This window comes from Streptomyces sp. NPDC058086 (assembly GCF_042885015.1).
Taxonomy (GTDB): Bacteria; Actinomycetota; Actinomycetes; order Streptomycetales; family Streptomycetaceae; genus Streptomyces.
On record NZ_JBHVST010000001.1, the window covers coordinates 57400 to 171755 of the forward strand.

Consider the following 114356-nt stretch of genomic DNA (forward strand, 5'->3'; position numbering starts at 1 on the left):
GCGACCTCGACCACCTGATGGACCCGCTGGAGACCGCCTCCATCGACCATCCGGACCTGCTCGCGCAGAGCGTCCAAGTGAGCGGAATCGGACATCTCGCCCTGCCGGTCCACCCCGCGGTCGCCGCCGGGATACGGCAGGCACTCGACTTCGAGGAGACGCAGGCCCGCCCCACCGCCGCGCCCGCCGCCGAAACCGGGGGTCTGACAGGGGGTCTGACAGTGGCGTAACGCCTCCGCGGAACACCCTCAACATCGAACGGCAATCGAACGCCAGGCCAAAGCCGTGCCCGCCCTCCCCCGAAACACGGCCGAATGCCCGTTTCCCGAGTGGAGGAAACCTGCCGAAGATTGTCGCGCCCGCGTACCGCCGGGTACAGTCACCGCACTGCTCTGCCAGCCCCTGTTGTCGAGGCGAAAGAGAAGTTGGTGAACGACCGTCACCCGTCGGGGACCGTAACGCCCCCGGCTCCGGCCTCCGATGCCGCCGCGGCGCCCTATGCGTCGTACGGTGGCCAGGAAGCCCAGTACGGCGACTTCACCTCGTACGACGGCTACGCCACCACCGGTACCTACGCGACCGGAAGCTTCGAGACCACGGGTTTCGAGACCTCGACCTTCGCGGCGGACCCCCTCTTCGGCGACATGTCGGGCGGCGACGGCACGGGTTCGTACGACGCCACGCAGTGGAGCACCGGCAGCCACCAGACCCCGCACTACGACCCGTACGCCGCACAGCACCAGGCCGCGTACGACACCGGTGCCTACGACACGACCGCCTGGGCGAGCGGATACCAGCAGCTCGCCAACATCCCCGCGCAGCACCCGGGCCCCGAGGGCACCGGCCAGTGGGACGCGGCCGCCTGGCTCCAGGCCGAACAGACCGGCCAGACCCAGCAGTGGACCGCGCACACCCAGGAGACGGGCGCGTACGACGCCACGCAGTGGAACACCGCGGGCGAACACGACCCCTACGAGGGGTACGAGCAGCACCAGCAGGCCGAGTCGTATGAGCAGCAGCTCGCCGCCGAGGCCTACGAGCATCAGCCGGTGGCCGAGTCCGACGTCCACGACCGGCCCTTCGACCAGCAGGCGACCGCGGCCTTCGAGCAGGTGTCGTACGAGGAACCCGGCGCCGCGGAGGACGAGTTCGAGGACGCCGGTGACGCGCAGGACGCGCCGCTGCTCGAGGACATGGAAGAGGTCATTCCGGCCCCCCGTGCCGCGAACCGGTCCGCGTCCCGTTCCCGGCGGCGCACCCCGGCGAAGCGTTCCGCCTTGCTGACCGTCGCGGTTCCCTCGGCCTGCGTGATGGGGGTCGCGGGAATCGCCGCCGCCTCCGTGGGCACCATCGGCGGGAACGACAGCAAGGACAACACGACCCTCAGCGCGTCCGACGGGACCGCGGTGAAGCCGTCGGCCGCCAACAACAAACTGGACACCCAGCTCCAGAGCCTCTCCGCGGGCGCGGACGACTTCGCCGACCGGGCCAGCCGGACGCAGGAACGTATCGACCTCAAGGCTCAGCAGGCCGCCGAGAAGCAGAAGGCGGCGGCGGAGGCGGCCCGCAAGGAGCGGTTGCGGCCGAAATTCGTGCTCCCGGTCACGCAGAAGGGCCTCAGCGCCTACTTCGGCCAGGCCGGCATCAACTGGATGTCCGTGCACACGGGCATCGACTTCCCGGTGTCGTACGGCACGCCGGTGATGGCCGCGACCGACGGCACCGTACGGACGCAGTGGAACAGCGCGTACGGGAACATGGCGATCGTCACCGCGATGGACGGCACGGAGACCTGGTACTGCCACCTCTCCAGCTACAAGGTGCCGTCGGGGACGGTCGTGAAGGCCGGTGACCAGATCGCGTTCTCCGGGAACTCCGGCAACTCGACCGGTCCGCACCTGCACTTCGAGGTCCGCCCCGCGGGCGGTTCGGCGATCGACCCGCTGCCGTGGCTGCGCAGCCACGGCCTGGACCCGACGTAACCCACCGGCTCCTCACCCGACTCACCCGACGACGTGACCGAACGCCGTCGCCGGGCTCCGAGCTGCCGCCCCGTAGAACCCGTAGAACTACAGCTTCTCCACCGGCGCGTACCGCAGCAGCAACCGCTTCGGCTTCGCCTCGCCGAAGTCGACCGTCGCCTCCGCGTTCGCGCCCGTTCCCTTCACGCCGACCACGGTGCCCAGGCCGAACTGGTCATGGGTGACCCTGTCGCCGACCGCCAGCGAGACCACCGGCTTCTCGGAGATCCCGCGGCGCGTCGCGAAGCCGGAGGCGCCGGACGCCGCGGACCGCGAACGCGAGGACGACAGCGAGGCGGCCACACCGGAGACGGGCCCCGAGGACACGGGAGCGGTCGCGCCGGTGCGCTTCCACTCCAGGTGCGTCTCCGGGATCTCCTCCAGGAAACGGGACGGCGGGTTGTAGGAGGGCTGGCCCCAGGCGCTGCGCATGGACGAACGGGTGAGGTACAGCCGCTCCCGCGCGCGCGTGATGCCGACGTACGCGAGGCGCCGCTCCTCCTCCAGCTCCTTGACCTGTCCCAGCGCGCGCATGTGCGGGAAGACGCCGTCCTCCATGCCGGTGAGGAAGACGACCGGGAACTCCAGGCCCTTGGCGGTGTGGAGGGTCATCAGGGTGATGACGCCGTTGCCGTCCTCCTCGTCCGGGATCTGGTCGGAGTCGGCGACGAGCGCGACCCGCTCCAGGAACGCGGAGAGCCCACCGGACGCCGTACCAGCACCCGCAGCCGCACCGGCACCGGCACCGGCATCCGCCGTACCCGCAGCCGCCCCCGTGCCTTCGCCCTCGCCCTCGCCGGTCTCCTGCTCGAACTCCAGGGCCACGGCGGCGAGCTCCTGAAGGTTCTCGATCCGGGTCTCGTCCTGCGGGTCGGTCGAGGCCTGCAGCTCGGCGAGGTAGCCGGTGCGCTCGAGCACCGCCTCCAGGACGGTCGCCGGGCCCGCGCCGGACTCGACGATCGTGCGGAGGTCCTCCATGAGCGTGTTGAACCGCTTCACGGCGTTCGTCGACCGCGCCGCCATCCCGTACGCCTCGTCGACGCGGCGCAGCGCCTGCGAGAAGCTGATCTTCTCGCGCTGCGAGAGCGCGTCGATCATGGCTTCGGCGCGCTCGCCGATGCCGCGTTTGGGAACGTTCAGAATGCGGCGCATCGGGACCGAGTCCTCGGGGTTGGCCAGGACCCTCAGGTACGCGAGGACGTCCCGGACCTCCTTGCGCTCGTAGAAGCGGACGCCGCCGACGACCTTGTAGGGCAGGCCGACGCGGATGAAGATCTCTTCGAAGACACGGGACTGGGCGTTCGTCCGGTAGAAGACGGCGACGTCGCCCGCCCTGGCCTCGCCCGCGTCGGTGAGACGGTCTATCTCGTCGGCGACGAACTGGGCCTCGTCGTGCTCGGTGTCGGCGACATAGCCGGTGATGTTCGAACCGGCGCCCGCGTTGGTCCACAGGTTCTTGGGGCGGCGGGACTCGTTGCGCTCGATGACCGCGTTGGCGGCGGACAGGATCGTCTGGGTGGAGCGGTAGTTCTGCTCCAGCAGGATCGTCGTCGCGTCCGGGTAGTCCTCCTCGAACTGGAGGATGTTGCGGATGGTCGCGCCGCGGAAGGCGTAGATCGACTGGTCGGCGTCGCCCACGACGCACAGCTCGGCGGGCCCGAGCTCGCCCTCGGCGGGCGGCGCGTCCTCGGGCCGGTCACCGACGGCCGGGCCGACGAGCTCCCTGACCAGGGCGTACTGCGCGTGGTTCGTGTCCTGGTACTCGTCGACCAGGACGTGGCGGAAGCGGCGCCGGTAGTGCTCGGCGACGTCCGGGAAGGCGCGCAGCAGGTTGACCGTGGTCATGATCAGGTCGTCGAAGTCGAGCGCGTTGGCCTCGCGCAGCCGCGACTGGTACATCGCGTAAGCCTGGGCGAGGGTCTTCTCGAAGCCGTCGGCGGCCTGGGTGGCGAAGTCCTCCTCGTCGATCAGCTCGTTCTTCAGGTTCGAGATCTTGGCGCTGAAGGACTTGGGCGGGAAGCGCTTGGGATCGAGATCCAGGTCACGGCAGACGAGCGCCATCAGCCGCTTGCTGTCGGCGGCGTCGTAGATCGAGAACGAGGAGGTGAAGCCGAGCTTCTTGCTCTCGCGGCGCAGGATCCGCACACACGCGCTGTGGAAGGTCATCACCCACATCGCGTTCGCGCGCGGGCCGACGAGCTGCTCGACGCGCTCCTTCATCTCACCCGCGGCCTTGTTCGTGAAGGTGATCGCGAGGATCTGGCCGGGGTGGACATGACGCTCGCCCAGCAGATGGGCGATGCGGTGGGTGAGCACCCGGGTCTTGCCGGAGCCCGCGCCGGCCACGATGAGCAGCGGGGAGCCGGAGTGCACCACGGCCGCGCGCTGGTTCTCGTTCAGCCCGTCCAGCAGGGCCGCCGGGTCCACGGCGGGGCGGGGCGCGCCGTCGCGGTAGAAGGCGTCCCGGCTCGCGGGCACGTCGAAGCGGCCACCGAACAGGTCGTCCGGAAGCGGCTCCGGTGCCCCGTCCTCGGGCGGCGGCGGGGGCTCTTCCTCGTGGGCCCCGGAAGGCTGGAGGTCCGCCAGAAAGCTGTCATCAAAGAGGCTGCTCATCGCTCTCCGAGTCTAGGCGGCCTCACTGACAACCCGCGGCCACCCTGGAAACCCGACCGGTTTTTCCGCGACCGCGCACGATTCCTTTCCCGCACGGGACGCCGTCACCGTTCAGGATCGCTTCATTACGGTCAGCCACGATCAATGACCCCCAAGGTCAAGGTCACGAAAATGTATCGGGCATATCGCACATCAAACTTCACAGAACACTTATGAGTTGGCTAGCGTGCCGGGCAGGCCGCTCGACCCAACCGGCGAACACCGCCGGGCCGTGCGGCCTCCGCCGAGTCCGGTGCGCCGTACGGCAGCCGGAGCCGGGGACCCAACCGACCTTGGGGTGAATCGGTCCAACTGTCCGCTGGGGCAAGGACCGTAGGGCAAACCTTCCGGAAGCACCCGCCCGAACCCGACAGCTAACTCGGTAGGCGGAAGACGGAAGGAGTCGCCTCTCTTGGCGTCGCACCGCAAGTGGAGTCCTACGGGTACGCGCATAGCGGGTATACGGACCCCCGCCCTCGCCACGGCGGCCCTCACCTCCGTGGCCCTGCTCTCCCAGACGGCGAACGCCGCACCCTCGGCCGATTCCAAGCCGAGTGTCGAAGAGGTCGAGAAGAAGGTCGACGACCTCTACCACCAGGCCGAGGCGGCGACCGAGAAATACAACGCGACCAGGGAGAAGACCGCGCAGCAGCGCAAGCGCGTCGACTCCCTCCTCGACGACGTCGCTCAGCGCACCGAGAAGCTCAACACCGCGCGCGAGGAGCTGGGTTCGTTCGCCGCGGCGCAGTACCGCACCGGCGCCGCCGCCCCCGACACCGCGACCCTCCTGCTGGCCGACAACCCGCAGGACTACTTCGACCAGACCCAGCTGATGGACCGGCTGACCAGCCGCCAGAAGGTGGCCGTCGACGACTACATCACCGAGCAGGCCGCCACCACCAAGAAGCGCGCGGAGGCCTCCCAGAGCCTGCAGACGCTCACCACGACGCAGAGCGCGCTGAAGACGTCCAAGGCCGACGTGCAGCGCAAGCTCGCCGCGGCGCGCGACCTGCTCTCGAAACTGACCGCCGAGGAGAAGGCCCGGCTCGCGGCGATCGAGAAGAAGCAGCAGGAAGCGGCCGACCGCAAGGCGGCGGAGCTGGCCCAGCAGCAGGCCGCGGCGGAGAAGAAGGCCCAGGAGGCGGCCGCCCAGCAGCAGACGACCTCCGGGACCACCGGCACCTCGGGCACCTCGGGCACCTCGGGGAGTTCGACCACCGACTCCTCGTACACCGCCAAGGCCGACAAGGCCCTCGCCTTCGCCCGCACCCAGATCGGCAAGCCGTACGTCTGGGGCGCGACCGGGCCCGGCTCCTACGACTGCTCCGGCCTCACCCAGGCCGCCTGGAAGGCCGCCGGCGTCGATCTCCCGCGTACCACCTGGGACCAGGTCAACGTGGGCACGACGGTCCCGCTCTCCGACATCAAGCCCGGTGACCTCGTCTTCTTCTACGACGACATCAGCCACGTCGGCCTCTACATCGGCAACGGCATGATGATCCACGCCCCCAAGCCGGGCGCGTACGTCCGCGAGGAGTCGATCTTCTACGGCGGCGAGTCGATCATCCACAGCGTGGTGCGTCCGGCCTAACGCCCCGGCGCCCGGCACGCGCGCGTGGGGCTCATCGAGCTCCACGCGCGCGTGGCCCGCCGCCAACCCGCTCGAAGGTCCTTAGCATCGGGCCCATGTCAGCCATCTCCCCGCCCGGCACCCGGTGGACCGGCCTGCGCACCTGGTGGCTGCAGAGTCCGCCGGGCGCCGGAGCCGCGATCCTGGCCACCGGCATCATCTCGATCGGGCTGGAGCAGACCGGCTACGAGATCCTGTCCCGGATCGTGCTGGCCCTCGCGGCCGTCGGCTGGCTCGGGCTCGCCGCGGCCTTCGTCGTACGGCTGCTGCGGGAGCGGGAGCGGTGGCTGACGGAGGCCGGTACACCGAGCGCGCTCACCGCGGTCGCGGCGACCACCGTGCTCGGCACGCGGCTGGTCACACTGGGGTGGGAGGTGCCGGCCGAGGCCCTGCTCGCCCTGTCGGCGGCGCTCTGGCCGGGGCTGCTCCTCCTGGTCGTACGGCAATGGCGGCCCCGTATGCCCGGAGCGGTGTTCCTCGGCTGTGTGGCCACGCAGGGGCTCGCGGTGCTGGGCGCGACGCTCGCCCCCGCGACGCACACGGACTGGCTCGCGCACACCGCGCTGGTGCTGTTCTGGCTGGGGCTCCTGCTCTACACGATGGCGCTGTTCTACTTCGACTACCGCGAGGTCGCCACGGGCGCCGGGGACCAGTGGGTCGCGGGCGGCGCGCTCGCCATCTCGGCGCTGGCGGGGTCGAAGCTGATCCTCGCGTACCAGGCGGACATCTACCTGTGGAACAACGACGACAACGGCGTGCTGCGCTGGGTGACCGAGGCGCTGCTCGTGCTCGTCCTCGGCTCGTACTGCGTGCTGGCCGTGACGGAGGCCCTGTGGCCCCGACCGCGCTACGACGTGCTGCGCTGGGCGACCGTGTTCCCGCTGGGAATGACGGCGGTGGCGGCGCTGTCGGTCGCGGCCGCCATCGGCGTCGGCTGGCTCAGGGGGCTCGGGCAGGTACTGCTGTGGATCTCGGTCGCGGCGTGGCTGGCGGTGGTGGTCGTAGCGCTCAGGCGTCCTCAGGAGCCGCAGAAGCCGTAGCGCCGTCGGGCGTCCGCACGAGCCGTAGCCGTCGGGTGTCCGGAAGCGCCGTAGCCGTCCGTGGGGGCCTTCGGGGAGCCGTCAGGTCCAGAGCACCGCGATGAAGATGTTCGCGGTCGTGAGCAGCCCTACGAGCCCGAACAGGCCCTTGTCCACCTTCTCGTCGTCCCGCTTCACATAGACGAGCCCGAGGATCACGATCAGCAGGGCGAGCTTCACGCCGATCTTGATGGTGTTGACCGAGTGGTCGTCGGCCTGGTTGAGGCCGACGAGGGCGACGCCCGTGACCAGCATGGTCAGCGCGCCGTGCAGCATGGCGGGGACGAACCGGGCGGTGCCCTGGCCCATCGCCTTCATCTGGGTGAGGAAACCACCGAGGAGCGAGGCGATGCCGATGATGTGCAGGCCGACGAAGAGATGGATGAGTACGTCCATGGAGCCGGAGCCTAATCGGCGGCCCTCACCCCTCTTGTCACCGGCCCACCCCCTGTAGACCACTACCACCTGGGAACCACCGATTGCCCCGGAACCGCCCCATCGGTCATCACACCGCGTGAAGTCGACGGCGCCGGGCCGGGATCACGGTCAGATGCGGTCACCCCGCGATCCAGTGGCGCCACTTCCGTACATGACGTTACCGGGGCATCACTCTCAGGTTTAGCGTCCTCCACCAGGTGACCGGCTCCCCACCGCCGCCCGGGCCAGGGGCGGCAGCCGGACACCACCGCCGAGAAAGGTCCGGCGGCGGCCCGCTCCCCCTGTGTGGGGCCGCCGCCGGACGTGTCCCCCGCTGACCGCGCTCGTCCCCGGCGGTCGTAGGCAAGTCTCCGGGAAGGATGTGGGCCCTCGTGGCAGCGCACCGAAAGCCCAGACAGCGCTCGCTCGGTGGAAACACGGCCCGCACAGCCGCCACCATCGCCCTCGCGGGCGCGGCCACGGCGACGGGCTTCGACGGGACGGGGCACGCGGACCCGCAGCTGTCGCCGGCACAGGTGAAGGCCAAGGTGGACAAGTTGTACGAGGAGGCGGAGGTCGCCACCCAGAAGTACGACGGCGCGAAGGACAAGGCCGACAAGGCCGAGCAGCGGCTGAACGCGCTGCGCGACGAGGCGGCGCGCAAGGAGGACCGGCTCAACGACGCTCGGGACGCGCTGGGTTCGATCGCCGCCGCGCAGTACCGCAGCGGAGGCCTGGACCCCGCGCTGCAACTCGCGCTCTCCGACAACCCCGACCAGTACCTGGAAGGGGCCGCGTTCGCCGAGCGGGCCGGCAGCCGGCAGGCGGAGGCCGTGGCCCGGGTGCGCAAGCAGCTGCGGGAGATCGAGCAGCTGCGCGGGGCCGCGCATGTCGAGCTGGCCTCACTCAAGTCGCGTCAGGCGGAGCTGAAGCGGGCCAAGAAGACGATCACCGGGAAGCTGGACACGGCGCGGCAACTGCTGTCGCGGCTCACCGACGAGCAGCGCGCGCAGCTCGGGGACCTGGGAGCGGCCGGGGGCACGGGAAGCGCCGGGCAGCGCGCCTCGCGCTCCGCCGCGCGGGACCTCGGCCCGGTGTCGTCGCCCGGCTCCGTCGCGGCGCCCAACTCCCGTGCGGCGGAGGCCGTCGCGTACGCCTACGGGAAGCTCGGCAGCCCCTATGTCTGGGGCGCCACCGGGCCCGACGCCTTCGACTGCTCGGGCCTGGCCCAGGCCGCGTACCGCGCCGCGGGCATCTCGCTGCCGCGCACGACGTACGCGCAGATCAACGCCGGACGCCGGGTCTCGCGGTCCGAACTCCGCCCCGGTGACCTGGTGTTCTTCTACTCGGGAATCAGCCATGTGGGCATCTACGTCGGAAACGGCCAGATGATCCACGCCCCGAACCCGTCGGCGCCCGTGCGGCTGGCGCCGGTCGACGAGATGCCGTTCGCGGGAGCCACCCGAGTGGCGTGAAAGACGCGGGGGCGACCGCGGTGTGGTGCGGACGGAGAAGTGGATCACGGTAGCGTCGACGCGGACTCTGTTTCCGTCGTCATCGCTCCGTCGTCCCACCGTCGTTCCGTCGACGCTCCGTCGTCCGAGAGGTTCTGATGCCCGGCTCTCTGCCGCCTCCGCCGCCGCCCGCGCACATCAGGACCTGGCCGGACCGGGCCGCACTGCTGGCCGACCGGGGGCGGGCGCTGGAGGAGCTGCGCCGACGGAGCCTGGGGGTGCACCGGGTGCTGCTGCTCTGGCTGCTGGCGCTCGCGGCGATCGTCGGCTGGGCGCTGCTGGTGCTGCCGCTGCGACAACTCGAGCAGCGCGACCCCACCGGTTTCGTCCTGGGCCCGCTCTTCGCCCTGCTGGGCCTGGCCGCGCTCGCCCCGACCGTCGTCGCAGTCGCCCTCTCCGTCCGCCGGGACCACCACATACACCGACTGCTCGACGCCTGGTCCGAGCTGGACCGGCACCCCGCGACCGACTCCCGGCTCCGCTCCCCCGGCCTCAGCCTCTTCTGGCTGCTCTCCTCGCTCGGCGTCTGCGCGATCGGTGCGTGGACGTCCTTCACGGCGGCCGCGCGGGCCGCGCCCGGCCACCCCCTGTACAGCGATGTCGTCCAGGGCATGGGCATCGGCCTGATCCTGTGGCTGACCGGCCTCATCGGCATCGTGAAGGCCGTACGCCACTACCGCTGGGCGCTACGGATACTGGGCCCGGCGCCCGACGCGAAACACCGGTAGGCACCGGGCACCTCCGGCGGGCTCAGCGGACGTGGCCCTGAACCCTCTCGACGCGATCGGCTAGACCAGCCGACGCGCCGTGGCCCATCGGGTCAGCTCGTGGCGGTTCGACAGCTGGAGCTTCCTGAGGACCGCCGAGACGTGCGACTCGACCGTCTTCACCGAGATGAACAGTTGCTTGGCGATCTCCTTGTAGGCGTAGCCGCGGGCGATGAGACGCAGGACCTCGCGCTCGCGCTGGGTGAGACGGTCGAGGTCCTCGTCGACGGGCGGGGCGTCGGTGGAGGCGAACGCGTCCAGGACGAATCCGGCCAGGCGGGGCGAGAAGACCGCGTCGCCGTCCTGGACACGGAAGATGGAGTCCACCAGGTCCGTGCCGGTGATGGTCTTGGTGACGTACCCACGGGCGCCGCCTCGGATCACGCCGATGACGTCCTCCGCGGCGTCCGACACGGAGAGCGCGAGGAATCGGACCGGCTGCCGGGCGTCGGCCATCAACGGGGCGCAGCGGCGCAGCACTTCGACACCGCCGCCGCCCGGCAGATGGACGTCCAGCAGGACGACCTCGGGCCGGGTGGCCGTGATGACCGTGACCGCCTGGTCGACGTCCGCGGCCTCGCCGACCACCTCGACGCCGGTCCGCTCGGTCTCTCCGATCTCGGCCTGCACTCCCGTACGGAACATTCGGTGGTCGTCGACGAGCACGACCCGCACACGGCGGCCGCCCCCGGCAGCGGTCGCGTTGGCGCCGACGGCGGTCGAACCCGTGGGCGCGCCCGCACCGGCGACGGACTCGGCGCCCGGCCCGGTGGTCGACTCGGTCGCGGCCTCAGCCCCGGCCCCGGCCGTACCCACGGCGGCATCCTCCGGCCCGTTCGATGCCGGGGCCTGCCCGGTCGGTCCGTTCACGTCGCTCATGACGTCTTCTCCGCCCTTTCCATCTCCAGCTCGACCTCCGTGCCGCCGTCCGGCACCGCGCGCAGTCGCGCCGTGCCGCCGTTGCGCTCCATGCGGCCGATGATCGATTCTCTGACGCCCATGCGGTCGGCGGGTATCCCGTCGAGGTCGAAGCCGGGACCGCGGTCGCGGACGGACACGAAGACCGTCCTGCCCTCGACTTCGGCGTAGACCTGTACGGCGCCGCCCTCGCCACCGTACTTGGCGGCGTTCACCATCGCTTCCCGCGCGGCCTGCATCTGTGCGGTCAGGCCCTCGTCGAGCGGGCAGTCGCCCACGACGACGACCTCGATGGGGACGCCGTGCTTGTCCTCGACCTCGGCCGCGTTGCGGCGGACCGCCTCGGCCAGGGTCGCGGGCTCGTCCGCCTCGTCCTTGCCGGTGCCCTCCGGTTTGTAGAGCCAGGCGCGCAGGTCGCGCTCCTGGGCGCGGGCGAGCCGTCGCACCTCGTTCGCGTTCTCCGCGTTGCGCTGGATCAACGTCAGGGTGTGCAGCACCGAGTCGTGGACGTGGGCGGCGACCTCGGCCCGCTCCTGGGCGCGGATGCGCATCAGGCGCTCCTCGGAGAGGTCCTGGGTCATGCGCACGAGATAGGGGCCGGCGAGGAGCGCTGTGCCGACCAGGACCGCGAGTGCCGCCTGGAGGACCGACCCGAGGTGGGCCGCCGAGCCCTGGAGCACGAATATTCCGGAGACGCCCGCGGTGACGAGCAGGACACCGGCCGCGGAGCGCAGCAGCGTGAGCGTACGACGACGACGGCCGACCTCGACCCAGCGGGCCCGCCGCGCGTTGTCCGCCTGGCGCCAGACCAGGGCGACGCCCGCGCCGACGAGAACGGTCGGCCAGAGATAGGCCCTTGCCCCACCGCCGAGATTCACATTGCCGACGAAGACCATGGCCACGACGACCATGAGGAGCAGGGCGACCATCTGGCCCCGGTCCGGCTTGCGGGCCACGAGTCTGCGGCGGCCGTCGGGGGCGGTCTCGGTGGTGAAGGCCGGGGTGCGCCCGGAGTCGACGCCGCCGACGCCGAGCGGCACGAAGAACCAGAACGCGGCGTAGAGCAGTGCCCCGAGACCGTCCGCCATGAACAGGCCGACGAACACCAGCCGCACCCAGATCACGGGCAGCCCGAGGTGCCCGGCGAGCCCTCGCGCCACGCCCCCGAGCCAGCGTCCGTCGCTGCTGCGGTAGAGCTTGCGCGGGGGCCGCGGGTCGTCGAGGGGCACTGCTGCGGCTTCCGGCATGCCATCGATGTTCACACGGCCGGAGGGCAGGAGCATCAGGGTCGACCCCCGAGACTCCCCTGATCTTCGAGAGACCGGTGCTCGAACGGTTCCCTCCGCCCCCGTCAGGGCCGATATCAGGGTTCGGCCAGGGTCGTCCCGACTGCCGCCGGGCCTTCCCGCCCGTCACCATGGACACATGACAGATCAGCAGCACGCGGCGGCGGAGCCGGATCCCGGCCCCGGCCCGGGCGCCCCGCCATCGGGCGCCGGGCCGCAGGACGCCGTGCCGCCCTCCGCGGGCACCGCCACGGGCGCCGAGGGAGCCGCGGAGGGTGCGGGAGCGCCAGGCGCGACAGGTGAGGAACCGCGCGCACACGGGGAGCCGCCCGCGCCCGAGGGCCCGCGCAGGTTCCGGCGCGACCGTCGGCAGAAGATGCTGGGCGGCGTGTGCGCCGGGCTGGGGCGGCAGTGCGACATGGACCCGGTGATCTTCCGGATCGTGCTCGCCGTGCTCTCCGCCACGGGCGGCATCGGTCTCATCTTCTACGGCTTCGTCTGGCTGTTCGTTCCCTACGACGACGAGGAGGAGAACGAGGTCCGCAAGCTCCTCACCGGCCGCGTCGACGGCCATGCGCTGGCGGCCGTGCTCTTCGCGCTGGTCGGCTGCGGGGTGTTCCTGTCCATGCTGAACAACGGCAGCGTGCTGACGTTCGCCGTCGTCCTCTCCCTGCTTCTCGCGGGCGCGGGGTACTGGTCGCAGCAGCGCGGCGCCCCCGACCCCGACCCGCTCGCCGCCCAGGCGGTGGCGGACGCCCCGCCGGAGGCGCAGGCCCCGCCCGTCCCCGTCTCCTACCCCTCCTGGTGGCGCGACCCGATCGTCAAGGACGGCTCGCACGTGGGCGGCACCGGCTATCTGTGGGGCCCGCCGGACGCCCGGGACCGGGATGTCGCGGCGGCGCTCAACATCGCCCGCGGCACGCCCCGCCCGGACATACGGGACCTCTGCGCGGCCCGTGAGCCGCAGCCGCGCGGCCCGCGCTGGATCGGCGGCTGGGTCTTTCTGTTCGCGCTGGTCGCGGGTGGCCTCGGCACGAGCCTGACGTGGAACGACCATCCGCTCGCCACCAGCCTGCAGACCGGTCTGTCCTGCGCGCTCGTCGTGTTCGGCCTGGGCATCGCGCTCAGCGCGTTCGTGGGGCGTACGGGCGCGGGGTCGATCTTCCTCGCAGTGATCACGGCGGCACTGCTGGCGGGCTCCGTGGCCATGCCGAAGGACATCAGCACGCACTGGATGCGGGTCGAGTGGACTCCCAGGACCGCTGCCGCCGTGCCGGAGCGTTTCGACCTCGGCACGGGTGTGGGCACCCTCGATCTCACCCATCTCGGCCTCACCAAGGGCCAGACGGTGACGACGACCGCGGAGGTGGGCGCGGGCCAGTTGAAGGTGATCGTCCCCAAGGACGCGACCGTGAAGCTGAACATCGACGTGGGCGTCGGGGACATCCAGTTGCCGGGCGACGGCAAGAAGGACGTGGACGTGGAACCGGGCAAGCACAAGCAGGTGACCCTGCCGGCCCCGACCGGCGGCAAGAACGGCGGCACGCTCGACCTGAACCTCCAGGTCGGCGTCGGACAGGCGGAGGTGATCCGTGCCACGTCATGAGTTCCAGCCGGGAAAGCTGGTCGCCGGCCTCTTCCTCACCGCCGCGGGCGTCACCTACGCGGGCGACGCGGGCGGTTGGTGGGACACACCGTGGTTCGCGATCATCCCCGTCGTCACGGGTGGGCTCTGTCTGGCGGGCGCGGTGGCGTTCCTGACCCATGGCATACGTCGGCGACGGTTGCGGCGACGGGGGGCGGGGGTGTCCGGGTAGCGGGGCGTGAACGGAGCGCTGGTAGGTGCAGGACGACCCACACCCCGCGCCTACCAGCCTGCGATGTCGTGCGATCCAAACCTTGCGAGGCCGTGCGATCCGGCCTGCGATGTCGTTGCGACGCTCTGCGCTGATCCGCCCTGACCCGCGTTGCTCAGTAGCGGAGGTTTCCGGACCGTTGGCTGCGCCTCGCGCGCAAGGCCGCGTCGACGGAGAAGAACGAGGCGCCCGCGAGGACCAGGGGCAGCCAGGCCATCAGGTAGGCGAGGTCGTTGCCGTAGTAGTACGGGTCGGAGGCCCAGCTCACCGTCATCCACAGGCTGAAGGAGATGAGCGCGCCGCCGAGGGCCGCGAGGCGGGCCAGCAGGCCGATGAGAGTGCCGATGCCGACGGCCAGTTCGCCGAAGGCGATGGCGTAGCCGAAGCCGACGGGGCTCTTCAGGGCGAGGTCGACGAGGGCCGGGATCGCAGCGGAGTCGTGCACGTTGCGCATCAGCTCGCCGATCGAGCCGGAGCCGGAGTCGGAAAGGAAGGCGCTGTTGGTGAGTTTGTCGAGGCCGGCGTAGATGAAGGTGACGCCGAGGAAGACGCGCAGGGGCAACAGGGCGTAGCGGGTGGCGGTGTCCCGCCAGTCTCGTCCGCCGCCGTCGAGATAGGGGGTTTGGGTGTCCGACCGCATACCGTGAGTCATCGCTCTCCGCCGCCTCTCGCCACGTGCCGTTGACCCCTCAACAGACCATACGTACGAGAACGGGTTCCCGCTCAACGCTCGGGGCCAGTTTTTTTTCGATGGCGCGGGCGCGCCCCCATAGGGCGCGGAGAACTGCGCGAACGGCCCCCACCGGCCCGCAGTCGAACGACTCCGGTGAGCCCACCCGCCCGCTTTCGAACTTACTCCGGTGAGGCCCTCGCCCGCAGCCGCGGGGTTCAGTCCGTCACCTCGATCTGGCAGCGGTTCGTCTCCACTCCGGCTGCCGTTACGACCTGGACCTCCACCCGCCCCGGTTCCACGTCGACCGGGACCGGCACGGTCAGGACCGCGTCCGTGGGGTTACTGAAGCCCCCGGGGACCGGCACCAGGGGGACATGGACATGCACCGCGCCGATGCGGACGACCATGCGGGACAGACGGTCGGCGCTTTGGGCGCCGGGCGGGACGAAACCGGCGCCCCGGATCTCGATGTCGTCGCCGGTGCGGATCGGCGCGTCGAGGTCGCCGGCCTCACGGGAGCGGACGACGGAGAGAATGACGGGGCGGCCGCCTTCGGCGTACTTCCCGGCGAGGTAGGTGGCCGCCGAGACGAGGACCAGGAGCGCCAGGCCCCAGGGGAGGTCGGGCAGTTGTTCCGGGCGCCTGGCGAGCCGTACCGCCGCGAAGACCAGGGCGACGGCGCCGACGACGACGTACTGGATGTCGGCGAAGCTGCCCCGGCCGGAGTCGTCCGTGAGGAGGTCGGCGGCGCGCGGCCGGTCCGCGCGTACCTTCTGCAGGCGTTGCCCGAGGACCCGCAGGCCCACGACCCGGCGTACCAGCACCGCGATCGCGCAGACGACGGCGACGACGGTCACCACACCGGCACCGCGCGCGAGTTCGAGGCCGGCGATCAGGTCGTCGCGCTTGCCGTGGGCGGAGGCCGCCGCCAGTTGGCCCACGAGGACGAGGACGGCGTAGACGACGAACAGGACCCAGCCGGCGGCCATCGCCCGCGAGGTGGAGAGGCGGTTGTCCTCGCCGACGACCGGGGCGAGGGCCCCGCCCCGCGCCCGGTGCAGATAGCCCGCGCCCGTCAGCCCTGCGGCCACCACCAGAGCGCCCAGCAGGCCCGCCGTGCGCGCCGCCGTCCAGCCCGCGCCGATCGCCGTGAGGGCCTGGACGATGAGCAGGGTCAGGACGGTTCCCCACACCGCGTACGCCGTGCGTCGCCACAGGCGTCCCAGCCATGCCTCGCCGTCGACGCGTCCGCGCTCGGCGACCAGGTCGGCGGACTGGGTGAGTTCGTCGGAGACCCACTGCCGGGACGCGGACGCCGAGTGCGCGACGGCGGCGGGCAGTCCCTGTCCGGACGCCAGCTCGTCGCGCTTGGCGAGGAACGCGGCGACGGCGCGCCGGTGCCCCTCGCGCGCCCCGTGCGGACAGTCCCCGCAGGTGCAGCCGCCCGTGTGCGCCGCCCCCTGTCCCGCGCCGAGCCCGCCACCGCGCTCCGCGCCGTGTCTCGCCTCCTGCACCGCCACGCCCGCTGCCGCCTTCCCCGCGCCGAGAGCTGCCTCGCAAGTCTTGCAACTGCCTTGCGATGACAGGGCATTGTGCCGCACGAAACAGTGCTCGCGTCGGGCAGGTCTGGTCAGTGCGGGTGAAGCGGGGGACCCCGTGTTGACCCGGCTGCGAGAATTTCCCCATGGCCGAGATCATCCAGCGCGACGGGACCTGGGCCTTCGACGGCAGCACGGTCAGGATCACGCCGGGACTCCACCGCTCCGTGCCGTTGTTCCGGCAGACGTACGGAGAGATCGCCGTTCCCCTGGAGGCGGTTTCAGGCATCGTCTACGAACCAGAACGCAAGCGCGGCAGACTGCGCCTCAGGCTCCGCGAGGGCGCCGATCCGCTGCTCCAGGCGACCGGCGGGCGCCTCCCCGACGCGGCGGACCCCTACCGGCTGACGGTCGACATCGACCGTACCGGGGTCGCCGAGTACGTCGCCGAGGAGATCCGGCACGCTCTGCTCCTGGACCAGATCCCCAAGGAGCCGGCGAAGGCCTTCCTCCTCGCGGGGCCGCCCGTGCCCGTGTCCGTCCGGTCCAGCGACGGCACGGTCTCCTTCGACGGCGCGCAGGTGCGGATCGACTGGGCGGACACCTCGGACCGGGTCAAGCGGGCGACGGGGCCGCGGATCATCGCCGTCGGGGACCTGGTGCAGGTGGAGTGGCTGCCCAACTCCGGGTACGAGGACGGGTTTCTGCGGTTCGTGACGCGCGAGACCGTGTTCTCCAAACTGCCGCCGGAGAAGGACCCGTTCGCCCTCGACCTGTGGGGCAGCGCCCGCCGCGACCTGCTCACGGCGCTCGTCGCCGCCGCGGTGACCGCCCGGCTGCCGCACCCGTCCCTCCGGGCGGGCGAGCACATCGACCGGCCGCCGCAGCTCACCACCGCGGCGGGACCTGGATCGCCACCGGTGACAGCGTCAGTACCGGCCCAGGCCGACCATCACGACGTACTGCTGCGCCGACTGCGGGAGCTGGGCGAGCTGCACCGCGACGGTGTCCTCACGGACGAGGAGTTCGCGGCGACCAAGGCGGCCGTGCTGCGGGGTTTCTAGCCGTCGCGCTCCGGAACTCGGCCGAGGAGGTCCGGCATTCAGCTGCGGAGGTCCGGTACTCAGCTGAGGAGGTCCGGTTCGCTGCGGCTGATGTCCTGCCACAGCGGCTGGTAGTTGATCCACGCCACCAGATCACCGCCGAGCTGCTCCCGGGTCGCGACCGCCTGCTTGTGGTCGATGAGGATGGGGCGGCCCGCGGCCCGCGCGGTCAGCTGGACCTGGCTGGAGCGCTCCATCGACAGGAACCACCAGGCCGCCGCGTCCACCGAGTCGCCCACGGTCAGCAGCCCGTGGTTGCGCAGCACGAGCGCCTTGCGGGTGCCGAGCGCGGAGGCGATCCGGCGGCCCTCCTCGGTGTCCACGGCGACACCGGTGTACGAGTCGTACAGCGCGTGGTCCTCGTAGAAGGCGCAGCTCTCCTGGCTGATCGGGTCGAGCAGGTCACCGAGGGCGGACAGGGCGCGGCCGTGCACGGAGTGGCAGTGCGCGACGGCGACGACGTCGGGGCGGGCGGCGTGGACCTGGGCGTGCACGGTGAACGCCGCCTGGTTCACGTGGTAGCGGCCCTCGATCACCTGCCCGTCCTGGTTGGCCATGACCAGGTCGCTCACGGTGACGTGCTTGAAGGGCATCCCGAAGGGGTTCACCCAGAAGCAGTTGCTGTACTCCGGGTCGCGCGCGGTGATGTGACCGGAGACCCCGTCCTCGAAGCCGAGCCGCCCGAAAAGCCGCAGCGCCCCGGCCAACCGCTCCTTGCGATGGCGTCGCTCGTCGTCCGACGAGTCGTACATCGGCGGCATGGCGAACTGCAGCTGGTCGGTGGGCAGGGGCACGGGCGGCGTGGGCCCTTGCATAGGTCCTCCAGCACTGGCGTGTCCGATACGGAGCGGAAGTTACCTCTGGTCGGTGCAGGAGAACAGAGCCGTTCGGTGAAGAGAGTGCGCAACCGTTACGAGAGGGCCGGGGCCGGGGCCCGAGGGCGCTTGCCGAGCCCCCGCCAATACCCGACAGTACGTGTCTGGTATTGGCACCACACTCACCGTATGAGCGCTACCAACGGCCTTACCGAGAACCCTGCCGAACCTGCGGACCCTGCGCGCTGGGGCACCTTCGCCGCCGCCGAACCCTCACTCGCCCGGTCGGTCGAAGACCGTTTCGGGGCCTTCACGCACCACGTCCTCGCAACTCTCCGCAAGGACGGTTCGCCCCGGACCACCGGCCTGGAGGTGCGTTTCCTGCGCGGCGAGCTGTGGCTCGGCATGATGCCGGACTCGCTCAAGGCGCTCGACCTGCGCCGCGACCCGCGCTTCGCACTCCAGGCGAACCCGGGGCCGGGCACGGCGATGGGAGGCGGGGACGTCCGGATCAGCGGACGGGCCGTCGAGGTCGACGACGGGGCGGCCAAGGCCGCGTACGTGAAAGAGGTGGAACCGCCGGAGCCGTTCCACCTCTTCCGCACCGAGCTGACGGAGGTCGTACGGACCTACGTCGAGGACGACACGTATCTGGTCGTCGAGATCTGGAAGCCCGGAGAGCCGGTGCGGACTCTCAGGCGGACCTGACGGGTGGGACTACTCCCACTCGATGGTGCCCGGGGGCTTGCTCGTGACGTCGAGGACGACCCGGTTGACGTCCGCGACCTCGTTGGTGATGCGGGTCGAGATCTTGGCGAGGACCTCGTACGGGAGGCGCGACCAGTCGGCGGTCATCGCGTCCTCGGAGGAGACGGGGCGCAGCACGATCGGGTGACCGTACGTGCGGCCGTCGCCCTGGACGCCCACGCTGCGGACGTCCGCGAGCAGGACCACCGGGCACTGCCAGATGTCACGGTCCAGACCGGCCGCCGTGAGTTCCTCGCGGGCGATGGCGTCGGCCTCGCGAAGCAGGTCGAGCCGCTCCTTCGTCACCTCGCCGACGATCCGGATGCCGAGGCCCGGGCCCGGGAAGGGCTGGCGCTGGACGATCTCGTCGGGGAGACCGAGCTCCTGCCCGACCATCCGGACCTCGTCCTTGAACAGCTTACGCAGCGGCTCGACGAGCTCGAACTCGAGGTCCTCGGGGAGACCGCCCACGTTGTGGTGGGACTTGATGTTGGCCGTGCCGGTGCCGCCACCGGACTCGACCACGTCCGGGTAGAGCGTGCCCTGGACCAGGAAGGCGACGTCCTCGCCCTCCGCGGCCTCGGCGATGATCTCCGCCTGGGCCTGCTCGAAGACCCGGATGAACTCCCGGCCGATGATCTTCCGCTTCTCCTCGGGGTCCGAGACGCCCTTGAGCGCGGTGAGGAACCGCTCCTGCGCGTCCACGACCTTCAGCTGTACGCCGGTCGCGGCCACGAAGTCCTTCTCGACCTGCTCGGTCTCGCCCTTGCGCATCAGGCCGTGGTCGACGTACACGCAGGTCAGCTGGGAGCCGATGGCCTTCTGTACGAGGGCGGCGGCGACGGCGGAGTCCACACCGCCGGAGAGGCCGCAGATGGCGCGCTTGTCGCCGACCTGCTCGCGAATGAGGGCGACCTGCTCGTCGATGACGTTGCCGGTCGTCCAGTTCGGCGTGAGGCCCGCGCCGCGGTACAGGAAGTGCTCGAGCACCTGCTGGCCGTGCGTGGAGTGCATGACCTCCGGGTGGTGCTGGACGCCGTACAGCTTCTTCTCGTCGTTCTCGAAGGCCGCGACCGGGACGACGTCCGTGGACGCCGTGACCGTGAAGCCCTCGGGGGCGGCGCTGCACGCGTCGCCGTGCGACATCCACACCGACTGCTCGTCCGGGGTGCCCTCGAAGAGGGTCGATCCGGACTTGGAGACGTGCAGGGGCGTACGGCCGTACTCGCGGGCGCCGGTGTTGTCGACCGTGCCGCCGAGGGTCGTCGCCATCAGCTGGAAGCCGTAGCACATGCCGAAGACGGGGACGCCGGACTCGAAGATCGCTCGGTCGAGACGGGGGGCGGCCTCGGCGTACACCGACGAGGGGCCTCCGGAGAGGATGATCGCCGCCGGGTTCTTGGCGAGCATCTCCTGGACCGGCATGGTGCTCGGCACGATCTCGCTGTAGACCCGGGCCTCGCGGACGCGGCGGGCGATGAGCTGGGCGTACTGCGCACCGAAGTCGACGACCAGGACGGTGTCGGGGGCGGCGGGGGACGCTTCTGGCACGGTTTGCCTTCCGGCGGTGAGCAGGGGGTGTGGGGTACCGAGTCTACCGGGGGTCCACGGGGGTGTGCCTGCACCGGGTTTCTCGGCCTCCGCCGCCCGTGCCCGTCCCACCCCCAGGGGCTCCGCCGCTTCGACCCCGCCAGGGGCTCCGCCCCCGACCCCGCATCGCCCGAAGGGCTCGTCCTCGAACGCCGGACGGGCTGAAGGTGCGCGCAGCGCCGCCCGCTCGCGGTCGAGTCCGAATCTCAGGATCCGAACCCGCTTGGACGTGGCACGGCCGTGCGGGCATACTGCTGCCATGCTTTCGCAGGCGACCTTCCTGTTTACCTATGGCAACCGGCCCACCGGCTGCCATGGTCGTGCTGCTTGAGCAACTGACAAGCGACTTCCCAGGCGCCCCGGGCCGACAAGGCCCGGGGCGTCTGTCGTTTCCGGGTCCTGCCGATCCGGGGCACCTCATCCCAAGAGGAGCCCACCATGGCCGACGTACTCGACAAGACCGGCGCCCGTACCGACGAGGCCGCAGACGTGATCACCGGCGCCCATGAACGCATCGACGCCCTCGACGACCGGATCATCGGCCTCGTCCAGGAACGGATGGCCGTGTCGAAGGTGATCCAGGAGGCCCGGATCGAGTCCGGTGGCCGCCGGGTGAACCTCTCGCGCGAGATGGAGATCCTCGCCCACTTCAGGGACGCGCTCGGCAAGCCCGGCACCTCGCTCGCCATGACGCTGCTGGAGCTGTGCCGCGGCCGCGTCTGACCCCGTACGCAACGTACACAACGTACGCACGTACGCATGCCCTCTCACCCGTACGGCGCGTGACCGGGGCGCCGCGGACTTCGTTGGTCCTGGTGTCCGTGCCAGCCAGGGGCGGGCCCGAAAGAACCACGCGTGGCTCCACTGGGGCGATGAGACGTACGGATCGTGCCGTACGTCGTGGGACCTCGTCCCAGGGGTGTGACCGGACGGCAGGGGACAGCAGCCCGGTCACTCAAGAGATCGGTCGGCTCCGGGGACGCCCGGAGCCGTCCGACGGAATCTGTTCGACGGGCCGAGCACACCCCCCAGGCTTTGGCTTCTGTTCCACCCCGCTCCACGGTCCCAAGTCCCGTACCCCGTGTCCGTCCCCCCGTGTCCTCCCGTGTCCCCCCGTATCCGTACCAAGACCCGCGGCGCAACCCCCGGCGCCGCTCCCCAGGCACCGGCGCTGCCCTGACGTCGGTGCTGGCGAAGAAGGGCCCCGCGGTCTCCGTCCCGCGGGGCCCTTCGCACGCCCGTCAGATCCCGTCAGGTCTCGTCGGATCCCGTCGGATCCCGTCGGTCGGATCCCGTCAGGTGCGGGACAACGTGCCGCACGTCTCCGTGCCGGAGTGCTTGATGTCCCGGCTGCGGTCGTACGGGTCGGTCGCGGGCCCCGTCGGAGGCGCGCCGGTGGGAGCGGCCGAGTCGAACTGGGGGTGCAGGAAACCGTCGTAGACATCGCAGGCGGTGTTGCCGAGGTCCTGGTCGTACCGGATGACCGACAGCTTGCCGGAAGTGGCCTGGTACTTCCGCGGGTCGAGGAGTTCGAGGTCGAGGACGCGGCGCACGATGGTGCGGGCCACCTCGGTCGAGCCCCCGCCGGAACCCTCGGTCGGCGCCCCCGACGTCTTCGATGCCTCGTCGGCCTGGATCAGGGGGTAGACGAAGGTGTAGTCCATGTGGATGGCGACGGACCCGTGCGCGCCCGCCTTGAACGTCATCCGGCCACGGACCTTGACCACATCCCCGGCCGGCCGCACCTCGGCCGGGTCGAACCGGCTGAAGAGCATCAGCGGATCATGCTTCTTGCCCGGCGCGCGCAGCCAGCTGTTCACGTCGTCGAGCATGCGGGGCTGCTTCGGGTCGAGGACGGCGAGCGCGCTCTCAGGGCGCTCGCCCCGCAGGGTTCCCGGGGCCAGGTTCGCGCCGACGAGCAGGGTCTTCGCCTGCTTCAGGGCGGCGGCCACCTGCGCGCTCGTGAACGTACCGACCGGCGTGGCCTTCGGTACGACGATGGCGGCGGCGCCGTCGGCCCAGCGCTCGGCGGGCGAGCCGGCGAACGGCCTGTCGAGGGTGGGTGTGCCGGGCGCGGCGCTGGAAGGAGCGGCGGTCGGAGACGCGGATTCGGCGGGCAGCGCGGCGGCGGACGCGCCCCCGGACGGCGTACCGGACGACGCATTGGACGACGCGCCGAAGGGGTCGCCGGGCAGCAGCGACGGCTTGACCGCCACCAGCGCCACGGCGATCGCGACGGGCACGCCGAGGATCGCCCACAGCCGGCGCCGACGGGACGCGCGCCCGTTCATCTCCTTCCCCCAAGCTCTCGACTTCGCTCGACCAGGGGGGACCCCCATGGCCGGACCCGTTCGCCACCCCTCCGGCTGGGCGCCCTTGGCTTCCTTCTGCCGGAGCCGCTCGGTCACCATGCGCGCCCGGGCGGACGGCTCCTTCGGCGCCGAACTGCGGATGTCACGTTCGGTGTCGCGGGCGAACCGCTCCCACACGTCGTCGGGGACGGAGGGTTGCTCGAACTCCCCGGACTCCCCCGCCCCTTCGGGCTGCTTGTCAGACACGAGGATCAGTTCTAAGTGGATCGAAAGCCTGTACACAAGGCAGATCCGTGCAGATCCGCGTGTGACACAGCCCACATAAGAATTCTGTGAGTGAAGGCACAACCGTTTACGGGTTTCGCGGGTCACACCTGCAGAACCAACGGCCACACCCGCGCCCCACACGCGGAGGCCTCATCCCATACGAGTACCGTGACGACGCGGTACCGGACTTTCCGAGGTCTTCATGAAGCTTCGCCGTGTCATGGCCCTGGCGGCCGCAACGGCAGCAATAGCCCCGCTGGCGCTGCTTTCTGCGCCGGCCGCGTTCGCGACGGACGAGAGCCCCTCCCCCACCGCGACGGTGTCCGAGACCGCGAGCGAGCCCGCGTCGGCGACCCCGACCGAGACCACTCCCGCACCCTCCGAGACCCCGTCCGCGTCGGCGACCGAGACCACTCCGACGCCGAGCGCCTCCGCCACCGCCACCAGCACGACCTCCGCGACCCCCGCGCCGAGCACCACGTCGCCGGAGCCGTCCGACACGCCGGAGCCCGAGCCGTCCGAGTGCCAGGACTCCAAGGTCGACGTCTCCATCTCCGGCCTGCCCGGCAAGATCGCGGCGGGCAGCGGTTGGCACAAGTTCTCCCTGAACGTGCTCAACAACTCCAAGTCCACGCTGAACGAGCTCGGCTTCTTCGCCGGCGCGTCCTCGGACAAGGCGGGCGACGACCTCTTCCAGAGCAAGAAGGTCCAGCTCCAGGCCTACAACGAGGACACCAAGGCCTGGGAGGACGTCGACTCCGAGGGTTACGCGGTCGGTTACGTCGGCTACACCGACGAGCTCAAGCCCGACTACGAGGTCGACATCCCGCTCCGTATCAACGTGAAGTCCAGCGCCCCGGTCGGCGCCGGCTTCTCGCTCGGCGCCAGCATCTACGGCGACACGGACGGCCAGTGCACGGGCTTCGGCGAGGTCGCGTACAAGTTCCAGATCGTCTCCTCGGGTACCGACACCGATGGCACCAAGCCGCAGGAAGGCGGCAAGGTTCCGGTCTCGGACAAGCCGGCCGACAAGGGCAACACCCCTGAGGTCAACGGCAGCCTCGCCGAGACCGGCTCCAGCTCCGCCCTGCCGATGATCGCGCTCGCCGGTGGCATCGCCGTCGTCGCCGGTGCGGGTGCGGTGTTCGTGGTGCGGCGTCGCAAGTCGGGTGACGCGACCGCGTAAGCGGTGAGCGACACACCCACGTAGGCAGCACGCCTCGTAAGAGAAGAAGGACCTGGGCTCGGAGGGGGGCACAGGTCCTTCTTCGCGTTCACATGAGCCGTCTGCCCTTGTGTACTGCTCACGGCTGTACTGCTCACGGCAGTGCTGCTTACGGCTGTGCCGGTCACGGCTGTGCCGGTCACGGCTGTGCCGCTCACGGCTGTACTGCTTACGGCTTCGGGGGCACCGCCGGCATCCCCAGGAACGGCAGCCGCAGCGCGCCGAAGGCGTCCGCGGGCACCGCCGGGTCACGGGGCTCGACCGGCTTCAGACGCTCGTACGCCGTTCCCGGCGCCGGCCGCGGGTCCGCCTCGCCCTTGTTGGGCCAGTACGACATCGCGCGTTCGGCCTGGGCGGTGATGGTGAGGGACGGGTTCACCCCGAGGTTCGCGGAGACCGCGGCGCCGTCGACGACGGAGATTCCCGGGTGGCCGTACAGCCGGTGGTACGGGTCGATCACGCCGGCCTCCCGGGAGTCGCCGATCGGGCAGCCGCCCAGGAAGTGCGCCGTCAGCGGCGTTCCCATCAGCTCGCCCACGTTGCTGCCCGCGAAGCCGTTGATCTCCGCGGCGACGGCGGACGCCGCCTCGGACGCGGCCCTGATCTGCTTGGGGTTGGGCGCGCCGTGGCCCTGCCGGGCCGTCAGCAGGCCCTTCCCCGCGCCCTTCGGTTTCAGGTAGGTCGTCAGGGAGTTGTCCAGCGACTGCATCACCAACCCGATGATGGTCCGCTCGGACCAGCGGCGGTTGGAGAGGGAGCGGAGCACGAGAAGGGGGTGCTTCACCGCGTTCGCCAGCCATCCCGCCACCCTCGACGAGCCCTCCGCGTACGGGACCTGGAGGATCGACAGGCCGCCCATGGCGTTCGAGCCCTTGCCGTAGCGGACGGGCTCGATGTGGGTGTTCTCGTCCGGGTGGATCGACGACGTGATGGCGACACCCTGGGTGAAGTCGGCCTTGGGCGTGCCGTGCGCCTTGCGGTAGCGGCGGTTGTCGGTCTGGGCGCCCACCAGCGCCTCCGAGTTGGTGCGGGTCAGCTCGCCCAGCCTCGGGGAGAGGTACGGCAGTTGACCGCCCGCCTTCATCCGGTGCAGCAATGTCTGCGTGCCGTACGTACCCGCGGCGATGACGACCCTGCGCGCCTTGAACATCCGCCCTTCGCCCTTGCGCTTCTCGTCCGTGGGCAGGGTGGCGACGGCGTATCCGCCCTGCGAGTCGTCGGTGACGGACACGACGGTGGTCATCGGGTGCACGACCGCGCCCGCCTTCTCCGCCAGGTACAGGTAGTTCTCGTTGAGGGTGTTCTTCGCGCCGTGCCGGCAGCCGGTCATGCACTCGCCGCACTCGGTGCACGCCTTGCGGGCGGGTCCGGCGCCCCCGAAGTAGGGGTCCTCCACCTCACCGCCGGGCGTGGCCTTCGCCGTGCCGTCCGCGTCCTGCCCGTCGCCGAAGAAGACGCCGACCGGCGCCATGTGGAAGCTGTCGCCGACGCCCATCCGCTGCGCGGCCGCCTTGAGATGGACGTCGGAGGGGGTCATCGTCGGGTTGAGCCGTACGCCGAGCATGCGGCGGGCCTGGTCGTAGTACGGCTTCAGCTCCGCCTGCCAGTCGGTGATGTCCTTCCACTGCGGGTCGTCGAAGAACGCCTTCGGCGGTATGTAGAGGGTGTTGGCGTAGTTCAGGGAGCCGCCGCCGACTCCGGCGCCCGCCAGCACCATGACGTTGCCCAGCAGATGGATGCGCTGGATGCCGTACATGCCGAGCGCCGGCGCCCACAGGTAGTTCTTGATGTCCCAGGAGTTCTTGGGCAGCGCGTCGCGGGTGAAGCGACGGCCCGCTTCCAACACGCCTACGCGGTAGCCCTTTTCGGTGAGCCTGAGGGCCGTGACCGAGCCACCGAAGCCGGAGCCGACGACGATGACGTCGTAGTCGTACGCGGTGTCGTCCGGGTTGTGGACGGAGTTCTCCTGTGACACGTGCTGCTCTCCTCGTTGAGAACGTGGTGCGGCCTGACGGAGCCCTTGCCGGGGCCCTTATCGCAGCCGGAGCGCCTTCATCACCCTCAGGCTGCGGCTCATGAACTCCGCGTACTTCTCGTCGTCCATGCCGAGCGAGGGCGCCATCGGCAGCAGTCGCTGCTGGGCGACGGTCTGCGCCTCGGTGTACTTGAGGATGCCCTCGGAGCCGTGTCGGCGGCCGAGGCCGGAGTCCTTCATGCCGCCCATCGGCGACTGGACACTGCCGTACGCGGGCGCGTATCCCTCGTTGACGTTCACCGTGCCGGTGCGCAGCCGCGCCGCGACCGCGCGTCCGCGCCGCCCGTCCTTCGTCCAGACGGAGGAGTTGAGGCCGTACGACGTGGAGTTGGCGAGTTCGACGACCTCGTCGTCCGTCTTGAAACGGTAGAGGGAGACGACGGGCCCGAAGGTCTCCTCGTTGCAGACGGCCATGGGGGCCTCCACGCCGTCGAGGATGGTGGGCTCGTAGAAGTAGGGGCCGATGTCGGGGCGGGCGACGCCGCCGGCGACGACCTTCGCGCCCTTCGCGACCGCCTCCTCCACATGCCGGGTCACGGTCTCCAGCTGCCGCTCCCCCACCAGCGAGCCCATGTCGGCGCCGTAGGCGAGGGAGGTGCCGAGCCGCATGGCCTTGGTCCGGGCGGCGAAGCGCTCCGCGAACGCGTCGGCGATGGACTCGTGGACGTACAACCGCTCGATGGAGATGCAGAGCTGACCGGCGGAGGAGAAGCAGGCGCGGACGGCGCCCGCGGCGGCCTTCTCGATGTCGGCGTCCGCCAGGACCACCATCGCGTTCTTGCCGCCGAGTTCGAGGGAGACGCCGACGAGCCGGGCGGCGGCACCCTGGGCGACCTCGCGGCCGGTCCGGGTGGACCCGGTGAAGGAGACGTAGTCGGCGTGCTTGACGACTTCCGGCCCGACAACCGGACCGTCCCCGATCACGACCTGGAAGACCTCGGCGGGCAGCCCGGCCTCGATGAGCAGGTCACGCGCCCACAGGGCGGTGAGGCAGGTCTCGGTGTCCGGCTTCATCACCACCGCGTTGCCCGCGACGAAGGCCGGGAGCGCGTCGCCGACGGAGAGTTCGAGGGGGTAGTTCCAGGGCGCGATCTGACCCACGACACCGCGCGGGTGACGCAGTTCGGTGACCTTGGTGAGAGTGGGCATGGCCCCGGCGTGCCGCTTGGGGCGGAGGTAGGCGGGAGCCTTCCTGCCGTAGTGGCGGGCGGCCACGACGACGGCCTGCACCTCTTCGTGCGCGTGCAGCCGGGCCTTGCCGGTCTCCAGCTGAATGAGGTCGAGCACCTCGGCCTGGCGGGCGAGCACCAGGTCGTGGAAGCGGAGCAGGACGGCGGCGCGCTGCCGTACGGGCGTGGCACCCCAGGCGACCTGCGCCTTACGGGCCCGCTCGAACGCCTCCTGTACGTCCTCGGGGGTGGACTCGGGCAGGTCGGCCAGCTTCTCGCCGGTGAACGGGGTGTGGTTGGCGGTCCGTCCGGAGCCGACGACACCCTTGGTGAGCTGCGCGACCAGCTCGGGCGTGACCACGTCGGCGGCGGTGCGGGCGCCCACGGGAGCGGGGGCGAGGGGGTTGGTGCCGGTCTTTTCCGACTTGACCGTGCCGGTGATTTCCGAGGCCTGCGAGTCCGTCATGAGGCGCAGCGTATGACGGAGCGGGGGCTTTGGGTACCCGTTGGTAACCCGCTTTCACCGACTGCACACACCGTGCCAGTGGGCACTGGCAGCGAATGCCCTGATCAGGGCGTTGTTCAAGCGGCCGGTGTCGATTCGGGGCCGGCCGGGTTGATCAGCTCTCCGCGTCCGCTCCGGCCGCGAACTCCGAGGTGTCCAGGTCGAAGTCGAAGGGCGGGGGAACATGCAGGGTCGCGCCGAAGGTGACCGTCGTCCGCGACCGATAGCCCTTCGGGGACGGGTCCCAGAACGCGGTGATCTCCCCCACTTGCATGTCCAGCACCAGATACACGGGGACGACGCGCCCGTACGTGTCCAGCTTGTCGAGCCAGTCGGCGTCCTTGGTGGACGCGGAGGTCAGCTCGGCGACGAGGGAGAGGGCAGCACCGTCGGCGTGGCGGCCTTCGGCTTCGAAGGCGGATTCGTCGGCGACAAAGAGGTCGGGACCGAAGCCTCGCTCAGCAGGCGGAAACACGAAGAGGAAGGGTGAGGTCTCCGCGACATGCCCTTCAGGCGCATGAGCCTCCACCTGGCTGCGAAGCCTCCGCATAGGACGCAGATAACGCAGCTTCGACCACGGCGACACGACGATCTTCCCCCGGATGAGTTCGGCCTTGTAACCCTCAGGCGTCTCCAGCTCCTCGACGGTCCGGAGCATGTCCTCGAAGGCTCCGGCCGGAGGAGCGTCTATGGCCGCCGGACGCTCACTCATGATGGTCACCGCGGTCCTCCACCGATTACAGGGCGTGTCGCTGCCTCCACGGTAGCGCCGCGCGGACTGCGCCGCTCGCAACCGTGGACTCTCACGCCGCGGCCGCCTGGCCGTCGACCTGCGGTCCCAGCTCGCACCACAGCAGCTTCCCGCCCCCGAAGAGGTCGTCGCCGAGCGGGTAGCCGCCCCATGCGTCCGCGTAGTGACATACGAGGAACAGTCCGCCGTCCGCCGTCCGCCGTCCGCGTCGAAGGGGACGGGGTGGAGCGGGCCGGAACCTTTGTCGAAGGGAGGCGGGATGTGGGGGCGGCGTCCCAGACGCTGACGCGGAGGCGGGTGTCACCGAGGGCGCGGAGGCGGAGGGTGGCGGGACCGGTGGAGTGGCGGTAGGCGTTCATGACGAGTTCCTAGGTCAGGAGTTCTGCGGCGTCGGTGAACTCGGGCATGCCATGTCCGGTGAGCACCGCCCGAAGGGTGACTCGGGCGATCCGCGGGGCGAGCGGATGGCGCGGCAACTGGAGGGCGTAGGCCCAAGATGCGGATGCACACCGTCAACGCGCCGCCTTCGCGTCGGCGTCGAACTGCGCCGACTGCGCGAGCGGACGGGCATGACCGCCGCGGAGGCGGCGCGCGCCCCGGGCACGACGCAAGGCCAGATGAGCAACATCGAAGCCAACCGCTTCGGTGTGAGCGCCGACAGGGTCCGCACTCTCGCCCGCATCTACGGCTGCGCCGACCAGCCCCTGGTCGACGCCCTCGCCGGCATGGCCGCCGACCGCACGCGCGGCTGGTGGGAGGAGTACCGCGAAGCCCTCCCGTCACCCCACCTGGACTTGGCCGAGATGGAGCACCACGCCACCACACTGCGCGTCGCCCAGGTCATCAACATCCCCGGCCTGCTGCAAACCCCGGACCACGCCCGCGCGCTCTTCGGCGAAGCCGTCCCGGCGCTGGCTCCGCATGAGATCGAGCACCGCGTCTCGCATCGCATCAAGCGTCAAGTCGTCCTCTTCCGGGACCATCAGGTGCCGTACACCGCGATCATTCACGAGGCTGCCCTGCGCATGCAGTTCGGTGGCCGTGACGTGACCCGGGGCCAGCTCCGGCACCTCGTCGAGACCAGCGATCAACCGCACGTCACCCTTCGGGTCATCCCCTTCGACGGGACTTCGTTCCCGACGGCAGGCCATGGGCTGGACTATGCCCACGGCCCGGCAACCGCCCTCGACACCGCGCAGCCGGACACGAGCCACGGCAGTGAACTCATCGATATTGCTCGGAAGTTGGAGACATACAGACTGGTCCTGGACCGCATGGAGCGGGCGACCCTCAAGCCGACGACATCCCGCGACCTGATCCACCGAATCGCCAAGAGAATCCTCGTAGAGCCATGAGCACATCGTATCGAATGCCAACGCCTCTTCACCCACGGCCATCAAGTGACGCACATCGGCAACAACGCCTTCCGAAATCACAGGCGATTCCGCAAGAAGCCCTTCCTCGGGAAAGCTGTGAGAATTTCATCTTGTTGTCATGAGGGGTACACGGGCATCGACAAGCCCATCCATTCAAGATCAATTGAACAGAAGCTGCATTTCGCCAGAAGCATGAATAAATCGACCACCGAACAGTGACCTCCAGCACGCCCCGAGCCCGCGCTTCACTGGGCATTCATGTTGTACACACTGGCAACTCACGGTATATTCACATCCCTGTCGGCACCTTCTCCCGCGCACATGGACCTTCGCTTTCGCGGTTTCAAATGCGGCCTAAAACGAGGCGTGCCCCGTCTTGCCAGGAGAACGTGACGATGGCCACGCCCACAGTTTCGGTGATTATCGCTGCCTACAACGCGATGCCCTATGTGACGCGTACCCTTTCCTCGGTCGCCGAGCAAAGCATCGGCCAGGAGCAACTCGAAGTCATCGTCGTCGACGACGGCTCGACCGACGGGACCGGCCCCGAACTCGATCGGTTGGCCGCCAGGCATCCCCAGTGGTTGCGCGTCGTCCACCAGGAGAACTCCGGCGGACCCGCGGCGCCGCGCAACGCCGGGCTCGACCTGGCCCGCGGGAAGTTCGTCTTCTTCCTGGACGCCGACGACTATCTGGGGCCCGAGGCCCTGGAGCGCATGGTCGCCATGGCGGAGAAGAACGGCACAGACGTCGTGCTCGGCAAGATGGTCGGTGTCGGCGGACGCGGCGCGCCCACGTCCATGTTCCGGCAGAACCAGCCCAAGACGGACGTCTTCACCTCCCGCGTGTACTGGACTCTCAGCCCGATGAAGCTGTTCCGCCGCGAGCTGCTGGAACGGCACGAGCTGCGCTTCCCGACGGATCTGTCCACCGGCGAGGACCAGCCGTTCGTGGCCAGTGCCTATCTGTACGCGTCCGGGATCTCCGTGGTCGCCGACTACGACTGCATCTTCTGGGTCCTGCGGGACGACGGCGGCAACGTCACGACGAGCACCTCGGGTTCCGAACCGCGGCTGCGCTACCTCGCGCGCATGGTCGACCTGATCACCGACAAGGTCCCGCCCGGCCCCGGACGCGACCGCATGGCGCACCGACACCTCACAGTGGAGGTGCGGACGCTCATCCACTGGCACCTCAAGCTCGAGACCCGCGAGAGCCAGCGCAGAACCCTTGCCCGCCTCGCCGAGATCATCGCCCCCCTGCTGCACGACGGCCTGCGCGAGGAACTCTCGGCGATGGCCTGGCTGCGCCTCCACTTCGTACGGCACGAGATGCTTGACGAGCTCCTCGAACTCGACCGCTTCGAAGACGAGTTGAACGCGTCCGGCGTGGCCACCCCGCTCGTCGTCGACAAGGGCCGCGCCTACGCCAAGTACCCGTACTTCCGCGACCCCGTACGCGCCGTGCCCGACGACTGCTACGACGTCACCGACCAGGTCGGCGTCCGGCACCACATCTCCCGCGCCGAGCTGCGCGGCACCACGCTCCATCTGGCGGGGTACGCATATCTCCACCGCGTGGCGACCGACGACGTGACCACCGAGCTCGTGCTCCGCGAGCGTGACAGCGGGACGGAGTACCGCCTCCCCGTCACGCACACCGCCACCCCGAGGCTGGGCGCCCACGAGGACGAGGGCCGGTACACATACGACACGGCCGGGTTCGAGGCTGCCGTCGGCATCGACAGCGCGGCCGACGGCGCGCCGCTCGGCGACGGGCTGTGGGACATCTCCCTGGCCGTCGGGGCCCAGGGACTCTCGCGCGAGGTCCGCATCGGCAGCAAGCGCGCCACGGACGTGTCCGGTGTATCGGACACCCGTGTCGTGGACACCACTCGAGGTGTTCGTGCCGTGACCCTGTACACCACCAAGCCGCATGGCAACTTCACGCTCGACCTCGGCGAGAAGAAGCACAGGGTGGTGTCGCATCTGAAGCTCGAGGCGGCCCGCTGGAACGCCAGCACCCCCACGGAGCTGCTGATCACCGGTCGGTGGACGTTGGGTGCCTACCCGGACGGCCCGCTGACCCTCGTGCTCGGTAACGGCGAGGGCGCGACCGCCGACTTCCCGGTCACACGTACCGCACACGGCGACACCTTCACTGCGCGCGTGCCCGTCACCGACCTTCCAGCCGGCCTCTGGAACGGCGAACTGCGTCTGTCCGGCTGGTCTGTGCCCCTTCCCCGACTTCCGAAGGACCTGGCAGCGGCCAAGTGGCGGCGTCGGGGCGTCCCCTGGTACGCAAAGCCCGTGTCCGGCAGCGGTGCGGCGTTCGCCCTCCGGGTGGCGAAGACGGATCTCGTCAAGGTGATCTCCGGAAAGCTCAAGCCCTGAGAGAAACGGCCGGCTTCACGAGAAGCACTCAGTAAAAAATACAGCTAAATCATGATTTGCTCAAAGCATTTCCAGCCGCTTCCTTTGCATAATCGACGGCCACAAAAGAAATAGCCAAGTCGACCGGAAAAGGGGCACCCCGGACTACTTGGAGAGCGTGACGATGGCCGGCCCCACCGTTTCGGTGATTATCGCTGCCTACAACGCGATGCCCTATGTGACGCGTTCCATCACCTCCGTGGCCGAACAGACCATCGGGCGGGACGCGTTGGAAATCATCGCGGTCAACGACGGTTCGACGGATGGAACGGCCAAGGAACTCGACCGTCTCGCCGACGAGTTTCCAGGGCTCTTGCAGGTCGTCCACCAGGAGAATTCTGGAGGCCCCTCAGCGCCGCGCAACGCCGGACTCGGCCTCGCTCGCGGAGAGTTCGTCTTCTTCCTCGATGCCGACGACTATCTGGGACCAGAGGCCCTGGAGCGCATGGTCACCATGGCCGAGAAGAACGGCACCGACATCGTGCTCGGCAAGATGGTCGGCATCGGCGGACGCGGCCTGCCCATGTCGATGTTCCGAAGCAACCAGCCGAAGACCGATGTCTTCAACTCCCGTGTCTACTGGGCCCTCAACCCGCTGAAGCTGTTCCGACGCAGGCTGCTGGAGCGGCACGCACTGCGATTCCCGACCGGCATGCCCGTCGGTGAGGACCAGCCGTTCACCGCCCTGGCGTACCTGCATGCCTCGGGGATCTCCGTGATCGCCGACTACGACTGCCTGTTCTGCACCCTGCGGGAAGACGGCGGCAACATCACTGTGCGCACCAAGGGTTCGGAACCTCGCCTGCGGTTTCTCGCCGCCATGGTCGACCTCATCCTGGAGAACGTGCCGCCCGGTCCCGGCCGCGACCACCTGGCGCACCGGCACCTCACCGTCGACGTGCCCCATGTGCTCGACAGTCATCTGGTTCACGAAGCCCGCCCGCAGCAGTTGAAGTCTCTCGCCGAGATCGCCGAGATCATCGCCCCGCTGTGGCACGAGGGGATGAACGACCGACTCTCGGCGATGGCCCGGGTTCGACTGCATCTCGTACGGCACGGGATGCTGGACGAGGTACTTGAATTGGTGGGATTCGAGAAAGAACTGGCCGACAGCAAGGCGGCCACTCCCGTCCTCCTCGACGGCGGCCGCGCCTACGCCCGCTACCCCTTCCTCCGCGACCCCGCCCGCGCCGTCCCCGACGCCTGCTACGACGTCACGGGTCAGCTGGGCACCCGCCACCACGTCAGCCGGGCCGAACTGCGGGGCACCACCCTTCACCTGGCCGGACACGCTTATCTGCACCGTGTGGAGACGCAGGCCGTCACCACCGACCTTGTCCTGCGCGAGCGGGACAGCGGCACGGAATTCCGGCAGCCCGTCACGCACACCGCGACACCGGGCCTCGGCGCCGACGCGGACGAGGGCGCGTACGCGTACGACCTGGCCGGGTTCGAGGCGGTCGTCGACATCGCCACCGGCGCCGACGGCAAGCCCCTCGACGACGGACTCTGGGACATCTCCCTCGCAGTTGGCGCCCAGGGCGTGTCGCGCGAGGTCCGCATCGGCAGCAGACGCGCCGACGACGTGTCGGGCAAGGCCAGCACACGGGTTGTCGACACGGGCGCGGGGGTGCGGGCGGCCACGCTCTACACGACCAACCCGCACGGCAACTTCACGCTCGACCTCGGCGAGAAGAAGCACGGCATACGGTCGCATCTGCGGTTCGACGGCGTCCGCTGGGCCACCGGCACGCCCACCGAACTGGAGATCACCGGGCGGTGCACCCTTGCCGAGTATCCGGAGGGCGCGCTGGCCGCCGTCCTGGACGACGGTCGTGGTGGGAGCGCTTCCTTCGCCGCCGTCCGCGGTGGCGGTGGCGGTGACGGCACCTTCACCGTGCGGGTGAAGGTCACCGAGCTCGCCGTCGGCGAGTGGACCGGCGAACTACGCCTCGGCGATTGGGCGTTGCCCCTCCCGGCACTCCCGAAGAAGTTGGCCCCCGCCAAGTGGCGCCACCGGGGCCTGCCCTGGTACGCCAAGCCGGTCCCCGATGCCGGGAAACGCTTCGCCCTGCAGGTCGCGAGGACGAACCTGGTCAAGGCAGTCGCGGGCAAGCTGAAGGCGTGACCGCCACCGCCGCGGGCGGCGCTTTACCAACTTGACGTTTCCTTGACCTTTACCACATAGTCCTTTCACCTCATGTACACGGCAGGTACCGGCCGCGCCTCAGGCGCGGCCGGTCGTGTCCGCACACCGAAGGACTTCCTCAGAATGAAGAGATCCGCGCTGTCGCGCCCCGGCGTCGCAGTGGTCGCGTCGGCGCTCGCGCTCGCCCTGGCCACGGGCTGTTCCGGCTCCGGTTCGGATTCCGGCTCCGGCTCCGGCTCCGGCTCCGGTGACAAGGCGACGGGCGGCGAGGGGGCGGCGGCCACGGTCAAGGCCCTGAGCGACGCCGAGTTGAAGAAGCTGATCGTCGGCAAGGGCGACCTCGGCGGATACCGCTTCGCGGCGGCCGACCGGTCCGAGCGGTTCGCCTCCTCCAAGGAGGAGATCACCGTCGTCGACGAGAAGTGCGCGCCGCTCGCCTATGTCCTCACCGGCTTCGCGCCGGGCGACTCGACCGCGTACGTCAACACCATGGCCACGCCGGTGGAGGCCAAGCCCAGCGCGTCCTCCACCAAGAGCATGGAGGACATGACGGAGAAGGAGCTCGACGAGGCGCTGAACTCGATCAGCGACACCCTCGGCGGGACAGTCACCATCGTCTCGCTCTCCTCGTACGAGGGCGACGGTGCCCAGAAGGCCATGTCCTCCGTCTCCGACGCGGTCAAGGGCTGCGCGGGCGGGTTCAAGGCCACGTCGAAGGGCGCGAAGGACGACCCCCAGAAGTTCACCAAGGTCGAGGCGGAGAAGGCCTCGGGCAGCGGCGACGAGTCGGTCGCCTTCGCCGTGACCGGCGAGGCGGACGGTGACAAGATCGTCGTACACGCCGAGGCGGTGCGTCACGGCAGCACGGTGGCCACGTACTACTCGCTGAACCTGGCCGCGTTCCTCGCCGACGGGAAGCCCAAGGAGTACGGCATCCCGGCCGACCTCATCAAGGCCCAGGCCGGCAAGCTCGCCTGAGCCCTCGCCAGGCCCTTACAGCCGGTCGATGTCCAGGTTCGCGATCGCCGTCCTGGCGACTTCACGGCCGCGTGCCGTGAAGTCGCCCTTGCCCGGATAGCTGATCGTGAACTTGTACATGTCGCCCTTGGACGACTTGTAGTAGAAGATCTTCACCTCGCGCGGACGCGGGTTCTGGCTGTCGGTGGTCGTGTAGACGACGGTGTTCTCGGCGGCCTGCCTGCCGTGGTACCTCGCGTTCTCCGGGGCCGTCCGCGGGGCCTCGGGCATGCTCAGCTCATACGCGCCGCTGCCCTTGAAGTCGTCGTTGTCGGCGTACATCTCGGCGGCCGAGGAGTCCTTGATCCGGTGGCTCGTGTCCTCGGACTTCTTGATCAGGGTCAGGCCGATCCAGATGCTGCCGCTCCAGTCGGTGTACGTGACCCAGTGCCCCTTGTCCGACGTCCGGTCCGGCGTCGATCTCTGGTAGCCCGCGGGCGCCGCCAGTGTCGCGACGACGTCCGTCTCGTGGTGCTTCTTCCAGCCGTCGGGCAGCGGCCCCGCGAAGGGGTTCGCGAACACCAGGTACGCCGCCACCGCCGCCGCGACGACCACCGCGCCGAGGCCGATGAACAGGGGCGTGCGGCGCACACGCAGACCCTTGCCGCCCGGACCCGCGATCTGCACCACCTGCGTCGGCTCCGGGACAGGTGGCGCGGCGGCCTCCTCCAGCATCCGTCGGACCCGGTCCGCGCCGGGGCGGCGGGACGGCTCCTTGTCCAGCAGCCCGTTGATGGCCTCCGCCAGCGGACCCCGCGCCGAAGCGGGCGGTGCCGGGGTGGAGTTGAGGACCGACTGGAGCGTCGCGGGCGTGTTGCTGCGGCGGAAGGGCGACACGCCCTCCGTGGCCGCGTACAGGAAGACACCGAGCGACCAGAGGTCGGAGGCCGGGCCCGGACGCTGGCCCAGCACCCGCTCCGGCGCGATGTACTCGGGCGACCCGACGAAGCCGCCCGTGGCCGTCAGATTCGTCTCGCCCTCGATCTGCGCGATGCCGAAGTCGGTGAGGACGACCCGGCCGTGCGGGCCGAGCAGCACGTTGTCGGGCTTGACGTCCCGGTGCAGGATGCCCGCCGCGTGCGCCGCCTCCAGCGCGCCGAGCACCTCAAGACCGATACGCGCCGCCTCACGCACCCCGAGCGTGCCCTCCTGGAGGGCTGCGCCCAGCGAACGGCCCCGCACCAGCTCCATGACGATCCAGGGCTGTCCGTCCACGACCGCGACGTCGTGGACGTTCACCACCGCCGGGTGATCGAGCCGGGCCGCGGCGCGCGCCTCGCGGCGCATCCGCTCGAAGACATTGGCGCGTTCACGCTCGGGAAGGTGGTCCGGGACGCGCGGCTCCTTGACGGCGACCTCACGGTCCACCGTCTCGTCCTTGGCCCGCCAGACCGTCCCCATCCCACCGTGACCGAGCTTGCCGAGCAGCCGGTAGCGGCCCACGATGAGCCGCCCGGTGCCGGGGTCGGGCGCGGTCGTGGGATCGGGCGAGGTCGTGGGATCGGGCGAGGGCACTGGATCGGGCACGGACTCGACCGTCGGCTCCGGGGCGACCCGGGTCGGCGGTTGCAGAACGAAACTCGTCGGCTCGTCGGACCCGTAAGGGACTCCCCCGTTGTTCCTCATGGGTCCATCCCTATCGCGGCACGCTCTCCGGCATCCAGACCCGTCGCGCACCGGTCACAGACCCGTGACGCGGACCATCCCTTATCTCCCGTTTGTCTCCCGCCTACGGGGCCACGAAGGTGTCCAATGCCACGTCGAAGTACTCCTTCGCCTGCGTCACCTTGCCGACCGGCGCCGACACCCACACGTCGTACATCCGGCCGCCTTCCTCCCAGCAGAGGTCGTACGTGTGCCGCGCGCCCTCCGCCTTGGTGAAGCCGTTCCAGGTGAACTCCCAGAGCGCGCCGGGCTGTCCGTCGTGCGTGGTCGAGGTGACGGTGCCGTCGTGGTAGCCCGGGTTCGTGGACGACCCGTCGGCGTCGGCACGCCGCATCACCGCGAGCGGGCCGCCCGCCTCGGGGTCGGTCGCCTTGATGCCGAGGCGGAAGGTCTGGTCCGGCGACAGGTAGAAGATCCGCTCGCCCTCCGGATCGCGTGTGAAGCCGTCCGGCACGGCGAGCGAGAACCCGTCCGGGTCATGGACCGTCCGATAGCCCGAGGGCGCCGTGCCGGAGGCGGCGGTCGGCTTCTGCTGCCGGGTGACGGTGACCGTGGGGGCGGGGCTCGGTGAGGCCGAAGACCCCGGCGCTGCGGGCGCGCTCGGGGAGTGCGACGCGCTCACGGACGTGCCCGGCGCCGAACTGGCGGACGGAGTCGACGTGCCGCCCCCGCCACCGCCCCCGCCGTGGTTCACCAGCAGCGCCGCCGACACGCCGGCCCCGGCCACGGCGGCGACCAGCGCCGCGACGACGAGCATGGTCCGCGCCGACCGCTTCGGGGCACGGCCGGGCGCGGCGGCAGGAGGAGGAACCGGCGGAGAGGAGGGGTGCGCGGCCTGCTGGGCGGGCGATTTCCGCTTCGGTACGTCCCGTTGCGTGGGCGTGTAGCCGGCCGACGCGGCCCTCGGCGTACGGCCCGTCTCCAGGAACGCCTTGAGCAGCCGCTCCGCCTCCAGCGCGTCGAGCCGCCGCTCCGGATCGCGCTCCAGCAGCCCCCGTACGACGGGCAGCAGGGGTGCGGCCTGCGCGGGCGGGCGGATCTCGTCCATGACGACGGCGTGCAGGATGCCGCCCAACGAGTCACGGCGGAAGGGCGATTCGCCGCTCAGGACCGTGCAGAGCAACGCGCCGAGCGACCACAGATCGGACTCGGGGCCGGTCCTGACCCCGGACATCCGCTCGGGCGCGGTGTATTCGGGCGAGCCGACGAACGACCCGCTCTCGGTGAGGGTCGTGGCGCCCGCGACCTGGGCGATGCCGAAGTCGGTGAGCACGACACGGTCGGTGCCCGCCTCCATCAGGACGTTGGCGGGCTTGAGGTCACGGTGCAGGACACCCGCGTCGTGCGCGCGGCGCAGCGCGCCGAGGAGGGCGAGGCCGATCCGGGCGGCCTCGCGCGCGTCGACAGGACCGTCGGCGGAGATCCGCTCGGCGAGCGAGCCGCCGTCGATCAGCTCCATGACGATGTAGGGCCGTTCGTCCTCCTCGACCACGTCGTGCACGACGATGATGTGAGGGTGGTGCAGCTGGGCGACCGCGCGGGCCTCGCGCAGGGTGCGGTCGCGCTGCGTCCGGGCCTCGTCGTCGGAGAGCGAGTCGTCGAGGGCGAGCTCCTTCACCGCGACCTGCCGGGCGAGCAGCTGGTCGGTGGCGCGCCAGACGACGCCCATGCCGCCCCGGCCGATCCTGGCCTCCAGCCGGTAACGGCCGCCGATCACACGGACGTTCTCCCCCTCGGTCCCCATACGCCCCATCATGCCGCACCGGACGGACGCGCTCCGGGCACCGGACCGCGCGATGGCTGTTATCCGGCCTTGTCAGACCGGTTGCGGCCCGTTCGTGTCCGCCCGGCCCGTCAGGTCTTGGGGAGCCAGCTGCGGAGAATCACGTCGAACTGCCGGCGTGCCGTGTCCCAGTCCGCCGCGGGCGAGGACATGTAGATCGCGTACTCGACACCCTCGCGGCTGCGGTACGTCTGCTCGATCGCCCGCCGTTTGCCGGGGAACGGCGTCTGCTTCGCCAGCGCGGTCCAGGTGAAGTCCCACAGGGAGCCCGGGCAGTCGCGGAACGTGTTGGCCTGCAGAAGCACCTGGTGGTAGTCGGCCAGCTTGGTCAACTGCTGCTCCAGGTCCTGCTGGTGTGCGTACGGGGTGGGGAAATCCGGAGAGTCGTCGATGGCGATGCGGACGAAGTGCTCGCCGCCGTCGGGCGTGTAGTCGACCTGGTTGCCATTGGCCTGTCGCTGCCAGGTCTTGTCGGGCAGGGAGATGGTGAAGCCCTCGGCGTCGTCCCGCTGCACCCAGGAGCCGGGCACGGCGCCGGACGGCTCCTGGGAGCCCGAAGTCGCGGTCGGGGTGCTCCCGGGCTTGGTGGTACGGGGATTCGCGGTGCCGGACGAGGCACTGTTGTGGGTGTCGTCGCTCCGTGCGCCGTTCAGGTAGTTCATGGCCACGGCCCCGCCACCGCCGATCAGGGCGGCGAGTACGACGACGAGGGCGATCGTACGACCGCGGCGCCGTCTCCCGGACGCGCCCGCGCTGCCGGTGCCGTCGCCCATGGGCCCGGGCACCGGCGCGTGAAGCGTCGGCGTCGCCCCGTGCGCGCCCGATCCGTGCGCCACGGACCCGTGCGACGCCGTCTCGTGCGCCCCCGGTCCGTGGGGCGCCGCGCCGTGCGATCCCGTCCCCTGGGGCACCGTCCCGTAGGCCGCCACCGGCTGCGCGCCCATCCCCATGGTGCCCGTGTCCACATGCTGCTGCGTCGGCACATACGCCTGCGCAGCACTCGGCCGGCGCCCCTCCGCGGCCTCGGCGAGCATCTGCTCGGCCTCCTCCGCACCGGGCCGCACGGCCGGGTCCTTGTGCAGCAGCGCGGTGATGACGGGCCCGAGCGGACCGGCGTGCTGCGGCGGCGTGGGCTCCTCGTCGACCACGGCCTGCATGGTGGTCAGCGGCGAGGTACGCCGGAACGGCGACCGCCCCTCCACCGCCGTGTACAGCGTCGCGCCGAGCGCCCACAGGTCGGCGGACGGACCGGGGTCGTGGCCGCGCACCCGCTCGGGCGCCAGGTAGTCGACCGAGCCGACGATCTCGCCGGTACGCGTGATGGTCGTGTCGCCCTCGACCTGCGCGATCCCGAAGTCGGTGAGCAGCACCCGTCGGTCCGAGGACAGCAGTACGTTCCCGGGCTTCACGTCACGGTGCAGTACGCCGGCGGAGTGCGCGGCGCGCAGGGCGCGCAGCACCCACAACCCGATTCGCGCCGCCTCGGTCGGTTCGACGCGCCCCTGCTCCTTGACCTCGTCGGCCAGTGAGTTGCCCTCGACCAGCTCCATGACGATCCAGGGCCGGTTGTCGTGATCCAGGACGTCGTGCACGGTGACGACGGACGAGTGGTTGATCCGGGCGGCGGCCCGCGCCTCGGCGTGGGTGCGCGCCAACAGCACGACCCGGTCACTCTCCGTCACATACAGCGCGGCCGTCAGCTCCTTGATCGCGACGGCACGGTGCAGCACTTCGTCGTGCGCGCGCCACACGCGGCCCATGCCACCGCTGCCGATGGGTTCGACAAGTCGGTAGCGGCCCGCGAGGAGCAGGCCCTGCATCTGATTCACGTTTCCCCGCAATGGTATTGACAGGGTCAGACTAAAGAGCGGTCCCCGCGCAGGGAACCGGCGGGGTCGTACGGAGACCGCACTGTGACGGTTCTCCCTTCGGGGTACGGGAAGGAACCATTCGGCGTTCAGCGGTTCATGACTACGGGAATTGCTCAGCCGGTGACTTGGTACGTCGCCGACGCCTGCTCGTACAGTCTCGTGACCTCGTCGCGTTCGGCCTCCGGGCCGCGGACCTGCACCACGTGGTAGTGCCCGCCGACGATGATCGCAAGATTGCGGACGTACAGTGACTGCCCGGCGGAGTTCTGCCAGGTGAACTGCCCCTCTGCCATGGTCCGTCCGCCCACGTCGATCCGCCGCATCCCGCTGGACGTGGCCCACGTCGAGTCGCGGAACGGCTGCAACTCGCTCTCGGTCTCCCGCTGGTACGTCAGCGGATCGCTGCCGTACTTGCCGGTGCTGTCCCGTCCGGGTACGACGATGAGCTCGAAGTCGCCCTGGGAGTAGACCACCTGGCCGCGCCCGTTCTTGGGCGTGCGGTTCCAGCCGTTGGCCACGGCGACCTGGAAGCCCTCGGAGTCCTTGCGCAGGGTGAAGCCCTGGCCGACCGCCGGGTCGTCGGACTGCGAGGTCGTCGAACTGGCGCCGCCCGAAGGGTTCGTGTCCGTGCCGGGAGAGGTCTGGTCGGGGCGCGGCCGGCTGCTGGCGCTGCCGTCGGCGCCCGTGCCCGCTGTGTTCCCGGGTGCCGGGCTCACCTGGCCCGCGGAGCCGGTCCGTTCGCCGTTCGCGTCGCCGTTCGGGTCGGTCTTCTTCGGCATGAAGACCATCGCGTACGCGACCGCCGCGGCCAGCAGGAGCAGGACCAGCAGGACCAGGTTCCGGCCCAGCTTGCGCGGCTTGGCCGTCTCCGTCGACCTGGCCGGCTTCGCCTGCCGGTCGGGCTTCGCGCGCTTGTGGCGGGCGTGTGCGCTGGTCGCGGGCAGTCCGGCCCGGCGCCTGCGGACGAGCTCGCCCCTGCGCCGTACGATCGGCAGCCGGCTGGGGTCGACGGGCGGCGCCGCGACGACGTGCGCGCCCGCCTCGGGCTCCGGCGCGGACCGCACCAGCGAGCGCAGCCAGCCGCTCAGCTCCTCGAAGTCCAGCCGCTCGGTGGGGTCCTGACGCAGCAGCGACTCCACGACGGGCCGCAGTGGCCCGCACTCCTCGGCGAACGCGGGCGGCTCCGCGCAGACCAGCTGCACCAGCTCCGCGGTGTTGTCCTCCGGGTAGGGCGCGTGTCCCTGCACGGCCCGGAAGAGCAGGGCGCCCAGCGCCCACAGATCGGTCTGGGGGCCGATCGGCGCCGCCAACTGCCAGTTCTCGTGCACCGGCCCGGCCTGCTCCGGCGCCCATCGCTCGGTCACCGGACCGACGACGGCCATCCGCGCCTGCCGGGCCCGCTCCGCGGCGAGCGCGGTGGCGGGACCGCGCCGCGGGGGCGCACCGGCGACCAGCTCGTCCCAACGGCCGTTGGGGGTCGGGGCGGGGGCGGGCTGCTGTCCGGGCACGAGGGCGGGGGTGCCGTGGTTCTGGATGCCGTGGTTCTGGGCGCCGTGGGCGCCCTGGGTGCCGTGAAGGTCCTGGGGTCCCGGGGGCACCGGGGTGCCGCTGTGGCCACTTCCAGGACCGGCCGCGGGGCCGGGGAGCGCCGGGCGCCCCTGACCGCCGTTGCCGCCGGGGCCGGGACCACCGAAGCCAGGGCCGTTGACGCCAGGGCCGGTACCGGTGCCGGGGCCGGTTCCGGGGCGCGGCTGCGCGCCGGGCCACGCGCCCGCACGCCCGACGCCGACGCCGTACGGGTCGGCGATCTGACCGGGGGGCGGCGTCTCGGGCCGCTGCTCCACACCCTGACCGGAGCCCTGGGCCCCCGACATGGAGCCGTCGGCCGGTGGGGCGGGACGGGGCGCGGGCAGTGCCGCCGGACCGCCCCGCTGCTGCTCGTGCACGCGGGCCGCGGCCCGGGCTCCGGCCCGGTACGCGGCGATGGCCCCGGCCCGGGCCGCCCGGGCGTCGCCTCCGGCCTCCAGCGCCCTGCGCGCCAGGGCCGCTCCGCCTTCGGCGGGCGGCTCCCCCACGGGTGTGGTGTTCTCGGCCCGCGCCTCGATCGCGGCCCGCCGCGCGGCCTCGGCATCGGCCCCCTGCGCACTGGCGACCACCGCGCCGAACGAGGCTCCGGGACCCCCGCCGGACGCACCACCGGCTCCCCCACCGGGCAGCCCTCCGGTCACTCCACCGGGCGCGGCACCGCGCGTACGGGCCGCGCCACGCGGAACACCGCCGCCCGTGCCCGTACCCGCTCGTGAATCCGCACCGACACCCGCGTGGGGTGAACCGGCACCGGCGCCTCCCTCACCCCCGGGACCCTCGAAGTCCTGTACCGGCACCGGGTCGTACCCGCACAGTGCCTCCTCCGCGGCGCCGGCGGCCAGGCCGGTCAGCATCACACGGCCGTCGTCGCAGACGAGCACCGTGCGCACGGTGATGTTGCGGTGGACCCATCCGTGCGCGTGCAGCACCCTCAGCGCGGTGACGACGTCGGCGGCGACCTCGGCCGCCCGATAGGGGCTCAGCGGCTTCTCGGCGAGCAGCGCGGCCAGCGACCGCGCGGGCACCAGCTCACTCACTATCCACAACGACCCGCCTTCGGCGAACACGTCGAAGACCTGGTCGAGCCGGGGATGGTCGGGAATCTGCGCGGCGGCCTGCGCCGCCTCGATCGCCCGTCGTACGGCGGGTTCGGTGGGCCGGCGCGTGGTCCGTGCGGAGGCGCGCCGCACCCCGCCGTCCCGCGCCACGAACCCCTCGGGCAGCCCGTCCGCGTCGAGCATCTCCGCCTCGACGACCTCCGGCAACGGCACCTGCCGGACGAGGACTTCCTGTCCGCTGTAGGTGTCGAAGGCCCGGCTCTCGGCGAGTTCGTACTCGTCGGAGGGCGGCAGCGGCAGGCGGTAACGGTCGGCGAGTACCCGTCCCGCATAGTCGTCCACGACGCCTCCCCCGGCCGCCCGGTGGTCAATTCCGTTCGCCTTGCGCCCCGTTACGGCTTCGTACGGTCCGCAACCACTCACGATACGTGCCGGAGGCAACCCGCAATGTCGGGATGCAAGATGTCACCGGCCCGTGACCGACCCCTACAACAGACACCCCGGGCGAACCGGCCCGAACCTCACGGCATGGGCACGCGCCTCACGACGTGGGTTCGGGCCCGTGCCTCACGACTTCGGCTGGAACGTCTTCGTCAGCGTCTGCCACGTGTCCTTGCGCAGCTGACTGTCCCAGTCGGATGCCTTCGCCGTGTACATCAGCCCGTACCCGAGATGATCATTGACGACGAATCCGCGGTCGATCGACCGGTACTTCGTGCCACCGTCCTGATAGGTGAACTCCCAGTCGGCCGTGTTCCAACCGCGGTAGTCCACCTGCTCTATGCGCACCCGCTTGTACTGCGAGCGCACCATGTACCCCTCTTGGTTCTTCCAGTCGGCCACAGGGTCACTCTTGGGCGTGGTCGTCCAGCCGACGAGGAGCTTCTGCCCGTCGGGACCGGTGAAGCGGGCTCCCGCATCATCCGTCGACTGGTACTTCCACCCCTTGGGCAGCCCGATCTTGAACCCCTGGCCGGCCGTGTACGTCGACACGGCGGTGGAGCCCGAGGAGCCCGACTCCTTGCCGTCGCCGCTCGTCCCGTTCGTGTCGGCGGCGCTGCCCGACGCGTCGGTGTTCGGCGTGCTGCCCGAACTCCCGTCCCCGGCCGACCCGGTGGCACCGCCCGTCTTGTCGCCGCTGTCGGTGTGAGAGCCGCTGGTCGCGCCCTTGCCGCCACTGCCCGCGGTCACCCCGCTGGACGCGGCCGCCTTGGTGTCACCGCTCTTGCCGTTCTTGGCCCCGCTGTCGTCACCGCCACCGAGGGTCAGGGCAAGCACGGTCCCGATCACGGCGAGCGCCACGACCACCGCGATGATCATCAGAGTCCGCCGTGGCACCACATCGGTGAGCGGCGCCCGCGGCACGGGCCGCGGCGGCCGCTCGGGCGCCACGGGCCACCCGGAGGCCGCCCTGGCCTCGCCGGCCGAACCGGTGGAGTCGGAACCCCCCGAACCCGCCGAGCCGAGAGTCCCCTTCGAGCCGACGGAACCGGAGGGCGAACCCACTGGCGCGCCGTCACGCACGCCCGGCTTCGGGGAGCCCCCAGCCGCCTTCCCACCCTGGCCGGGCGTGACCGTCCCGGACTTCCCCGCAGCCGCGGCGGGCTTCGACACATCCACGCGCGGCGGAGCCGGGGGAGCCTTCGGAGCGACCGGAGCCGCCCCCTCCACGCCCACCGAACCGGAAGCCGCGATACCGCCGGCACCACCCGCACTGCCCGCAGCGCCCGTCCCGCCCGCAGCGCCGGACTTCGCACGGGCCGTCGCCGCAACGGTGGCCGCCGCCGTGGCCGCACCGGCGACCGAGGCGGCCTTCCGCACGGAACGCAGCGCCCCGCGCAGCCGCTCCCCGGCCTCCTCGCCCCGCTTGGCCCCGGAACCGCGCGAGCCGCCCGAACTCTTCTTGCCCGGGCCCTCGTCCGGCACCGGCGGCAGCGCCACGACCTTCGTCGCGTCCGCCGGCTCCGGCACGGTCTCCTTGGGCTCGGGGGCGTAGATCACCTCGCTGAGCATCGCCCGGGCGCGCTCGTTGTCGAGCCGCTGCGCGGGGTCCTTCACGAGCAGCCCGTAAATCACGTTCTCCAGCGGGCCCGCGTTCTTCGGCTGCTCCACCGGCTCGGTCATCACCGCGGTGAGCGTCGCGATCGCGGAACCCTTGTCGTACGGCGGCACACCCTCGACCGACGCGTACAACAGCCCGCCCAGCGACCACAGGTCGGCCGCGGGGCCGGGCTTGTGCCCGCGCGCCCGCTCCGGCGAGATGTACGAGGGCGCGCCCACGAGCATGCCGGTCGAGGTGATGGACGGGTCGCCCTCGACCTGCGCGATACCGAAGTCGGTCAGCACGACCCGGCCGTCGTCGGAGATCAGCACGTTCGACGGCTTCACATCGCGGTGCAGGATGCCCTCGCGGTGCGCGGAACGCAGCACGTCGAGTATCGCCAGCCCCACCTCGGCAGCGCGCTTCGGCGTGAGCAGGCCGTCCTCGCGGATGACCTCGGCGAGCGACTTGCCCTCGACGAGCTCCATCACGATCCACGGCCGGTTGTCCTCGTCGACCACGTCGAAGACCGTCACCGCGCCGTTGTTGCGAATCCGCGCGATCGCCTTGGCCTCACGCAGGGTGCGCGTGATCAGCCGCCGTTTCTCGTCGTCATCGATGCTCGACGGGAACCGCAGTTCCTTGACGGCGACCGTGCGGCCCAGCGTTTCGTCCTGGGCCCGCCACACCGTGCCCATGCCGCCGCGGCCGAGAACATCTCCCAGCCGGTAGCGCCCGGCGAGGAGACGTTCGCTCTTGTCCTGACGGGATGCTCCCGCCCGCTCCGCCTCCGACATGCGTCCCCTCATGCAACCCGCCCTGACAGAGCCTTCATTGTCCCTCACCCGACAAGCGCTCAGCGCCCAGGGGGCCCTTCGGCCGACAAGCCCTCGGCGACCGGCACGCCCCTCACCTGCGGACCGCCCGCTCGTGCGCACAGGTCCGTCCCCCATGATGTGCCGCAACAAGGAAGGAACGCCGATGCCTGCGCCCCGGACACCTCGGACACTCCTGGTCATACCCGTGTCTCTGGCCGTCCTCGTCCTGGCCCCGATCGGTCTGCCGCGACTGATGCCGACCGCCGGCCCTTCCCACTCCACCACACCCTCGGCCGCCCGTCACACCCCCAGGTCCGCGGCCCCGACGGGCTCACACTCTCCCGCCGCCGCCCCGGCAACGGGCGCCACCCGCGCCTTCCGCCGTCTGCTCCCCCTTCTGGTCACCCGCGGCAAGGCTCCCGCCGCCGCGCTGCTGGCCAGTGACGCCTCCGGCGCACGCTTCGCCCACGCCGGTGACGGCATCGCCCGCGGCGACCACTTCCGCGCGGGCAGCATCACCAAGACGTTCATCGCGACCGTGGTGCTGCAACTCGCCGCCGAGCACCGACTGTCCCTGTCCGACACCCTGGACGCTCACCTACCGGGTCTGGTGCGCGGCGCGGGCAACGACGGCCGGCGTCTGACGCTGCGCTCCCTGCTCACCCACACCAGCGGCCTGTACGACTTCACCGATGACACCAAGGGCACCGTCCCCCTCACCCCGCTCCAGGCCGTCCGCATCGCACTCACCCACCCCCCGGCCGCCCGCGGCCGCTTCGCCTACTCGAACACCAACTACGTCCTGCTCGGCATGGTCATCCGCCAGGTCACCGGCCACTCGTACGCCACCGAAGCCGAGCGCCGCGTCATCAACCCCCTTCGTCTGACGGGCACCTCCTTCCCCGGCACCCGCACCTCGCTGCCCTCCCCGCACGGCCGCGCCTACTCCGCCGACGGCACCGACGTGACCGCCCTCGACCCGCGCGTGGCCGGCGCGGCGGGTGAGCTGGTCACCACGCTCGCCGACCTGAACCGCTTCTACGCGGCCCTGCTCGCCGGCGACCTGCTCCCGCCCCGCCAACTGCGCGAGATGCTCGACACCCGCGCCGCACAAGGCCTGTACGGCATGGGTCTGTATCCGGTGAAGCTGTCGTGCGGCACCACGGTGTGGGGGCACAACGGCCACATATCCGGCAGCTACGTGCGCACCGCGGCTAGCGTCGACGGCCGTCGTGTCCTCACCGTCCGGGTGAACACGGACGGGATCGAGGACCCGGACCTGGAACCCGAACTGCTCGCCGCCGAGTTCTGCCCCCGCACCCAGTAGAACGGCCGGGTTTCGAGCAAAGATCCCAGCTCGCGACACCCGTTCGAGTGACATTCACGGGACCTCCCGGGCAGGCCCTCGTAGGCAGCGCGGCCCGATCAGCGCGGCACGATGTCCGGCGCCCCCAGCCGCGCCGCGTCCGCCGTATGGTCGTCCGGCTGGCGCTGGGACTCCCGCTCGGCCTCGACCCGCTTCTCGTAGTGCTCCACCTCGCGCTCGATCTGGTCCTTGTCCCAGCCGAGGACCGGCGCCATCAACTCGGCGGCCTCGCGGGCGCTGCGCGTACCGCGGTCGAAGGTCTCGATGGAGATACGGGTGCGCCGGGTGAGCACGTCGTCCAGGTGCCGCGCACCCTCGTGCGAGGCGGCGTAGACGATCTCGGCCTTGAGGTAGTCCTCGGCGGCAGGAAGGGGTTCGCCCAGCGCGGGGTTGGCGGCGATGAGCTCGAATATCTCCTCGGCCAGCACACCGAACCGGTTCAGCAGATGCTCCACGCGGACCACATGGAGTCCGGTGCGCTGCGCGATCCGCGCCCGCGCGTTCCACAGCGCCCGGTACCCCTCGGCCCCGAGCAGGGGAATGTCCTCGGTGACGCATTCGGCGACCCGCTGGTCGAGACCGTGCACCGCCTCGTCGACCGCGTCCTTGGCCATCACCCGGTAGGTCGTGTACTTGCCGCCCGCCACGACCACCAGTCCCGGCACCGGATGGGCCACGGTGTGCTCGCGCGAGAGCTTGCTGGTGGCGTCCGACTCGCCCGCGAGCAGCGGCCGCAGTCCCGCGTACACACCCTCCACGTCGTCGCGGGTCAGGGGCACCGAGAGCACCGAGTTCACATGCTCCAGCAGATAGTCGATGTCGGCGCTCGAGGCCGCGGGGTGGGCCTTGTCGAGGTTCCAGTCGGTGTCCGTGGTGCCGATGATCCAGTGCCGCCCCCAGGGGATCACGAAGAGGACGGACTTCTCGGTACGCAGGATCAGGCCCGTCGCGGCGTTGATGCGGTCCTTCGGCACGACCAGGTGGATGCCCTTGGAGGCCCGTACGTGGAACTGGCCTCTCTCGCCCACCATGGCCTGGGTGTCGTCGGTCCACACGCCCGTGGCGTTGACGATCTGCTTGGCGCGGATCTCGTACTCCCCGCCGCCCTCGACGTCCTGCACCCTGGCGCCGACCACGCGCTCGCCCTCGCGCAGGAATCCGGTCACGCGGGCACGGTTGGCGACCTTCGCGCCGTACGCCGCCGCCGTGCGCACCAGCGTGGCCACATAACGGGCGTCGTCCACCTGCGCGTCGTAGTACTGCAACGCGCCGACCAGCGCGTCCTTCTTCAAGGCGGGTGCTATGCGCAGTGCGTGGCTGCGCGTCAGATGGCGGTGGGCGGGCAGTCCTCGTCCGTGTCCGCTCGTCATCGACATGGCGTCGTACAGCGCGACGCCCGAACCCGCGTACAGCCGCTCCCAGCCCTTGTGCTGGAGCGGGTAGAGGAACGGCACCGGCTTCACCAGGTGCGGTGCGAGCCGCTCCAGAAGGAGTCCACGCTCCTTCAGGGCCTCGCGCACGAGGGCGAAGTCGAGCATCTCGAGATAGCGCAGGCCACCGTGGATCAGCTTGCTGGACCTGCTGGAGGTGCCCGACGCCCAGTCGCGCGCCTCGACCAGGCCCGTGGACAGGCCGCGCGTCACGGCGTCGAGCGCCGTCCCCGCACCGACCACGCCCGCGCCCACCACCAGCACATCCAGCTCACGCTCGGCCATTCCCGCCAGGGACTCGGCGCGCTCCGCCGGCCCCAGTTTCGCTGTCCTCACCGCTGCCTCCCGCTGTCTGTAGCGCTGGCCGCACCTGTCCGGCTACGCCCGGCTCACGTCCCCCTGCCCCAAAGTCTGACCGTGATGTCCGTCATCGGCCACCACGCGCCCCCAGCCTGTGGACAACACTCCCGGAAACTCGCCCACCCAATACCGTAAATCGGTCATATTTACTCCTAGTCTGACATTGCGCTCGCCCGTTCTGTCCACAGGGCTTGCGCACCTGTCCCGCTTCGGTTACTGGGAAGGACGGCCCACGCCATGCCCGCAGATCTCGCCGTCATCGGACTCGGACATCTCGGCCTGCCCCTGGCCCAGGCCGCCGTCGCCGCCGGCATCCCCACGCTCGGCTACAAGACCGGGCCGGAAGGCGGCTCACTCACCCCGGCCGAACTGCGCCGGATGCTCTCGGGGGGCTTCCGGCCCACCACCAACCCCGCCGAACTCGGCCGCGTCCGCACGGCCGTCATCTGCGCCCCGACCCCACCCGGCCCGGACGGCACCCCCGACCTGGGCCAAGTGGCCTCGGCCGCCCGCACCCTGGCGGAACGGCTGCGCCCGCACACCACCGTGATCCTGGAGTCGCCGGTCCACCCCGGCACCACCGAGGGCTTCCTGCGCCCGCTCCTCGAAGAGGGCTCGGGCCTGCGCGCGGGACGCGACTTCCACCTCGCGTACTCGCCCAGCCGCGTCGATCCGGGCAACCGGGACTTCACCCCCGCCAACACCCCCAAGGTCATCGGCGGCCTCACCCCCGCCTGCACCGAGTCGGCCGCCGCCTTCTACGGGCGCCTCACCGACAAGGTCGTACGCGCGCGTGGCCCCCGCGAGGCGGAGACCGTGCAACTCCTGGAGAACAACTACCGGCACGTCAACATCGCCCTGGTCAACGAGATGGCCGTGCTCTGCCACGACCTGGGCGTCGACGTGTGGGACGTCATCCGCTGCGCCGAGACCAAGCCGTTCGGATTCCAGGCGTTCCGGCCGGGGCCGGGCGTCGGCGGCCACGGCATCGCCCAGGACCTGGCGGGCCACTCGGGCCGCACCCTCCGAATGGTCGAACTGGCCCAGCAGGTCAACAGCCACATGCCGCGGTACGTCATCCAGCGCGCCGCCACGCTCCTCAACGAGCACGGGAAATCGGCCCGCGCCGCGCGCGTGCTCCTCCTCGGCGTCACCTACAAGCCCGACCTCGCCGAGCAACAGGGCACGCCCGCCCATGAGATCGCCCTGCGGCTGATGGAGCTCGGCGCGACCGTCAGCTACCACGACCCGCACGTCCCGGCCTGGAACGTCCTCGGCCGCCCCGTCCCGCGCGCCGACTTCCTCTACGAGGCCGCCGCCGACGCCGACCTCACGATCCTGCTCCAACAGCACCGCACGTACGACCTCCAGGGGCTCTCCGTGAAGGCCCAGCTCCTGCTGGACACCAGGGGCGCGACCCCGACCGGAGCCGCGCACCGACTCTGACCCCGGCGAAACCCCTGGACGGGATGTCACTGCCGACTGCTACTGTGCGTCAGCTCTCGCACACCAGTGCGCCCGTGTCCCGGGCGCTCTCAGGTGTGCGCTCACATCCCTGGGGGGAACCACATGAGTCAGTCGTCTCCGCCGCCGTCCGGTCCACCGGTCGACAACCCGTACGCGGGCCAGAACCCGTACGCCGGCAAGCCGGGCCAGCCGTCCGCGCCGCCGCAGGACGCCGCCCAGGCCGGGATCCCGCAGCAGGGTGCCCCGCAGGGCGCACCCCAGCCGGGCTTCCCGATGGCCCCCGTCGCCCCGGCCGCTCCGGTGCGCGACAAGCTCGGGCTCGGCCTCGCGGCCGCCGTCGGTGCCGCCCTGGTCGCGGCGGGCCTCTACGGAGTCATCATCGGCCTCACCAAGCACGAGATCGGCTGGGCGGCCGTCGGCGTCGGCTTCGTGATCGGCCTCGCCGCGGGCCGCGTCGGCGGACGCAACCCGATCCTGCCGATCGCCAGCGTGATCCTGTCGGTGGCCTCGGTCTACCTCGGCCAGCTGGTCGGCGAGGCCATGATCGGCGCCAAGGAGATCGGCGTCGGCTTCAACGAGATCTTCTTCCAGCACTTCGACGTGGTCCAGGAAGCCTGGAAGGCCCAGGCCGACCCGCTGACCTTCCTCTTCTTCGCCATCGCCGCCTACGCGGCCTTCTCCGGCGCCAAGAAGGCCGGTCAGTAACCCCGCCCGGCATGCGCGAGGGCCCGCCCACCTCATGGTGGACGGGCCCTTCGGCGTCGTACGAGCCGCCGTACCGCTACCGCTAGCGCTTGTGCTGCGAGTCCGCGACCGTCACCTCGACGCGCTGGAACTCCTTGAGCTCGCTGTAGCCGGTGGTGGCCATGGCGCGGCGGAGGGCGCCGAAGATGTTCATGGAGCCGTCGGGGATGTGCGAGGGCCCGGTGAGGATCTCCTCGATGGTGCCGACGGTGCCGAGGTCGACCTTCTTGCCGCGCGGCAGCTCCTCGTTGACCGCTTCCATGCCCCAGTGGTGGCCCCTGCCGGGCGCGTCCGTGGCGCGGGCCAGCGGGGAGCCCATCATCACCGAGTCGGCGCCGCAGGCGATCGCCTTGGGGAGGTCGCCGGACCAGCCGACACCACCGTCCGCGATCACGTGCACATAGCGGCCGCCGGACTCGTCCATGTAGTCACGGCGGGCCGCGGCCACGTCGGCGACGGCGGTCGCCATCGGGACCTGGATGCCCAGCACGTTGCGCGTGGTGTGCGCGGCACCGCCGCCGAAGCCGACCAGGACACCGGCCGCGCCCGTGCGCATCAGGTGCAGCGCCGCCGTGTACGTGGCGCAGCCGCCGACGATCACCGGCACGTCGAGCTCGTAGATGAACTGCTTCAGGTTCAGCGGTTCGGCGGCACCGGAAACGTGCTCCGCGGAGACCGTCGTACCGCGGATGACGAAGATGTCCACGCCCGCGTCGACGACGGCCTTGGAGAACTGGGCCGTGCGCTGCGGCGACAGGGCGGCCGCGGTGACGACGCCCGAGTCGCGCACCTCCTTGATGCGCTGCCCGATCAGCTCCTCCTTGATGGGAGCGGCGTAGATCTCCTGGAGGCGGCGGGTCGCGGTGTCCGCGTCCAGCTCGGCGATCTCGTCGAGCAGCGGCTGCGGGTCCTCGTAGCGCGTCCACAGGCCTTCGAGGTTCAGTACGCCCAGGCCGCCCAGCTCGCCGATGCGGATCGCGGTGGCCGGGGAGACGACCGAGTCCATCGGGGCCGCCAGGAACGGCAGCTCGAAGCGGTAGGCGTCGATCTGCCAGGCGATCGAGACCTCCTTCGGGTCTCGCGTACGGCGGCTCGGGACGACGGCGATGTCGTCGAAGGCGTACGCCCGGCGGCCGCGCTTGCCGCGCCCGATCTCGATCTCAGTCACGTGTGTGGCCTTTCCCTCTTCGCTTCTGCGCCTCCCAGTATCCCCGACACCTACGACAAGGGCGGCCCCGGAACCTCCGGGACCGCCCTCACGTACATGTACGGCTGGTCGTCAGCGCATGTACGGCTAGTCGTTACGGCTGTAGTTCGGCGCCTCGACCGTCATCTGGATGTCGTGCGGGTGGCTCTCCTTGAGGCCCGCCGAGGTGATCCGGACGAACCGGCCCTTGGACTCCATCTCGTCGATGGTGGCGGCGCCCACGTACCCCATGGTCTGGCGCAGACCGCCGACGAGTTGGTGCAGCACGTTGGCCAGCGGGCCGCGGTAGGGCACCTGCCCCTCGATGCCCTCGGGCACGAGCTTGTCGTCGGACGCCACGTCCGCCTGGAAGTAGCGGTCCTTCGAGTACGACCTGCCCTGCCCACGGGACTGCATGGCGCCGAGGGAGCCCATGCCGCGGTACGACTTGAACTGCTTGCCGTTGATGAAGAGCAGCTCGCCGGGCGACTCCTCACAGCCCGCCAGGAGGCTGCCGAGCATCACCGTGTCGGCACCGGCGGCCAGCGCCTTGCCGATGTCGCCGGAGTACTGCAGACCACCGTCACCGATCACCGGGACACCCGCGGCACGGGCCGCGAGGGCCGCTTCGTAGATGGCGGTGACCTGCGGGACGCCGATGCCCGCGACCACACGGGTGGTACAGATCGAGCCGGGGCCCACACCCACCTTGACGCCGTCGACGCCTGCGTCGATCAGGGCCTGGGCACCGTCACGGGTGGCGACGTTGCCGCCGATCACGTCGACGTTCACGCTCGACTTGATCTTCGCCATCCAGTTGAGCGCGTTGCTGTTGTGCCCGTGCGAGGTGTCGACGATCAGGAAGTCCACCCCGGCCTCGGCCAGCGCCTGAGCGCGCTCCAGGGCCTCGGGGCTGGCGCCGACGGCGGCACCCACCAGCAGGCGGCCCTCGGCGTCCTTCGCGGCGTTCGGGTACTTCTCGGCCTTCACGAAGTCCTTGACCGTGATGAGGCCCTTGAGGACGCCCGCGTCGTCGACCAGCGGAAGCTTCTCGATCTTGTGGCGGCGCAGCAGTTCCATGGCGTCGGTGCCGGAGATGCCGACCTTGCCGGTGACCAGGGGCATCGGCGTCATGACCTCGCGCACCTGGCGCGAACGGTCGGTCTCGAAGGCCATGTCACGGTTGGTGACGATGCCGAGCAGCTTGCCGCTCCCGTCGGTGACGGGGACACCGCTGATGCGGAACTTGGCACACAGCGCGTCGGCCTCGGCCAGCGTCGCGTCCGGGTGCACCGTGATCGGGTCGGTGACCATGCCGGACTCGGAGCGCTTCACCAGGTCGACCTGGTTGACCTGGTCCTCGATGGAGAGGTTGCGGTGCAGTACACCGACGCCTCCCTGCCGGGCCATGGCGATCGCCATGCGCGACTCGGTCACCTTGTCCATCGCCGCGGAGAGCAGCGGGATGTTCACACGTACGTTGCGGGAGATGCGGGACGAGGTGTCGACCGCATTGGGCAGCACCTCAGAGGCGCCCGGCAGCAGCAGCACGTCGTCGTAGGTCAGCCCGAGTGTCGCGAATTTGGCGGGCACTCCGTCGACGTTGGCAGTCATGACACCTTCCCCAAATGGCCTTGATCGGTGCGGATGTCCATGCTAACGGGAAGCAAGGCTCTCCCATTCCACGGTTCGGACCGCCCTTGGGCTTCGTAGGTTCGTACGGGCGGGGTGGCGATGCCGTTCAGTTGTGGGCCGGGGCCCGGTCCCCGCGGGAGTGCGACGCGAGCCCCACGCCCGAGGAAAAACCGGTCCGCCCCTTGGGAGGGCTGCCCCGCCTCGCCGGCCGACGCGTCCCCAGAGGTCCCGGTGGCCCAAGACCCCTGAGACCCGCCTACTGCTCCGCCAGCGCCCGCAACCGGCTCAGTGCGCGGTGCTGGGCCACCCGTACGGCGCCCGGTGACATTCCCAACATCTGGCCCGTCTCCTCGGCCGTGAGGCCCACCGCGATGCGCAGCAGGAGCAGCTCGCGCTGGTTCTCGGGGAGGTTGGCCAGGAGTTTCTTGGCCCACTCGGCGTCGCTGCTGAGGAGAGCGCGCTCCTCCGGGCCGAGGGAGTCGTCGGGGCGCTCGGGCATCTCGTCCGAGGGAACCGCCGTCGAACCGGGGTGGCGCATCGCGGCGCGCTGCAGGTCGGCGACCTTGTGCGCGGCGATGGCGAAGACGAACGCCTCGAAGGGGCGCCCGGTGTCCTTGTAGCGCGGCAGTGCGAGAAGCACCGCTACGCAGACCTCCTGGGCCAGGTCCTCGACGAAGTGCCGCGCGTCGCCCGGAAGCCGGGAGAGGCGGGTGCGGCAGTAGCGCAACGCCAAGGGATGTACATGCGCGAGCAGGTCGTGCGTGGCCTGCTCGTCGCCGTCGACCGCGCGATGGACGAGCGCACCGATCACCGTCGTCTCGTCGTCGCGCATCGGTCCATGGTGCCTCGGCGTCGTCTTGTCCGTGGCACCGCGTCCGTAGTTGTGCACCGAAGCGTTATGAGCAGGTGCGCCGGAACTCATCTCCGTCGCCCTCCCCTTCCGCTCGACCGACTCGTCCCCGAGGAACTCCACACCTCAAGCATGCGGCATCCGCGGCGAAACGAGCAGCGGGCACTCGGCGGGCCCTGTTGTCGGCCCCGCCCACCATGAGGTAGGCGGGGTGCGTCGTACCCCCGCGACGGCTCACCTAACGAACCAGACCCCACCGGAAACCGAGCGCCACGGCGTGCGCGCGGTCCGAGGCGCCGAGCTTCTTGAAGAGCCGCCGGGCGTGCGTCTTCACGGTGTCCTCGGAGAGGAACAGCTCGCGGCCGATCTCGGCGTTGGAGCGACCGTGACTCATGCCTTCCAGCACCTGGATCTCACGCGCCGTGAGCGTCGGCGCCGCGCCCATCTCGGCCGACCGCAGTCTGCGCGGGGCGAGCCGCCAGGTGGGGTCGGCGAGCGCCTGGGTCACGGTCGCGCGCAGCTCCGCGCGGGAGGCGTCCTTGTGCAGATAGCCGCGGGCCCCGGCGGCGACGGCGAGCGCCACACCGTCCAGGTCCTCGGCCACGGTGAGCATGATGATGCGCGCACCGGGGTCGGCGGACAGCAGCCGCCGGACAGTCTCGACGCCACCCAGTCCGGGCATGCGTACGTCCATCAGAATCAGGTCCGAGCGGTCGGCACCCCAGCGGCGGAGGACTTCCTCGCCGTTGGCTGCCGTCGTCACGCGCTCGACGCCGGGCACGGTCGCCACCGCACGGCGGAGCGCCTCTCGGGCAAGCGGGGAGTCGTCGCAGACGAGGACGGATGTCATGGCCGCCCTCCGCAGCTGATGCGCGTCACCTTGAGCCTCCAGGCTGGTACGAATCGTCATCTGTGCGGTCGACACTCGCCGACGGAACTGCCGTCTGCCCGAGCGCTTGTTCCTTCAACCGCCTCGGCACTCTCAACGATGGTCACTCGAAAGAGTTACGGGGCAGTCCGTCGTCTTCGGCACTCTACGTGAGGGCGTGGACACGATGCAGACATGTGCAACGGACCCTCAACGTTTCATCACAACCTATGCCCCATTCAGCCTGTTTTCTTCCCATTTGCTGGTGTCTGCGGCTAGATTCGCAATGAGTCATATTTTCATCTCCTTAGATCGTAGATGTACGGTCGGTGGGCACAGAGCGGCCCAGAACGGCAACAAGGGGACAAAGCAATGGCAGATTTCTCCCGCCTTCCCGGTCCGAACGCGGACCTCTGGGACTGGCAGCTCCTCGCGGCCTGCCGCGGGGTCGACAGCTCGCTCTTCTTCCACCCGGAGGGCGAGCGCGGTGCGGCACGGAGCGCTCGCGAGAACTCGGCCAAAGAGGTCTGCATGCGGTGCCCGGTACGAGCCCAGTGCGCGGCGCACGCCTTGGCGGTGCGCGAACCGTACGGCGTATGGGGCGGCCTGACCGAGGACGAGCGCGAGGAACTCATGGGGCGGGCGCGCAACCGGCTGGTGGCGGCGTCGACCACCGGGAGCGGCGATCCCGCTTCGAACAACTGAAGGAACGTTTCTGCTTTTCGGTCCACCGTCGGGCACGCGCACGCGTGCCCATGCTTTTTGGCGGCGTCAGCCGCTTTTGGGCGGCGTCAGCGGCTCGCGGCCCGCGCCAGTTGGTCGAGCGTCGCCGCCACCGCCGGCACCTGTGCCAGGTCCGGCAGGGTGAGCGCGACGATCTCGCGCCGCACCGGCGGCTCCACCGTCACGGTGCGTGCGCCCTTGGGGCGTACGGACTCGATCGCGAGCTCCGGCAGGACCGCGACCCCGAGGCCCGCGCCGACCAGCCCGACCACGGCCGGGTAGTCGTCGGTGGCGAAGTCGATGCGGGGCACGAAGCCCGCGGCGCGGCAGACCTCGACCAGTTGTCCGCGGCAGCGCGGGCAGCCCGCGATCCACGGCTCCCCGGCAAGTTCGGCGATCGCGACCGACCCGGCCCGCGCGAGCCGGTGCCTCTCGGGGACCAGCCCGACGAGCCGGTCCCGCAGCAGGGGCCGTACGACCAGGTCGTCCCACTCCTCGGCACCCGCGGCTCCCTCGTAGCGGAACGCGAGGGCGATGTCGCAGTCGCCGGCCCGGAGCTTCTCGACGGACTCCGGCGGCTCGGCCTCCTCCAGGGAGACCCGGGTGCCGGGATGCGCGGCGCGCAGCGCGGCGAGGGCCGTGGGGACGAGCGTGGAACTGCCGCTGGGGAAGGAGACGAGCCGGACCCGGCCCGCGCGCAGGCCCGCGATCGCGGCGACCTCCTCCTCGGCGGCGGTCAGGCCCGCGATGATGCCCGCCGCGTGCCGGACCAGCGCCTCGCCCGCCTGGGTGAGGCGCATCTCGCGACCTGTGCGGATGAGCAGCGGCGTGCCGACGGACGATTCGAGCGCCTTCATCTGCTGGCTGACGGCGGGCTGGGTGCAGCCCAGTTCCCGTCCCGCCGCCGAGAAGGAGCCGGTGGCGGCGACGGCGCGCAGGACACGGAGATGACGGGCCTCGATCACCTTGCGAGCATAAGTGATCCTTGGGTACGGCGGCGAATATCGCGTCGCCGCTTTGGCTCTCATCGCCTAGCGTGCTGTCATGAAGCTTCTGTCCTTGAACATCGGCCGCCCGCGGGCCGTCCCGTACACGGACCAGCCCGAGGGCGTGACCGGTATCGACAAGCGGCCGGTGGGCGGGCCGGTGCGGGTGGCGGCACCCGGGCCCAAGGGGGTCGGCGCGAGCGGCCTCGCCGGGGACGCGGTGTGCGACCTGCGTCATCACGGCGGGAACGACCAGGCGGTGTACGCGGTCGCCCGCGAGGACCTCGACGACTGGGGGCGCGAGCTCGGCCGGCCGCTGGCGAGCGGCGCGTTCGGAGAGAACCTGACGACCCAGGGGCTCGACGTGTCCGGCGCGCGGATCGGCGAGCGCTGGCGCGTCGGCTCCGAAGTGGTCCTCGAAGTCACCTGCGGGCGCATCCCCTGCCGTACGTTCCAGGGGCACGTCGGCGAGCAGCGCTGGGTGAAGCGGTTCACCCAGAAAGGCGCGCCCGGCGCCTATCTGCGGGTGATCGAGCCGGGCGAGATCCGGGCGGGCGACCCGATCGAGGTCGTGCACCGGCCCGACCACGAGGTGACGGTCGCCCTCGCCTTCCGCGCCGAGACGACCGAACGGACACTGCTGCCAAGGGTGTTGGCCGCGGGCGACGCGCTGCACCCGGAGTTGCTGGCGATGGCGGAGAAGTACGTGGCACGGCACAGCGACTAGCCGATCGAAGCGGGGCGCGGGGCGGGGGCGCGGGGCGGGGGCGTCCGAGGTGTGCGGGGAACTCGTGGAGCAACGTCAGGCGTTGGGTGGTGGGGGCGCGGCGGGCCTGGTCAGGTCACTAGCCTTGGGCCATGACAACGGCTCTGATTACGGGATCGACCGCGGGCATCGGCGCCGCCTTCGCACGGCGGCTGGCGGCTGACGGGCACAACCTCGTGCTGGTGGCGCGCGACACCAAGCGGCTGGGCGAGCAGGCGACCGAACTGCACGACCGGCACGGCATCGAGGCGGAGGTGCTGACCGCCGACCTGGCGACGGACGAGGGCATCGAGGCGGTGGCCGCCCGCCTCTCCGACCGCAAGAACCCGGTCGACCTGCTGATCAACAACGCGGGCTTCGGCAACAAGGGCCGCTACCTCGAGGTGTCGATGGCCGACGAGCTGACGATGCTCAAGGTCCACTGCGAGGCGGTGCTGCGGTTGACGTCGGCGGCGACCGAGGCCATGCGGGAGCGCGGCCGGGGCGGAGTCGTCAACGTCGCGTCGGTGGCCGCGTTCGTGCCGCGGGGTACGTACGGGGCGTCCAAGGCGTGGGTCGTGCAGTTCACGCAGGGCGCGGCGCGGGATCTGGCGGGCAGCGGCGTACGGCTGATGGCGCTGGCTCCCGGCTTCGTCCGCACCGAGTTCCACCAGCGGGCCGGGATGGGCACGGACAACATCCCGAACTGGATGTGGCTCGACGCGGACAAGCTGGTCGCGGCGGCGCTCGCGGACCTGGCCCGCGGCAAGTCGCTGTCCGTCCCCGACCCCCGCTACAAGGCGCTGATGGGCCTGGTGAAGGTGGCGCCGCGAGGACTGCTGGGCGGAGTCACGTCGAAGACGGGCCGGAAGTACGGCCCCCAGTAGGGGCCACCGCGCGGTGGGTGGTGTCGTCCCTCCGGTGGGAAACTGAGGGTGTTCAACCGGACCCAGGGGGCCGGAGGCGACGCCATGACATTCGTACAGCTCATCGATTGCAGGACCAGCCGGTTCGACGAGATGAACCAGCTGATGGACACATGGGTCGAGAAGACCAGGGGCAAGCGGACCGCGACGCACAGTGTGATCGGCAAGGACCGCTCGGACGCGACCCACTTCATAGAGATCGTGGAGTTCCCCTCGTTCGAGGAGGCGATGCGGAACTCGAACCTCCCCGAGACCGAACGGATCTTCCAGGAGATGGTGGCGCTCTGCGACGAGCTGCCGACGTTCACCGACCTGGACGTGGTGCGGGACGAGCAGTTGTACGCGGCCAATATCCGCAGGTTCTTCCAGACGCTCGCGACGCCGGGTGAACTGCCGCCGCTCAACGGTCTGATGACGGAGAGCTACCACGACCACGATCCGGCCAACGCGCAGGACACCATCGGCCTCGACGCGATGCGGCGCGAGATCGAGATGTGGCGCGGTGGTTTCGACTTCACGTTCACCGTCGAGGACCAGCTGACCCAGGGCGACCGGGTCTGCACCCGGTGGACCTGGAACGGCACCCACAAGGGCGACTTCATGGGGATCCCGGCGACCGGGAAGCAGGTCGCCATGACCGGTACGACCGTCTTCCGTTGCCAGGAGGACGGGAAGATCGCCGAGGGCTGGTGGCAGTACGACCAGCTGGGGCTGCTGGGTCAGCTGGGGGCGCTGGACGCGCTGGAGCAGTAGTACCGGCTGGAGCAGTAGTACCGGTCGGTGCCGGTGGTGCGGGACCTGGCAGGTGGTACCGAGTACGGGAGAAGCCCCCGTTCCGTGCGGAACGGGGGCTTCTTCGGGAGTACGAGACTCAGTGGGAGTGCCCGTGGCCGTGGCCGTGACCGGCGTCGGCCTCCTCCTCGGCCGGCTTCTCGACGACCAGGGTCTCGGTCGTGAGGAGCAGGGAGGCGATGGAGGCGGCGTTCTCCAGGGCGGAGCGGGTGACCTTGACCGGGTCGATGACACCGGACTTGACCAGGTCGCCGTACTCGCCGGTGGCGGCGTTGAAGCCCTGGCCCTTGTCGAGCTCGGCGACCTTGGAGGTGATGACGTAACCCTCAAGGCCGGCGTTCTCGGCGATCCAGCGCAGCGGCTCGACGGCGGCCTTGCGGACGACCGCGACACCCGTGGCCTCGTCGCCGGTCTTGTCGAGGTTGCCCTCGAGGATCTTCACGGCGTGGACGAGCGCGGAGCCACCACCGGAGACGATGCCCTCCTCGACCGCGGCGCGGGTCGCGGAGATGGCGTCCTCCAGACGGTGCTTCTTCTCCTTGAGCTCGACCTCGGTGGCGGCGCCGACCTTGATCACGCACACGCCGCCGGCCAGCTTCGCGAGGCGCTCCTGGAGCTTCTCGCGGTCCCAGTCGGAGTCGGTGTTCTCGATCTCGGCCTTGATCTGGTTGACCCGGCCGACGACCTCCTCGGAGTTGCCGCCACCGTCGACGATGGTGGTGTCGTCCTTGGTGATGGTCACCCGGCGGGCGGTGCCCAGCACGTCCAGACCGACCTGGTCGAGCTTGAGGCCGACCTCCTCGGCGATGACCTGACCACCGGTGAGGGTGGCGATGTCGCCGAGCATGGCCTTGCGGCGGTCACCGAAGCCGGGGGCCTTCACGGCGACGGCGTTGAACGTGCCGCGGATCTTGTTCACGACCAGGGTCGACAGGGCCTCGCCCTCGACGTCCTCGGCGATGATCAGCAGCGGCCGGGAGGCGTTGGACTGGATGACCTTCTCCAGCAGCGGCAGCAGGTCCTGGATGGAGCTGATCTTGCCCTGGTGGATGAGGATGTACGGGTCGTCGAGGACGGCCTCCATACGCTCCTGGTCGGACACCATGTACGGCGACAGGTAGCCCTTGTCGAAGGCCATGCCCTCGGTGAAGTCCAGCTCCAGGCCGAAGGTGTTGGACTCCTCGACGGTGATGACACCGTCCTTGCCGACCTTGTCCATCGCCTCGGCGATGAGCTCGCCGACCTGCGGGTCCTGGGCGGACAGCGCGGCGACGGCGGCGATGTCGGACTTCTCGTCGATCGGGCGCGCGGTGGCGAGGAGCTCGTCCGAGACCGCCTTGACGGCCGCGTCGATGCCCTTCTTGAGCAGCGCCGGGGAGGCACCCGCGGCGACGTTCTTCAGGCCCTCGCGGACGAGCGCCTGGGCCAGCACGGTGGCGGTGGTCGTACCGTCACCCGCGATGTCGTTGGTCTTGGTCGCCACCTCCTTCACCAGCTGGGCGCCGAGGTTCTCGTACGGGTCGTCGAGCTCGACCTCGCGGGCGATGGTGACACCGTCGTTGGTGATGGTGGGTGCGCCGAACTTCTTGTCGATGACGACGTTGCGGCCCTTGGGGCCGATCGTCACCTTGACCGTGTCGGCAAGCTTGTTGACGCCGCGCTCGAGGGCGCGACGGGCGTCCTCGTCGAACTTCAGGATCTTCGCCATGGGAGCGATTCAGCCCTCTCGGAAAACTGGGGTGAACGAACTGCGCCCCCGACGCCCGGCTGGTTATGGTCGCGGGGGCCAGGGGCGCAGTTCACTGCAAAACTGGGTGAAACGGTGAAGCTCGGCGAACTACTTCTCGATGATCGCGAGCACGTCGCGAGCCGAGAGGACGAGGTACTCCTCGCCGTTGTACTTCACCTCGGTGCCGCCGTACTTGCTGTACAGCACGATGTCGCCGGTGCTGACGTCGAGCGGCAGGCGCTCGCCGTTCTCGAAGCGGCCCGGGCCCACGGCGAGGACGACGCCCTCCTGGGGCTTCTCCTTCGCGGTGTCCGGGATGACCAGGCCGGAAGCCGTGGTCTGCTCGGCGTCCAGCGGCTGGACCACAACACGGTCCTCGAGCGGCTTGATGGCAACCTTGGAGCTGGTGGTCGTCACGATCCGACCTCCCCCTTCGGAGATCTCACGGGGTTAACTGTCTGAGGTGGCGACCAGGTGGATCCGTCGTCGCGGGTGCCGGACCTGCCCGTCGCTATTGGCACTCTCCAGGGGGGAGTGCCAGGGCCGAGACTATGACCGCGATTAGCACTCGGTCAAGCGGAGTGCCAAAGGCCTCCGGCGTGGCGTGGGGTTCCAGGCACCCGGCGTGAGTGTCGGCGCGCCCGGGGGCTGCCGCCCCCAGACCCCCGCTGCCGGCCTGAACGGCCTCGTCCTCAAGCGCCGGACGGGCTGATTGATGCCCCAAGTCGCATGCTCAGAGGTAGTTCTCCAGGCGTGCCGGTGTGAGGCCCTCCGCCTGGATGCGTCGCAGGAGTCTGATCGTCGCCTCCGTGAGGTTGGGCTCCTCGAAGCCGGTGAGGATGTCACCCGGTCGCAGCCGGTGGGCGTCGGGCTCCCGGCCGAGGACGACGGCCACGACCCCGCAGTCGGCGGCGGCGTGCAGCGTGGTGGTGTCGTAGGCGTCGTAGGGGGGACGGAAGAGCCGGGGGCGGATGCCGAAGCGGGCCTTGAGCTTCTCCTGCTGGCCGCAGATCTCGGCCCGCTGGCCCGCGTACGGCAGTCCGCGCAGCGAGGCGTGGTGGAGGGTGTGGTTCTGCACGCTCGCGCCGACCGTCCGCAGTTGGGCGAAGTGCCCGTACCCCGGCCCGACGACACTGTCCGTGAGGAACATGCTGACCGGCAGCCGCAGTTCACGGACCATGTCGACGAACCGCGGATCGCGCTCGGCACCGTCGTCGTACGTCAGGAAGACCACTTTGTCGCGGGTGGGTACGCGGCCCACGACGGGAGCCAGTCCCGGCGCCGCGCCGCGGAGGGCGGGCCGGGCGGGCCGCTGCGGCGGGGCGGCGAGCGGGGTGGGCAGCCCCCAGTGGCGGTACGTCGCCGGGCTCGGCCCGTTCGGCCTGGATCTGCGCACCTCCTGCGCGGCCTTCTTGCCCAGCCGTTCGATCGGGTCGACGGACTGGGCACAGCCGGTGCAGCCGGTCAGGAGCGCCGCGGTGAGCGCCCCCGCGACCAGCGCCCGCGTTCTCACAGGTAGTCCTCCAGCCGTGCCACCGCGTACCCCTTGTCGGTGACCAGCTTCAGGAAGCGGCGGACCATGTCGGGCATGGTGCCGTCCCAGTCCTCTTTGCCGCGGAAATGGGTGAGGACGATGTCGCCGGGGTGCAGGTCGCGGTCCCAGTCGCGGTACTCCCAGTGGTCGACGAAGACCTCCTCGTCCCAGATGGGCGCGTACTTGATGCCGCAGGACTTGGCGGCGCGCAGGGTGTCCTGGTTGTAGTTGCCGTAGGGCGGCCTGAGGACCTTCGGGCGCTTGCCGAACTGCTTCTCCATGACGTCCTGCATGCCGCAGATCTCGTGCCGCTGCTCCTCGTACGACAGCCCGGGCAGGTAGGGGTGGGTGAGGGTGTGGTTGTTGAGGGTGACGCCCTGGTCGCGCATCTTGCGGAAGTACCCGTAGTCGTCCTTGACCAGGTAGTTGCTCAGGAAGGCGGTGTACGGGATCTTCAGGTCGCTCATCATCCTGAGGAACGCGGGGTCCTTCTCGGAGCCGTCGTCGATGGTGAGGAAGACGACCTTGTCCTTGGTGGGGACGGTCGTGAAGACCGGCGGCAGGCCGAGCTCTTCCTGATCGGTGACCTCGAAGCCGTCGCGGGGTCTGATGACCGGCTTCCTCGCCGGGGCCGGCGGCGCGGCCAGCGGGACCTTCGTGAGCCCCCAGTGCTTGGCCGCGGCGGCCCGGGCGGCCTGCTGCTCGCGGAGTCTGGCGGCGTAGGAGTCGAGGGCGCGGGCCGGGGGCGCGTGCAGCGCCTGCTGGGGCCCCTGGGCCGAACGGGCGCCGTTGGTGTCGTCGTCGGCGCAACCGGACGCGAGGGCGGCGACGGCGAGGACGGCGACCCCGCCCCAGACACGTGCCCTCTTTGCGTTGTTTTTGTACTTTTGTCGTACTGATCGCATGGTGTCGGATCCTTGCAGGCCACCGCACGTCCAAGGCTCCGACACCGCGACCGAAGGCGCACCGTCCACCGACTGGCCCACACCCGCCCGCACTGACCGACAATGGGCCGGTGAACGACGTCTCCTTCGCCTCCCTCCTCACCCCCGAGGGCCGCGCCCTGCTCGACGAGGTGCGCGGCACCGAACCGGCCCAGGAGCTGGCCGTCGCCACCCGGCTGCGCCGCGACCACCCGGCCGAACTGGTCTCGGCCGCGCTCGGGCAGGCGCGGCTGCGGCAGCGGGCGGCGGCGAAGTTCGGCGCCGAGGACGCGGAGCGGATGTTCTTCACCCCGAACGGGGTCGAGCAGTCGACGCGCACCACGGTCGCCACCCATCGCGCGCGGCGGCTGCGGTCCCTGGGCGTGCGCTCGGTCGCCGACCTGTGCTCCGGCATCGGCGGCGACGCGATCGCGCTGGCCCGTGCCGGGATCCGCGTCCTCGCCGTCGACCGCGACCCGCTGACGGTGGCGGTGGCGCGCGCGAACGCCGAGGCGCTCGGGCTCGCCGACCTCATCGAGGTGCGCGAGGCCGATGTCACGGAGGTCGACACGCAGGCGTACGACGCGGTCTTCGTGGACCCGGCGCGGCGCGGCGGACGCGGCCGGATCTTCGACCCGGAGGCGTACTCGCCCCCGCTCTCCTGGGCGATCGAGACGGCTCTGAAGGCCCCGCTCGCCGCCCTGAAGATCGCCCCGGGCATCCCCCACGAGGCCATCCCCGCCGAGGCCGAGGCCGAGTGGATCTCGGACGCCGGAGACGTGAAGGAGGCGGTGCTGTGGTTCGGCACCGAGCCGGGGCTGGTGCGGGCCACCCTGCTGCCCGGCCCGCGCGAGCTGCGCGGCCGCGGCCTCCCCGACCCCGCGGTGCGCGAGGTCGGGCGCTACCTGTACGAGCCCGACGGCGCCGTCATCCGCGCCCATCTGGTCGCCGAGGTCGCCGAGGAAGTCGGCGGCGGGCTGGTCGACGAGACGATCGCGTATGTCACGGCGGACGAACTGCGCCCGACGCCGTACGCCTCCGCCTACGAGATCACCGACCGACTCCCCTTCAACGTGAAGAAGTTGAAGGCGCTGCTGCGGGAGCGGGGGGTCGGGGTGCTGACGGTGAAGAAGCGGGGGTCGGCGGTCGAGCCGGAGGAACTCCGCAAGAAGGCCCTGCCCAAGTCGCACGGCCCGCACTCGGCCACCGTCTTCCTGACCAGGGTCGCGGGGGCACCGACGATGCTGCTCGGCCACCCGGCCCAGCGGCACGCCTCCTAGCAGCAGTCCCGCGCGCGGGTCTCCAGCAGCTCGCGTTCCCGTTCGTTGCGGGCCAGGCCGGCGGCTCGTTCGAACTCCGCGCGGGCCTCCGCCGTACGGCCGAGGCGGGCCAGCAGGTCGCCGCGGACGCTGGGCAGCAGGTGGTAGTCGCGCAGGGTCGGCTCGCCGGCCAGACGGTCGACGATCTCCAGCGCCGGGGCGGGGCCCTCGGCCATGGAGACGGCGACGGCGCGGTTCAACTCGATCACGGGAGACGGGGAACGGGTCGCCAGCAGGCCGTACAGGGTGGCGATCTGCCGCCAGTCCGTGTCCTCGTACGCGTACGCCTGGGCGTGGCAGGCGGCGATGGCGGCCTGGAGGGCGTACGGGCCGGGGGGTCCGGTGGTGACGGCGCTCGCCCGGCCGAGGGCGGCGAAGCCGCGGCGGATCAGCAGGCGGTTCCAGCGGCGCCGGTTCTGGTCCCTGAGGAGGACGGGCTCGCCCGAGGGGCCGGTGCGGGCGGCGGCGCGGGACTCCTGGAGCTCCAGCAGGGACACCAGCCCGTGCACTTCGGGCTCCTTGGGCATCAACTCGGCGAGCACGCGGGCCAGTCGCAGCGCGTCCTCGCACAGGGCGGGGCGCAGCAGGTCGTCGCCCGCCGTGGCCGCGTACCCCTCGTTGAAGACCAGGTAGATGACCTCGAGTACGGACCCGAGGCGGGCCTCGCGGTCCGGGCCGTAGGGGACCTCGAAGGGGACGCCCTTCGTCGCCAGGGTCCGCTTGGCGCGCACGATGCGCTGGGCGACGGTCGCCTCCGGGGCGAGGAAGGCGCGGGCGATCTCGGGGGTGGTCAGACCGCCGACCAGGCGCAGGGTGAGGGCGATGCGGGCCTCGGCGGAGAGGACGGGGTGGCAGGCGGTGAAGACGAGCCGCAGCAGATCGTCGTCGATGTCGTCCGGGTCGGAGGGTTCGTCGAGGTGGTGCGGGGCGGTCACCGAAAGGTCCCGCCCCACCTCCTCCAGCTTGCGCGCGTACTGCTCCCTGCGGCGTACGAGATCGATCGCACGACGTTTGGCCGTGGTCGTCAGCCACGCGCCCGGATTGTCCGGGACGCCGTCCCGCGGCCACTGCTCCAGCGCCGCGACCAGGGCGTCCTGCGCGAGTTCCTCGGCGATGCCGACGTCGCGGACGATGCGGGAGACGCCGGCGATGATGCGGGGCGACTCGATCCGGAAGATCGTCTCGACGGCTTCGACGGCACCTCTGGTGGTCCCGGACGCGACGGGCTGCGTGACGGGCGTGACGGTGGGCTGTTGCTCTTCCACAACCCACCATCAGACACCCGCGTCGGCCGCAGGCCAAGGAACCGCTAGGGCATGATCCGCCGGACAGGCTCTAGCCCTCGGCGATCTCCCGCACCTCGCAGGTCACCGTCCAGTGCTCCTCGTGCACCTTCAGGAACCGCTTGGTCCACTCCAGGGCCTCGGCCATGTCCTTGCACTGCATGAGCGCGTACCCGCCGACGACCTCCTTGGACTCGGTGAAGGGCCCGTCGGTGACGGACAGCTGCCCGCCCGACCAGTGCACCCGCTTGCCCTGGGCGGACGGCGTCAGCCCGGCGGTGTCGAGCATGACCCCCGCCTTGGTGATCTCCTCGATCAGCTCGCCCATCCGCTGCATCAGCTCCGGGCTCGGGCCCTCGGCGGGCGCGGTGCTCTCGTCGATCTGGACCAGCGACAGGTAACGCGGCATGGTGACTCCTCGTGTCCGTGGTGCCTCGGAGGCGGGGCTTCTGCCTGCCTCTCACCCGTGCGTCGATCGGGAGACACTGGTTTCGACACCGTCCCCGGATTTCTCTGGATTTTTTCTCGCGGCGGGGTGAGGCGGCTGCGGCTCAGTCGGCGAAGTCCTTGAGCTTCTGCGTCTCCAGCGTGAACCCGACCGGATCCGGCAGCTCGATCACCGCTCCGAACGCACGGGTGGTGAGCGAGCGGTAGACGCCACCCTCGGGGTCGCAGTGCACGGTCACGCTGTCCGTGTCCCGGTCGACGAGGAGGTAGACGGGGATGCCGGCGGCCGCGTATCCGTCGGGCTTCTCGATCCGGTCACGCCGGTCGGCGTCCCGGTCGTGCGAGGTGACCTCGACGACCATCAGGACGCCCGTGGGCTCGGCCCACTCGCCCATTCCGGTGAAGTACTCCTCGGGCGCCAGTGCTCCGTCCGGCCGGGCGCGCCCCTTGCGGTACGCCTGGATCTGGAGACCTTGTTCCGGGAAGAGAAAGAGTTCGGGGCGGTACTGCATGCACCGCTTGAGGAGCCAGGCAACGATCTGCGCGTGATTGCCGTCCGGCATGGGCTTGACCCCGATCTTTCCGTTCAGGAATTCCAGCCGCGCCGACTCGGGCGCGTGACGAGCGAGCTCCTCGAACTCCTCGACGAGCATCTGGGGCCGGTCGGCAGTGCTGGGGGTCATGGCGTCGCCTCCTCCCCTCCATCCTGCCCCGGTCACGGGCGGACCGTGCTGCAAGGTCGTCATGTGCCTGCTCCTTTCTTCGTCCTGGTCCCCGTACGGGTCCCCGCGCGCAGGGCGGCGCGCAGTTGCCCGACGTGGGCGCGGACCTCGTCGGCCGCGAGGGCGGGCCGCCCGCCCCAGCACCCCCCGCACAACCCGCCCCGCAGCTCGACACCGTCCTCCCCGCCCGGCTCCCCGCACGCCGTGCACACCACCTCGTACCGGGGCGCCGGTGACTGTGGCTGTGGCTCGGGCGGCGGGGGCAGTTTGGCGAGGAGCCGGGCGCGTACGAAGGCGTACGCGTGCGCCACGCGCTCCGGGAGCCCCGCCGTCAGCGCCTGGACGAGCTGTGCCTCACCCGCGCCCCGCGCGAACCACTCGGCGGCCTCCTCCTCCAGCGCCGCGCACTCCCCCGCCGACAGCGTGAGCCGGGCGTCGATCCGGCCGAGCCGGGCCAGCGCGCCGTACGCCGTCGAGCGCGCCGCCCGCGCCGCGGGCCGCTCGGTCACCGGCGTCCGCCCGGCGAGGAAGGCGTTCCACCAGGCGTCGTCGTGCGCGGTGCGCGAGAAGAACGTGTGCCAGACCCAGCGGGGGCAGCCGTCGACGGTGACGGGGCGGCGCACTCGGCGCAGATGGCCCGCCGCCGAGAGGTTGTTGAGGGCGGTGGCCAGGGCGCACTGGCCGTACGGGAGGTGCTTGGCGAGGGTCTTGATGGAGAGGTCCGACTCGTCGGCGAGCCGGTCGATGTACGTCGCGATCGATGCCTCGCGGGTGGGCAGATGCGCGAAGTCGCGACCCGTACGGGGGGTTTGATCGGGCGCCGACCGTTTTCCGTAGCCCGGATTGGCCAGGGGATGGGCGGAGGGACGCGGGGCAGCACTAAGCTGGGTAACAGCCATGGATCGATTCGTAGCTTTCGATCTAGTTGGTCAGACCCCCGCGCGGTGCTGAGAACACCCACGGGGGTCGATGCTTTCCCGGCGCACGCTACACGTCCGCCACGCTCCGCCGCGACCCGATCACGAAAAGTCATCACCCCTGGCCGGGGCGGCACTTGGGCCGCCGGACAGGGAGGGTGGGTGGGTAGGGCCTCCCGCCCAATCCATATAAAAGCGTCTCGAATCCCGACCCCCGAAGCTCAAGTCCCGGAGAACGGGGCGCAGACGTGCTCGCGGAAGCGCGGGGCTGACCCGGGGGCCGTGTGGGCAGGTTCCCGTATGCCCTTCGATCACAACGACCACTACCACCGGCTGTTGCTGCGGAAGTTACCGAAGCACGGTCGTACCGCCCTCGACGTCGGCTGTGGCACCGGGGGTTTCGCGCGGCGGCTGGCGACGCGGGGCTATGAGGTCGATGCCGTCGATCCGTCCGCCGAGGTGATCGCCGCGGCGCGGCGGATCGGGGGCGGCCCCCGGTTCCGGCGGACGGACGTCGTCTCCGCCGGGCTGCCGAAGGGGCACTACGACGTCATCACCTGTCTGGCGAGCCTGCACCACATGCCGTTCGGCACGGTGACCAGGTTCCGCGAGGCGCTCGCGCCCGGCGGGGTGCTGCTGGTGCTGGGCTGCTACGCCGGGATCACCTGGTGGGATCTCGCCGCCGTGCCCGCCAATGCCGTGGCACGGGCAGGGGTGGCGATGGGTGAGCGGCTGCGCGGAAGCGAAGCCGTGCCCCTGCGGGCGCCGGTGCGCGAGCCGCGGATGTCGCTGGCGGACGTCCGGAGCGAGGCGGACCGGCTGCTGCCCGGCTCCCGCGTCCGCCAACTCCTCTACTGGCGCTATCTGTTGACGTACCGGGTCGGCGGGGTCGACCGGTTCACTTGAGCGAGGTCCACAGGTCGCTCGCCTCCGGCTCGTCGGCCACCACCCGGTTCGGGTTCGACGGAGCCGTCACCACCGGCATGGTGATCGTCTTGACCTTGTCGGAGGAGAGGGACTTCAGGCTCTGGCCGAGCTTCATCAGTTCGCCCAGCGAGTCGAGCCCCGTGTCCGTCGTCAGACTGCCGGTGACGGCGTCGGCGACCTTGTAGAGCTTGGCGGGGTCGGTCAGCAGGGACGTCGACGCCATCTGTTCCAGCAGTGCCTTCACCAGCTTCTGCTGGAGACCTATGCGGCCGAGGTCGCTGCCGTCGCCTATGCCGTGCCGGGTGCGGGCCAGCGCCAGGGCCTGGGTGCCGCCCAGATGGTGCGTGCCCGCCTTCAGGTGCAGATGGCTCTTGTCGTCGTCGATGTTCTGGTCCGTTGTCACGGTGACGCCGCCGAGCGCGTCCACCAGCTTCGCGAAGCCGGAGAAGTCGATCTCGATGTAGTGGTCCATGCGGATGTCCGTGAGGGACTCGACGGTCTTCACCGCGCAGACCGGACCGCCCACCGAGTACGCGCTGTTGAACATCGCGTTGTACGCCACCGAGGTCGTCCCGCCGGACGAGGTCGGGCACGACGGACGGGTCACCAGGGTGTCCCGGGGGATGCTCACCACCGTCGCCTCGGTGCGCCCCTCGTCGACGTGGACGACCATCGCCGTGTCGGAGCGGGCGCCCGAGCTGTCGCCGCCCCCGAGCGCGGCGTTCGCCTTCCCGCTGCGCGAGTCGGAGCCGAGGACCAGGATGTTCAGGGCGCCGCTCGGCAGCGGGGCGGCCGAGGCGGACGCCGACGGGGTCGACACCGCCTTCGCCGGACGGTCGTCGCCCAGCGCGCTGTTGATGTCCACGCTCTTGATGTTGTGGTTCAGGTGCCAGTAGGCCCAGCCCGCCCCGGCCGCGGAGAGCACGAGGACGCCGGCGAGCGTGATGCCGGCGGCTTTCAGCAGGCCTCTCCGCCGTCCGGCACGTCTCGCGGCGCCCTCGTTCCCGTCTCCGCTCTCGGCCCCGTTCCCGTCCCCGCGCCCGGCCTCACGTCCGCCCCCGCGCTCCTCGTCTGCAGTCACGCGGAGGAACGTAAGTCCGAATTATTACGAGCAGGAACCTCTTCTGGGGTTTCCTTCGGAAAATCTCAGACTTCTCACGCCACCCTCAGCCCAGCGTCACCGTGGGCACCGGATTGCTCCCGCTCCATGACGCGTTGAACCCGAACGTCACTGATCCGCCGTTCGGTACCGTTCCGTTGTAGGAGGCGTTCGCACACGTCACCGCCGCACCGGACTGGGTGCAGTCGGCGTTCCAGGCCTGGGTGATCCGCTGGCCCGCGCCGTACGTCCAGTTCACCTTCCATGACGACAGCGCGGCCCCGGAACAGGCGATCCTCACCTGCCCCGTGAACCCCGTGTTCCACTGGCTCTGGACGCTGTACGTCGCCGCGCAGGCACCCGTGGGCGGTGGCGTCGAGGTCCCGCCCAGCGAGCCCGCGATCGCGTAGTACGCCGGTTTCGGCACGTAGTTCTCGTCGTACGGGGTCGCCGCGCCGTACCCGGAGAAGACGTCCGGGATCCAGGAGTCGGAGTCGGTGAAGCCCCAGACGGTGACGCCGTAGCACCGGGACACCGCCACGCACGCGTCGAACACGGCCTTGTAGTCGGCGGCCTGCTGCGTCAGCTTCGCGCTGTCGGAGGGAACCTGCATACGGATGTCCAGCTCCGTGATCGCCACGTCGACGCCGAGGTCGGCGAAGCGCTGGATGTTCTGCTGGAGCGTGGACGGCACCTGGCCGAGGATGAGGTGGGCCTGGAGGCCGACCCCGTCGATCGGAACGCCGCGCTCCTTCAGCGACTTGACCAGGTTGTAGAGGGCGGTGCTCTTGGCGTTGACGCCTTCGACGTTGTAGTCGTTGATGTAGAGCTTGGCGCCCGGGTCGGCCGCGTGCGCCCAGGTCAGGGCCTGGGCGATGTAGTCGGAGCCGAGGCCGTTGTACCAGAGGGTCGAGCGGTAGGTGCCGTCCTCGTTGAAGGGCTCGTTCACCACGTCCCAGGCGGCCAGCTTGCCCTTGTAGCGGGTGACCTCGGTGGTGATGTGGTCCTGGAGCAGCGAGCCGAGCTGGGCGGACGTCCAGGTGCCGTTCGTCAGCCAGCTCGGGTTCTGGCTGTGCCAGACCAGCGTGTGGCCGCGCACCTGCTGGTTGTGGGCCTGCGCGAAGGCCACGATCTGGTCGGCCTCGGCCCAGTTGTAGGTGCCCCGGGTGGGCTCGACGGTCTCCCACTTCATGGCGTTGCCGGGGGTGAGCGAGCTGAACTGGGCCCCGGCGATGTCGCCGTACGTCCCCGTGAGCTTGGACCCGGTGACGGCGGTGCCGATGACCTTGCCCTTGGCGGCGGCGAGGTCACGCAGCGGGGTGTCGGCCGCGTGGGCGGCGGGGGCCGCGACCAGCAGGGCGCCGAGGGCGGCGATGCCGGTGAGGACGGACCCCAGGGATAAGCCTGTTCTCAGAGATCTCATGCGGGTGCCTCCGAAAGTTTCGGTCTTGCAACCGATTGGCTTCGGAGGAGTGTGGGGCCGGATGCCCCACTCGTCAATACGTCCACTTCACGCCAGGCCGACCGCCGGAGGCGCCCCCGTACTGCTGCGCACCACCAGACTCGTAGCCAGCTCCATCCTGGTTCCCGCCGCCGGCCGCTCCTCGCGCCCCAGCTCCAGCACCAGCCTGGCCGCCGCCTCCGCCATCTCCGTCAGGGGCTGTCGTACGGTCGTCAGCGGCGGCCCGACCCAGCGCGCCACCGGCAGATCGTCGAACCCCACGACGCTCAGGTCCTCCGGGATGCGCAGGCCCAGTTCGCGGGCGGCCTCGTACAGGCCGAGCGCCTGGAGGTCGTTGCCGGTGAAGACGGCCGTCGGGCGGTCGGGGCGGCGCAGCAGGTCGAGGCCGAGCCGGTAGCCGTCCTCGTGGTGGAAGTTCCCGACTCTGATCAGCTCCGGGTCCACCGGCAGTCCCGCCGTCTCCAGCGCCGCCCGGTATCCGTCGACGCGCGCGCGGCTGCACATCATCCGCGAGGGCCCGCTGATCGCGCCGATCCGCCGGTGCCCCAGGTCGACGAGATGGCGGGTCGCGGCCAGCCCGCCGTGCCAGTTGGTGGCGCCGATGGACGGCACGTCGTCGCCCGGGTCGCCCGCCGGGTCCATCACCACGAACGGGATGGACCTGCTGGTCAGCAGCGCGCGCTGGGACTCGTCCAGCCGGGACAGCACGAGGATCACGCCGTGCGGGCGACGGGCGGCGACCTGGTCGGCCCAGGTCCGCCCGGGGGTCAGCCGTCCCGCGCTCTCCGAGAGGACGACGCTCAGCCCCTCGTCCCGCGCCACGTTCTCGACACCCCGGATGACCTCCATCGCCCAGGCGCTCTCCAACTCGTGGAAGACCACGTCGATGAGGGGTGAGCGGGTCGCCTCGGCCCGGCGGCGCCGGTAGCCGTACGCGCGCAGCAGCTCCTCGACACGGGTGCGGGTGGCCGGGGCGACATCGGCCCGGCCGTTGAGCACCTTCGAAACAGTCGGAGCGGAGACGCCGGCCTCGCGGGCGATCTCGGCGAGGGTCGCGGTCCCCGAGGACCGTTCCGCCATCCGCTTCTCCAAGGGCTTCGCGGGATTCATGGGCGCGATCGTATCCCCGGGTGCACGCCGGGCGACCCCTCTCCGATCTCAGGAAGGTCCGTAACATTCGACAACTGGCAGGAAACATTCGGCGCCGCGCGAACCGACGGTTCACTTCACGCGCACCTCGCACCGCATCCGCCGCTCCCGACCCACCACCCGCTCGGGCCCGGTCAGCGTCACCGGCACCGCGTACCGCACCTCGCCCTCGGCGCTGGACACCCCCAACCGCAGCTCCAGCTCCCCCGGTTCGACGATCCGGTCGCCGTCCGGGCCGGTGTACGCGGCCAGGTCCGCCGGGACCGTGAAGTGGACCTCCGCCGACGCGCCCGCCTCCAGCGGCACCCGCGCGTAGCCCACCAGCCGGGCCACCGGCCGCGCCACCTTGCCGACCGGGTCGTGGAGATAGAGCTGCACGATTTCGGTACCGGCCCGCTCCCCCGTGTTGCGGACGGTCAGCCGCAGGGTCGTCTCGCCGTCCGTCGGGAACGCGGTGTCGTCGACCGACGGCGCCTGCCAGTCGTACGTCGTGTACGACAGCCCGTGTCCGAACGGGAACAGCGGCGTCGGGTCGAGGTTGCTGGCCCCGCTGCGCTGTCCGAGCGGCGGCGTGAGATACGTCCACGGCTGTCCGGCCCGCTCGCGCGGCACGCTCACCGGGAGCCGCCCCGACGGGTTCACCCGCCCGGACAGCACCCCGGCCACCGCGGGACCCCCCTCCTGTCCCGCGAAGAACGCCTGCACCACCGCCGCGCACCGGTCCGCCCAGCGCCCGAGCGCGTACGGCCGCCCCGAGAGCAGTACCAGCACGACCGGTGTCCCGGAGGCCAGCGTCTTGTCGACCAACTCTCCCTGCCCCTCGGGAAGTTCGAGATCGGCCGCGTCGCACCCCTCGCCCGAGGTGCCCCGCCCGAACAGCCCCGAGCGGTCGCCGACCGCCACCACACACACGTCGGCGGCCACCGGATCGTCGGTGAACTCCACGTCCGGCAGCTCTGCGCGCAACGCCTCCAGCAGCGTCGGCACGCCCACCCCCATCTCGACCTCGGGGTGGTCGAGGAGGACATGGCGGGGGAAGGTGTAGCAGCCGAGCATGGCCGCGGGATCGTCGGCCAGCGGACCGAGCACGGCGATCCGCCGCACCCCGGACGCCAACGGCAACGTACCCCCGTTGGCCAGCAGGACGACCGACTCCTCCGCCAACTGCCGGGCCAGCGCCCGCATGTGCGGCGGATCGAGATCGGCGGATGCGGAGTCGGCGGGCGGTGCCCAGTCGGGGTCCAGCAGCCCCAGTTCGCACTTCTGCGTCAGCACCCGCAGCGCGGCCCGGTCCACGAACTCCTCGTCGAGGGGCCCGGCGCCGTAGCAGCGCACGGCGGGCAGCTCGACGTCCACGCCCGCCGCGAGCGCGAGCCCGGCCGCCCCCGCGGGCGAGTCGGTGAGCCCGTGCGCGGTCTCCAGGAAGGACACCCCGAAGTAGTCGGCCACGACCGTGCCGGTGAACTGCCACTCCTCCCGCAGGAGTTCGGTGAGCAGTCGGCGGTGCGCGTGGGCGGGCAGCCCGTCGAGGTCGTTGTACGAGGCCATCACCGACCGCGCCCCGCCCTCCCGTACGGCCATCTCGAACGGCGGCAGGATGACGTCCGCCAGTTCGCGCGGGCCGAGCGAGGCGGGCGCGTGGTTGCGGGCGCCCCGGGAGGCCGAGTAGCCGGCGAAGTGCTTGAGCGTGGCGACGACACCCGCCGACTCCAGGCCCTGGACATAGGCCGTGCCGACGGTCGCCACGAGGTAGGGGTCCTCGCCGATCGACTCCTCCGTACGGCCCCAGCGGGGATCGCGTACGACGTCGAGGACCGGGGCGAGGCCCTGATGGACGCCGACCGAGCGCATCGAGGCGCCGATCGCCGCCGCCATCTCCTTCACCAGGGCCGGGTCGAAGCTCGCGCCCCAGGCGAGCGGGGTCGGGAAGACGGTCGCCCGCCAGGCCGTGAACCCGGTGAGGCACTCCTCGTGGGCGAGCGCCGGCAGCCGGAAGCGGTTCGCGGAGCGGATGCGTTCCTGGAGGGAGGCGAGGCGGGCGGCGCCCTCGGCCGGGTCGACCGGCGCGGTGCCGAAGGGGCGGGTCAGCTGGCCAAGCCCGTGCGGGAGCAGCCGCGTCAGGTCGATGTCCTCGGACAGGGCGTGCTGCAGCGGCGCCATGTCCCCGCCCGGGGTCTCGTTCGAGCCGGGCCACACGCTGTAGAGCTGGGCGACTTTCTCTTCCGTGGTCATACGGGCAAGCAGGTCGGCGGCGCGGACGCCTGCGGGCAGAGCGGGGTCCTGCCAGGGGTCGGTCATGTAACTCCTCACATCCACAGGGGCATCGGGAGGGGCCGGCGCTCAGCCCTTGGTCGCGCCGAGCGTGATGCCGCCGATCAGCTGTCGTTCGGCGACCGCGTAGAAGGCCAGGGCGGGCGCCATGGCGAGGACCAGATAGGCGAAGATGCGGGCCACGTCGGAGGCGTACTGGCCCTGGAACTGCTGGATGCCGACGGGGACCGTCCACCAGGTGGGTTCGCTGAAGACGAGCAGGGGGAGCAGGAAGTTGTTCCAACTGCCCACGATGGCGAGGACGGAGACGGTGCCGAGCGCCGGGCGGGCCAGCGGCAGCAGGATGCGCCAGAAGAAGCCGAACGAGGAGCAGCCGTCGAGGGTGGCGGCCTCCTCCAGCTCGCCGGGGATCTCCCGGAAGAAGCCGCGCAGGATGACGATCGTCATGGGCAGGCCGAAGGCGGCCTGGGGCAGGATCACGCCCCAGGGGTTGTCCAGCAGCCCGAAGGTGCGCAGCAGGATGAACAGCGGCAGGATCGCCACCGCGAAGGGGAACATCAGCCCCATCGTGAAGACGGTGAAGAGCACTTCCCTGCCCCGGAAGGCGAACCGCGCGAGCGCGTAGGCGGCGAGCGCCGACGCCCCCACGGTCAGCAGGGCGGTGGCGACCGCGATGAGGGTGCTGCTGCCGACGGACCGCCAGAACGGTCCCGAGCCGAGCAGCGAGGTGTAGTTCGAGGTCACCCAGGGGTGGGGAAGGCCGAAGGTGTTGCTGGAGAGCTGGTCGGTGGACTTGAAGCCGGAGACGAGGGCGTACAGCAGTGGGGTCACCATGACGGCGCCGACCAGCCACAGGATCACGTACACGGGCAGCGAGCGCAGCCTGCGACGGCGTACGACACTCTTCGGGACCCTGCTGCTCTCAGGGACCGTGTTTTCCGGGACCGTGCTCTTCACGACCGCGCTCATCGGCCTGCTCGCATGGTGGTGATGGCTCCTTCGGTGTCACGGCGCAGCACGAAACGCTGGTAGGCGAGGGCGAAGACGAGGCTGATCAGGAACATCGCCACGCTGATCGCGCTGGCGTAGCCCATCTGGTAGCGCTTGAAGCCGTACTGGAACATGCTGATGACCATGGTTTCGGAGTGGTGGTCGGGACCGCCCGCGGAGATCACCCAGACCAGGTCGAAGAGTTGGATGGCGCCGATCACGGACAGGAACACGCTGATCCGCAGGGTCGGCGCGAGCAGCGGGAGCGTGACGTGGCGGAAGCGCTGCCAGTTGCCGGCGCCGTCGATGCGTGCCGCCTCGTGCAGCTCCGCCGGGATGCCCTGGAGGCCTGCCAGGTAGAGCATCATGTGGAAGCCGAAGTACTTCCAGGTCATGACCAGGAAGAGGGTGGGCAGGACGGTGTTCTGACCCGCGAACCAGAGCCCGCCCAGGCCGTCGAGACCGACCGCGCCGAGGACCTTGTCGGCGAGTCCGCCGCCCGGCGCGAAGATCATGCTGAACAGCACGCCGGTGATGACCTCGGACAGGATGTACGGCGCGAAGAACAGCATCCGGTAGACGGCCCGGCCGCGCAGTCTCTGGTTGAGCAGCACGGCCATGGCGAGCGCGAACGGGAGCTGGAGGACGAGGGAGAAGGCGATGAGCAGGAAGCCGCGCCACAGGTCCCCGAGGAACACCGGGTCGTGGAAGAGCCGGGTGTAGTTGTCGAACCCCACGGAGTCGGTGGGCGAGCCGAATCCGCCCCAGTTGAAGAAGCTGACGTAGAACGCGTAGCCCATCGGGAGGAGGACGAGCATCCCGAACAGGGCGAGCGCCGGGATGGTGAAGACGAAGGCCGCGAACCAGTCGCGCACGCGCCGCAGGGCGGGACGGCGGGGCCCTGGGCCCGGTGAAACGGCCGTCACGCCGGTCGACTTGCCGCGATGGGGCACATACGTCGACGCGGTCGAGGTCGAGGTCGAGTGCGTCATCGCCGGCCGCTAGCTCTTCTCGCTCTTGGCAACCTGGGTCACCGAACGCGTCACCTGTTCGGGCGACTTGGAGCCGGCGATGAGCGCGGCGACACTGTCGTTGATCTCCTGGCCGACGGCGGGGGCGTATGCCTGGTCGAGGTAGAGCTGGAAGCCGGTGGCGTTGTTCAGGGCGTCCGACACGGCGGTGAGGTTGGGGTCGGTCAGCGCGGGGCGCGCGTCCTTGGACACCGGTATCAGGCCGGTCTCCTTGACGAGTGTCTCGGCGAACTCCTTCTCCGCGAAGAACTTCAGGAACTCCACCGCCGCGTCCGGCGCCCCCTTGCGCACCGCGTGGCCGCCTCCTCCGCCGAACACCTCGGTGAGCGCGCCCTTTCCGCCCTCCACGGAGGGAAAGGAGAAGAAGCCCAGGTCGTCGCCGATGCCCTTGCCCGAGTCCTTCTCGACGGTCGGCGCCCACTGGCCCATCAGTTCCATGGCCGCCTTGCCGTTGCCCATCAGGGCCGCCTCACCGTTGGGGTCGGAGTAGGCCCCGCCGAGGAAACCCTTCTGGAAGGGTTCGAGCGCGACGAGGTCCTTGAGGTGCTGGCCGGCCGTGACGAACCCCTCGCCGGTGAAGTCGGCGTCGGTGGCCGCCTTCTGCATCGCCTCCAGCCCGGCGACGCGCATCGACAGATACGCCCAGTAGTACATGCCGGGCCACTTCTCCTTGCCGGCCAGCGCGATGGGCGTGATCCCGGCGCTCTTGAGGGCCCTGATGGTGTCGAGATAGCCGGACCAGGTGGTGGGCGGGGTGCCGATCTTGGCCTTCTTGAAGAGCGCCTTGTTGTACCAGAAGCCGACCATGCCGATGTCGAACGGGACCGCGTACGTCTTCTTGTCGAACTGGTAGGCCGCCAGCGAGGCGGGCACATAGTCCTTCGTCCAGGAGGCGGTCTTGTCGGTCAGGTCCTCGACCAGACCCGCGTCGATCTGCTGCTTGAGGACCCCGCCGCCCCAGGTGTGGAAGATGTCCGGAAGCTTTCCGGAGGTGGTCAGCGCGGTCATCTTCGACTTGTACGCCTCGTTCTCCAGCGTGACGACCTTGACCTTCACGTCCGGGTGCGCGGCCTCGAAGTCCTTGGCGCGCTGGGCCCACAACTTCTTCGCGGGCTGGGTGGTGGTGATGTTCCACCACTCGATCGTGGTCTTGCCCGAACTGTTCCCGCTGTCGGAGGAACCGCACGCGCTCAGGGCGGCCGCGCCCAGTCCGGTCGCCGCGGATGCCGCCAGGAACCTCCGGCGGGAGAAAGAGGTGTAGGTGTTGCCCAACGCTCGCATCGCACACCTTCCGGAAGAGAGCCGAAAATTATCGGCCGAGTGCGCCGGAAGTTACGGGTGCGGGACAGCCGTGTCAACGCCCCTGACAAATATCGGAAGTTCTTCGAGTGCGGGCCGGTGGGGGCTGGTCGCGCCCCGCGGCGGAGCCGCTGATGTACACAGCCCCGCGCCCCTTCGGGCACGCCGGGATCAGCGCCCCTTCAGGGGCGCGGGGAACTGCGCGACCGGCCACGAATCACCCGCAGCCGCCGAACCGCCCTCAGACATCCCGCCCCTGAGGCGCCCCTCAACCCCGTCGCGCCGTACTCGCCCGCACGACCAACTCAGTCGCCAACTCGACCCGAGGAGAAACCGGGTCCTCACCAAGGGCCAGTCGCAGCACCGTGCGCGTGGCCAACTTCCCCATGTCCGCCAGCGGCTGCCGCACCGTCGTGAGCGGCGGCGCCGACCACCGGACCTCCGGTAGATCGTCGAACCCGACGACACTCATGTCCTCGGGCACCCGCAACCCCCGCCGACGCAACGCCTCGATCGCCCCGAGCGCCATCTGGTCACTCGCCGCGAACACCGCGGTCGGCGGTTCCTCCAGGTCGAGCAGCGTGTTGCAGCCGTCGAAGCCGGCCTGGTGGTAGAAGTCCCCCGGGACGATCAGCGCGTCGTCGACCGCGACGCCCGCCCCGTCCAGCGCCGCCCGGTACCCGTCGAGCCGCGCCCGCGAGCACAGCAACCGCACCGGCCCCGCAACAAAGCCGATCCGCCGGTGCCCGAGCCCGAGCAGATGCTCCGTCGCCGCCATCCCGCCCGCCCAGTTGGCGGCGCCGACGGTCGGTATGTCCAGGGTCGGGGACCCCGCCGGATCGACCACGACCAGCGGCACCCCGAGCCGCCGCAACTCCTCGTGCAGCCGGGGTTCGAGGACCGAGGTCACGAGGATCACGCCGTCCGAGGCGCGGGCGCGCAGATTGGTCATCCACTGCCGGGCCGAGCCCGACGCACCGTGGATGGCGGACACCACCGTGCCCACCCCGGAGGCGTGCGCGACCTCCTCGACCCCCCGGATGATCTCCACGGCCCAGGGGCTGTCGAGGTCGTTGAAGACCAGGTCGATCAGGGCCGCCCGGTCTCCGGGCGCGGACGACCTGCGCTGGTAGCCGTGGCGCCGCAGCAGGTCCTCGATGCGGGCCCGGGTCTCCGGCGAGACGTCGGAGCGGCCGTTGACGACACGCGACACGGTGGGCACCGAGACGCCGGCCTGCCGGGCGATCTCGGTGATCGTCACCTTGTTCTTGATGCTCTCCCGGGCCACTGCGCCCACCTCCGTCGACACGTCGAACCGCCCCTCTACCGTTCCACACCCACGGACGAAACTTTGCAGGAGTCTTCCGGAAAAGCGAGGTCGGCGTGAAGCCCAGCCGGAAACGAAGACGGAAACGAAGACGTCAGGAGACCGACTCGAACCGCCACCGATGGACCGCCCGGGTCACCAACCCCTCGTCAGGCTCGGGGAGTTCGGGGAGATCGGCGTCATAGGCCGCATCCCACCAGGTGATGACGAGCACCCGGTCCTGCGGCGCGCGCAGGATCTCCCGCCGCAGCGGCTGCCTCGCCGGCTCCTGTCCCCGCACCCAGGCGAGCAGTTCCTCGCCCCGCCCGGGGACGGCCCGCGCCTCCCACATCAACGCGACGGTCATGAGTACAGGTTCGCCTTCGAGACCTCGTGCACGTGATCATGATCATGGCCGTGCTCGTGCGAACGACCGGGCACATGCGGGTCCGTCACCGGCAGTGAGGAGTCGGCCGACAGGTCCCAGTCGGAGGCGGCCCGGTTCCGGGAGACCATCTCCGCGCCCAGCGCGGCCACCATCGCCCCGTTGTCCGTGCACAGCTTCGGCCGCGGCACCCGCAGCCGGATCCCCGCGGCCTCGCAGCGCTCCTGGGCCAGCGCCCGCAGCCGTGAGTTGGCGGCCACGCCACCGCCGATCATCAGGTGGTCGACGCCCTCGTCCTTGCAGGCCCGTACGGCCTTGCGAGTCAGCACGTCGACGACCGCCTCCTGGAAGGAGGCCGACACGTCACGCACCGGCACCTCCTCACCCGCCGCCCGCTTGGCCTCGATCCAGCGGGCAACGGACGTCTTCAGCCCGGAGAAGGAGAAGTCGTACGCCGGGTCGCGCGGGCCGGTCAGGCCGCGCGGGAACGCGATCGCCGAGGGGTCGCCCTCGCGCGCGTACCGGTCGATGACCGGACCGCCGGGGAAGCCCAGGTTCAGCACGCGCGCGATCTTGTCGAAGGCCTCGCCGGCCGCGTCGTCGATGGTCGCGCCCAGCGGGCGGACGTCCGAGGTGATGTCGGTCGACAGCAGCAGCGAGGAGTGACCGCCGGAGACCAGCAGGGCCATCGTCGGCTCCGGCAGCGGGCCGTGCTCCAGCTGGTCCACGCAGATGTGGGAGGCGAGGTGGTTGACGCCGTACAGGGGCTTGCCGAGCGCGTAGGCGTACGCCTTGGCGGCGGTGACGCCGACGAGGAGGGCGCCGGCGAGGCCGGGACCGGCGGTGACCGCGATGCCGTCCAGGTCCTTCGCGCTCACCCCCGCGTCCTTGAGTGCCCGGTCGATGGTCGGCACCATCGCCTCCAGGTGGGCGCGGGAGGCGACCTCGGGCACGACGCCGCCGAAGCGGGCGTGCTCGTCGACGCTGGACGCGATGGCGTCCGCGAGCAGCGTGGTGCCGCGGACGATGCCGACGCCGGTCTCGTCGCAGGAGGTCTCGATACCCAGGACCAGCGGTTCGTCAGCCATTGCTCTCTGTTCCTTGTACGCCGTTTACTGAGGGTGAACCCGCGGTGGAGCCGCTGTCGGTCGCGGTGTGCAGCCGCATGACCAGGGCGTCGACGTTGCCCGGCTGGTAGTAGCCGCGGCGGAAGCCGATGGGCTCGAAGCCGAAGCGCTCGTACAGCTTCTGCGCGCGGACGTTGTCCACGCGGCACTCGAGCATGACCTCGGCGCACTCGAACGCGGTCGCGGCCCGCACCAGTTCGGTCAGCAGCCGGGCGCCGAGGCCGGTGCCCCACTGATCACGTCGTACGGCGATGGTCTGTACGTCGCCCAGGTCGCCGGAGGCGGCGAGCCCGGCGTATCCGACGAGCCGGCCGCTCTCGGTCGCGACCACGTACCGGCGCGTCGCCCCGGGCCCGCGGGCGTGGGCCAGCTCGGACCAGAACATCCCCCGCGACCAGGCGTCCTCGGGGAAGAGGTCCTTCTCCAGCTCCAGTACGGGATCGATGTCCCACCAGCGCATCTCGCGCAGCTCGGCGGTCACTTCGGGGTGACCACCTTGTAGTTCTTGGGCACCTGGGCGTCCGGGCGGCGCAGGTAGAGCGGCCGGGGCGCCACGAGCTCCTCGCCCGCGGCGAGTTTCTCCGCCGCCAGGGACGCGAGCGCGCCCGCCGAGACATGCTCGGGAGCACGGGCGTCCGGGAAGGTGTCGGGATAGAGCAGCGCACCCGCGCCCACGGCGGGCAGACCGGCAACCGTCCCGGCGATGTCGGCGGGCCGGTCGACGGCGGGCTCGGAGGCACGCGTACGGGGGTCGTCGTACAGCGCCCAGTACACCTCCTTGCGCCGGGCGTCCGTCGCGACGACGAACGGCCCCTCGACGCCGGTGCCGTCGGCGGCGTACGCGAGCCCGTCGAGGGTGCACAGACCGTGCACGGGCACGCCGAGCACGAGGCCGAAGGTGTCGGCGGTCATGAGGCCGACACGCAGCCCCGTGTACGGGCCGGGGCCTACGCCCACGACGATGCCGGTGACGGCGTCCAGCTTGAGGCCTGCCTCGGCGAGCACCCGGTCGACGGCCGGCAGCAGCAGCTCTCCGTGCCGGCGCGCGTCCACCTGGCTCGACGAGGCGATGACGGACGTGCCGTCGTGCAGGGCGACGGTCACGGCGGGGGTGGCGGTATCCAGAGCGAGCAAGAGCACGCAAACAGCCTACGGCGCCCGAGCGCGACGCACGGCCGCCCCGGTCTGCGTGGTAGCGGCTGCTACCGTCACCACAAAGGACGTAATGGACACGAACGCGGTACGAGAGGCGGGTACACAAGGTGGCTAGGAGCAGCTCGGGATTCGTGGCCGGGCTCACCGCGGCGGCTGTCGCGGTGGTCGGCTTCCTCGCCTACCAGGCGTCCGCGAACGTGCCCGACACCCTGAGCAAGCCCCTCGCGGGCGCGACCCCCAAGGTCCCCACCACGAAGGCACCCCGGGACAAGAAGAACCCGGTGGCGCTGCCGATCGCCTCCGGCAGGGGTGAGCGGGTCGTCTACTCGGTCGACGACGACCGCGTATGGCTGGTCGCCGCGAACAACAGGACCGAGCGCACCTTCAAGGTCACCGCCGGCACGGTGGACCCCGCGGTCGGCAGCTACGCCGTCACCTCCCGCTCCAAGGCTGTCACCGGATCGGACGGCGCCCAGATCGAGCACGTCGTCCGCTTCGCCCTCGTCGACGGCGTGACGATCGGCTTCAGCTCCGCCATAGACGGCTCCACGGGTTCCCCCGACTCCACCAAGAAACTCGGCGGCATCCGGGAGTCCCGCAAGGACGGCACCGCGATGTGGAACTTCGCGACGATCGGCGTGAAGGTCGTCGTCATCCGGTAGTCGTCGTCATTGACCAGTCAACGGACCTGTGCGGAAGCGCGCCCTTAGGGGCGCGGGGAACTGCGCGACAAGCCCCCACCGGGCCCGCAGCCGAAGAACCGTCCTCCAGCGGAGCGCTCACGCCGCCTTGCGGGACCGCTCAGTCGCACGCGGCGCCTCCGGCACGGGCGCCCGAGGCGGCCTGGACACCGCGTCGGCGGCCGCACACGACGCCAACAGATCCCGCATCGACACCCCACCGCACGGCTGCTGCACCGGCCGCACCGGCACGTCACGTTCCGAAGCCGACATGGACGCCTCCTGGGGATTCGGGGGCAAGCGTGGTTAGGTAGACCTAACTACGGACTGAGGTCCATGTGACCACGGCCGAGACGCCGAACGCAACATCTTGCCGACGACTTGTCGGAACCTTCACGCCCCCGGCACCCTCACCCAGGGTGATCAGGCCGCGAGCACGCTCAGATCGGTCGTCGCCCAGCGCTCCCCGAGCCCGGTGAGCGTGACATGCCGTACCTCGTCCGTGGTGTCGCCGACAGCCCGGTGGATGACGACGTCGAGCCGGTCGTCGGTGAGCTCCTCGACCTTGCCCTCGCCCCACTCCACGACGATCACCGAGTCGGAGAGCGACACGTCGAGGTCGAGGTCCTCCATCTCGTCGAGGCCACCGCCCAGCCGGTACGCGTCCACGTGCACGAGCGGCGGACCGTCACCCAGGGAGGGGTGCACACGGGCGATGACGAACGTCGGCGAGGTGACCGCGCCCCGTACGCCGAGCCCCTCGCCGAGCCCGCGCGTCAGCGTCGTCTTGCCCGCGCCGAGCTCCCCGTTCAGCATCACGAGATCGCCCGCGCGCAGCAGCTTGGCCAGGTGAAGGCCCAACTCCCGCATCTGCTCGGGCGAGTTGACGGTGATCCGGACGTTCACGCCCTCGGCGGCGGCCTCAGCCGGGTTGTGCGCTGCTGCTGGTGCTTCCATAGCCACCCACGGTAGCCCCTGCCGGGACGGCGCCCGCACGCATCAGGAGGTCGGCAAGACGGTCTATGACCACCTCGGGATGCTCCAGCATGACCAGGTGCCCGGCGTCCGGGACGAGCACCAGTTCGGCGTCCGGCAGCAGATCCGCGATCGCCTCGCTGTGTTCACTCGGTGTCACCATGTCGCCGACCCCGGCCAGCACCAGTACCGGCAGTTCGGCGAAGTACGCAAGCGCCTCGGTCTTGTCGTGCTCGGTGAACGCCGGGTAGAACTCCGCGACGACGTCGATCGGAGTGCCCTCGATCATCCGTTCGGCGAACCGCACGATGGCCGGGTCGACGTCCCGGGACGCGAACGAGTACCGCTTGATGATCCCCGCGAACAGGTCGGCCGTGGCCCGCCGCCCCCGCTCCACCAGGGCGGCCTGCTGACCGAGCGCCTTCAGCACACCGGGCAGCACTCGCCGCACCGCGTTGACGCCCGCGACGGGCAGCCCGAAGTTGACCTCGCCGAGCCGCCCCGACGACGTACCGACGAGCGCGACGGCGACGACCCGCTCGCGGACGAGGTCCGGGTACTGGTCGGCCAGCGCCATGACGGTCATCCCGCCCATGGAGTGCCCCACCAGCACGATCGGGCCCTCGGGCACGGCCGCGTCGATGACGGCCTTCAGGTCCTGGCCGAGCTGGTCGATGGAGACGGGTGTGCCGTCCTGCGTCTGCGCGACCCCGCGCCCGGAGCGGCCGTGACTGCGCTGGTCCCAGTGCACCGTGCGCACCACACCGCGCAGCGCGGCCCGCTGGAAGTGCCAGGAGTCCTGGTTGAGGCAGTACCCGTGGCTGAAGACGACGGTGACGGGGGCGGGAGCCTTGCGCCCGAAGAGCCGCCGCCGACGCGGGGTGAACGTCACATCCTGTTCGATGTCGTCCACCTCGTAGTACAGCTCGGTGCCGTCGTCGGCGTACGCCTTGCCGGGCGTGCCGCGCAGCGAGCCGTAGGGGCCCGTCGAGTCGAGCGCGAGGCGGGCCTTGCTGCGCATGCCGCGGCCCACCGTGAGCCGCTCTATGGCGACTCCGGCGGCGGCGCCCGCGGCGACCACGCCTATGGCGACGCCGGCGATACCGGCCTTGCGCCAGTTCCCGGCGGCGGAGGCGACGGCCGCCGCGGCGACGTCCGTGACGGCCTCCGCGCTGCTCTCGCTCACGTACCGCTCCTCTTCGCCGGGGTGTCGTTCACTTCAGAAGGTGGTGCCGGTCGTGCTGAAGGTGGTGCCGGAGGTACCACTGATGGTGCAACTATGTCCTGTTGCCCTGTTGTCCTACGCGGGGCACCCCCTGTACTCCTTGCGGGTTACCCGCCTTGTTCCTTATTCACGTATACGCGCGGCACTCGGGTTCCGATCCGGGTGACGATTTCGTACGCGATCGTCCCCGCCGCCCGCGCCCAGTCCTCGGCGGTCGGCTCGCCCCGGTCGCCCGGACCGAACAGGATCGCCTCCGAACCGGCCACCGGTTCGTCCCCGCCCAGGTCGACCACGAACTGGTCCATCGCGACCCGCCCCGCCACCGTCCGCCACTTGCCGCCCACCAGCACCGGTCCGGTGCCGGAGGCGTGGCGCGGCACGCCGTCCGCGTAGCCGACGGGGACGAGGCCGAGGGTGGTGGCACCCGCGGTGACGTAGTGATGCCCGTAACTGACCCCGTGGCCCCCCGGTACGTGCTTCACCAGCGCGAGGGACGCGCTGAGCGTCATCACCGGGCGCAGCCCGAAGTCGGCCGGGGTGCCGATCTCCGGGCTGGGCGAGATGCCGTAGACCGCGATCCCCGCCCGTACGAGGTCGAAGTGGCTCTCGGGGAGGGTCAGCGTGGCCGGCGAGTTGGCGATGTGCCGCACCTCGGGGCGCACGCCCCGCTCCTCGGCGTACGTCACCATCTCGCGGAAAAGGTTCAGTTGGGCCTGGATGGAGGGATGCCCGGGTTCGTCGGCGCAGGCGAAGTGCGACCACAGACCGGTGATGTCGATCAGCCCGCGTTCCTCGGCGCGCAGCGCCTCGCGCACGAGTTCGGGCCAGTCGGCGGGCTGGCAGCCGGCGCGCCCGAGCCCGGTGTCGGCCTTGAGCTGGACCCGGGCGGCCGTCCCGACCGCCTCGGCCGCGGCGGTGACCTCCCGCAGGGCCCACATCCCGCTCACCGACACGTCGAGGTCGGCCTCGACGGCCTCCCGCCACGGCCCGCCCGGCGTCCACAGCCAGCACATGATCCGGCTGTCGGTCAGGCCGGCCGCGCGCAGGGCGAGGGCCTCCTCGGGGGTGGCGGTGCCGAGCCAGGTGGCGCCCGCCTCCAGCGCCGCGCGGGCGCACGGGACCGCCCCGTGGCCGTACGCGTCGGACTTGACCACGGCCATCAAGGCCGCGGACGGCGCGTGGGCACGCAGGGTCCGCACGTTGGCCCGCAGAGCGGCCAGGTCGATCTCTGCGCGGGCGCGCAGGGGTGCTGTGTCGTTCATCGCGCCCCCAGTGTCTCAGAGGGGCCCGAGAGCCCCCGGAGGACGGTCAGGTACCGGCCCTGCGGCCCCACACGTACACGTGGTCGCCCGTCTTGGTGACGTTCCACAGGGAGCGGGCATCGGCGAGACGCAGATTGATACAGCCGTACGAGCCGTTCGGGTCGTAGACGCTGCCGTAGATGGCGTGGAAGGCCTCTCCGCCGCTGAAGAACTGGCTGTACGGCATCGGGGTGTTGTACAGCGTCGACCAGTGGCTCTTGTGCTTCCAGTAGACCTTGAACCAGCCGGTCCTGGTCCGGTACCCGGCCCGCCCGCTGCGCATCGGCACCGGTCCCCACAGCACCTTCTTCCCCTTCTGCACCCAGGTGAGCTGCCGGGTCAGATCCACACACGCGACCCGATACGACCGCACGGGACACTTCCGGGCCGCGTTCGGGTTCTTCTTCGCGGACATCAGCTGCATCCGGGCCCAGGTGACGGGGCCGGCGAAGCCGGTGTTCGGCTTGATCCCCTCCTTCGTCTGGAACGCCCGGATGGCGGCGCAGTCCCTCGCCGACTGCTTCCCGTCGACCTTCAGCTTCAGCCACCGCTCGACCTGCCGCTGGTACGGCCCGGTCAGCTTGGAGCACGTCACGGACTTGCCCGCGACGGCCTCGATGAGGGGGATGTACTCGATGAGCGCGTCCGTCTCCGCGGGGGCGTCCCTCGGCTCGACGGCGTCCTCCTGCGCGCTCGGTGTGTACACCTTGGGCGGCAGCATCTGGTCCGGCGTGTCCACCAGCCACGGCTGATGCGGCCCCGGCGCCACGCCGGGCACCAGCTCGCTCCCCGGCCCGGGCGCCGGGGGCCCGGCCTCCGCCACCGCGCTCTCCGCCGGCATCACCACCAGCAGCGCGAGGAGCGCCCCCACGGTCCGGCATCTCATTCGTCTGCTCATCATCATGCGACCAGCGATACGCAACCCCGGGGCGAGCCGGGGTGAGCCGCGCGGACGGGGTCCCCCGTAATGGGCAACGCAGCGCCCCCGTAAGGGGCGCGGGGAACCGCGCGCCCAGCGCCCACCCGCCCTCAGCCAACAAACCCACCCGGGGGGCTGGGGCGAAACCCCACCCCAGGGGCGCGGGGAACTGCGCGACAAGCCCCCCACCGCCCCGCGGACAAAGAACGGCGCAGTCAGCGGAGCGCGTCGCGGACGTCCCGCCAGGCCTCCGGAATCGCCGCCGCGACATCGTGCGCCCCCAAGGGCGCCCCATCCGCCGCGAGCCTCCCCGCCAGCCCATGCAGATACGCGCCCACACTCCCCGCGTCCAACGCCGACAGCCCCGCCGCGAGCAACGACCCCGCAAGCCCCGACAGCACGTCCCCGCTCCCGGCCGTGGCCAGCCACCCCGTCCCCGTCGGGTTCACCCGCACCGCACCGCCCGCCGGATCGGCGACCAGCGTCGTCGACCCCTTCAGCAGCACGGTCGCCCCGTACCGAAGCGCCAACTCCCGCGCCGACGCCAGCCGAGCCCCCTCCACCGACTCCCGTGAAACCCCGAGCAACGCCGCCGCCTCCCCGGCATGCGGAGTCATCAGCGTGGGCGCGGTGCGGGCCCGTACGGCGGACCGGTCCGCGAGCCGCAGCCCGTCCGCGTCCACCAGCACCGGCACATCCGCCCCGAGCACCTGCGCGACCGCCGACGCGTCGTCCCCGACCCCGGGCCCCACCACCCATGCCTGGACCCGCCCGGCCCGCTCGGGCCCCTGGTCCGACACGAGCGTCTCGGGAAAGCGGGAGATCACGGCATCCGCCGCAGGTCCGACGTACCGCACCGCCCCCGCCCCACCCCGCAAGGCCCCGGACACGGCGAGCACGGCGGCCCCGGGATACCGCGCGGACCCGGCCGCGATCCCGAGGACCCCGCGCCGGTACTTGTCGCTCTCGGCCCCGGGCACCGGCAGCCGCGCCGCCACGTCCGCATGCTGAAGGGCCTCAAGTTCGGCCTCCTCGGGCAGTTCGAGCCCGATGTCGACGAGGCGTACGGAACCGGCGTACTCACGCCCCGGGTCGATCAGCAGCCCGGGCTTGTGCGTCCCGAAGGTCACCGTCAGATCGGCGCGGACGGCGGTGCCCCGGACCTCTCCCGTATCGGCCTCGATCCCGCTCGGCAGGTCCACGGCGACCACGGCCGCCCGGGAGTCCGCGGCGTACTCGGCCAGCGGCACCGCCTCGGGCCGCAGCCCGCCCTTGCCCCCGATGCCGACGATCCCGTCCACGACGAGGTCGGCCCGCAGGATCAACTCCTCGGCGGCGCCGGACCCGGCCACCGTGCCCCCGGCCCGCCGCAGCGCGGCCAGGCCCGCGCCATGCGTCCGTTCGGGCGCGAGCAGCACGGCGGTGACCCCCGCCCCCCGCCGCGCCAGCCGGGCCCCGGCGTACAGGGCGTCGCCCCCGTTGTCGCCGCTGCCCACGAGCAGCACGACCCGGCTGCCGTACACCCGTCCCAGCAAGTCCGCGCAGGCAGCGGCCAGTCCGGCCGCGGCGCGCTGCATCAGCGCACCCTCCGCAAGCCGCGCCATCAACTCACGCTCTGCCGCCCTGACCGTCTCCACGCTGTACGCAGTACGCATGGGTCGAGTCTCCCGTACGCGGGCTCACCGCGCCGCTCCGGCCGCCGGACAACCCGCCTCCCCGGACCTGCCTCTACCCCCCCGTTATCCCTCCGCCACCACCACCGCCGAGGCCACCCCCGCGTCATGGCTCAGCGACACATGCCACGAGCGGACGCCCAGTTCGGCCGCGCGCGCCGCCACCGTCCCCGTGACCCGCAGCCGCGGCCGGCCGCTGTCCTCGACGTAGACCTCCGCGTCCGTCCAGTGCATGCCCGCCGGAGCGCCCAGCGCCTTGGCGACCGCCTCCTTCGCGGCGAAGCGCGCGGCCAGGGACGCGATGCCGCGGCGCTCCCCGTTCGGCAGGTGCAACTCCTGATCCAGGAAGAGCCGATGGGCCAGCCCCGGCGTACGCTCCAGCGCCGCCAGGAACCGGTCGATCTCGGCCACGTCGATACCGACCCCGATGATGCTCATGTCCAGCACCCTATGGGCCGGACGGCCGCCGACGTGCCGACCTCTCGGCGTTGATTGCGCGAGCTCAGTGCTTGGCGTTCTTCGGCACCGTGATCTGGCGCTCGCCCCAGCTCATCCGCGTCGTCGCCTCGTAGTTCACCGTCGTCCCCGCGTCGAGACCCGCTTCCCGGGCCCTGGCCGACGGTTCGACCAGCACGTCCTGCTCGCAGAGCATCGCGCCGGTGGTCGGGTCCACGACCAGCCGCTGCTGCGCGCTCCCCAGCGGGGTCCGCGCCGTGCCGGGGAACGCGACACCGACGCCCTCACGCCCCAGTGGATCGGTGACGCGCCCGAGCCCCCGGACGCCGGGCAGGTCCGCGATCACCCGATACGCGGCCGCCCGTACGGCGGGCTTCACCGGCATCGTGATGAGGTCGGCCGCCTGACGCAGCACATAGGCCGTGCGGCCGCCGCTGGTCTCGGCACCGCTGCTGTCCTCCCCGTACAGCTTCTCCAGACGACGGCGCAACTCCCCACTGCTGGAGGGAAGTTCGCGCAGATCCTGGTACGAGACGTTCCGCGGGCCGAGGGCGTAGATCTTGTCGTCGGCGTCGGTCCGCATGACCATCGGCCGCCCGGTTCCGATCGTGTACCCGAGCGTTCCCGATCCGGCCGCTGTCGAGGCCTCGGCCTGCACGGTGGCGGGCGAGCCCGCGGCCCGCCAGCGTGCCTTGTCCGCCTCGGTGCGGGGCGCGGTCACGTCGTCCAGACCGGAGACCATCAGGCTCCAGGTTCCCGGACGCACACCCACCGACCACTCCCCGGTCGACGTGGTGCGCACGGCGAAGAGCTGTCCCTTCGCACCGACGACGTTCACGTCCTCCGAGCGCGTGGTGGTCTGCCAGTACGTTCCCTCGGCGGCCGGTGTCTCCGCCTTCTTCGCCACGCTGAGCAGTTCGAGGCGGCCGTCGACCTGGACGTCGGCGCGGCCGTCCGACTCCGCCGCAGCCGACCCCGCCGTGGCGGCCGGGGACGGCGGGTGGGCGCTCGCGCGCACACCTGAAGGATCCTGCCGGTCGAGCGTGCTCACGACCACCACGGACGCGGCGACGGCTGCGACAGCCACGACGGTCCCGAGCGGCCGGATCCCGACCCGGAGGCGCCGCGGTTCCTGGGAGCGCGCCGCACGACTGTCCGTCGCTCCGGCCAGGATGCGTGCCAGGTCGTCGTGCTGCCGCGGGGAGTCGGCCAGCCGGGCCGGGTCGAGTTCGTCGGGCCGGGCGCCCGCGAGCACCGTCATGACGTCGGGCCGTCCGGACCGTTCGCGGGTGTTCTTCATGTGAGTGCTCCTTTGCGATCAGTGCTGCGGTGCGGGGCCCGAGCGGGTGGCGCTTGTGCGGCCAGCGCTGGTGCGGGTGGCTCTTGCGCGGTCTGCCCTGGTGCGGGCGGCTCTTGCGCGGTCTGCCCTGGTGCGGGCGGCGCTGGTGCGGGCGGCACCCGTGCAGGCGGCGCTTGTGCAGCCGCCACGGACGCCGTCTCCGTCGGGGACACCGCGTCCAGGGCCTTCTCCAGACGGCGACGGGCCCGGTGCAGCCGGACGGTCAGCGTCGCGATGGTGCAGCCCAGGACCCGTGCCGCCTGCTTGGGGCTCAGCCCGTGCCAGGCGATCAGAGTCAGCAGCTCCCGGTCGGCGTCGGACAGACTCGCCAGGGCCTGCAACGCGGCTTCCCGGTCGGTCACGTCCGCCGCGACGTCACCGACGTCGCTCCGGGCACCGCTGATGATGCGCTGGGCCTCCTGGGCGGCGATGGCGTACTGGTGGCTGTCCCGGCGGCGCAGTTCGCGCACCAGGTTGCGGGCCACTCCCAGGAGCCAGGGCAGCGCGGGTTGCGGAATGTCCCGCACGCGCCGCCAGGCGACGGTGAACGTCTCGCTCGTGATGTCCTCGCCTACCTGTCGACCCACCAGACTCGTGGCATAGGCGAGGACGCGCGGATAGCACACCTCGTAGACGTCCCTGAAGCGTTGGGCATGTGTCACACGCCATCCCCTCATGTCGGCTCTCTCACCAAGCAATGCGCGCGACGGCCCACTTCTTACAGGGCGAGCCGAAATTCATGCGGTGTGGTCCGCGTCACGCCGAGGAGAGGCGAGGGGTGCCCGATACGGATCGAGCGGGAACGGCCGCAGCCGTTCCCGCTCGATCTCTGCGCTGTACGGCCGGACGAGTCCTGGCCTGGATCTCTCAGACGACGCCGGAGTCCGAAATGACGATCTTCTTGGACGTGGTGCCGGAACGGCTGCCGAGCTTCTCGACGGCCTTGACGACGTCCATGCCCTCGACGACCTCACCGAAGACGACGTGCTTGCCGTCGAGCCAGTCGGTGACGATCGTGGTGATGAAGAACTGCGAGCCGTTGGTGTTCCGGCCGGCGTTGGCCATGCTCAGCAGACCCGGCTTGGTGTGCTTGAGCTTGAAGTTCTCGTCCGGGAACTTCGCACCGTAGATGCTCTTGCCGCCGGTGCCGTCCTCGTTGGTGAAGTCACCGCCCTGCAGCATGAAGTCCGGGATGACACGGTGGAACGGCGAGCCCTTGTAGCCGAACCCGTTCTGACCGGTGGCCAGCTCACGGAAGTTGCGGGCCGTCTCCGGGACCACGTCGTCGTACAGCTTGAACTCGATCCGGCCGAGCGACTCCCCGTCCGCGGACACCTCGAAGAAGACGTTCTGTCCCATGGCACTGCTCCTCTTGTATTCGAAAGGTCGTGTCCGAGAATAAGAGGGCAACGGCCCACGGGTCGCAGCGGGAACCCCCACAGCGGGACAAACGGCCTAACGCCGGCGTCGGGACGAGCCTCATCGCCGGAGCGAGGGCCTGTCCGACGGGTCAGGCCCTAGTCGCCGTCGCTGCCGGACTGATTCACGCTCCGCCGCCGGTTGCTCTTCGCGGCGGCGCGCACCAGCTCCCCCACGACGAGCGTCACCGCCGCCACGCCCCGGACCCAGCGGGGCCCGCCCCGCGACGCCCACACCACACACACGCACCCACCGATGACAAGCACCAGGAGACCGGCCAGCACCAGAACGCCCATGTTCCCCACCCTGCATTCGCATATCCGTACGGTGCGGGTGATCCTCTCAGGAGGGAGGGCCCCCGCGGGATGTCACTGGGCTCACTTGCCGGAGCCGACGTGGTAGCCGATGGGGTCGACGTAGACGTCGGGAGCGTCGCCGCTGGGGGCGGCGATGGTGATGGCCAGGTCGTTGAGATTCACGATCTCCGAGACCTTCTCGTTGGGCGGGGTGACGGAGAGCCGGGTGTAGGTCTTGGCGGAGCCGCTGGTGCTCGGGATGTAGCGCAGCAGGAAGCGGGTTTCCTCGCCGGGCCCGATGCTGACGGTGGATCCCGAGGCGTCGGTGCGGGCGGCGTCGGGCCCGGTGTCGCCCAGGCCGTCGGGGCCCACGAGTTGGACGCCCGGGAAGCCGCGCATGCTGCACTTGCTGGAACCGGTGTTCTTCAGGTTGACGACTATCTGGTCCTTGACCCCCGCGGCGGAGGCGCTGAGGGCGAGATGGTCGGTCTTGCACATTGAGCCCGACGTCGCGGACTGGTTCTGGGCGGTGATCCCGCTGCCCTTGCTGGAGCCTGTGGAGGACCCGGACGAGGAGGATCCGGACGTGGAGGAACCTGCGGTCGAGGTCGAGGTCGAGTTCTGACCGCCGGTGGAGCTGCTCGCGGCGGTGGACGCGCTGGTGTGGGACGCGCTGGTATTGGACGCGCTGGTGTTGGCGGAGGCGCTCGATCCGTCGCTGCTGCCGCACGCGGTCAGCGAGAGGCCGGCAGCGGCGACGATGAGGGCGAGGGCGGACATCTTCTTGACGCGCATCGGTACTCCTGGGGAGCGGTGTCGGCGCGCTCGCTCCGGCTGAGCGGGCGTTGCTGCTTCAGAGGAGACCCGCCGCCGGGCGGGCGTTGCGGCAGGGGTCGCATCAAGACGCCCCTGTGACAGGCGAGTCGACGCGCCGTTACGGGAAGGCGGGGGGGAGCGGACTAAGCCGCCACCAGCTCGCACCACACGTACTTGCCCCGCTGCCCGTTCCTGGCCAGCGGCTGCCAGCCCCACAGATCGGCGCAGGCCCGCACGAGGGCGAGGCCGCGGCCCTGCTCCGCGTCGGCGACCCGGTCCCACGGCAGGGACGGCTCCGGGGGCTGCGGGTCCGCGTCCCACGCGCCGATGCGCAGGACCCCGGCCCGCCACTGCACCCGTAGCGCCGCCTGGCCCTTCGTATGCCGTACGGCGTTGGAGACCAGCTCGGCCGCGACCAGCTCGGCGACGTCGGTGAGGCGGATCAGTCCGTGCAGGGTGAGGATCAGGCGGACGGTACGGCGACTGACGGTGACGGCGCGGAGGTCGTGGGGGATGTACATCATGTACTCCCAGGGCTCGGCGACGGTTTCAGGCATGGCTGAACTCCGTTCGAGGGGTGGGGGGTTGGAGATACGCGGCGATGGCGGGCGGTGGCATTGACGCAGCCGCCACGGCAGGACGGAGCGGCGCGCTTCCGGTGCCCCGAGGTGTCGCAGTGTGTGCGTCGCGTCACCCACCGTAGGGATAACCTGTCATCCCGAGCAAGCCGATCGCGTAATCTGCCCCCGAACGAGGAGGAGCAACTGATGGTCCTGAGGCGCGAACCAACGGCACGTCAGATGCGCTTGGGGATCGAGTTGCGCAGGCTCCGCGAGGCGGCAGGGCTCACCGCCGTCGAAGCGGCGGCGTTGCTCGGTACCGGTCGCGTCCAGATCAGCCACATCGAATCCGGACTCACGGGCGTGAGCGAACAGCGACTCCGCCGCCTGACATCCCACTACGCCTGTTCGGACGAGGAGTTCATCGAGGCGCTGGTCGCCATGGCCACGGACCGGACACACGGCTGGTGGGAGGAGTACCGGGGCCTGCTGCCCACGTCATTCCTGGACCTGTCCGAGTTGGAGCACCACGCCCAGTTTCAACGCCACGTGGCCATCCTGTACGTGCCTGGCCTGCTACAGACGGAGGACTACGCCCGCGCCGTCTTCTCATCTCGGCTGCCCGAACTCACCCAAGAAGAGGTCGAGTTGCGCATCCGGCACCGAATGGCACGCCAGGAGATCACCCTTCCGTACGAAGTAGTGCTCCATGAGGCGGCACTTCGGATCAGGGTCAGTGACCGCGCCACCTCGAAGGCTCAACTCAACCGGCTCCTGGAGCTTTCCGAAGCGGACCACATCACCTTGCGCGTCATCCCCTTCGACGTGGACGACTTCGCCAAAGCCTCGAGCACGATGACGTATGTGGGCGGCCCCCTGACAAAGCTGGACACAGTGGCGCGTGACGCGCCCCACGGCTCAGTCCTCATCGATTCCGAGGCTCAGCTCAACACTTACCGAACGAGCTTCCGTAGAGTGGAGGCCGCTTCACTCGAACCCGAACTGTCGCGCGAGTTCATCCACAAGCTGACGAAAGAGCTGTGAGGCACCCCATGGACAACTGGCGAAAGTCGTCCTATTCAGGCGAGGGCGACGGCAACGAGTGCGTGGAAATCGCGAACTCACCCACCCACATAGCCATCCGCGACTCCAAGACCCCGGCCCGAGCCACCCTCACCATCCCGGCCGGAGTCTTCACCACGTTCATCGACGCACTAAAGACAACTCACTCCACCGTCACCGACTTCGCCAGGTTCCGAGGCTGATCCACCTCGTTGCCGCGCGCCGTCGCCAGTTCACACGCGAACACCTGCAACGGCACCGTCGCGACCAGCGGCTGAAGCAACGTCGGCGTGGCCGGAATCCGGATCAGGTGGTCGGCGTAAGGCACCACCGCCTCATCCCCCTCCTCCGCGATCACGATCGTGCGCGCACCCCTCGCCCGGATCTCCTGGATGTTGGACACGATCTTGTCGTACAGAACCGAGCGCCCGCGCGGGGACGGCACGACGACCACGACCGGCAGATCGTCCTCGATCAACGCGATCGGCCCGTGCTTCAGCTCACCCGCCGCGAAGCCCTCGGCGTGCATGTAGGCGAGCTCCTTGAGCTTGAGGGCGCCTTCCAGGGCGACCGGATAGCCGACGTGCCGCCCCAGGAACAGCACGGTCTTCTTGTCGGCGAGCGATCGTGCGAGCTCCCGTACCGGCTCCATGGTCTCCAGGACCCGCTCCACCTCGCCGGAGATCTGGGACAGGTCCCGGATGACGGCCTGGATCTCGTCACCCCACTTGGTGCCACGCACCTGGCCCAGGTACAGCGCGACCAGATAGCAGGCGACCAGCTGCGTCAGGAAGGCCTTGGTGGACGCGACGGCGACCTCAGGACCCGCGTGCGTGTAGAGCACCGCATCCGACTCGCGCGGGATCGTCGAACCGTTCGTGTTGCAGATCGCCAGCACTTTGGAGCCCTGCTCGCGCGCGTGCCGCAGGGCCATCAGCGTGTCCATGGTCTCGCCGGACTGGGAGATGGCGATCACCAGCGACCGCGTACCGAGAATCGGGTCCCGGTACCGGAACTCGCTCGCGAGCTCCACCTCGCACGGGATCCGCGTCCAGTGCTCGATGGCGTACTTGGCGATCAGCCCGGCGTGGAAGGCGGTCCCGCAGGCCACGATGACGACCTTGTCGACCTCGCGCAGCTCGTGAACCGGGATCCGCACCTCGTCGAGCGTCAGTGAACCGGCCGCGTCGATCCGGCCCAGGAGCGTATCGGCGACCGCCTTGGGCTGCTCGGCGATCTCCTTGAGCATGAAGTAGTCATAACCCCCCTTTTCCGCGGCCGACGCGTCCCAGTCGATGTGATACGAGCGCACGTCCGCCGGACGGCCGTCGAAACCGGTCACCGTCACGCCGTCCCGGCGCAGCTCCACCACCTGGTCCTGACCCAGCTCGATCGCCGACCGCGTGTGGGCGATGAACGCGGCGACATCCGAGGCGAGAAAGGCCTCGCCCTCTCCAACGCCCACCACGAGCGGCGAGTTCCGCCGCGCCCCCACCACCACGTCCGGATCGTCCGCGTGCACGGCGACCAGCGTGAACGCGCCCTCCAGGCGGCGGCACACCAGCCGCATCGCCTCCGCGAGGTCGTCGCACGCCGAGAACTCCTCGGCGATCAGGTGTGCGACCACCTCGGTGTCGGTCTCGGAGGCCAGCTCGTGCCCGCGCTCGGCCAACTCGGCACGCAGCAGCGCGAAGTTCTCGATGATCCCGTTGTGCACGACGGCGACGCGCCCCGCGTTGTCGAGATGCGGATGGGCGTTCGCGTCCGTGGGCCCCCCGTGCGTGGCCCAGCGCGTGTGCCCGATCCCCGTCGAACCGGTCGGCAGCGGCCGGCCGACCAGCTCCTTCTCCAGGTTGACCAGCTTCCCGGCCTTCTTCGCGGCGGCGAGCCCCCCGTCCGCCAGCACGGCGACACCCGCCGAGTCGTACCCCCGGTACTCCAGCCGCTTCAGCCCGGCCATCACCACATCGAGCGCCGCCTGCGACCCCACGTATCCCACGATTCCGCACATGCGCCGCAGCCTAAGCGCCAACAGTCCCCCGAACCCGGCACTCCGTGCCCGAATTCGGAAATTCCAGCCACCTTTCGGTGGGTCCCCCGGCCCCCTGGACGCCCTTGGACGCTCCCGCGTGACCCCGCGTAGCCGACTACGTGACCCACCCCACCCCCCACCCAGTCCACACTCCCGTAACAATGGACTGTGATCTCTCCGGTCTCCCCGATGCCCCGGAGCGCCCACCGGCACAGGCCGGAGGCGACTCCCTACGTCGACCTCACCCGAGCCGAGTGGAGCGTGCTGCGCGAAAAGACGCCGCTGCCGCTGACCGCCGAGGAGGTCGAGAAGCTGCGCGGTCTGGGCGATGTCATCGACCTCGACGAGGTGCGGGACATCTATCTGCCGCTGTCCAGACTGCTCAATCTGTACGTCGGCGCCACGGACGGGCTCAGAGGAGCGTTGAACACCTTCCTCGGCGAGAAGGGCTCCCAGTCCGGCACCCCGTTCGTCATAGGGGTGGCCGGGTCGGTCGCCGTCGGCAAGTCCACCGTGGCGCGCCTGCTGCAGGCCCTGCTCTCCCGTTGGCCCGAGCACCCACGCGTCGAACTGGTGACCACGGACGGCTTCCTACTCCCCACCAAGGAGCTGGAGGCGCGCGGCCTGATGTCGAGGAAAGGTTTCCCCGAGTCGTACGACCGTCGCGCCCTCACCCGGTTCGTCGCCGACATCAAGGCGGGGAAGGACGAGGTCACGGCCCCCGTCTACTCCCACCTGATCTACGACATCGTCCCCGACCAGCGGCTCACCGTCCGCCGCCCGGACATCCTCATCGTCGAGGGCCTGAACGTCCTGCAGCCCGCCCTCCCCGGCAAGGACGGCCGTACCCGCGTCGGCCTCGCCGACTACTTCGACTTCAGCGTGTACGTCGACGCCCGCGCCGAGGACATCGAGCGCTGGTACCTCAACCGGTTCAAGAAGCTCCGCCAGACCGCCTTCCAGAAACCCGACTCCTACTTCCGCAGGTACACACAGGTCTCCGAGGAGGAGGCGCTCGACTACGCCCGCACGACCTGGCGCACCATCAACAAGCCCAACCTGCTGGAGAACGTGGCGCCCACCCGGGGCCGGGCCACCCTCGTGGTGCGCAAGGGCCCGGACCACAAGGTGCAGCGCCTGAGCCTGCGCAAGTTGTAGTCGCGAGGCATCCGTCGACGGCCGTCATCGCACGCCGTAATGCCGTCATCCAGCGCGCATACCCTGCGCCGCATGCTGCATCTGCGTCTGATCACCCCGGCCGACCGCACCGACGACGTCGTACGGCTGATCGAGAGGACCGTGGGCACGACCCATCTCGTCGTGCTCACGGGCTACCGCCAGAACAGGTCGCTTCTAGCCCAGCGCCGACTTCACCGCGTCCGCGAGCCGGCCCGCCACCGACCGTGCCTGGTCGATGTCGGCGGCCTCGACCATGACCCGGACGAGCGGCTCGGTGCCGGAGGGGCGCAGCAGCACGCGGCCGGTGGAGCCGAGTTCCCGCTCGGCCTCGGCGACCGCGGTCGCGAGTTCGGCGGAGCTCCGCACCCGGGTGCGGTCGACGTCGGGGACGTTGATGAGAACCTGCGGCAGCCGCTCCATGACGGACGCGAGGTCCTGGAGCGTACGGCCGGTCTGGGCGATCCGGGCCGCCAGCAGCAGGCCGGTCAGCGTGCCGTCACCGGTGGTGGCGTGGTCGAGGATGATCACGTGCCCGGACTGCTCGCCGCCGAGCGCGTAGTTGTGCTCCTTCATCTCCTCCAGGACATAGCGGTCGCCGACCGCGGTCTGGATGAGGGAGACGCCCTCGCGCTCCATGGCCAGCTTGAAGCCCAGGTTGGACATGACCGTCGCGACGACAGTGTCGGAGCGCAGTGCGGAACGCTCCCGCATCGCCAGCGTGAGTACGGCCAGGATCTGGTCGCCGTCCACCTCGGCACCGGTGTGGTCCACGGCGAGGCAGCGGTCGGCGTCGCCGTCGTGCGCGATGCCGAGGTCGGCCCCGTGCTCGACGACGGCGGCCTTCAGGAGGTCGAGGTGGGTGGAGCCGCAGCCGTCGTTGATGTTCAGACCGTCGGGCGAGGCGCCGATCGTGATGATCTCGGCACCGGCCTGCGTGAACGCCTCGGGAGACACTCGGGCGGCGGCGCCATGCGCCTCGTCGAGGACGACCTTCAGGCCGTCGAGGCGGTTCGGGAGCACGCCGAGGAGGTGGGCGACGTACTGGTCGAGCCCCTCGTCGTACGCGCGCACGCGCCCGACCCCGGCGCCGGTGGGCCGGTCCCAGGGCGCGCCGGTGCGGTGCTCCTCGTAGACGCCCTCGATCCTGTCCTCCAGCTCGTCGGCGAGCTTGTGGCCGCCGCGGGCGAAGAACTTGATGCCGTTGTCGGGCATGGCGTTGTGGCTGGCCGAGAGCATCACGCCGAGGTCGGCGCCCAGCGCACCGGTGAGGTACGCCACCGCGGGGGTGGGCAGCACACCGACGAGCAGGACGTCCACACCCGCGCTGGCCAGACCCGCGACCACGGCCGCTTCCAGGAACTCCCCGGACGCACGTGGGTCCCGCCCGACCACTGCCACCGGCCGGTGGCCCTCGAACGTACCCGCCTCGGCCAGCACATGTGCCGCCGCCACGGAGAGACCGAGCGCCAGCTCGGCCGTCAGATCCGCGTTGGCGACACCGCGCACGCCGTCCGTGCCGAAGAGTCGTCCCACTGGTGTCCTCCTGATGAAGCTCAGTTTTCGGAAGTCATCCGATCATGCAAGCCTTTGAGCGCCTTGTGCCGTTATACGCCCTGGGCTGTGATAAACGAACGCCCCGGCGGCACACAGCGTGCCGCCGGGGCGAACGGTCGTACGAATACGCAGCAGCCAGTGATTAACGCTTGCTGTACTGCGGAGCCTTACGGGCCTTCTTGAGACCGGCCTTCTTGCGCTCGACCGCACGGTCGTCGCGCTTGAGGAAGCCGGCCTTCTTCAGGGCCGGGCGGTTGTTGTCCACGTCCGCCTCGTTCAGCGCGCGGGCGACACCGAGACGGAGCGCACCGGCCTGACCGGAGACGCCGCCACCCGAGATACGGGCGATGACGTCGTAGCGGTTGTCGAGCTCGAGCACCTTGAAGGGCTCGTTGACTTCCTGCTGGTGCACCTTGTTGGGGAAGTAGTCCTCAAGGGTGCGGCCGTTGATCTTCCACTTGCCGGTGCCCGGGACGATCCGGACGCGGGCGATGGCGTTCTTGCGACGGCCCAGGCCTGCGGCCGGCTGCGGGTCGCCGAAGCGGCCCGCGAGCGACTCCGAGGTGTACTCGCCCTCGACGGGGACCTCGGACTCGGTGGTGTAGTTCTCGATGTCGACGAGCTCAGTCTCTTCGACCGGCTGCTCAACGGTGGTCTCGGCCACGATTCTCCTCAGATTCTTTTCTGTCTTAGGGGGTGGTGGCCGGAACTACTGCGCGACCTGGGTGATCTCGAACGGGACCGGCTGCTGAGCAGCGTGCGGGTGGTTCTCGCCCGCGTAGACCTTCAGCTTCGAGAGCACCTGACGGCCCAGGGTGTTCTTGGGGATCATGCCCTTGATGGCCTTCTCGACGGCCTTCTCGGGGTTCTTCGCCAGCAGCTCGTCGTAACGGACGGAGCGCAGACCACCCGGGTAACCGGAGTGGCGGTACGCCAGCTTCTGGGTCTTCTTGTTGCCGGAGAGGTGCACCTTGTCGGCGTTGATGATGATGACGAAGTCACCAGCATCGACGTGCGGCGCAAAGATCGGCTTGTGCTTGCCCCGCAGGATGTTCGCGGCAGTGGTGGCCAGACGGCCCAGGACGACATCCTGGGCGTCGATGACATACCACTGGCGAGTGATGTCGCCGGGCTTGGGGCTGAACGTACGCACTTCGCAGCCTTCTTCTTCAGTGGATGGGTGCTGACACATGGCATCACTGAAGCGATCGTGCAGCTGGGGACGACAGTGCCGGGAACGATGCCCGTATGCCGCCCACTGGTAACTGCTCCAGGGAACCTACGTAGGGGCCTCTCGCGTGAGAACGACCAAGCCGATACGCATAACGAACTGTAAGAGTACCCGCGGTTGCCCGGACGGGTCAAAACGCGGGTTCGCGACCCGAGCACCAGGGCACTCAGGGCCACGCGAGCAGTCCATGGAAACAGAGTAAGGCAGTCCTTTCCTCCGCAACGGTCCGACTACCCGGCGTCACCGGACGGCCGATGCCGGGAAGCCTGCCGAAGCGTGTCGCACCAACCACCCGGAGATGTCAGTTTTGCCCTGGCGCACTCAGGTCACGCTAGGGGCTCAAGTGCCCTCCGGTGCGGAACGCCACCCCTCATACCCCGTCTAAGATGCGCCCCATGAGTTATGGGCAGGGTGGGCAGGGGGAGCCTCCGTGGGATCCCTGGAAGCCTGGTTCTCAGCAACCCGATTGGGGACGTCGGAACCAGACTCCGGACTGGGCGGCACTCGCCGAGGCGTCCGAGACACGCAACCGGAGGCGCAGACTGCTGGTGATCGTCGGCTCGGCGGTCGCCACGATCGCGGTCGGCGCTGCCGTCGCCGTGGCCGTCGTCTCCTCGAACGGGGACAACCAGGCCGGGAACACGCCCAGCAAGCTGCCCGCCACGGCGACCATCCCGAGCGACAGCACGGCGCCGGTACCGACGTTCGCGCCGACCTCGGCGCCGCCGCCGCTGGATCCGATGGACTTCATATCCAGCGTGCAGAAGGACACCGCGCCGCTCAGCCCGGACATCCTCTTCCCCGGTTCGCAGCTGACGATGGGTGACCGCGTCTACCGCAAGGGCCCCACCGCCTCGGCGGAGAAGTGCGCGTCGGCCGTGCAGGGCACACTGCCCGCGGTGCTCACCAAGAACGACTGCACCCGGCTGATGCGCGTCACCTACAGCAAGGACGGCGTCGGGGTGACCGTCGGCGTCGCGGTCTTCAACACCGCGGCCCAGGCGGCCAAGGCGAAGTCCGAGGCGGACAGCAAGAGCATCATCACCTCGCTGTCAGGCCAGGGCGTCGCCAACTTCTGCCGTACGGCGGTCTGTCGCTCGACCACCAACTCCTACGGCCGTTACGCCTATTTCACGCTGGCCGGCTTCACCAACGGCAAGGACGTGACGACGAAGGACGCCAAGGTCTTCACGACCGGCGACGACCTGGCCGAGTTCACCTTCCGCCAGATCCGCCGCCGCGGCGAGGCCCAGGCGTCGACGGCGGCCAACCAGTAACCGGCCGGCCGCCCCTCGCACCCGGGACCCGGGTCACTTGTTCTTCATACGCAGCCGGATCGGCACCACCGCCGACTCCAGCTGCGTCTTCAGCGTCATCTTCGAGACACCCTCGGTCCGCTCCTCGAAACGGATCGGGATCTCGACAGCGCTGTGCCCCGCCCGTACGGCCTTGTACTTCAGCTCGACCTGGAAGCTGTAACCGGCGCTGTCCAGCGTGGCCAGATCGATGTCGCGCAGAGCCTGGGCCGACCAGAGGTTGAACCCGGCCGTGATGTCCCGGATCCGGGTGCCGAGCACGGTACGGGCGTACCGGTTGGCGAAGCGGGAGAGCAGGACGCGGTGCGCGCCCCAGTCCTCGTCCAGCGAGCCGCCCTCGACGTACCGGCTGCCGATGACCAGGCCCACCCCGTTGGCCAGGGCCGTGCCGAGCATCCGGGGCACGGCCTCGACGGGGTGGCTGCCGTCGGCGTCCATCTGGACGACGTACTCGGCGCCCTCGTCGAGCGCGAGGCTCATCCCGGCCGCGTAGGCACGCCCGAGCCCGTCCTTCTCGGTGCGGTGCAGCACGCTCATCCGGCGCCGCCCCTTGTTGTTGTGCTTCTCCGCCAGCTCGTCGGCGATCCTGCCGGTGCCGTCCGGGCTGGAGTCGTCCACGATCTTCAAGTGAAGCCCGTCGAGCGGCAGTTGAAGTACGGCTTCGGCCATTCTCGGCAGGTTGGCCGCCTCGTTGTAGGTAGGCATGACCACGGTCACCGCCGTGTCCGCCCCCATGTCGTGCATCAAGCCCTTCTCCCCTCCCCGCCGGGCGCGGGACGTCCCAGCGCCCGGAATTCCCAGCCCGCCGCGGTCCAGCGGGCCGCGTCGAGCACTCCTCTGCCGTCCACGATCCGCGGACGGGACACCAGGGCCGCCAGCGGCACCGGGTCCAGTTCCCGGAACTGCGGCCACTCCGTCAGATGCAGCACGAGGTCCGCCCCGCCGAGTGCCTCCTCGGCCGAGACGGCGTACCCGAGCAGCGGATACGCCTTGCGGGCATTGTCCATCGCCTCGGGGTCGTAGACCGTGACGTCGGCGCCGTCGAGCCGCAGCCGGGCGGCCACGTTCAGCGCGGGCGAGTCGCGGATGTCGTCCGAGTCCGGCTTGAACGCGGCGCCCAGGACGGCGATCCGGGCCCCGAGGACCTCTCCCCCGCACAGTTCACGGGCGAGCGCGACCGTCCTGTCGCGGCGGCGCATGTTGATGGCGTCGACCTCGCGCAGGAACCCGAGCGGGACGCCGAGCTCGTCGGCGCGGTGCGCGAAGGCGCGGATGTCCTTGGGCAGACAGCCGCCGCCGAACCCGACGCCGGCGCGCAGGAACTTGGCGCCGATCCGGTCGTCGTGGCCGATGGCCTCGGCCAGGACGGACACGTCGCCGCCCGCCGCCTCGCACACCTCCGCCATCGCGTTGATGAACGAGATCTTGGTGGCGAGGAAGGCATTGGCGGCCGTCTTGACCAGCTCGGCGGTCGGGTAGTCCGCGGTGACCAGCGGCGTCCCGGCAGCCAGGACCGGGGCGTACACCTCCCGGAGAATCGCCTCGGCACGTGCGGAGCCGACGCCGAACACCAGCCGGTCGGGCCGCAGGGTGTCCTCGACGGCGAAGCCCTCGCGCAGGAACTCGGGGTTCCAGGCGACCTCCACGGCATGGGTGTCCGCGAGCCGCCGGGCCGTTCCCACCGGCACGGTCGACTTCCCGACGAGCAGCGCGTCCTCGGCCGCGTGCGCGGCGATCGCCGCGAACGCCGCGTCGACGTACCGCAGGTCGGCGCCGTCGCAGTCGGCCCGCTGCGGGGTCCCGACGCACACGAAGTGCACCTGCCCGAAGGCCGCCGCCGCTTCGTAGGAGGTGGTGAAGCGCAGCCGTCCCGAGCCGAGGTGCTTGCGGACGAGTTCACCGAGCCCGGGCTCATGGAAGGGCACCCGCCCTGCGGCCAGCGCGGCCACCTTGTCGGGGTCGACATCGACCCCGAGCACCTCGTGCCCGAGTTCCGCCATACAGGCGGCGTGGGTGGCACCGAGATAGCCGGTGCCGATGACTGTGAGCCGCATGAGCACGGCCTTTCCTACGGGATCAGGAACGAAAAGGTGAGAGGTGACCGGCAATCAGGACGTCTTCGTCCAGATCTTGTACGTGCCCGAGCCACCCGAGCTGAGCTTGAACGGGATCGCGCCGACCAGGCGGTAGTGCCCGCTCTCGCGCACCTGTCGTTCGAGGTACTTGTCGAACTCCGGGGTGGCGATGCCGTCCAGGACGACGAGGTCGAAGTAGCCGTCCTTCAGGGCGAGCCGGTAACCCTCGTTGCCGTGGTGGACGGCGCCCTTCTTGTCCGCGTACCCGATGCCGTACGTGGAGGTCCACTGCGAGTGGTCCGTCTTGTCCCGCAGGTAGTAGACGGGAACCTCGTACGTGGCGCCCAGATACCTGCCCTTGGGCTTCATGTACGGCTCGATCGCCTTGACGAGCGGCGTCGAGTCCGGCCACAGGCCGAAGCGCCACTCCGACTGCGAGACACCGAGGCACAACGCGGTGACCCAGATCAGGATGCCGAGCTGGGGATAGCGGAAGTGTTTGCCCACCAGACGGATCACGCCGATCCCCGCCATCGGTGCGGCGAAGAGCAGACCGAAGTCCAGGTGCTTGTAGAGCGAGACGGAGGTCTGCAGATGGATCTGGTACGCCGGGGCCAGCAACGCCGTACCGGTCAGCAGCAGCCCGAGCAGCGTGCGCCAGCGCCATCCCGGCCCGTGCAACCCGTACGAGCGCGGGGACTCGTTCATCCGGCCCCGGCGCGCGTAGAAGAACGCTCCCGCGCAGGCCGTGGCGAACATCAGCCCGCCCCACTCCCCCGACTTCTCCAGGAGATCCATGGCGGCGTCGGTGCCGTGCGCACGGTTGGTGGTGGTCTGCTTCACGCCTGCCAGAACGTTCGTGTACATCAGACCGACACCGACGAGCACACCGGTGCCCACGGTCAGCAGGGCCGCCCGCAACAGGCAGCGCCAGCCGCGGTAGTGCCAGCTCGTCAGCGCGGCGAGCACGATCAGCGTGGGCACGTACAGCGCGGACGCGTACTTCACCGCGACGGCGAGGACCATCACGGGTGCCGCGAGCAGCACCACGACCGCGGGCGCCCGGTTGGTGCGTACGACGATCCAGGCGGCCAGAGCGAGAAGGAAGATCGCGGGCGCGTCGTAGGTGGCGAACCAGCCCAGCACGATCGTCGGCTGGGTGACCGCGAACAGGGCGGCGGCCACCAGCGCGACGCGTTCGTTGAACATACGCCGGGTGAAGGAGTACAGCAGGCTGGTGGCGCCCAGCATGCACAGCAGGCTGAGCAGCCGCGCTCCGGGCAGCCCGAAGTATCCGTCGACGACCGCGGCCGCCACCGGGTACAGCATCGGCGACCCCGAGAAGTACGACTCGTAACCGCTGTGCAGCGGTGTGCCGTTCATCAGGTGGTCGATGATGTTGTGTCCGGCCGCCAGGTACAGGGCCTCGTCCTGGAAGGCGGTGTTGGACAGCCGCAGCGACAGCACGGCCTGGATCGCCAGGACGAACAGCAGCACCCCGCGGCTCACCCAGGAGCGCCGCCGGCTGGGGGTGTCGTCCCACCCGGCGTCCGGGGTCTCGGGAATCGTGTACGCGGGTTCGACGGGCACCTGCTGCTCGACGGTGCGCAGCGCGTACGTGGGCTGGTGGTCGTGCCGCTGCTCGGGAGTGGCCGGGGCGTACTGCTCCTGCTGGTAATGCGGGTACTGCTGGTACTGCCCTTGGTACTGCTGCTGGTACGCGGCCGACTCACCCTCGGAGTTGAACCACGTGACATCCTCCTCGTCCGCGCCGTACGGGTCGTAGGGCTGCGGCGTGTAGTGGTTCTGTCCGGCGTTCATCGCGACTTCCGTACGTCGAAGCCGAAGAGGTCGTTCGCGGCGAGGCGCTTGAACTCCGTGAGGGCCAGCGGGCTCGCCTCCAGCCGCCAGTCGGCACGCTTGCGGTGGTTGAACCAGATGAAGCCGATCATGTTGTCGTCGGCCTCCACACCCGCGAAGAGGTTGCGGATGTCGGCGCGACGCCGCTCGCCGGGCATGGACCCGGTCTCCAGGAGCAGCATGGGCTTCTTGGTGAAGGTGCGGATCTGGTCCCGGGTCGGACCGAAGACACTCTCGAAGGCGTTGTCCTCGCCTAGCGTGAAGTAGCCGACGAGGCCGACCCAGTCGACATAGGCGTCGCCCGGGTAGTACGGCTTCAGCTTGACGGTCTTGACCGGGTTGATGATGTTGGGCGCCCAGGCCCAGATCACGTTCGAGGCACCCGCGTCGAGGAACTTGTCGTGGATGTGCCGCCAGGCGGCCACGTACTGCTGGGGCGTGACGCTCTGGGTGCCCCACTTCTCCCAGTGACCATTCATCTCGTCGGCGAAGTCGATCACGACGGGCAGGTTCAGCTTCCGGACCGCCGTCGCGTACTTCTTGATGTACGCGTCCGACTTACCGGCCGCGATGTCGGTGAACGAGACGTCGAAGGGCTCCCAGGACATCAGCGTCAGGGCGCCCTCGCCCCAGGCCTTGCGGACCCCACTGGCGTCGAAGCCGTCGCCCCACCCTGCGTAGTACTCGATCAGGTTCGGCTGCTTGCCGGTCATCTTCGTGTACGCGTCGACGCTCTTCATCGAGGTCGGGGCGCCCGCGACGGCCGCTCCGTAGTACTTCTTCGCCGGCTTGAGCAGCGGTACGACGTCGTACGGGACATCCGACTCGGCGCTCGCCGAAGGATCCGTCTTCGCGCCTCCGGAGGAGGCCGACGTGTCGGTGTCGTCGCCGAGCAGCGAGCAGCCGCTGAGCATGAGCAGCGCGGAGAGCGCGAGCACGGCGGACCGTGCACGGGTGAACAGCATCAGACGGCCGCCTCAGCTCGGGGCTGGACCAGAACGCGGCCCACGACGAGGGCGTAGAAGAGTCCGGAGGACAGGATCAGGGCGAAGTCGGGGGCGTTCATGGTGAACATCCGCCATGCCCCAGCACCCACCCAGATCAGGGCGGTGCCGCCACTCCACACCCACATGCCGATCCAGAAGCGCCGGGTCTTGTTCTTCTTGGCGCCGGAGGAGCCGGTCGGCTGCCAGCCCATGCGGTTCTTGCGGAGGATGTCCCAGATCGCGAAGACATGGGCCCAGCCGTACATCATGCGGGCCGCCCAGGCCTCGAGCCGGTAGGGGGCCTTGTGCCACATAGGGAAGATGATCGTGGTGTAGACGATGCTGGGTATCACCAGGAGCAGATGCTCGACCTTGAGCTTCTCCGGCATCATCAGCAGCAGCACGATCGGGATCACCGGCGCCGCGAAGGTGAACAGCGCCGTGTGGATGTAGTAGAAGAAGCCCGACATGTAGCAGAGGCGGCTGGACAGCTTGATCTTCCGCTGCCAGAACTTCTTGCTGCCGAGCAGGCTCATCGAGCCCGAGCACCAGCGGTACTGCTGGTTGAAGAAGGCGCCCGCGCTGTCCGGGCACACCCCGGTGGACACGGCGACCGGCACGTACCGCAGGTCCCAGCCCAGGCCGCGCAGGTCGAAGCCCGTGTGCACGTCCTCGGAGTGCTCGATCAGCGTCGTTCCGCCGTTGGTGTCCAGGGCGGCCCGCCGGTAGATGGCACAGGATCCGACGCAGATCGCGCCGTCGCTCCCCTGCCGGGACACCTGCACGGACCGGTAGAACAGCTCCTGTACGGCGCCCGCACCGCGCTCGATCCAGTTCTGCGAGTCCAGGACGCGGAAGTACTGCGGGGACTGGACGATCCCGACGCGCGGGTCCTCGGCCATGTACGGCAGCAGCTCTTCGAGCAGATCCGCGCGCGGCGTGAAGTCGGCGTCGAGGATGAGGCAGAACTCCCCGTCCGACTGCCCGAAGCCGAAGTGCAGATTCCCCGCCTTCTTGAACCAGCCGCGGTTCTCCCGGGTGCCGTAGCGGAACCCGAAATCATGGGCCATCGCCTCGAGCTCGGAGCTGGCCCCGTCGTCGAGCACGAACGGCACACAGACGCCCGGGTACCGGTCGGCCATCGCCCGCACATGCGTCCAGGTGTTGTGCAGCACCTCGATGGGCTCACCGCACACCGGCAGGAAGACATCGACCGAGGGATAGACCTCGGGCCGCCAGTTCGCCACCAGACGCCGGTGGTGCTTGATGTCGAAGTCCCGCGTGAAGCCGTTCACCCTCAGCGAGATCAGGTAATAGATCACCGTGAAGACGAGCAGCGGCGTGTAGATCCACAACACCGGTGTGGACTGCGCCAGCTTGAACTGGCTCACGATCAGACAGAGAAAGCTGACCAGCGAACTGATCGTCAGAATCCACAGACGCCGCTTGGCGTACGAGTACTTCTCAGCCTCGCTGGGCGGCAGCGGCAGCAATCCCAGGGAGACCTGGCCGCCGCGCCCCGCTCTTCGCCTTCCGCTCTGCCGCGTAGCGCGGCGCCCACCCGTGCGGACAGGACCAACTGAACTCATGCAAAACCCACCCCCGGGCCGGAAACGACCCGCTGACCCCCACCCTCGCCCCAGCCACCCCATTTCGAACTATTGGCCGGGAAGCGAAATCATATCCGGGAGGTAAGAGCTTTGTAAGGTACAACCTGTGCACTAAGTCGGATATCGCGCACGATGGGCGATATAAACAGGGAACATCCCGGTTACACGCGCATTTCGGCACGCTACAAAACGGGACCAATCTCCCTGTGCAGGGAGACCGAGATCACGTCAGCAGCAGCCGCGACCCGGCAGCGTCCGCCGGTTCCGCGCCTCCTTGTTGCGCGCGGCGAGCAGTTCGTCCGCGGGGTAGCCGACCTCCTCCAGTGTCAGCCCGTGCGGCCGTACGACATGGACGGCCGAGTCCCGTACGCCGGCCGCGAGCACCTTCCCGGGCCAGTCGGGCCCCCGGTGCCCGTCCCCCACGAACAGCAGCGCACCGATGAGCGAGCGCACCATGTTGTGGCAGAAGGCGTCGGCGCGGACGGTGGCGGTGATGACCCCGTCGTCCCCGCGCACCAGGCTCAGCTTCTGGAGCGTACGAATGGTCGTGGCGCCCTCGCGCTTCTTGCAGTAGGCGGCGAAGTCGTGCTCGCCCACGAGCCGCTCGGCCGCCTCGTTCATGGCGTCGACGTCCAACGGCCAGTCGTGCCACAGGACATGACTGCGCAGCAGGGGATCCACTCCCCCGGGGTTGTCGGTGACCCGGTACGCGTAGCGCCGCCAGATAGCGGAGAAGCGGGCGTTGAACCCGCTGGGGGCCTCCCGCAGGGACCACACCCGAACGTCCTTGGGCAGCCGTCCGGCCAGCCGCTTGAGCAGCTTCTCCTCGTGCTCGGCCCACAGCTCGACGGGAAGATCGACGTGCGCCACCTGCCCGCGCGCGTGCACACCCGCGTCGGTGCGCCCGGCGACGGTCAGCTCGTACGTGGTGTCCCTGGACCGCGTGACGGTCCTGAGGGCGTCCTCGATCTCCCCCTGCACGGTCCGGCGCCCCGAGGCCTGCTTGGCCCACCCGGAGAACTCGGTCCCGTCGTACGACAGATCCAAACGCACCCGTACGAACCCGGGCTGTACTTCGTCACTCACACCTAGATCCTCTCAAGGCCGGCATCTGTGCCGGAACACGAAAGCGGGCCCGCCCCCGAAGGGACGGACCCGCTCACAGCCAGGCAGTGCCTCAGGCGTCCTTCGACTCCTCGGCGGGAGCCTCGGCGGCGTCCTCGACCTTGGCGTCCTCAACCTTGGCCGGAGCCTCGGTCTTGACCTCGGCGTCCTTGGCGGCACGCTTGGTGGCCGCCTCGGCCTCACCGGTGGCCTGCTGGGCCACGGTCAGGGCCTCCACCAGCTCGATGACGGCCATGGGCGCGTTGTCGCCACGGCGGTTACCGATCTTGGTGATACGGGTGTAGCCACCCGGGCGGTTCTCGTAGCGCGGGCCGATCTCGGTGAAGAGCGTGTGCACGATGCTCTTGTCCGTGATCACCGAGAGCACCTGACGGCGGTTGTGAAGGTCACCCTTCTTCGCCTTGGTGACCAGACGCTCCGCGTACGGGCGCAGGCGACGGGCCTTCGCCTCGGTGGTGGTGATGCGGCCGTGCTCGAAGAGCGACTTCGCGAGGTTCGCGAGGAGCAGCTTCTCGTGCGCGGCACTGCCGCCCAGACGGGCACCCTTGGTGGGCTTCGGCATGGTGTTTCTCCTAGGTGTCTGCCCCGGCCGTATCAGGTACCGGGGTCAGTGTCCGAGCGGGCGATTGCCCGTCGGAGATCCGGCCACCTCTTTCAAGGCACCGGAGGACCCGCGCCCCGTAAGGGGCGCGGGGAACTGCGCGACCAGCCAAGAACCGGTCCGCAGCCTAGAACCGGCAGTGGAACCCGAGCTCTTAGTACTGCTCGGTCTCCACAAAGCCCGCGTCCGCGTCGTCGTCCGCGCCGAACGCGTCCGCCGCAGCGGTGGGGTCGAATCCGGGCGGGCTGTCCTTGAGGGCCAGGCCCATGCCGGCCAGCTTCGCCTTGACCTCGTCGATGGACTTCGCACCGAAGTTGCGGATGTCCAGGAGGTCGGCCTCGGAGCGGGCGACGAGCTCACCCACGGAGTGGATGCCCTCACGCTTGAGGCAGTTGTAGGAACGAACGGTGAGCTCGAGCTCCTCGATCGGCAGCGCGAGGTCCGCGGCGAGGGCGGCGTCCGTGGGGGACGGGCCCATGTCGATGCCCTCGGCGTCGATGTTGAGCTCGCGGGCCAGACCGAACAGCTCGACCAGGGTCTTACCGGCCGACGCCATGGCGTCACGGGGACGCATGGCCTGCTTGGTCTCGACGTCGACGATCAGCTTGTCGAAGTCGGTGCGCTGCTCGACACGGGTCGCCTCGACCTTGTACGTGACCTTCAGCACCGGCGAGTAGATCGAGTCGACCGGGATGCGCCCGATCTCCTGACCGACCTGCTTGTTCTGAACGGCGGAGACGTAGCCGCGACCGCGCTCGACGGTCAGCTCCATCTCCAGCTTGCCCTTGCCGTTGAGCGTGGCGAGGACGAGGTCGGGGTTGTGTACCTCGACACCGGCCGGGGGCGCGATGTCGGCGGCGGTGACCAGACCCGGGCCCTGCTTGCGCAGGTACATCACGACCGGCTCGTCGTGCTCCGAGGAGACGACCAGCTGCTTGATGTTGAGGATCAGGTCGGTGACGTCCTCCTTGACGCCCGGCACGGTGGTGAACTCGTGCAGAACGCCGTCGATGCGGATGGACGTGACCGCCGCACCCGGGATCGAGGAGAGGAGGGTCCGGCGCAGGGAGTTGCCGAGGGTGTAGCCGAAGCCCGGCTCCAGCGGCTCGATCACGAACCGGGAGCGGAATTCGTCGACGACCTCTTCGGTCAACGAGGGACGCTGAGCAATCAGCATGTTGCGATCCTTCAGTCATGGGCGCCCGCTATTTGACGCCCTGCTGCTACTGCAAGGGTACGGGCGGCACGCCTCCGAAGAGTCGTACCGCCCGGAACCTCAAGACAACCGAGCCTCAGACGCGGCGGCGCTTGGGCGGACGGCAGCCGTTGTGCGGGGTGGGGGTGACGTCCTGGATGGAGCCGACCTCGAGGCCAGTGGCCTGGAGGGAGCGGATCGCGGTCTCGCGACCGGAGCCCGGGCCCTTCACGAAGACGTCAACCTTGCGCATGCCGTGCTCCTGCGCGCGACGGGCAGCCGACTCGGCGGCCATCTGCGCGGCGAAGGGGGTGGACTTGCGCGAGCCCTTGAAGCCGACGTGGCCGGCGGAGGCCCAAGAGATCACGTTGCCCGCGGGGTCCGTGATCGAGACGATCGTGTTGTTGAACGTGCTCTTGATGTGAGCGTGCCCGTGAGCGACGTTCTTCTTTTCCTTGCGGCGCACCTTCTTGGCAGCGCCCTGACGACCCTTGGGGGGCATCTATTACTCCTACGGGAGGTGGTCGGTCCTACAGCGAAGACCGCTGATAAGCGTCCGCTGAGGACTACTTCTTGCCCGGCTTCTTCTTACCGGCGATGGCGCGACGCGGGCCCTTGCGGGTACGAGCGTTCGTGCTGGTGCGCTGACCGTGGACGGGCAGGCCACGGCGGTGGCGAATACCCTGGTAGCAGCCAATCTCGATCTTGCGGCGAATGTCGCCCTGGATCTCGCGACGGAGGTCACCCTCGGTCTTGATGTTGGCGTCCACGTACTCGCGGATCTTGACCAGCTCTTCTTCGGAGAGGTCACGAACGCGGGTGTTCGGGTTCACGCCGGTCTCGGCCAGCGTCTGCTGGGAAAGGGTCCGGCCGATGCCGAACACGTAGGTCAGGGCGACCTCCACACGCTTTTCGCGCGGGATGTCAACACCGGAAACGCGTGCCATTCAATGGCTCCAGTTGTCGTTCGGAGGTCTTCCGCAGAACCGGATCCCGCCCGCCGTCCTCTTCATGCTGAAGATTCGGTACGAACCGGGTCCCCGGCCTCCGA

100 protein-coding genes and 1 riboswitch (1 of these 101 running past the window's edge) are annotated in these 114356 nt (G+C 70.3%); of the genes, 31 read left to right on the forward strand and 69 right to left on the reverse strand.

Annotation, left to right across the window (positions count from 1 at the left end; all coding sequences use genetic code 11):
- Both ACFVWD_RS00250 and ACFVWD_RS00255 read left to right on the forward strand, forming a co-directional pair.
- Positions 1-230, forward strand: the 3' portion of a protein-coding gene (locus ACFVWD_RS00250) for an esterase/lipase family protein (RefSeq protein ID WP_389592981.1). Its footprint begins 655 nt before the window's first position; the window shows 230 of its 885 coding nt (coding positions 656-885); its start codon lies beyond the left edge, outside the window; the stop codon is at positions 228-230.
- Between the two features lie 198 nt (positions 231-428).
- The gene (locus tag ACFVWD_RS00255) at positions 429-1982 is read left to right on the forward strand and encodes a peptidoglycan DD-metalloendopeptidase family protein (RefSeq protein ID WP_389592983.1); all 1554 of its coding nucleotides are present in this window, start codon (positions 429-431) and stop codon (positions 1980-1982) included.
- Between the two features lie 87 nt (positions 1983-2069).
- Here ACFVWD_RS00255 and ACFVWD_RS00260 read toward each other — a convergent pair whose 3' ends face one another.
- Positions 2070-4634, reverse strand: a complete 2565-nt coding sequence (locus ACFVWD_RS00260) for an ATP-dependent DNA helicase (RefSeq protein ID WP_389592985.1) — start codon at positions 4632-4634, stop codon at positions 2070-2072.
- 271 nt (positions 4635-4905) lie between these two features.
- A riboswitch (cyclic di-AMP (ydaO/yuaA leader) is annotated at positions 4906-5078 on the forward strand.
- A gap of 7 nt (positions 5079-5085) precedes the next feature.
- Between ACFVWD_RS00260 and ACFVWD_RS00265 the strand changes: the two genes are divergently transcribed.
- Together ACFVWD_RS00265 and ACFVWD_RS00270 are read left to right on the forward strand one after the other, a co-directional pair.
- On the forward strand, positions 5086-6264 hold the full coding sequence (locus tag ACFVWD_RS00265; protein ID WP_389592986.1) for an NlpC/P60 family protein: 1179 nt from the start codon (positions 5086-5088) through the stop codon (positions 6262-6264).
- Between the two features lie 95 nt (positions 6265-6359).
- A complete protein-coding gene (locus ACFVWD_RS00270) occupies positions 6360-7343 on the forward strand; it encodes a tellurite resistance/C4-dicarboxylate transporter family protein (protein WP_389592988.1) in 984 nt (327 codons plus the stop codon).
- Between the two features lie 81 nt (positions 7344-7424).
- Here the strand turns inward: ACFVWD_RS00270 and ACFVWD_RS00275 are convergent, their stop codons facing one another.
- Positions 7425-7778, reverse strand: a complete 354-nt coding sequence (locus ACFVWD_RS00275) for a hypothetical protein (protein ID WP_060901458.1) — start codon at positions 7776-7778, stop codon at positions 7425-7427.
- A 413-nt stretch (positions 7779-8191) separates the two neighbouring features.
- Between ACFVWD_RS00275 and ACFVWD_RS00280 the strand changes: the two genes are divergently transcribed.
- Both ACFVWD_RS00280 and ACFVWD_RS00285 read left to right on the forward strand, forming a co-directional pair.
- Positions 8192-9274: an NlpC/P60 family protein gene (locus tag ACFVWD_RS00280; protein ID WP_389592989.1), complete on the forward strand. Its 1083-nt coding sequence runs from the start codon at positions 8192-8194 to the stop codon at positions 9272-9274.
- A gap of 137 nt (positions 9275-9411) precedes the next feature.
- A complete protein-coding gene (locus tag ACFVWD_RS00285) occupies positions 9412-10041 on the forward strand; it encodes a hypothetical protein (protein WP_389592991.1) in 630 nt (209 codons plus the stop codon).
- A 60-nt stretch (positions 10042-10101) separates the two neighbouring features.
- Here ACFVWD_RS00285 and ACFVWD_RS00290 read toward each other — a convergent pair whose 3' ends face one another.
- Together ACFVWD_RS00290 and ACFVWD_RS00295 are read right to left on the reverse strand one after the other, a co-directional pair.
- Entirely contained in the window at positions 10102-10959 is an 858-nt protein-coding gene (locus ACFVWD_RS00290) for a LuxR C-terminal-related transcriptional regulator (RefSeq protein ID WP_389592992.1), read from the reverse strand.
- Positions 10956-12245, reverse strand: coding sequence for a PspC domain-containing protein (locus ACFVWD_RS00295; protein WP_373306448.1), 1290 nt, complete (start codon positions 12243-12245; stop codon positions 10956-10958). Before ACFVWD_RS00295 ends, ACFVWD_RS00290 begins: the two co-directional genes overlap by 4 nt.
- Positions 12246-12423: 178 nt before the next feature.
- On the opposite strand from ACFVWD_RS00295, the gene ACFVWD_RS00300 reads away from it, so the two are divergent.
- Both ACFVWD_RS00300 and ACFVWD_RS00305 read left to right on the forward strand, forming a co-directional pair.
- Positions 12424-13890 carry a PspC domain-containing protein gene (locus tag ACFVWD_RS00300; RefSeq protein WP_389592993.1) on the forward strand — a complete coding sequence of 489 codons (1467 nt, stop codon included), beginning with the start codon at positions 12424-12426 and terminating at the stop codon, positions 13888-13890.
- On the forward strand, positions 13877-14101 hold the full coding sequence (locus ACFVWD_RS00305) for a hypothetical protein (RefSeq protein ID WP_075028455.1): 225 nt from the start codon (positions 13877-13879) through the stop codon (positions 14099-14101). The genes ACFVWD_RS00300 and ACFVWD_RS00305 overlap by 14 nt, the downstream gene beginning before the upstream one ends.
- A gap of 154 nt (positions 14102-14255) precedes the next feature.
- On the opposite strand, the gene ACFVWD_RS00310 is transcribed toward ACFVWD_RS00305, so the two are convergent.
- Together ACFVWD_RS00310 and ACFVWD_RS00315 are read right to left on the reverse strand one after the other, a co-directional pair.
- Positions 14256-14792, reverse strand: coding sequence for a DoxX family protein (locus ACFVWD_RS00310; RefSeq protein WP_389592994.1), 537 nt, complete (start codon positions 14790-14792; stop codon positions 14256-14258).
- A 236-nt stretch (positions 14793-15028) separates the two neighbouring features.
- Positions 15029-16333 carry a hypothetical protein gene (locus tag ACFVWD_RS00315; protein WP_389592995.1) on the reverse strand — a complete coding sequence of 435 codons (1305 nt, stop codon included), beginning with the start codon at positions 16331-16333 and terminating at the stop codon, positions 15029-15031.
- Between the two features lie 164 nt (positions 16334-16497).
- Between ACFVWD_RS00315 and ACFVWD_RS00320 the strand changes: the two genes are divergently transcribed.
- Complete coding sequence (locus tag ACFVWD_RS00320; RefSeq protein WP_385374373.1) at positions 16498-17415, forward strand: DUF4429 domain-containing protein; 918 nt, start codon at positions 16498-16500, stop codon at positions 17413-17415.
- 59 nt (positions 17416-17474) lie between these two features.
- On the opposite strand, the gene ACFVWD_RS00325 is transcribed toward ACFVWD_RS00320, so the two are convergent.
- Positions 17475-18269: a class II aldolase/adducin family protein gene (locus ACFVWD_RS00325; protein WP_389592997.1), complete on the reverse strand. Its 795-nt coding sequence runs from the start codon at positions 18267-18269 to the stop codon at positions 17475-17477.
- Between the two features lie 189 nt (positions 18270-18458).
- On the opposite strand from ACFVWD_RS00325, the gene ACFVWD_RS00330 reads away from it, so the two are divergent.
- Positions 18459-18977: a pyridoxamine 5'-phosphate oxidase family protein gene (locus tag ACFVWD_RS00330; protein WP_389592998.1), complete on the forward strand. Its 519-nt coding sequence runs from the start codon at positions 18459-18461 to the stop codon at positions 18975-18977.
- 9 nt (positions 18978-18986) lie between these two features.
- Here the strand turns inward: ACFVWD_RS00330 and guaA are convergent, their stop codons facing one another.
- Complete coding sequence (gene guaA, locus ACFVWD_RS00335) at positions 18987-20567, reverse strand: glutamine-hydrolyzing GMP synthase (protein WP_389592999.1); 1581 nt, start codon at positions 20565-20567, stop codon at positions 18987-18989.
- Positions 20568-21005: 438 nt separating this feature from the next.
- Between guaA and ACFVWD_RS00340 the strand changes: the two genes are divergently transcribed.
- The gene (locus ACFVWD_RS00340) at positions 21006-21329 is read left to right on the forward strand and encodes a chorismate mutase (RefSeq protein WP_389593233.1); all 324 of its coding nucleotides are present in this window, start codon (positions 21006-21008) and stop codon (positions 21327-21329) included.
- 572 nt (positions 21330-21901) lie between these two features.
- On the opposite strand, the gene ACFVWD_RS00345 is transcribed toward ACFVWD_RS00340, so the two are convergent.
- Entirely contained in the window at positions 21902-23164 is a 1263-nt protein-coding gene (locus ACFVWD_RS00345) for a hypothetical protein (protein WP_389593001.1), read from the reverse strand.
- 223 nt (positions 23165-23387) lie between these two features.
- Here ACFVWD_RS00345 and ACFVWD_RS00350 point away from each other — a divergent pair, with 223 nt between their 5' ends.
- The gene (locus ACFVWD_RS00350) at positions 23388-24371 is read left to right on the forward strand and encodes an LAETG motif-containing sortase-dependent surface protein (protein ID WP_389593002.1); all 984 of its coding nucleotides are present in this window, start codon (positions 23388-23390) and stop codon (positions 24369-24371) included.
- Between the two features lie 208 nt (positions 24372-24579).
- Here the strand turns inward: ACFVWD_RS00350 and ACFVWD_RS00355 are convergent, their stop codons facing one another.
- The 3 genes from ACFVWD_RS00355 to ACFVWD_RS00365 all read right to left on the reverse strand — a co-directional run bounded on the left by ACFVWD_RS00355 (position 24580) and on the right by ACFVWD_RS00365 (position 28831).
- Positions 24580-26385 carry a GMC family oxidoreductase N-terminal domain-containing protein gene (locus tag ACFVWD_RS00355; RefSeq protein WP_389593004.1) on the reverse strand — a complete coding sequence of 602 codons (1806 nt, stop codon included), beginning with the start codon at positions 26383-26385 and terminating at the stop codon, positions 24580-24582.
- Positions 26386-26442: 57 nt separating this feature from the next.
- A complete protein-coding gene (locus ACFVWD_RS00360) occupies positions 26443-28080 on the reverse strand; it encodes a succinic semialdehyde dehydrogenase (RefSeq protein WP_389593006.1) in 1638 nt (545 codons plus the stop codon).
- Between the two features lie 154 nt (positions 28081-28234).
- Positions 28235-28831: a Uma2 family endonuclease gene (locus ACFVWD_RS00365; RefSeq protein WP_389593007.1), complete on the reverse strand. Its 597-nt coding sequence runs from the start codon at positions 28829-28831 to the stop codon at positions 28235-28237.
- 503 nt (positions 28832-29334) lie between these two features.
- Between ACFVWD_RS00365 and ACFVWD_RS00370 the strand changes: the two genes are divergently transcribed.
- From ACFVWD_RS00370 to ACFVWD_RS00385, 4 genes are all read left to right on the forward strand, one after another.
- On the forward strand, positions 29335-30225 hold the full coding sequence (locus ACFVWD_RS00370) for a helix-turn-helix domain-containing protein (protein WP_389593234.1): 891 nt from the start codon (positions 29335-29337) through the stop codon (positions 30223-30225).
- Between the two features lie 416 nt (positions 30226-30641).
- Positions 30642-32639, forward strand: coding sequence for a glycosyltransferase family 2 protein (locus ACFVWD_RS00375; RefSeq protein WP_389593009.1), 1998 nt, complete (start codon positions 30642-30644; stop codon positions 32637-32639).
- A 163-nt stretch (positions 32640-32802) separates the two neighbouring features.
- On the forward strand, positions 32803-34806 hold the full coding sequence (locus ACFVWD_RS00380; RefSeq protein ID WP_389593010.1) for a glycosyltransferase: 2004 nt from the start codon (positions 32803-32805) through the stop codon (positions 34804-34806).
- Between the two features lie 144 nt (positions 34807-34950).
- Positions 34951-35805 (forward strand): hypothetical protein, encoded by an 855-nt coding sequence (locus tag ACFVWD_RS00385; protein WP_389593011.1) that lies wholly within the window; start codon positions 34951-34953, stop codon positions 35803-35805.
- 15 nt (positions 35806-35820) lie between these two features.
- Here the strand turns inward: ACFVWD_RS00385 and ACFVWD_RS00390 are convergent, their stop codons facing one another.
- The 5 genes from ACFVWD_RS00390 to ACFVWD_RS00410 all read right to left on the reverse strand — a co-directional run bounded on the left by ACFVWD_RS00390 (position 35821) and on the right by ACFVWD_RS00410 (position 46646).
- Positions 35821-37470: a serine/threonine-protein kinase gene (locus ACFVWD_RS00390; protein ID WP_389593012.1), complete on the reverse strand. Its 1650-nt coding sequence runs from the start codon at positions 37468-37470 to the stop codon at positions 35821-35823.
- 103 nt (positions 37471-37573) lie between these two features.
- Complete coding sequence (locus tag ACFVWD_RS00395) at positions 37574-39253, reverse strand: protein kinase (RefSeq protein ID WP_389593013.1); 1680 nt, start codon at positions 39251-39253, stop codon at positions 37574-37576.
- Positions 39254-39363: 110 nt separating this feature from the next.
- Positions 39364-41112, reverse strand: a complete 1749-nt coding sequence (locus ACFVWD_RS00400; protein WP_389593235.1) for a serine/threonine-protein kinase — start codon at positions 41110-41112, stop codon at positions 39364-39366.
- Between the two features lie 164 nt (positions 41113-41276).
- Entirely contained in the window at positions 41277-44150 is a 2874-nt protein-coding gene (locus ACFVWD_RS00405) for a protein kinase (RefSeq protein WP_389593014.1), read from the reverse strand.
- A gap of 225 nt (positions 44151-44375) precedes the next feature.
- On the reverse strand, positions 44376-46646 hold the full coding sequence (locus ACFVWD_RS00410) for a protein kinase (RefSeq protein WP_389593016.1): 2271 nt from the start codon (positions 46644-46646) through the stop codon (positions 44376-44378).
- Positions 46647-46830: 184 nt separating this feature from the next.
- On the opposite strand from ACFVWD_RS00410, the gene ACFVWD_RS00415 reads away from it, so the two are divergent.
- The gene (locus ACFVWD_RS00415; RefSeq protein ID WP_389593017.1) at positions 46831-47994 is read left to right on the forward strand and encodes a serine hydrolase domain-containing protein; all 1164 of its coding nucleotides are present in this window, start codon (positions 46831-46833) and stop codon (positions 47992-47994) included.
- A 98-nt stretch (positions 47995-48092) separates the two neighbouring features.
- Here the strand turns inward: ACFVWD_RS00415 and ACFVWD_RS00420 are convergent, their stop codons facing one another.
- On the reverse strand, positions 48093-49799 hold the full coding sequence (locus ACFVWD_RS00420) for a glycerol-3-phosphate dehydrogenase/oxidase (RefSeq protein ID WP_389593019.1): 1707 nt from the start codon (positions 49797-49799) through the stop codon (positions 48093-48095).
- Between the two features lie 261 nt (positions 49800-50060).
- On the opposite strand from ACFVWD_RS00420, the gene ACFVWD_RS00425 reads away from it, so the two are divergent.
- Positions 50061-51269: a nucleotide sugar dehydrogenase gene (locus tag ACFVWD_RS00425; RefSeq protein ID WP_389593020.1), complete on the forward strand. Its 1209-nt coding sequence runs from the start codon at positions 50061-50063 to the stop codon at positions 51267-51269.
- Positions 51270-51392: 123 nt separating this feature from the next.
- On the forward strand, positions 51393-51995 hold the full coding sequence (locus ACFVWD_RS00430) for a hypothetical protein (protein WP_389593021.1): 603 nt from the start codon (positions 51393-51395) through the stop codon (positions 51993-51995).
- An 82-nt stretch (positions 51996-52077) separates the two neighbouring features.
- Here the strand turns inward: ACFVWD_RS00430 and ACFVWD_RS00435 are convergent, their stop codons facing one another.
- The 4 genes from ACFVWD_RS00435 to ACFVWD_RS00450 form a co-directional block, all read right to left on the reverse strand.
- Entirely contained in the window at positions 52078-53202 is a 1125-nt protein-coding gene (locus ACFVWD_RS00435; protein WP_067366955.1) for a GuaB3 family IMP dehydrogenase-related protein, read from the reverse strand.
- 126 nt (positions 53203-53328) lie between these two features.
- Positions 53329-54834, reverse strand: a complete 1506-nt coding sequence (gene guaB / locus ACFVWD_RS00440; RefSeq protein ID WP_101400163.1) for an IMP dehydrogenase — start codon at positions 54832-54834, stop codon at positions 53329-53331.
- A 277-nt stretch (positions 54835-55111) separates the two neighbouring features.
- Positions 55112-55687 carry a sigma-70 family RNA polymerase sigma factor gene (locus ACFVWD_RS00445; protein WP_060901477.1) on the reverse strand — a complete coding sequence of 192 codons (576 nt, stop codon included), beginning with the start codon at positions 55685-55687 and terminating at the stop codon, positions 55112-55114.
- 256 nt (positions 55688-55943) lie between these two features.
- Positions 55944-56555 carry a response regulator transcription factor gene (locus ACFVWD_RS00450; protein ID WP_003948568.1) on the reverse strand — a complete coding sequence of 204 codons (612 nt, stop codon included), beginning with the start codon at positions 56553-56555 and terminating at the stop codon, positions 55944-55946.
- Positions 56556-56945: 390 nt separating this feature from the next.
- Between ACFVWD_RS00450 and ACFVWD_RS00455 the strand changes: the two genes are divergently transcribed.
- Positions 56946-57278, forward strand: coding sequence for a WhiB family transcriptional regulator (locus tag ACFVWD_RS00455; RefSeq protein ID WP_060901471.1), 333 nt, complete (start codon positions 56946-56948; stop codon positions 57276-57278).
- An 86-nt stretch (positions 57279-57364) separates the two neighbouring features.
- Here the strand turns inward: ACFVWD_RS00455 and ACFVWD_RS00460 are convergent, their stop codons facing one another.
- Positions 57365-58261, reverse strand: coding sequence for a LysR family transcriptional regulator (locus ACFVWD_RS00460; RefSeq protein WP_168510402.1), 897 nt, complete (start codon positions 58259-58261; stop codon positions 57365-57367).
- A 79-nt stretch (positions 58262-58340) separates the two neighbouring features.
- Here ACFVWD_RS00460 and ACFVWD_RS00465 point away from each other — a divergent pair, with 79 nt between their 5' ends.
- The 3 genes from ACFVWD_RS00465 (at position 58341) to ACFVWD_RS00475 (ending at position 60706) form a co-directional block, all read left to right on the forward strand.
- Positions 58341-59009 carry an MOSC domain-containing protein gene (locus tag ACFVWD_RS00465; RefSeq protein WP_389593023.1) on the forward strand — a complete coding sequence of 223 codons (669 nt, stop codon included), beginning with the start codon at positions 58341-58343 and terminating at the stop codon, positions 59007-59009.
- A gap of 131 nt (positions 59010-59140) precedes the next feature.
- Positions 59141-59914 (forward strand): SDR family NAD(P)-dependent oxidoreductase, encoded by a 774-nt coding sequence (locus tag ACFVWD_RS00470; protein ID WP_389593024.1) that lies wholly within the window; start codon positions 59141-59143, stop codon positions 59912-59914.
- Between the two features lie 84 nt (positions 59915-59998).
- Positions 59999-60706 (forward strand): ester cyclase, encoded by a 708-nt coding sequence (locus tag ACFVWD_RS00475; RefSeq protein WP_389593026.1) that lies wholly within the window; start codon positions 59999-60001, stop codon positions 60704-60706.
- A gap of 118 nt (positions 60707-60824) precedes the next feature.
- Here ACFVWD_RS00475 and groL read toward each other — a convergent pair whose 3' ends face one another.
- The 4 genes from groL to ACFVWD_RS00495 form a co-directional block, all read right to left on the reverse strand.
- The gene (groL, locus tag ACFVWD_RS00480) at positions 60825-62453 is read right to left on the reverse strand and encodes a chaperonin GroEL (RefSeq protein ID WP_389593027.1); all 1629 of its coding nucleotides are present in this window, start codon (positions 62451-62453) and stop codon (positions 60825-60827) included.
- A 129-nt stretch (positions 62454-62582) separates the two neighbouring features.
- Positions 62583-62891: a co-chaperone GroES gene (gene groES, locus ACFVWD_RS00485; RefSeq protein WP_060901476.1), complete on the reverse strand. Its 309-nt coding sequence runs from the start codon at positions 62889-62891 to the stop codon at positions 62583-62585.
- Between the two features lie 316 nt (positions 62892-63207).
- Positions 63208-63987 carry a polysaccharide deacetylase family protein gene (locus ACFVWD_RS00490; protein ID WP_389593029.1) on the reverse strand — a complete coding sequence of 260 codons (780 nt, stop codon included), beginning with the start codon at positions 63985-63987 and terminating at the stop codon, positions 63208-63210.
- Positions 63984-64913, reverse strand: coding sequence for a polysaccharide deacetylase family protein (locus tag ACFVWD_RS00495; protein ID WP_389593030.1), 930 nt, complete (start codon positions 64911-64913; stop codon positions 63984-63986). The genes ACFVWD_RS00490 and ACFVWD_RS00495 overlap by 4 nt, the downstream gene beginning before the upstream one ends.
- 110 nt (positions 64914-65023) lie before the next feature.
- On the opposite strand from ACFVWD_RS00495, the gene ACFVWD_RS00500 reads away from it, so the two are divergent.
- Positions 65024-66211 carry a methyltransferase domain-containing protein gene (locus ACFVWD_RS00500; protein WP_389593031.1) on the forward strand — a complete coding sequence of 396 codons (1188 nt, stop codon included), beginning with the start codon at positions 65024-65026 and terminating at the stop codon, positions 66209-66211.
- On the opposite strand, the gene ACFVWD_RS00505 is transcribed toward ACFVWD_RS00500, so the two are convergent.
- The 4 genes from ACFVWD_RS00505 to ACFVWD_RS00520 form a co-directional block, all read right to left on the reverse strand.
- Positions 66208-67515, reverse strand: a complete 1308-nt coding sequence (locus tag ACFVWD_RS00505) for an RNA polymerase sigma factor (protein ID WP_389593033.1) — start codon at positions 67513-67515, stop codon at positions 66208-66210. The two genes, ACFVWD_RS00500 and ACFVWD_RS00505, sit on opposite strands and share 4 nt — an antisense overlap.
- Before the next feature lie 70 nt (positions 67516-67585).
- Complete coding sequence (locus ACFVWD_RS00510; RefSeq protein WP_060901481.1) at positions 67586-67942, reverse strand: YciI family protein; 357 nt, start codon at positions 67940-67942, stop codon at positions 67586-67588.
- A 142-nt stretch (positions 67943-68084) separates the two neighbouring features.
- Entirely contained in the window at positions 68085-68663 is a 579-nt protein-coding gene (locus ACFVWD_RS00515) for a Uma2 family endonuclease (RefSeq protein WP_389593035.1), read from the reverse strand.
- Between the two features lie 59 nt (positions 68664-68722).
- The gene (locus ACFVWD_RS00520; protein ID WP_389593036.1) at positions 68723-69601 is read right to left on the reverse strand and encodes a hypothetical protein; all 879 of its coding nucleotides are present in this window, start codon (positions 69599-69601) and stop codon (positions 68723-68725) included.
- Positions 69602-69919: 318 nt separating this feature from the next.
- Between ACFVWD_RS00520 and ACFVWD_RS00525 the strand changes: the two genes are divergently transcribed.
- Positions 69920-70525, forward strand: coding sequence for a class I SAM-dependent methyltransferase (locus ACFVWD_RS00525; protein ID WP_389593038.1), 606 nt, complete (start codon positions 69920-69922; stop codon positions 70523-70525).
- Here ACFVWD_RS00525 and ACFVWD_RS00530 read toward each other — a convergent pair.
- The 12 genes from ACFVWD_RS00530 to tsaB all read right to left on the reverse strand — a co-directional run bounded on the left by ACFVWD_RS00530 (position 70518) and on the right by tsaB (position 83805).
- Complete coding sequence (locus tag ACFVWD_RS00530; protein WP_389593236.1) at positions 70518-71510, reverse strand: LCP family protein; 993 nt, start codon at positions 71508-71510, stop codon at positions 70518-70520. The two genes, ACFVWD_RS00525 and ACFVWD_RS00530, sit on opposite strands and share 8 nt — an antisense overlap.
- A gap of 202 nt (positions 71511-71712) precedes the next feature.
- Positions 71713-73068: an endo-1,4-beta-xylanase gene (locus ACFVWD_RS00535; RefSeq protein WP_389593040.1), complete on the reverse strand. Its 1356-nt coding sequence runs from the start codon at positions 73066-73068 to the stop codon at positions 71713-71715.
- 87 nt (positions 73069-73155) lie between these two features.
- Positions 73156-74217: a LacI family DNA-binding transcriptional regulator gene (locus tag ACFVWD_RS00540; RefSeq protein ID WP_389593042.1), complete on the reverse strand. Its 1062-nt coding sequence runs from the start codon at positions 74215-74217 to the stop codon at positions 73156-73158.
- A 111-nt stretch (positions 74218-74328) separates the two neighbouring features.
- Entirely contained in the window at positions 74329-76554 is a 2226-nt protein-coding gene (locus ACFVWD_RS00545; RefSeq protein WP_389593044.1) for a glycoside hydrolase family 3 N-terminal domain-containing protein, read from the reverse strand.
- 42 nt (positions 76555-76596) lie between these two features.
- A complete protein-coding gene (locus ACFVWD_RS00550; protein ID WP_248003692.1) occupies positions 76597-77361 on the reverse strand; it encodes a carbohydrate ABC transporter permease in 765 nt (254 codons plus the stop codon).
- Positions 77362-77492: 131 nt separating this feature from the next.
- Complete coding sequence (locus ACFVWD_RS00555; protein WP_389593045.1) at positions 77493-78509, reverse strand: carbohydrate ABC transporter permease; 1017 nt, start codon at positions 78507-78509, stop codon at positions 77493-77495.
- A 9-nt stretch (positions 78510-78518) separates the two neighbouring features.
- Complete coding sequence (locus ACFVWD_RS00560) at positions 78519-79829, reverse strand: extracellular solute-binding protein (RefSeq protein ID WP_389593046.1); 1311 nt, start codon at positions 79827-79829, stop codon at positions 78519-78521.
- Between the two features lie 286 nt (positions 79830-80115).
- Positions 80116-81156 carry a LacI family DNA-binding transcriptional regulator gene (locus ACFVWD_RS00565; RefSeq protein ID WP_384909257.1) on the reverse strand — a complete coding sequence of 347 codons (1041 nt, stop codon included), beginning with the start codon at positions 81154-81156 and terminating at the stop codon, positions 80116-80118.
- 112 nt (positions 81157-81268) lie between these two features.
- The gene (locus ACFVWD_RS00570; RefSeq protein ID WP_389593048.1) at positions 81269-81520 is read right to left on the reverse strand and encodes a hypothetical protein; all 252 of its coding nucleotides are present in this window, start codon (positions 81518-81520) and stop codon (positions 81269-81271) included.
- Positions 81517-82626, reverse strand: coding sequence for a tRNA (adenosine(37)-N6)-threonylcarbamoyltransferase complex transferase subunit TsaD (tsaD, locus tag ACFVWD_RS00575; RefSeq protein WP_389593049.1), 1110 nt, complete (start codon positions 82624-82626; stop codon positions 81517-81519). The genes ACFVWD_RS00570 and tsaD overlap by 4 nt, the downstream gene beginning before the upstream one ends.
- Positions 82619-83125: a ribosomal protein S18-alanine N-acetyltransferase gene (gene rimI / locus ACFVWD_RS00580; protein WP_389593237.1), complete on the reverse strand. Its 507-nt coding sequence runs from the start codon at positions 83123-83125 to the stop codon at positions 82619-82621. Before rimI ends, tsaD begins: the two co-directional genes overlap by 8 nt.
- 17 nt (positions 83126-83142) lie before the next feature.
- Positions 83143-83805, reverse strand: a complete 663-nt coding sequence (gene tsaB, locus ACFVWD_RS00585; protein WP_384909253.1) for a tRNA (adenosine(37)-N6)-threonylcarbamoyltransferase complex dimerization subunit type 1 TsaB — start codon at positions 83803-83805, stop codon at positions 83143-83145.
- A gap of 122 nt (positions 83806-83927) precedes the next feature.
- Here tsaB and ACFVWD_RS00590 point away from each other — a divergent pair, with 122 nt between their 5' ends.
- Together ACFVWD_RS00590 and ACFVWD_RS00595 are read left to right on the forward strand one after the other, a co-directional pair.
- Complete coding sequence (locus ACFVWD_RS00590; protein WP_389593051.1) at positions 83928-84482, forward strand: hypothetical protein; 555 nt, start codon at positions 83928-83930, stop codon at positions 84480-84482.
- Positions 84483-84609: 127 nt separating this feature from the next.
- Entirely contained in the window at positions 84610-84810 is a 201-nt protein-coding gene (locus ACFVWD_RS00595) for a hypothetical protein (protein WP_389593053.1), read from the forward strand.
- Between the two features lie 113 nt (positions 84811-84923).
- Here ACFVWD_RS00595 and tsaE read toward each other — a convergent pair whose 3' ends face one another.
- The 12 genes from tsaE to ACFVWD_RS00655 all read right to left on the reverse strand — a co-directional run bounded on the left by tsaE (position 84924) and on the right by ACFVWD_RS00655 (position 95476).
- Positions 84924-85457, reverse strand: coding sequence for a tRNA (adenosine(37)-N6)-threonylcarbamoyltransferase complex ATPase subunit type 1 TsaE (tsaE, locus tag ACFVWD_RS00600; protein ID WP_389593055.1), 534 nt, complete (start codon positions 85455-85457; stop codon positions 84924-84926).
- Positions 85423-86661, reverse strand: a complete 1239-nt coding sequence (locus ACFVWD_RS00605) for an alpha/beta fold hydrolase (RefSeq protein WP_389593057.1) — start codon at positions 86659-86661, stop codon at positions 85423-85425. The genes tsaE and ACFVWD_RS00605 overlap by 35 nt, the downstream gene beginning before the upstream one ends.
- Positions 86662-86807: 146 nt before the next feature.
- Positions 86808-87962, reverse strand: a complete 1155-nt coding sequence (gene alr, locus ACFVWD_RS00610) for an alanine racemase (protein WP_389593058.1) — start codon at positions 87960-87962, stop codon at positions 86808-86810.
- Positions 87963-88008: 46 nt separating this feature from the next.
- Positions 88009-88887 (reverse strand): L,D-transpeptidase family protein, encoded by an 879-nt coding sequence (locus ACFVWD_RS00615; protein ID WP_389593059.1) that lies wholly within the window; start codon positions 88885-88887, stop codon positions 88009-88011.
- Between the two features lie 248 nt (positions 88888-89135).
- The gene (locus ACFVWD_RS00620; protein WP_389593061.1) at positions 89136-90575 is read right to left on the reverse strand and encodes an NAD(P)H-hydrate dehydratase; all 1440 of its coding nucleotides are present in this window, start codon (positions 90573-90575) and stop codon (positions 89136-89138) included.
- An 84-nt stretch (positions 90576-90659) separates the two neighbouring features.
- Positions 90660-91031, reverse strand: a complete 372-nt coding sequence (locus tag ACFVWD_RS00625) for a holo-ACP synthase (RefSeq protein ID WP_060895278.1) — start codon at positions 91029-91031, stop codon at positions 90660-90662.
- Between the two features lie 64 nt (positions 91032-91095).
- Positions 91096-92349, reverse strand: a complete 1254-nt coding sequence (locus ACFVWD_RS00630) for a CU044_5270 family protein (protein WP_389593062.1) — start codon at positions 92347-92349, stop codon at positions 91096-91098.
- Positions 92346-93050 (reverse strand): RNA polymerase sigma factor, encoded by a 705-nt coding sequence (locus ACFVWD_RS00635; RefSeq protein WP_389593064.1) that lies wholly within the window; start codon positions 93048-93050, stop codon positions 92346-92348. Before ACFVWD_RS00635 ends, ACFVWD_RS00630 begins: the two co-directional genes overlap by 4 nt.
- 205 nt (positions 93051-93255) lie before the next feature.
- A complete protein-coding gene (locus ACFVWD_RS00640) occupies positions 93256-93747 on the reverse strand; it encodes a peptidylprolyl isomerase (protein ID WP_389593066.1) in 492 nt (163 codons plus the stop codon).
- 158 nt (positions 93748-93905) lie between these two features.
- Positions 93906-94103 (reverse strand): hypothetical protein, encoded by a 198-nt coding sequence (locus ACFVWD_RS00645; protein ID WP_389593067.1) that lies wholly within the window; start codon positions 94101-94103, stop codon positions 93906-93908.
- Positions 94104-94184: 81 nt separating this feature from the next.
- Entirely contained in the window at positions 94185-94898 is a 714-nt protein-coding gene (locus tag ACFVWD_RS00650) for a DUF4232 domain-containing protein (protein WP_389593068.1), read from the reverse strand.
- Positions 94899-95062: 164 nt separating this feature from the next.
- Entirely contained in the window at positions 95063-95476 is a 414-nt protein-coding gene (locus ACFVWD_RS00655) for an ATP-binding protein (protein ID WP_389593069.1), read from the reverse strand.
- Between the two features lie 210 nt (positions 95477-95686).
- On the opposite strand from ACFVWD_RS00655, the gene ACFVWD_RS00660 reads away from it, so the two are divergent.
- Together ACFVWD_RS00660 and ACFVWD_RS00665 are read left to right on the forward strand one after the other, a co-directional pair.
- Complete coding sequence (locus ACFVWD_RS00660) at positions 95687-96523, forward strand: helix-turn-helix domain-containing protein (RefSeq protein ID WP_389593238.1); 837 nt, start codon at positions 95687-95689, stop codon at positions 96521-96523.
- A gap of 8 nt (positions 96524-96531) precedes the next feature.
- Positions 96532-96744: a DUF397 domain-containing protein gene (locus ACFVWD_RS00665; protein ID WP_389593070.1), complete on the forward strand. Its 213-nt coding sequence runs from the start codon at positions 96532-96534 to the stop codon at positions 96742-96744.
- Here ACFVWD_RS00665 and glmS read toward each other — a convergent pair.
- Positions 96705-98552 carry a glutamine--fructose-6-phosphate transaminase (isomerizing) gene (gene glmS / locus ACFVWD_RS00670; RefSeq protein WP_389593071.1) on the reverse strand — a complete coding sequence of 616 codons (1848 nt, stop codon included), beginning with the start codon at positions 98550-98552 and terminating at the stop codon, positions 96705-96707. The two genes, ACFVWD_RS00665 and glmS, sit on opposite strands and share 40 nt — an antisense overlap.
- A gap of 210 nt (positions 98553-98762) precedes the next feature.
- Between glmS and coaA the strand changes: the two genes are divergently transcribed.
- A complete protein-coding gene (gene coaA, locus ACFVWD_RS00675) occupies positions 98763-99731 on the forward strand; it encodes a type I pantothenate kinase (protein WP_168494664.1) in 969 nt (322 codons plus the stop codon).
- Positions 99732-99926: 195 nt separating this feature from the next.
- On the opposite strand, the gene glmM is transcribed toward coaA, so the two are convergent.
- From glmM to rplM, 3 genes are all read right to left on the reverse strand, one after another.
- Positions 99927-101285 (reverse strand): phosphoglucosamine mutase, encoded by a 1359-nt coding sequence (gene glmM / locus ACFVWD_RS00680; protein ID WP_389593073.1) that lies wholly within the window; start codon positions 101283-101285, stop codon positions 99927-99929.
- A 163-nt stretch (positions 101286-101448) separates the two neighbouring features.
- Positions 101449-101970, reverse strand: a complete 522-nt coding sequence (rpsI, locus tag ACFVWD_RS00685) for a 30S ribosomal protein S9 (protein WP_060895271.1) — start codon at positions 101968-101970, stop codon at positions 101449-101451.
- Positions 101971-102015: 45 nt separating this feature from the next.
- A complete protein-coding gene (gene rplM / locus ACFVWD_RS00690) occupies positions 102016-102459 on the reverse strand; it encodes a 50S ribosomal protein L13 (RefSeq protein ID WP_382182403.1) in 444 nt (147 codons plus the stop codon).
- A 473-nt stretch (positions 102460-102932) separates the two neighbouring features.
- On the opposite strand from rplM, the gene ACFVWD_RS00695 reads away from it, so the two are divergent.
- Positions 102933-103814 carry a hypothetical protein gene (locus tag ACFVWD_RS00695; RefSeq protein WP_389593074.1) on the forward strand — a complete coding sequence of 294 codons (882 nt, stop codon included), beginning with the start codon at positions 102933-102935 and terminating at the stop codon, positions 103812-103814.
- 33 nt (positions 103815-103847) lie between these two features.
- Here ACFVWD_RS00695 and ACFVWD_RS00700 read toward each other — a convergent pair whose 3' ends face one another.
- The 10 genes from ACFVWD_RS00700 to rpsM form a co-directional block, all read right to left on the reverse strand.
- Positions 103848-104597: a polyprenol monophosphomannose synthase gene (locus ACFVWD_RS00700; RefSeq protein ID WP_389593076.1), complete on the reverse strand. Its 750-nt coding sequence runs from the start codon at positions 104595-104597 to the stop codon at positions 103848-103850.
- Complete coding sequence (locus tag ACFVWD_RS00705) at positions 104597-105907, reverse strand: UDP-glucose dehydrogenase family protein (RefSeq protein ID WP_389593078.1); 1311 nt, start codon at positions 105905-105907, stop codon at positions 104597-104599. The genes ACFVWD_RS00700 and ACFVWD_RS00705 overlap by 1 nt, the downstream gene beginning before the upstream one ends.
- A gap of 54 nt (positions 105908-105961) precedes the next feature.
- On the reverse strand, positions 105962-107749 hold the full coding sequence (locus tag ACFVWD_RS00710) for an ArnT family glycosyltransferase (RefSeq protein ID WP_389593079.1): 1788 nt from the start codon (positions 107747-107749) through the stop codon (positions 105962-105964).
- Complete coding sequence (locus tag ACFVWD_RS00715) at positions 107746-108753, reverse strand: glycoside hydrolase family 26 protein (RefSeq protein ID WP_389593080.1); 1008 nt, start codon at positions 108751-108753, stop codon at positions 107746-107748. The genes ACFVWD_RS00710 and ACFVWD_RS00715 overlap by 4 nt, the downstream gene beginning before the upstream one ends.
- Positions 108753-110168 (reverse strand): glycosyltransferase family 2 protein, encoded by a 1416-nt coding sequence (locus ACFVWD_RS00720; protein WP_389593240.1) that lies wholly within the window; start codon positions 110166-110168, stop codon positions 108753-108755. Before ACFVWD_RS00720 ends, ACFVWD_RS00715 begins: the two co-directional genes overlap by 1 nt.
- Before the next feature lie 444 nt (positions 110169-110612).
- The gene (gene truA, locus ACFVWD_RS00725) at positions 110613-111470 is read right to left on the reverse strand and encodes a tRNA pseudouridine(38-40) synthase TruA (RefSeq protein WP_389593081.1); all 858 of its coding nucleotides are present in this window, start codon (positions 111468-111470) and stop codon (positions 110613-110615) included.
- A gap of 91 nt (positions 111471-111561) precedes the next feature.
- Positions 111562-112071 (reverse strand): 50S ribosomal protein L17, encoded by a 510-nt coding sequence (gene rplQ / locus ACFVWD_RS00730; RefSeq protein ID WP_060895277.1) that lies wholly within the window; start codon positions 112069-112071, stop codon positions 111562-111564.
- A 193-nt stretch (positions 112072-112264) separates the two neighbouring features.
- Entirely contained in the window at positions 112265-113287 is a 1023-nt protein-coding gene (locus ACFVWD_RS00735) for a DNA-directed RNA polymerase subunit alpha (RefSeq protein WP_003966937.1), read from the reverse strand.
- Between the two features lie 115 nt (positions 113288-113402).
- Positions 113403-113807: a 30S ribosomal protein S11 gene (gene rpsK / locus ACFVWD_RS00740; protein ID WP_006376016.1), complete on the reverse strand. Its 405-nt coding sequence runs from the start codon at positions 113805-113807 to the stop codon at positions 113403-113405.
- 64 nt (positions 113808-113871) lie between these two features.
- Positions 113872-114252 (reverse strand): 30S ribosomal protein S13, encoded by a 381-nt coding sequence (rpsM, locus tag ACFVWD_RS00745; RefSeq protein WP_037626962.1) that lies wholly within the window; start codon positions 114250-114252, stop codon positions 113872-113874.
- Positions 114253-114356 lie beyond the last annotated feature (104 nt).

Bases quoted from the DNA above. Each gene is read 5' to 3' on its own strand.
- ACFVWD_RS00260 (WP_389592985.1), bottom strand. From the start codon at position 4,634: ATGAGCAGCCTCTTTGATGACAGCTTTCTGGCGGACCTCCAGCCTTCC.
- ACFVWD_RS00270 (WP_389592988.1), top strand. From the start codon at position 6,360: ATGTCAGCCATCTCCCCGCCCGGCACCCGGTGGACCGGCCTGCGCACC.
- ACFVWD_RS00275 (WP_060901458.1), bottom strand. From the start codon at position 7,778: ATGGACGTACTCATCCATCTCTTCGTCGGCCTGCACATCATCGGCATC.
- ACFVWD_RS00285 (WP_389592991.1), top strand. From the start codon at position 9,412: ATGCCCGGCTCTCTGCCGCCTCCGCCGCCGCCCGCGCACATCAGGACC.
- ACFVWD_RS00290 (WP_389592992.1), bottom strand. From the start codon at position 10,959: ATGAGCGACGTGAACGGACCGACCGGGCAGGCCCCGGCATCGAACGGG.
- ACFVWD_RS00295 (WP_373306448.1), bottom strand. From the start codon at position 12,245: ATGCCGGAAGCCGCAGCAGTGCCCCTCGACGACCCGCGGCCCCCGCGC.
- ACFVWD_RS00300 (WP_389592993.1), top strand. From the start codon at position 12,424: ATGACAGATCAGCAGCACGCGGCGGCGGAGCCGGATCCCGGCCCCGGC.
- ACFVWD_RS00310 (WP_389592994.1), bottom strand. From the start codon at position 14,792: ATGACTCACGGTATGCGGTCGGACACCCAAACCCCCTATCTCGACGGC.
- ACFVWD_RS00320 (WP_385374373.1), top strand. From the start codon at position 16,498: ATGGCCGAGATCATCCAGCGCGACGGGACCTGGGCCTTCGACGGCAGC.
- ACFVWD_RS00325 (WP_389592997.1), bottom strand. From the start codon at position 18,269: ATGCAAGGGCCCACGCCGCCCGTGCCCCTGCCCACCGACCAGCTGCAG.
- ACFVWD_RS00330 (WP_389592998.1), top strand. From the start codon at position 18,459: ATGAGCGCTACCAACGGCCTTACCGAGAACCCTGCCGAACCTGCGGAC.
- ACFVWD_RS00350 (WP_389593002.1), top strand. From the start codon at position 23,388: ATGAAGCTTCGCCGTGTCATGGCCCTGGCGGCCGCAACGGCAGCAATA.
- ACFVWD_RS00360 (WP_389593006.1), bottom strand. From the start codon at position 28,080: ATGACGGACTCGCAGGCCTCGGAAATCACCGGCACGGTCAAGTCGGAA.
- ACFVWD_RS00365 (WP_389593007.1), bottom strand. From the start codon at position 28,831: ATGAGTGAGCGTCCGGCGGCCATAGACGCTCCTCCGGCCGGAGCCTTC.
- ACFVWD_RS00370 (WP_389593234.1), top strand. From the start codon at position 29,335: ATGGCGCGGCAACTGGAGGGCGTAGGCCCAAGATGCGGATGCACACCG.
- ACFVWD_RS00375 (WP_389593009.1), top strand. From the start codon at position 30,642: ATGGCCACGCCCACAGTTTCGGTGATTATCGCTGCCTACAACGCGATG.
- ACFVWD_RS00380 (WP_389593010.1), top strand. From the start codon at position 32,803: ATGGCCGGCCCCACCGTTTCGGTGATTATCGCTGCCTACAACGCGATG.
- ACFVWD_RS00385 (WP_389593011.1), top strand. From the start codon at position 34,951: ATGAAGAGATCCGCGCTGTCGCGCCCCGGCGTCGCAGTGGTCGCGTCG.
- ACFVWD_RS00390 (WP_389593012.1), bottom strand. From the start codon at position 37,470: ATGAGGAACAACGGGGGAGTCCCTTACGGGTCCGACGAGCCGACGAGT.
- ACFVWD_RS00395 (WP_389593013.1), bottom strand. From the start codon at position 39,253: ATGGGGACCGAGGGGGAGAACGTCCGTGTGATCGGCGGCCGTTACCGG.
- ACFVWD_RS00400 (WP_389593235.1), bottom strand. From the start codon at position 41,112: ATGCAGGGCCTGCTCCTCGCGGGCCGCTACCGACTTGTCGAACCCATC.
- ACFVWD_RS00410 (WP_389593016.1), bottom strand. From the start codon at position 46,646: ATGTCGGAGGCGGAGCGGGCGGGAGCATCCCGTCAGGACAAGAGCGAA.
- ACFVWD_RS00415 (WP_389593017.1), top strand. From the start codon at position 46,831: ATGCCTGCGCCCCGGACACCTCGGACACTCCTGGTCATACCCGTGTCT.
- ACFVWD_RS00425 (WP_389593020.1), top strand. From the start codon at position 50,061: ATGCCCGCAGATCTCGCCGTCATCGGACTCGGACATCTCGGCCTGCCC.
- ACFVWD_RS00430 (WP_389593021.1), top strand. From the start codon at position 51,393: ATGAGTCAGTCGTCTCCGCCGCCGTCCGGTCCACCGGTCGACAACCCG.
- guaB (WP_101400163.1), bottom strand. From the start codon at position 54,834: ATGACTGCCAACGTCGACGGAGTGCCCGCCAAATTCGCGACACTCGGG.
- ACFVWD_RS00445 (WP_060901477.1), bottom strand. From the start codon at position 55,687: ATGCGCGACGACGAGACGACGGTGATCGGTGCGCTCGTCCATCGCGCG.
- ACFVWD_RS00450 (WP_003948568.1), bottom strand. From the start codon at position 56,555: ATGACATCCGTCCTCGTCTGCGACGACTCCCCGCTTGCCCGAGAGGCG.
- ACFVWD_RS00455 (WP_060901471.1), top strand. From the start codon at position 56,946: ATGGCAGATTTCTCCCGCCTTCCCGGTCCGAACGCGGACCTCTGGGAC.
- ACFVWD_RS00465 (WP_389593023.1), top strand. From the start codon at position 58,341: ATGAAGCTTCTGTCCTTGAACATCGGCCGCCCGCGGGCCGTCCCGTAC.
- ACFVWD_RS00470 (WP_389593024.1), top strand. From the start codon at position 59,141: ATGACAACGGCTCTGATTACGGGATCGACCGCGGGCATCGGCGCCGCC.
- ACFVWD_RS00475 (WP_389593026.1), top strand. From the start codon at position 59,999: ATGACATTCGTACAGCTCATCGATTGCAGGACCAGCCGGTTCGACGAG.
- groL (WP_389593027.1), bottom strand. From the start codon at position 62,453: ATGGCGAAGATCCTGAAGTTCGACGAGGACGCCCGTCGCGCCCTCGAG.
- ACFVWD_RS00495 (WP_389593030.1), bottom strand. From the start codon at position 64,913: ATGCGATCAGTACGACAAAAGTACAAAAACAACGCAAAGAGGGCACGT.
- ACFVWD_RS00510 (WP_060901481.1), bottom strand. From the start codon at position 67,942: ATGCCGCGTTACCTGTCGCTGGTCCAGATCGACGAGAGCACCGCGCCC.
- ACFVWD_RS00515 (WP_389593035.1), bottom strand. From the start codon at position 68,663: ATGACCCCCAGCACTGCCGACCGGCCCCAGATGCTCGTCGAGGAGTTC.
- ACFVWD_RS00520 (WP_389593036.1), bottom strand. From the start codon at position 69,601: ATGGCTGTTACCCAGCTTAGTGCTGCCCCGCGTCCCTCCGCCCATCCC.
- ACFVWD_RS00525 (WP_389593038.1), top strand. From the start codon at position 69,920: ATGCCCTTCGATCACAACGACCACTACCACCGGCTGTTGCTGCGGAAG.
- ACFVWD_RS00535 (WP_389593040.1), bottom strand. From the start codon at position 73,068: ATGAGATCTCTGAGAACAGGCTTATCCCTGGGGTCCGTCCTCACCGGC.
- ACFVWD_RS00540 (WP_389593042.1), bottom strand. From the start codon at position 74,217: ATGAATCCCGCGAAGCCCTTGGAGAAGCGGATGGCGGAACGGTCCTCG.
- ACFVWD_RS00545 (WP_389593044.1), bottom strand. From the start codon at position 76,554: ATGACCGACCCCTGGCAGGACCCCGCTCTGCCCGCAGGCGTCCGCGCC.
- ACFVWD_RS00550 (WP_248003692.1), bottom strand. From the start codon at position 77,361: ATGGTGACCCCACTGCTGTACGCCCTCGTCTCCGGCTTCAAGTCCACC.
- ACFVWD_RS00555 (WP_389593045.1), bottom strand. From the start codon at position 78,509: ATGACGCACTCGACCTCGACCTCGACCGCGTCGACGTATGTGCCCCAT.
- ACFVWD_RS00560 (WP_389593046.1), bottom strand. From the start codon at position 79,829: ATGCGAGCGTTGGGCAACACCTACACCTCTTTCTCCCGCCGGAGGTTC.
- ACFVWD_RS00570 (WP_389593048.1), bottom strand. From the start codon at position 81,520: ATGACCGTCGCGTTGATGTGGGAGGCGCGGGCCGTCCCCGGGCGGGGC.
- tsaD (WP_389593049.1), bottom strand. From the start codon at position 82,626: ATGGCTGACGAACCGCTGGTCCTGGGTATCGAGACCTCCTGCGACGAG.
- rimI (WP_389593237.1), bottom strand. From the start codon at position 83,125: ATGCGCTGGTGGGACATCGATCCCGTACTGGAGCTGGAGAAGGACCTC.
- tsaE (WP_389593055.1), bottom strand. From the start codon at position 85,457: ATGGAAGCACCAGCAGCAGCGCACAACCCGGCTGAGGCCGCCGCCGAG.
- alr (WP_389593058.1), bottom strand. From the start codon at position 87,962: ATGAACGACACAGCACCCCTGCGCGCCCGCGCAGAGATCGACCTGGCC.
- ACFVWD_RS00615 (WP_389593059.1), bottom strand. From the start codon at position 88,887: ATGAGATGCCGGACCGTGGGGGCGCTCCTCGCGCTGCTGGTGGTGATG.
- ACFVWD_RS00620 (WP_389593061.1), bottom strand. From the start codon at position 90,575: ATGCGTACTGCGTACAGCGTGGAGACGGTCAGGGCGGCAGAGCGTGAG.
- ACFVWD_RS00625 (WP_060895278.1), bottom strand. From the start codon at position 91,031: ATGAGCATCATCGGGGTCGGTATCGACGTGGCCGAGATCGACCGGTTC.
- ACFVWD_RS00630 (WP_389593062.1), bottom strand. From the start codon at position 92,349: ATGAAGAACACCCGCGAACGGTCCGGACGGCCCGACGTCATGACGGTG.
- ACFVWD_RS00640 (WP_389593066.1), bottom strand. From the start codon at position 93,747: ATGGGACAGAACGTCTTCTTCGAGGTGTCCGCGGACGGGGAGTCGCTC.
- ACFVWD_RS00645 (WP_389593067.1), bottom strand. From the start codon at position 94,103: ATGGGCGTTCTGGTGCTGGCCGGTCTCCTGGTGCTTGTCATCGGTGGG.
- ACFVWD_RS00650 (WP_389593068.1), bottom strand. From the start codon at position 94,898: ATGCGCGTCAAGAAGATGTCCGCCCTCGCCCTCATCGTCGCCGCTGCC.
- ACFVWD_RS00655 (WP_389593069.1), bottom strand. From the start codon at position 95,476: ATGCCTGAAACCGTCGCCGAGCCCTGGGAGTACATGATGTACATCCCC.
- ACFVWD_RS00660 (WP_389593238.1), top strand. From the start codon at position 95,687: ATGGTCCTGAGGCGCGAACCAACGGCACGTCAGATGCGCTTGGGGATC.
- ACFVWD_RS00665 (WP_389593070.1), top strand. From the start codon at position 96,532: ATGGACAACTGGCGAAAGTCGTCCTATTCAGGCGAGGGCGACGGCAAC.
- glmS (WP_389593071.1), bottom strand. From the start codon at position 98,552: ATGTGCGGAATCGTGGGATACGTGGGGTCGCAGGCGGCGCTCGATGTG.
- coaA (WP_168494664.1), top strand. From the start codon at position 98,763: ATGCCCCGGAGCGCCCACCGGCACAGGCCGGAGGCGACTCCCTACGTC.
- ACFVWD_RS00695 (WP_389593074.1), top strand. From the start codon at position 102,933: ATGAGTTATGGGCAGGGTGGGCAGGGGGAGCCTCCGTGGGATCCCTGG.
- ACFVWD_RS00700 (WP_389593076.1), bottom strand. From the start codon at position 104,597: ATGCACGACATGGGGGCGGACACGGCGGTGACCGTGGTCATGCCTACC.
- ACFVWD_RS00705 (WP_389593078.1), bottom strand. From the start codon at position 105,907: ATGCGGCTCACAGTCATCGGCACCGGCTATCTCGGTGCCACCCACGCC.
- ACFVWD_RS00710 (WP_389593079.1), bottom strand. From the start codon at position 107,749: ATGAACGCCGGACAGAACCACTACACGCCGCAGCCCTACGACCCGTAC.
- ACFVWD_RS00715 (WP_389593080.1), bottom strand. From the start codon at position 108,753: ATGCTGTTCACCCGTGCACGGTCCGCCGTGCTCGCGCTCTCCGCGCTG.
- rplQ (WP_060895277.1), bottom strand. From the start codon at position 112,071: ATGCCGAAGCCCACCAAGGGTGCCCGTCTGGGCGGCAGTGCCGCGCAC.
- ACFVWD_RS00735 (WP_003966937.1), bottom strand. From the start codon at position 113,287: ATGCTGATTGCTCAGCGTCCCTCGTTGACCGAAGAGGTCGTCGACGAA.
- rpsK (WP_006376016.1), bottom strand. From the start codon at position 113,807: ATGCCCCCCAAGGGTCGTCAGGGCGCTGCCAAGAAGGTGCGCCGCAAG.
- rpsM (WP_037626962.1), bottom strand. From the start codon at position 114,252: ATGGCACGCGTTTCCGGTGTTGACATCCCGCGCGAAAAGCGTGTGGAG.